Origin of the sequence: Segniliparus rugosus ATCC BAA-974, assembly GCF_000185725.2 — a bacterium.
In the GTDB taxonomy this organism is placed as follows: domain Bacteria; phylum Actinomycetota; class Actinomycetes; order Mycobacteriales; family Mycobacteriaceae; genus Segniliparus; species Segniliparus rugosus.
This window is the reverse complement of record NZ_KI391953.1, coordinates 1,025,265-1,136,222: the sequence shown is the minus strand read 5'-3', so window position 1 is coordinate 1,136,222 and position 110,958 is coordinate 1,025,265. Positions and strand designations below refer to the sequence as shown.

The 110,958-nt window shown below is 68.2% G+C and carries 108 protein-coding genes, 1 tRNA gene and 5 pseudogenes (1 of these 114 cut by a window edge); 57 read left to right on the top strand and 57 right to left on the bottom strand.

Going from position 1 to position 110,958, the window contains the following annotated elements; all coding sequences use genetic code 11:
• From HMPREF9336_RS05565 to HMPREF9336_RS05545, 5 genes are all read right to left on the bottom strand, one after another.
• Positions 1-232 carry the 5' portion of a globin domain-containing protein gene (locus HMPREF9336_RS05565; protein WP_007469830.1) on the bottom strand. 1,043 nt of this gene lie to the left of the window's left edge, so only the first 232 of its 1,275 coding nucleotides appear in the window; its start codon is at positions 230-232; its stop codon lies beyond the left edge, outside the window.
• Entirely contained in the window at positions 232-687 is a 456-nt protein-coding gene (locus tag HMPREF9336_RS05560; protein ID WP_021030164.1) for an RrF2 family transcriptional regulator, read from the bottom strand. Before HMPREF9336_RS05560 ends, HMPREF9336_RS05565 begins: the two co-directional genes overlap by 1 nt.
• Positions 688-919: 232 nt before the next feature.
• Positions 920-1,765: a transglutaminase family protein gene (locus HMPREF9336_RS05555; RefSeq protein WP_007469826.1), complete on the bottom strand. Its 846-nt coding sequence runs from the start codon at positions 1,763-1,765 to the stop codon at positions 920-922.
• A complete protein-coding gene (locus HMPREF9336_RS05550) occupies positions 1,762-2,751 on the bottom strand; it encodes an alpha-E domain-containing protein (RefSeq protein WP_007469824.1) in 990 nt (329 codons plus the stop codon). Before HMPREF9336_RS05550 ends, HMPREF9336_RS05555 begins: the two co-directional genes overlap by 4 nt.
• On the bottom strand, positions 2,751-4,163 hold the full coding sequence (locus HMPREF9336_RS05545) for a circularly permuted type 2 ATP-grasp protein (protein ID WP_425277260.1): 1,413 nt from the start codon (positions 4,161-4,163) through the stop codon (positions 2,751-2,753). The genes HMPREF9336_RS05550 and HMPREF9336_RS05545 overlap by 1 nt, the downstream gene beginning before the upstream one ends.
• Positions 4,164-4,631: 468 nt before the next feature.
• On the opposite strand from HMPREF9336_RS05545, the gene rpsT reads away from it, so the two are divergent.
• From rpsT to HMPREF9336_RS05530, 3 genes are all read left to right on the top strand, one after another.
• Positions 4,632-4,898, top strand: a complete 267-nt coding sequence (gene rpsT, locus HMPREF9336_RS05540) for a 30S ribosomal protein S20 (protein ID WP_007469820.1) — start codon at positions 4,632-4,634, stop codon at positions 4,896-4,898.
• Positions 4,899-5,001: 103 nt separating this feature from the next.
• Complete coding sequence (locus HMPREF9336_RS05535; RefSeq protein WP_007469818.1) at positions 5,002-6,141, top strand: zinc-binding dehydrogenase; 1,140 nt, start codon at positions 5,002-5,004, stop codon at positions 6,139-6,141.
• Positions 6,138-6,569, top strand: a complete 432-nt coding sequence (locus HMPREF9336_RS05530) for an acyl-CoA thioesterase (protein WP_007469816.1) — start codon at positions 6,138-6,140, stop codon at positions 6,567-6,569. The genes HMPREF9336_RS05535 and HMPREF9336_RS05530 overlap by 4 nt, the downstream gene beginning before the upstream one ends.
• Here the strand turns inward: HMPREF9336_RS05530 and HMPREF9336_RS05525 are convergent.
• From HMPREF9336_RS05525 to HMPREF9336_RS05505, 4 genes and pseudogenes are all read right to left on the bottom strand, one after another.
• On the bottom strand, positions 6,550-6,987 hold the full coding sequence (locus HMPREF9336_RS05525) for a hypothetical protein (protein WP_007469813.1): 438 nt from the start codon (positions 6,985-6,987) through the stop codon (positions 6,550-6,552). The genes HMPREF9336_RS05530 and HMPREF9336_RS05525 overlap by 20 nt on opposite strands.
• 36 nt (positions 6,988-7,023) lie before the next feature.
• Entirely contained in the window at positions 7,024-8,025 is a 1,002-nt protein-coding gene (gene holA / locus HMPREF9336_RS05520; protein WP_007469810.1) for a DNA polymerase III subunit delta, read from the bottom strand.
• A 467-nt stretch (positions 8,026-8,492) separates the two neighbouring features.
• A pseudogene (locus HMPREF9336_RS05510) lies at positions 8,493-10,142 on the bottom strand (AMP-binding protein); the annotation flags it as partial.
• 121 nt (positions 10,143-10,263) lie between these two features.
• Entirely contained in the window at positions 10,264-11,217 is a 954-nt protein-coding gene (locus tag HMPREF9336_RS05505; protein ID WP_007469807.1) for a heme o synthase, read from the bottom strand.
• A 308-nt stretch (positions 11,218-11,525) separates the two neighbouring features.
• Between HMPREF9336_RS05505 and tkt the strand changes: the two are divergent.
• From tkt to pgl, 5 genes and pseudogenes are all read left to right on the top strand, one after another.
• Positions 11,526-13,621: pseudogene (gene tkt / locus HMPREF9336_RS05500) on the top strand (transketolase).
• A gap of 34 nt (positions 13,622-13,655) precedes the next feature.
• Positions 13,656-14,774 carry a transaldolase gene (tal, locus tag HMPREF9336_RS05495; RefSeq protein WP_007469802.1) on the top strand — a complete coding sequence of 373 codons (1,119 nt, stop codon included), beginning with the start codon at positions 13,656-13,658 and terminating at the stop codon, positions 14,772-14,774.
• Positions 14,771-16,420: a glucose-6-phosphate dehydrogenase gene (gene zwf, locus HMPREF9336_RS05490; RefSeq protein WP_007469799.1), complete on the top strand. Its 1,650-nt coding sequence runs from the start codon at positions 14,771-14,773 to the stop codon at positions 16,418-16,420. Before tal ends, zwf begins: the two co-directional genes overlap by 4 nt.
• On the top strand, positions 16,420-17,340 hold the full coding sequence (locus HMPREF9336_RS05485) for a glucose-6-phosphate dehydrogenase assembly protein OpcA (protein ID WP_007469797.1): 921 nt from the start codon (positions 16,420-16,422) through the stop codon (positions 17,338-17,340). Before zwf ends, HMPREF9336_RS05485 begins: the two co-directional genes overlap by 1 nt.
• Complete coding sequence (gene pgl, locus HMPREF9336_RS05480) at positions 17,337-18,050, top strand: 6-phosphogluconolactonase (protein WP_007469795.1); 714 nt, start codon at positions 17,337-17,339, stop codon at positions 18,048-18,050. The genes HMPREF9336_RS05485 and pgl overlap by 4 nt, the downstream gene beginning before the upstream one ends.
• A gap of 19 nt (positions 18,051-18,069) precedes the next feature.
• On the opposite strand, the gene HMPREF9336_RS05475 is transcribed toward pgl, so the two are convergent.
• The 3 genes from HMPREF9336_RS05475 to HMPREF9336_RS05465 all read right to left on the bottom strand — a co-directional run bounded on the left by HMPREF9336_RS05475 (position 18,070) and on the right by HMPREF9336_RS05465 (position 20,409).
• The gene (locus tag HMPREF9336_RS05475; protein ID WP_007469792.1) at positions 18,070-19,017 is read right to left on the bottom strand and encodes a hypothetical protein; all 948 of its coding nucleotides are present in this window, start codon (positions 19,015-19,017) and stop codon (positions 18,070-18,072) included.
• Positions 19,014-19,778, bottom strand: a complete 765-nt coding sequence (locus HMPREF9336_RS05470) for a L,D-transpeptidase (RefSeq protein WP_007469790.1) — start codon at positions 19,776-19,778, stop codon at positions 19,014-19,016. The genes HMPREF9336_RS05475 and HMPREF9336_RS05470 overlap by 4 nt, the downstream gene beginning before the upstream one ends.
• A 151-nt stretch (positions 19,779-19,929) precedes the next feature.
• Positions 19,930-20,409 (bottom strand): peroxiredoxin, encoded by a 480-nt coding sequence (locus tag HMPREF9336_RS05465; protein WP_040585084.1) that lies wholly within the window; start codon positions 20,407-20,409, stop codon positions 19,930-19,932.
• A gap of 53 nt (positions 20,410-20,462) precedes the next feature.
• On the opposite strand from HMPREF9336_RS05465, the gene HMPREF9336_RS05460 reads away from it, so the two are divergent.
• From HMPREF9336_RS05460 to trpA, 5 genes are all read left to right on the top strand, one after another.
• Complete coding sequence (locus HMPREF9336_RS05460; protein ID WP_007469787.1) at positions 20,463-22,025, top strand: anthranilate synthase component I; 1,563 nt, start codon at positions 20,463-20,465, stop codon at positions 22,023-22,025.
• Between the two features lie 70 nt (positions 22,026-22,095).
• A complete protein-coding gene (locus tag HMPREF9336_RS05455) occupies positions 22,096-22,659 on the top strand; it encodes a Trp biosynthesis-associated membrane protein (protein WP_156920298.1) in 564 nt (187 codons plus the stop codon).
• Between the two features lie 96 nt (positions 22,660-22,755).
• Positions 22,756-23,571 (top strand): indole-3-glycerol phosphate synthase TrpC, encoded by an 816-nt coding sequence (gene trpC / locus HMPREF9336_RS05450; protein ID WP_007469784.1) that lies wholly within the window; start codon positions 22,756-22,758, stop codon positions 23,569-23,571.
• Positions 23,568-24,812 (top strand): tryptophan synthase subunit beta, encoded by a 1,245-nt coding sequence (gene trpB, locus HMPREF9336_RS05445; protein WP_007469781.1) that lies wholly within the window; start codon positions 23,568-23,570, stop codon positions 24,810-24,812. The genes trpC and trpB overlap by 4 nt, the downstream gene beginning before the upstream one ends.
• Positions 24,809-25,603, top strand: a complete 795-nt coding sequence (trpA, locus tag HMPREF9336_RS05440; protein ID WP_007469779.1) for a tryptophan synthase subunit alpha — start codon at positions 24,809-24,811, stop codon at positions 25,601-25,603. Before trpB ends, trpA begins: the two co-directional genes overlap by 4 nt.
• 162 nt (positions 25,604-25,765) lie before the next feature.
• On the opposite strand, the gene HMPREF9336_RS05435 is transcribed toward trpA, so the two are convergent.
• The 3 genes from HMPREF9336_RS05435 to HMPREF9336_RS05425 are packed head-to-tail and all read right to left on the bottom strand — an operon-like array spanning position 25,766 to position 27,570.
• A complete protein-coding gene (locus HMPREF9336_RS05435) occupies positions 25,766-26,539 on the bottom strand; it encodes a hypothetical protein (protein ID WP_007469778.1) in 774 nt (257 codons plus the stop codon).
• Positions 26,540-26,599: 60 nt separating this feature from the next.
• Positions 26,600-27,166 carry a hypothetical protein gene (locus HMPREF9336_RS05430; protein WP_007469777.1) on the bottom strand — a complete coding sequence of 189 codons (567 nt, stop codon included), beginning with the start codon at positions 27,164-27,166 and terminating at the stop codon, positions 26,600-26,602.
• A gap of 5 nt (positions 27,167-27,171) precedes the next feature.
• Positions 27,172-27,570: an HIT family protein gene (locus HMPREF9336_RS05425; RefSeq protein ID WP_007469776.1), complete on the bottom strand. Its 399-nt coding sequence runs from the start codon at positions 27,568-27,570 to the stop codon at positions 27,172-27,174.
• 80 nt (positions 27,571-27,650) lie between these two features.
• Between HMPREF9336_RS05425 and purD the strand changes: the two genes are divergently transcribed.
• Positions 27,651-28,904 (top strand): phosphoribosylamine--glycine ligase, encoded by a 1,254-nt coding sequence (purD, locus tag HMPREF9336_RS05420; RefSeq protein WP_007469775.1) that lies wholly within the window; start codon positions 27,651-27,653, stop codon positions 28,902-28,904.
• Between the two features lie 130 nt (positions 28,905-29,034).
• The gene (locus HMPREF9336_RS05415; protein ID WP_007469774.1) at positions 29,035-29,325 is read left to right on the top strand and encodes a hypothetical protein; all 291 of its coding nucleotides are present in this window, start codon (positions 29,035-29,037) and stop codon (positions 29,323-29,325) included.
• Between the two features lie 15 nt (positions 29,326-29,340).
• On the opposite strand, the pseudogene rlmB reads toward HMPREF9336_RS05415, so the two are convergent.
• The 5 genes and pseudogenes from rlmB to HMPREF9336_RS05395 form a co-directional block, all read right to left on the bottom strand.
• Positions 29,341-30,252: pseudogene (gene rlmB, locus HMPREF9336_RS05410) on the bottom strand (23S rRNA (guanosine(2251)-2'-O)-methyltransferase RlmB); the annotation flags it as partial.
• On the bottom strand, positions 30,234-31,667 hold the full coding sequence (gene cysS / locus HMPREF9336_RS05405; protein ID WP_007469772.1) for a cysteine--tRNA ligase: 1,434 nt from the start codon (positions 31,665-31,667) through the stop codon (positions 30,234-30,236). The gene cysS and the pseudogene rlmB, both read right to left, overlap by 19 nt.
• Complete coding sequence (gene ispF, locus HMPREF9336_RS18900) at positions 31,664-32,164, bottom strand: 2-C-methyl-D-erythritol 2,4-cyclodiphosphate synthase (RefSeq protein ID WP_244431638.1); 501 nt, start codon at positions 32,162-32,164, stop codon at positions 31,664-31,666. The genes cysS and ispF overlap by 4 nt, the downstream gene beginning before the upstream one ends.
• Before the next feature lie 33 nt (positions 32,165-32,197).
• Positions 32,198-32,869, bottom strand: a pseudogene (gene ispD / locus HMPREF9336_RS18895) (2-C-methyl-D-erythritol 4-phosphate cytidylyltransferase); the annotation flags it as partial.
• Positions 32,870-32,887: 18 nt separating this feature from the next.
• On the bottom strand, positions 32,888-33,376 hold the full coding sequence (locus HMPREF9336_RS05395; protein ID WP_007469770.1) for a CarD family transcriptional regulator: 489 nt from the start codon (positions 33,374-33,376) through the stop codon (positions 32,888-32,890).
• Positions 33,377-33,699: 323 nt separating this feature from the next.
• Between HMPREF9336_RS05395 and HMPREF9336_RS05390 the strand changes: the two genes are divergently transcribed.
• Positions 33,700-34,275: a hypothetical protein gene (locus HMPREF9336_RS05390; protein WP_007469769.1), complete on the top strand. Its 576-nt coding sequence runs from the start codon at positions 33,700-33,702 to the stop codon at positions 34,273-34,275.
• 213 nt (positions 34,276-34,488) lie between these two features.
• Positions 34,489-35,841, top strand: coding sequence for a DNA repair protein RadA (locus tag HMPREF9336_RS05385; RefSeq protein ID WP_040585082.1), 1,353 nt, complete (start codon positions 34,489-34,491; stop codon positions 35,839-35,841).
• A 23-nt stretch (positions 35,842-35,864) separates the two neighbouring features.
• On the opposite strand, the gene HMPREF9336_RS05380 is transcribed toward HMPREF9336_RS05385, so the two are convergent.
• A complete protein-coding gene (locus HMPREF9336_RS05380; RefSeq protein WP_021030159.1) occupies positions 35,865-36,524 on the bottom strand; it encodes a hypothetical protein in 660 nt (219 codons plus the stop codon).
• 82 nt (positions 36,525-36,606) lie between these two features.
• On the opposite strand from HMPREF9336_RS05380, the gene HMPREF9336_RS05375 reads away from it, so the two are divergent.
• Positions 36,607-37,464, top strand: a complete 858-nt coding sequence (locus HMPREF9336_RS05375; RefSeq protein ID WP_040585080.1) for an HhH-GPD family protein — start codon at positions 36,607-36,609, stop codon at positions 37,462-37,464.
• Positions 37,465-37,628: 164 nt separating this feature from the next.
• Here HMPREF9336_RS05375 and HMPREF9336_RS05370 read toward each other — a convergent pair whose 3' ends face one another.
• The gene (locus HMPREF9336_RS05370; protein ID WP_007469764.1) at positions 37,629-38,468 is read right to left on the bottom strand and encodes a HoxN/HupN/NixA family nickel/cobalt transporter; all 840 of its coding nucleotides are present in this window, start codon (positions 38,466-38,468) and stop codon (positions 37,629-37,631) included.
• Positions 38,469-38,534: 66 nt separating this feature from the next.
• Here HMPREF9336_RS05370 and HMPREF9336_RS05365 point away from each other — a divergent pair, with 66 nt between their 5' ends.
• A complete protein-coding gene (locus tag HMPREF9336_RS05365; RefSeq protein WP_007469763.1) occupies positions 38,535-39,431 on the top strand; it encodes an LLM class flavin-dependent oxidoreductase in 897 nt (298 codons plus the stop codon).
• 178 nt (positions 39,432-39,609) lie between these two features.
• Here the strand turns inward: HMPREF9336_RS05365 and HMPREF9336_RS05360 are convergent, their stop codons facing one another.
• The 15 genes from HMPREF9336_RS05360 to ftsH form a co-directional block, all read right to left on the bottom strand.
• The gene (locus tag HMPREF9336_RS05360; protein WP_007469762.1) at positions 39,610-40,341 is read right to left on the bottom strand and encodes an alpha/beta fold hydrolase; all 732 of its coding nucleotides are present in this window, start codon (positions 40,339-40,341) and stop codon (positions 39,610-39,612) included.
• 67 nt (positions 40,342-40,408) lie between these two features.
• Positions 40,409-42,937: an ATP-dependent Clp protease ATP-binding subunit gene (locus HMPREF9336_RS05355; RefSeq protein WP_007469761.1), complete on the bottom strand. Its 2,529-nt coding sequence runs from the start codon at positions 42,935-42,937 to the stop codon at positions 40,409-40,411.
• Between the two features lie 226 nt (positions 42,938-43,163).
• Positions 43,164-43,505, bottom strand: a complete 342-nt coding sequence (locus HMPREF9336_RS05350; RefSeq protein ID WP_007469759.1) for a histone-like nucleoid-structuring protein Lsr2 — start codon at positions 43,503-43,505, stop codon at positions 43,164-43,166.
• A gap of 230 nt (positions 43,506-43,735) precedes the next feature.
• The gene (gene lysS / locus HMPREF9336_RS05345) at positions 43,736-45,241 is read right to left on the bottom strand and encodes a lysine--tRNA ligase (RefSeq protein ID WP_007469757.1); all 1,506 of its coding nucleotides are present in this window, start codon (positions 45,239-45,241) and stop codon (positions 43,736-43,738) included.
• A 21-nt stretch (positions 45,242-45,262) separates the two neighbouring features.
• Positions 45,263-45,709 carry a rhodanese-like domain-containing protein gene (locus tag HMPREF9336_RS05340; RefSeq protein ID WP_007469755.1) on the bottom strand — a complete coding sequence of 149 codons (447 nt, stop codon included), beginning with the start codon at positions 45,707-45,709 and terminating at the stop codon, positions 45,263-45,265.
• 229 nt (positions 45,710-45,938) lie between these two features.
• The gene (locus HMPREF9336_RS05335; protein WP_021030157.1) at positions 45,939-46,727 is read right to left on the bottom strand and encodes a type III pantothenate kinase; all 789 of its coding nucleotides are present in this window, start codon (positions 46,725-46,727) and stop codon (positions 45,939-45,941) included.
• Positions 46,727-47,614, bottom strand: coding sequence for a pantoate--beta-alanine ligase (gene panC / locus HMPREF9336_RS05330; RefSeq protein WP_007469751.1), 888 nt, complete (start codon positions 47,612-47,614; stop codon positions 46,727-46,729). The genes HMPREF9336_RS05335 and panC overlap by 1 nt, the downstream gene beginning before the upstream one ends.
• Before the next feature lie 3 nt (positions 47,615-47,617).
• The gene (locus tag HMPREF9336_RS05325; protein ID WP_021030156.1) at positions 47,618-49,114 is read right to left on the bottom strand and encodes a DUF6779 domain-containing protein; all 1,497 of its coding nucleotides are present in this window, start codon (positions 49,112-49,114) and stop codon (positions 47,618-47,620) included.
• Positions 49,115-49,332: 218 nt separating this feature from the next.
• Entirely contained in the window at positions 49,333-50,013 is a 681-nt protein-coding gene (locus HMPREF9336_RS05320; RefSeq protein WP_244431594.1) for a hypothetical protein, read from the bottom strand.
• 83 nt (positions 50,014-50,096) lie between these two features.
• Complete coding sequence (locus HMPREF9336_RS05315; RefSeq protein WP_021030154.1) at positions 50,097-50,591, bottom strand: DUF3180 domain-containing protein; 495 nt, start codon at positions 50,589-50,591, stop codon at positions 50,097-50,099.
• A complete protein-coding gene (gene folK, locus HMPREF9336_RS05310; RefSeq protein WP_007469743.1) occupies positions 50,588-51,121 on the bottom strand; it encodes a 2-amino-4-hydroxy-6-hydroxymethyldihydropteridine diphosphokinase in 534 nt (177 codons plus the stop codon). Before folK ends, HMPREF9336_RS05315 begins: the two co-directional genes overlap by 4 nt.
• A 153-nt stretch (positions 51,122-51,274) precedes the next feature.
• Positions 51,275-51,658, bottom strand: a complete 384-nt coding sequence (folB, locus tag HMPREF9336_RS05305) for a dihydroneopterin aldolase (RefSeq protein WP_021030153.1) — start codon at positions 51,656-51,658, stop codon at positions 51,275-51,277.
• Between the two features lie 30 nt (positions 51,659-51,688).
• Positions 51,689-52,498 carry a dihydropteroate synthase gene (gene folP, locus HMPREF9336_RS05300; protein WP_021030152.1) on the bottom strand — a complete coding sequence of 270 codons (810 nt, stop codon included), beginning with the start codon at positions 52,496-52,498 and terminating at the stop codon, positions 51,689-51,691.
• The gene (folE, locus tag HMPREF9336_RS05295; RefSeq protein ID WP_007469737.1) at positions 52,495-53,067 is read right to left on the bottom strand and encodes a GTP cyclohydrolase I FolE; all 573 of its coding nucleotides are present in this window, start codon (positions 53,065-53,067) and stop codon (positions 52,495-52,497) included. Before folE ends, folP begins: the two co-directional genes overlap by 4 nt.
• 15 nt (positions 53,068-53,082) lie before the next feature.
• A complete protein-coding gene (ftsH, locus tag HMPREF9336_RS05290; protein WP_007469735.1) occupies positions 53,083-55,167 on the bottom strand; it encodes an ATP-dependent zinc metalloprotease FtsH in 2,085 nt (694 codons plus the stop codon).
• A gap of 252 nt (positions 55,168-55,419) precedes the next feature.
• On the opposite strand from ftsH, the gene HMPREF9336_RS05285 reads away from it, so the two are divergent.
• Entirely contained in the window at positions 55,420-56,055 is a 636-nt protein-coding gene (locus HMPREF9336_RS05285) for a hypothetical protein (RefSeq protein WP_007469734.1), read from the top strand.
• Between the two features lie 3 nt (positions 56,056-56,058).
• Here HMPREF9336_RS05285 and HMPREF9336_RS05280 read toward each other — a convergent pair whose 3' ends face one another.
• Positions 56,059-56,589, bottom strand: coding sequence for a GNAT family N-acetyltransferase (locus HMPREF9336_RS05280; protein ID WP_007469732.1), 531 nt, complete (start codon positions 56,587-56,589; stop codon positions 56,059-56,061).
• A gap of 43 nt (positions 56,590-56,632) precedes the next feature.
• Positions 56,633-56,800, bottom strand: coding sequence for a hypothetical protein (locus tag HMPREF9336_RS18665; RefSeq protein WP_007469730.1), 168 nt, complete (start codon positions 56,798-56,800; stop codon positions 56,633-56,635).
• Between the two features lie 112 nt (positions 56,801-56,912).
• On the opposite strand from HMPREF9336_RS18665, the gene typA reads away from it, so the two are divergent.
• The 6 genes from typA to HMPREF9336_RS05250 all read left to right on the top strand — a co-directional run bounded on the left by typA (position 56,913) and on the right by HMPREF9336_RS05250 (position 63,616).
• Positions 56,913-58,817: a translational GTPase TypA gene (gene typA / locus HMPREF9336_RS05275; protein ID WP_007469728.1), complete on the top strand. Its 1,905-nt coding sequence runs from the start codon at positions 56,913-56,915 to the stop codon at positions 58,815-58,817.
• Between the two features lie 33 nt (positions 58,818-58,850).
• On the top strand, positions 58,851-59,921 hold the full coding sequence (locus HMPREF9336_RS05270) for a nucleoside hydrolase (RefSeq protein ID WP_007469726.1): 1,071 nt from the start codon (positions 58,851-58,853) through the stop codon (positions 59,919-59,921).
• Between the two features lie 89 nt (positions 59,922-60,010).
• Complete coding sequence (locus HMPREF9336_RS05265; RefSeq protein ID WP_021030151.1) at positions 60,011-61,795, top strand: alpha/beta hydrolase; 1,785 nt, start codon at positions 60,011-60,013, stop codon at positions 61,793-61,795.
• 4 nt (positions 61,796-61,799) lie between these two features.
• Entirely contained in the window at positions 61,800-62,447 is a 648-nt protein-coding gene (locus HMPREF9336_RS05260) for an LppA family lipoprotein (RefSeq protein ID WP_007469721.1), read from the top strand.
• A 2-nt stretch (positions 62,448-62,449) separates the two neighbouring features.
• Positions 62,450-63,064, top strand: a complete 615-nt coding sequence (locus HMPREF9336_RS05255; RefSeq protein WP_007469719.1) for an LppA family lipoprotein — start codon at positions 62,450-62,452, stop codon at positions 63,062-63,064.
• 219 nt (positions 63,065-63,283) lie between these two features.
• A complete protein-coding gene (locus tag HMPREF9336_RS05250; RefSeq protein WP_021030150.1) occupies positions 63,284-63,616 on the top strand; it encodes a hypothetical protein in 333 nt (110 codons plus the stop codon).
• Here HMPREF9336_RS05250 and HMPREF9336_RS05245 read toward each other — a convergent pair.
• The 3 genes from HMPREF9336_RS05245 to HMPREF9336_RS05235 form a co-directional block, all read right to left on the bottom strand.
• The gene (locus HMPREF9336_RS05245; RefSeq protein WP_007469715.1) at positions 63,603-64,490 is read right to left on the bottom strand and encodes an alpha/beta fold hydrolase; all 888 of its coding nucleotides are present in this window, start codon (positions 64,488-64,490) and stop codon (positions 63,603-63,605) included. The genes HMPREF9336_RS05250 and HMPREF9336_RS05245 overlap by 14 nt on opposite strands.
• A 51-nt stretch (positions 64,491-64,541) precedes the next feature.
• Positions 64,542-65,096, bottom strand: coding sequence for a hypothetical protein (locus HMPREF9336_RS05240; protein WP_007469712.1), 555 nt, complete (start codon positions 65,094-65,096; stop codon positions 64,542-64,544).
• Between the two features lie 80 nt (positions 65,097-65,176).
• Positions 65,177-65,869 (bottom strand): TetR/AcrR family transcriptional regulator, encoded by a 693-nt coding sequence (locus HMPREF9336_RS05235; RefSeq protein WP_007469710.1) that lies wholly within the window; start codon positions 65,867-65,869, stop codon positions 65,177-65,179.
• 216 nt (positions 65,870-66,085) lie between these two features.
• Here HMPREF9336_RS05235 and HMPREF9336_RS05230 point away from each other — a divergent pair, with 216 nt between their 5' ends.
• The 6 genes from HMPREF9336_RS05230 to HMPREF9336_RS05205 all read left to right on the top strand — a co-directional run bounded on the left by HMPREF9336_RS05230 (position 66,086) and on the right by HMPREF9336_RS05205 (position 72,390).
• Positions 66,086-67,636 carry a flavin-containing monooxygenase gene (locus HMPREF9336_RS05230; RefSeq protein WP_007469708.1) on the top strand — a complete coding sequence of 517 codons (1,551 nt, stop codon included), beginning with the start codon at positions 66,086-66,088 and terminating at the stop codon, positions 67,634-67,636.
• A gap of 13 nt (positions 67,637-67,649) precedes the next feature.
• Positions 67,650-68,516, top strand: a complete 867-nt coding sequence (locus HMPREF9336_RS05225; protein ID WP_007469706.1) for an SDR family NAD(P)-dependent oxidoreductase — start codon at positions 67,650-67,652, stop codon at positions 68,514-68,516.
• A gap of 74 nt (positions 68,517-68,590) precedes the next feature.
• Positions 68,591-69,661: an AurF N-oxygenase family protein gene (locus HMPREF9336_RS05220; protein ID WP_007469704.1), complete on the top strand. Its 1,071-nt coding sequence runs from the start codon at positions 68,591-68,593 to the stop codon at positions 69,659-69,661.
• Positions 69,662-69,885: 224 nt separating this feature from the next.
• Positions 69,886-70,917, top strand: a complete 1,032-nt coding sequence (locus tag HMPREF9336_RS05215) for an AurF N-oxygenase family protein (RefSeq protein ID WP_051357269.1) — start codon at positions 69,886-69,888, stop codon at positions 70,915-70,917.
• A 4-nt stretch (positions 70,918-70,921) separates the two neighbouring features.
• Positions 70,922-71,989 (top strand): ferredoxin--NADP reductase, encoded by a 1,068-nt coding sequence (locus HMPREF9336_RS05210; protein ID WP_007469700.1) that lies wholly within the window; start codon positions 70,922-70,924, stop codon positions 71,987-71,989.
• Positions 71,990-72,021: 32 nt separating this feature from the next.
• Positions 72,022-72,390 (top strand): DUF4873 domain-containing protein, encoded by a 369-nt coding sequence (locus tag HMPREF9336_RS05205; RefSeq protein WP_007469697.1) that lies wholly within the window; start codon positions 72,022-72,024, stop codon positions 72,388-72,390.
• A 6-nt stretch (positions 72,391-72,396) separates the two neighbouring features.
• Here HMPREF9336_RS05205 and ppk2 read toward each other — a convergent pair whose 3' ends face one another.
• Complete coding sequence (ppk2, locus tag HMPREF9336_RS05200) at positions 72,397-73,302, bottom strand: polyphosphate kinase 2 (RefSeq protein WP_007469695.1); 906 nt, start codon at positions 73,300-73,302, stop codon at positions 72,397-72,399.
• A 95-nt stretch (positions 73,303-73,397) separates the two neighbouring features.
• Between ppk2 and HMPREF9336_RS05195 the strand changes: the two genes are divergently transcribed.
• From HMPREF9336_RS05195 to HMPREF9336_RS05180, 4 genes are read left to right on the top strand one after another with little or no spacing between them, the layout of a single operon-like run.
• Positions 73,398-74,030 carry a hypothetical protein gene (locus tag HMPREF9336_RS05195; RefSeq protein WP_156920297.1) on the top strand — a complete coding sequence of 211 codons (633 nt, stop codon included), beginning with the start codon at positions 73,398-73,400 and terminating at the stop codon, positions 74,028-74,030.
• Between the two features lie 11 nt (positions 74,031-74,041).
• Positions 74,042-74,458, top strand: a complete 417-nt coding sequence (locus tag HMPREF9336_RS05190; RefSeq protein WP_007469691.1) for a hypothetical protein — start codon at positions 74,042-74,044, stop codon at positions 74,456-74,458.
• A 46-nt stretch (positions 74,459-74,504) separates the two neighbouring features.
• Positions 74,505-75,305, top strand: coding sequence for an ABC transporter permease (locus HMPREF9336_RS05185; protein ID WP_021030146.1), 801 nt, complete (start codon positions 74,505-74,507; stop codon positions 75,303-75,305).
• 32 nt (positions 75,306-75,337) lie between these two features.
• Entirely contained in the window at positions 75,338-75,961 is a 624-nt protein-coding gene (locus HMPREF9336_RS05180; RefSeq protein ID WP_007469687.1) for a TetR/AcrR family transcriptional regulator, read from the top strand.
• Positions 75,962-76,157: 196 nt separating this feature from the next.
• On the opposite strand, the gene groL is transcribed toward HMPREF9336_RS05180, so the two are convergent.
• Positions 76,158-77,783, bottom strand: a complete 1,626-nt coding sequence (gene groL / locus HMPREF9336_RS05175) for a chaperonin GroEL (protein WP_007469684.1) — start codon at positions 77,781-77,783, stop codon at positions 76,158-76,160.
• 208 nt (positions 77,784-77,991) lie between these two features.
• On the opposite strand from groL, the gene HMPREF9336_RS05170 reads away from it, so the two are divergent.
• The 7 genes and pseudogenes from HMPREF9336_RS05170 (at position 77,992) to HMPREF9336_RS05140 (ending at position 82,696) form a co-directional block, all read left to right on the top strand.
• A complete protein-coding gene (locus HMPREF9336_RS05170; protein ID WP_007469682.1) occupies positions 77,992-78,543 on the top strand; it encodes a hypothetical protein in 552 nt (183 codons plus the stop codon).
• A 9-nt stretch (positions 78,544-78,552) separates the two neighbouring features.
• Positions 78,553-79,098 carry a hypothetical protein gene (locus tag HMPREF9336_RS05165; RefSeq protein ID WP_007469680.1) on the top strand — a complete coding sequence of 182 codons (546 nt, stop codon included), beginning with the start codon at positions 78,553-78,555 and terminating at the stop codon, positions 79,096-79,098.
• Between the two features lie 9 nt (positions 79,099-79,107).
• Positions 79,108-79,605, top strand: a complete 498-nt coding sequence (locus HMPREF9336_RS05160; protein WP_040584641.1) for a hypothetical protein — start codon at positions 79,108-79,110, stop codon at positions 79,603-79,605.
• Positions 79,598-80,293 (top strand): hypothetical protein, encoded by a 696-nt coding sequence (locus tag HMPREF9336_RS05155; RefSeq protein WP_007469675.1) that lies wholly within the window; start codon positions 79,598-79,600, stop codon positions 80,291-80,293. The genes HMPREF9336_RS05160 and HMPREF9336_RS05155 overlap by 8 nt, the downstream gene beginning before the upstream one ends.
• A 54-nt stretch (positions 80,294-80,347) precedes the next feature.
• On the top strand, positions 80,348-81,172 hold the full coding sequence (locus HMPREF9336_RS05150; RefSeq protein ID WP_244431593.1) for a L,D-transpeptidase family protein: 825 nt from the start codon (positions 80,348-80,350) through the stop codon (positions 81,170-81,172).
• A 71-nt stretch (positions 81,173-81,243) separates the two neighbouring features.
• Positions 81,244-81,908 (top strand): annotated as a pseudogene (locus tag HMPREF9336_RS05145) (L,D-transpeptidase family protein).
• Positions 81,909-81,955: 47 nt separating this feature from the next.
• Positions 81,956-82,696, top strand: coding sequence for a L,D-transpeptidase family protein (locus HMPREF9336_RS05140; protein ID WP_051357147.1), 741 nt, complete (start codon positions 81,956-81,958; stop codon positions 82,694-82,696).
• 94 nt (positions 82,697-82,790) lie between these two features.
• Here HMPREF9336_RS05140 and HMPREF9336_RS18660 read toward each other — a convergent pair whose 3' ends face one another.
• Positions 82,791-82,964 (bottom strand): hypothetical protein, encoded by a 174-nt coding sequence (locus HMPREF9336_RS18660; RefSeq protein WP_021030143.1) that lies wholly within the window; start codon positions 82,962-82,964, stop codon positions 82,791-82,793.
• A gap of 137 nt (positions 82,965-83,101) precedes the next feature.
• On the opposite strand from HMPREF9336_RS18660, the gene moeA reads away from it, so the two are divergent.
• From moeA to pssA, 3 genes are read left to right on the top strand one after another with little or no spacing between them, the layout of a single operon-like run.
• Positions 83,102-84,325: a molybdopterin molybdotransferase MoeA gene (gene moeA, locus HMPREF9336_RS05135; protein ID WP_007469667.1), complete on the top strand. Its 1,224-nt coding sequence runs from the start codon at positions 83,102-83,104 to the stop codon at positions 84,323-84,325.
• A gap of 28 nt (positions 84,326-84,353) precedes the next feature.
• Entirely contained in the window at positions 84,354-85,085 is a 732-nt protein-coding gene (locus HMPREF9336_RS05130) for a phosphatidylserine decarboxylase (protein WP_007469666.1), read from the top strand.
• Positions 85,082-85,972, top strand: a complete 891-nt coding sequence (gene pssA / locus HMPREF9336_RS05125) for a CDP-diacylglycerol--serine O-phosphatidyltransferase (RefSeq protein WP_021030142.1) — start codon at positions 85,082-85,084, stop codon at positions 85,970-85,972. Before HMPREF9336_RS05130 ends, pssA begins: the two co-directional genes overlap by 4 nt.
• An 85-nt stretch (positions 85,973-86,057) precedes the next feature.
• Here the strand turns inward: pssA and hpt are convergent, their stop codons facing one another.
• Genes hpt through dacB form a run of 3 tightly spaced genes read right to left on the bottom strand, consistent with a single transcriptional unit; the run spans position 86,058 to position 89,048 of the window.
• Positions 86,058-86,666, bottom strand: a complete 609-nt coding sequence (hpt, locus tag HMPREF9336_RS05120; protein WP_007472613.1) for a hypoxanthine phosphoribosyltransferase — start codon at positions 86,664-86,666, stop codon at positions 86,058-86,060.
• A 22-nt stretch (positions 86,667-86,688) separates the two neighbouring features.
• A complete protein-coding gene (gene tilS, locus HMPREF9336_RS05115) occupies positions 86,689-87,657 on the bottom strand; it encodes a tRNA lysidine(34) synthetase TilS (protein WP_021030141.1) in 969 nt (322 codons plus the stop codon).
• Complete coding sequence (gene dacB / locus HMPREF9336_RS05110; protein WP_021030140.1) at positions 87,642-89,048, bottom strand: D-alanyl-D-alanine carboxypeptidase/D-alanyl-D-alanine endopeptidase; 1,407 nt, start codon at positions 89,046-89,048, stop codon at positions 87,642-87,644. Before dacB ends, tilS begins: the two co-directional genes overlap by 16 nt.
• 108 nt (positions 89,049-89,156) lie before the next feature.
• Here dacB and HMPREF9336_RS05105 point away from each other — a divergent pair, with 108 nt between their 5' ends.
• Positions 89,157-89,651: an inorganic diphosphatase gene (locus HMPREF9336_RS05105; RefSeq protein WP_007469663.1), complete on the top strand. Its 495-nt coding sequence runs from the start codon at positions 89,157-89,159 to the stop codon at positions 89,649-89,651.
• 42 nt (positions 89,652-89,693) lie between these two features.
• On the opposite strand, the gene HMPREF9336_RS05100 is transcribed toward HMPREF9336_RS05105, so the two are convergent.
• The gene (locus HMPREF9336_RS05100) at positions 89,694-90,542 is read right to left on the bottom strand and encodes a hypothetical protein (RefSeq protein WP_244431592.1); all 849 of its coding nucleotides are present in this window, start codon (positions 90,540-90,542) and stop codon (positions 89,694-89,696) included.
• A 111-nt stretch (positions 90,543-90,653) separates the two neighbouring features.
• On the opposite strand from HMPREF9336_RS05100, the gene HMPREF9336_RS05095 reads away from it, so the two are divergent.
• Positions 90,654-91,169, top strand: coding sequence for a 2-oxo-4-hydroxy-4-carboxy-5-ureidoimidazoline decarboxylase (locus tag HMPREF9336_RS05095; RefSeq protein ID WP_007469661.1), 516 nt, complete (start codon positions 90,654-90,656; stop codon positions 91,167-91,169).
• Positions 91,170-91,297: 128 nt separating this feature from the next.
• On the opposite strand, the gene HMPREF9336_RS05090 is transcribed toward HMPREF9336_RS05095, so the two are convergent.
• The gene (locus tag HMPREF9336_RS05090) at positions 91,298-91,846 is read right to left on the bottom strand and encodes a hypothetical protein (protein WP_021030139.1); all 549 of its coding nucleotides are present in this window, start codon (positions 91,844-91,846) and stop codon (positions 91,298-91,300) included.
• Between the two features lie 255 nt (positions 91,847-92,101).
• On the opposite strand from HMPREF9336_RS05090, the gene HMPREF9336_RS05085 reads away from it, so the two are divergent.
• A complete protein-coding gene (locus tag HMPREF9336_RS05085) occupies positions 92,102-93,088 on the top strand; it encodes a hypothetical protein (RefSeq protein ID WP_007469659.1) in 987 nt (328 codons plus the stop codon).
• A 15-nt stretch (positions 93,089-93,103) separates the two neighbouring features.
• On the opposite strand, the gene HMPREF9336_RS05080 is transcribed toward HMPREF9336_RS05085, so the two are convergent.
• Positions 93,104-94,063, bottom strand: a complete 960-nt coding sequence (locus tag HMPREF9336_RS05080; RefSeq protein ID WP_425277259.1) for a pirin family protein — start codon at positions 94,061-94,063, stop codon at positions 93,104-93,106.
• A gap of 171 nt (positions 94,064-94,234) precedes the next feature.
• On the opposite strand from HMPREF9336_RS05080, the gene HMPREF9336_RS05075 reads away from it, so the two are divergent.
• Positions 94,235-94,319, top strand: a tRNA-Ser gene (locus HMPREF9336_RS05075).
• A gap of 71 nt (positions 94,320-94,390) precedes the next feature.
• On the opposite strand, the gene HMPREF9336_RS05070 is transcribed toward HMPREF9336_RS05075, so the two are convergent.
• Both HMPREF9336_RS05070 and HMPREF9336_RS05065 read right to left on the bottom strand, forming a co-directional pair.
• Positions 94,391-97,240 (bottom strand): MMPL/RND family transporter, encoded by a 2,850-nt coding sequence (locus HMPREF9336_RS05070; RefSeq protein WP_007469657.1) that lies wholly within the window; start codon positions 97,238-97,240, stop codon positions 94,391-94,393.
• Complete coding sequence (locus tag HMPREF9336_RS05065; protein ID WP_007469656.1) at positions 97,237-97,680, bottom strand: MmpS family transport accessory protein; 444 nt, start codon at positions 97,678-97,680, stop codon at positions 97,237-97,239. The genes HMPREF9336_RS05070 and HMPREF9336_RS05065 overlap by 4 nt, the downstream gene beginning before the upstream one ends.
• A gap of 334 nt (positions 97,681-98,014) precedes the next feature.
• Here HMPREF9336_RS05065 and HMPREF9336_RS05060 point away from each other — a divergent pair, with 334 nt between their 5' ends.
• From HMPREF9336_RS05060 to HMPREF9336_RS05030, 7 genes are all read left to right on the top strand, one after another.
• A complete protein-coding gene (locus HMPREF9336_RS05060; RefSeq protein WP_007469655.1) occupies positions 98,015-98,746 on the top strand; it encodes a TetR/AcrR family transcriptional regulator in 732 nt (243 codons plus the stop codon).
• A 4-nt stretch (positions 98,747-98,750) separates the two neighbouring features.
• Positions 98,751-99,731 (top strand): NAD(P)H-quinone oxidoreductase, encoded by a 981-nt coding sequence (locus HMPREF9336_RS05055; protein WP_007469654.1) that lies wholly within the window; start codon positions 98,751-98,753, stop codon positions 99,729-99,731.
• A gap of 12 nt (positions 99,732-99,743) precedes the next feature.
• Complete coding sequence (locus HMPREF9336_RS05050) at positions 99,744-100,211, top strand: bacterial proteasome activator family protein (RefSeq protein ID WP_007469652.1); 468 nt, start codon at positions 99,744-99,746, stop codon at positions 100,209-100,211.
• A gap of 28 nt (positions 100,212-100,239) precedes the next feature.
• Positions 100,240-100,692, top strand: a complete 453-nt coding sequence (locus HMPREF9336_RS05045; RefSeq protein WP_007469649.1) for a nitroreductase family deazaflavin-dependent oxidoreductase — start codon at positions 100,240-100,242, stop codon at positions 100,690-100,692.
• Positions 100,689-101,549, top strand: coding sequence for a galactan export ABC transporter permease subunit Wzm/RfbD (gene wzm, locus HMPREF9336_RS05040; protein ID WP_007469647.1), 861 nt, complete (start codon positions 100,689-100,691; stop codon positions 101,547-101,549). Before HMPREF9336_RS05045 ends, wzm begins: the two co-directional genes overlap by 4 nt.
• A gap of 20 nt (positions 101,550-101,569) precedes the next feature.
• Positions 101,570-102,358 carry a galactan export ABC transporter ATP-binding subunit Wzt/RfbE gene (wzt, locus tag HMPREF9336_RS05035; protein WP_007469645.1) on the top strand — a complete coding sequence of 263 codons (789 nt, stop codon included), beginning with the start codon at positions 101,570-101,572 and terminating at the stop codon, positions 102,356-102,358.
• 95 nt (positions 102,359-102,453) lie between these two features.
• Complete coding sequence (locus HMPREF9336_RS05030) at positions 102,454-103,707, top strand: HNH endonuclease signature motif containing protein (protein WP_007469643.1); 1,254 nt, start codon at positions 102,454-102,456, stop codon at positions 103,705-103,707.
• On the opposite strand, the gene HMPREF9336_RS18335 is transcribed toward HMPREF9336_RS05030, so the two are convergent.
• The 4 genes from HMPREF9336_RS18335 to HMPREF9336_RS05010 form a co-directional block, all read right to left on the bottom strand.
• The gene (locus HMPREF9336_RS18335; protein WP_156920296.1) at positions 103,704-104,297 is read right to left on the bottom strand and encodes a hypothetical protein; all 594 of its coding nucleotides are present in this window, start codon (positions 104,295-104,297) and stop codon (positions 103,704-103,706) included. The two genes, HMPREF9336_RS05030 and HMPREF9336_RS18335, sit on opposite strands and share 4 nt — an antisense overlap.
• Before the next feature lie 110 nt (positions 104,298-104,407).
• Entirely contained in the window at positions 104,408-105,856 is a 1,449-nt protein-coding gene (locus HMPREF9336_RS05020; RefSeq protein ID WP_007469639.1) for a glutamate synthase subunit beta, read from the bottom strand.
• The gene (gltB, locus tag HMPREF9336_RS05015; RefSeq protein WP_007469637.1) at positions 105,849-110,411 is read right to left on the bottom strand and encodes a glutamate synthase large subunit; all 4,563 of its coding nucleotides are present in this window, start codon (positions 110,409-110,411) and stop codon (positions 105,849-105,851) included. Before gltB ends, HMPREF9336_RS05020 begins: the two co-directional genes overlap by 8 nt.
• A gap of 31 nt (positions 110,412-110,442) precedes the next feature.
• A complete protein-coding gene (locus tag HMPREF9336_RS05010) occupies positions 110,443-110,958 on the bottom strand; it encodes a hypothetical protein (RefSeq protein WP_007469636.1) in 516 nt (171 codons plus the stop codon).

Here is a 110,958-nt window from a genome sequence, read left to right as displayed (position 1 = left end):
CCTGCGCCTGGTTGCCCCGGTTGAACAAGTCCCGCCCCAGCTCGGGATGGGCGGCGAACAGTTTGCGGTAGAACAACGGCGTGATCTCGTCGAGCGCGCCGCCCACCGCCGGGGCGGTCTGCCGGATCACGTCCAGCTCGGCTCCGGACAGGGCTTTCTCGGACAGGGTTTTCTCGGACAAGGTTTTCTCGGACAAGGTTTTCTCGGACAGGGCCGCCTCTGGCTGGGACATCAGTTTCCTTTCTCTCGTCCTGCGGAGAGCACAAGCTCCCGCAGGATCGGCTCCGTCGGGACGCGGACCATGTCCGCGACCGTCTGACGGTCCAAAACCTGGAAAAACGCCTCCTGCGCCTGACGCAACGCGCCGCGAAGGCGGCACGCCTGGCGCAGCGGGCACGGGTCGGCCCCCTCGCACTCCACGATCTCGCCGTCCCCCTCCAGCCGCCTGGCGATCCAGCCGACGGACCTGCCCGCGCCGGACTCGGCGAGCCGGATCCCGCCGGCCCTGCCCCGCGTGGACTCCACCACGCCGAGCCCGGTCAGGCGCGCGACGACCTTGGCCGCGTGCGCGTACGGCACGCGCATTTGCTCGGCCACCTGCGCGGTCGACAGCTGCCGGTCCGCCGGGGCGGCGGCGAGCAGCATCGTGATCCGAAGGCCGAGGTCGGTGAACCGGGTGAGCTGCATACCTCCAGCATTTCAAACTGGTATTTGAAATGCAAGATTTAAGACGGAGGTCACAGCCCGAACTGCCACGGAAATTCGCAGGACCCCGGATCGACGAGATGCGAGGCGCCGCGCGCTCGCCCTTGCGAAGCGGGCGAGTCTCAGACTGACGTGGCGCACGCACACAGCGGGGCACGAGCCTGGCGCGCGAGGAGCGGAGCAACGCCGCCGGTCGCGATCTGGACCTCGAACGTCAGGCCAGGCGGGTGATCTCGACGTGCACGTCGAGATCGGTGGCGACGCCGCCGGTGTAGATGCCCTTGATCGGAGGCACGTCGGCGTAGTCCCGCCCATGGCCGATGGCGACGTGGCGTTCGGTGATCGCGGCGCCCGACACCGGGTCGAACCCGCGCCACGCGCCGTACCAGGCCTCGAACCACGACCAGACGCGGCCCTCGACCGCCTCGCCGACTTTCGCCTTCTTGTCGGGATGCAAATACCCCGCCACGTACCTCGCGGGAATGCCGAGCTCGCGCAGGACCGCGAGCGACACGTGGGTGAGGTCTTGGACCGTCCCTTTGCCCGCGTTCACGGTGTCGACGGCGGTGATCTGGGCGTTCGTGGTCTCCGGAACGAATTCGAATTCGCCCTTGACCCATTCGGCGACGGCGCGCACGGTCTCGTGCGGCGACAGGTCCTGCTTGCGCAGCCGCCGCGCCACGCCAAGGAGCGGGCGGTAGTTGGGCACGAGGTCGGTGTAGCCGAGGTACTCGTAGTAGCGGTCGGTCACCCGTGGCGAGGCCAGCTCGTCCCAGCCGAGCGGCTTCTCCAGCTCGCCTTCGACGTCGGTCTCCACAACGGCGGTGCCGACGATCTCCAGCTCGGAGTGCGGGGCATGCAGGTCGAAGGCCGTCACGAACGTGCCCCAGTAGTCCGAGTACCGGTAGTACCGGGTGGCGGGGCTCGTGGTCACCCGGCTGACGACGGCGTTCTGCCTGGCGTCGTTGCGGGGGTTGATCCGCACTTCGTTGAACGAGGCGCGCACCGGGAAGTTGTAGGCGTAGCCGAGGGTGTGGACGACGCGCAATCTCCAGCTCATCGGGCGGCTCCCGTCTCAGGTTCCAGGTCCGCGCCCGGACGGCCGATCGCGCGGACGTCGCTCCACAGCATGTACGGCTCGACGGTGAAGTACCGCTCGGCGACGGCCTCGCCGGTCTCCAGGCAGGCCGCCTGCACACGGGAAAGCCTGGCGTAGAGGTCGTCGACCAAATCGGACGCGCGGGTGTACTCCAAATCGCTGCGCGCGCCGCCGATGATCCGACGCGCCTCGTTCTGCGAGCCGACCCTGGAGTACAGGTCGCCCCGGTCCAGCTCGGCGAGGCATTCTTCGGCGCGGTGCAGCGAGTAGAACACCGACCGGGGGAAGAGGCGGTCCAGAACCAGGAACTCCACGACCGAGGTGGAATTGAGCACGCCCCGGTAGGTCCGCAGATAGGTGTCATGGGCTCCCGCGGCGCGCAGCACCGAGACCCAGGACGCGTCCGAGCGGTCGCCGGAGCCGACCAGCAGCAGTCGGATGATCATGTCGATCCGCTCGATATGCTTGCCGAGGAGCAGGAACAAGTACCCGTCGTCGCGCGAGAGCGTGGAGTCCACCAGCCCGGAGAACAGGGCGGAGCGGTTCTCCACGTAGGAGAAGAACTCGTGCGGGCCGAGTTTGCGGGCCAGCTTCTCGCTGTCCGCGATGCCGTTGAACGTGGTGTTCAGACACTCCCACATCTCGGTGGAGGTGACCTCGCGCGCCCCTCGCGCGTTCTCCCGCGCCCGATAGAGCGCGTCCGCGATGGAGTCGCCGCTCTCCCGGTTGAACGCCACCAGCTCGGTCATCGACCAGACGTTGAGTTCCTCCCCGTCCGGCGGGGTGATGCCGAGGATCCGCAAGAGCCCCCGCGCCTGTTGGTCGGCGTCCACCGTCGCGTCCTCGAGGAGCTGGTGCACCCCGACGTCGAGGATGCGCGCCGTGTCGTCGGCGCGCTCCACGTAGCGGCCGATCCAGAACAACGACTCCGCGTTGCGCGCCAGCATCATGAGATGCCCTCCGTCTTCGCCTGGGAACGGCTGCCGAGCACCCAGGTGTCTTTGCTGCCGCCGCCCTGGCTGGAGTTCACCACCAGCGAGCCCTCCTTCAGGGCGACTCGGGTGAGGCCGCCCGGCAGGACCCACACGTTCTCGCCGTCGTTCACGGCGAACGGGCGCAGGTCCACGTGCCGGGGGGAGACCTTGTCGCCGACCTTCGTCGGCACGGTGGACAGCTGCATCACCGGCTGCGCGATCCAGTCGCGCGGGTTGGCCCGCACTTTGCGAGCGAGGGTCGCCAGCTCCTTCTCCGACGCGTCCGGCCCGAACACGATGCCGTAGCCGCCCGAGCCCTCCACCGGCTTGAGCACGAGCTCGTTGATCCGGTCGAGCGTCTCCTCCAGCTCCTCGGGGATCCAGCAGCGGAACGTGTCGACGTTCGCCAGAAGCGGCTTCTCGCCGAGGTAGTACTCGACCATCGTCGGCACGTAGGTGTACACCAGCTTGTCGTCCCCGACGCCGTTGCCGACCGCCGAGGAGATGACGACGTTCCCGGCCCGCGCCGCGTTCACGATGCCCGCCACCCCGAGGAGGGATTCCGGTTTGAACTGCAACGGGTCGAGGTACTCGTCGTCGATCCGCCGGTAGATGACGTCGACCTGGACCTCGCCCTCGGTCGTGCGCATGTAGACGACGTTGTCCCGGCAGAAGAGATCTCGGCCCTCGACCAGCTCGACGCCCATCTGCCTGGCCAAGAGGGAATGCTCGAAGTGCGCGGAGTTCGCCACGCCTGGCGTGAGCACCACGACGGTCGGGTCGTCCTCGTTGGTGGGGGCCGCTGCGCGCAGCGCCCGGAGCAGGTGGGCCGGGTAGTCGTCCACCGGGCGGACCCGGTGCGTCCCGAACAGGTCGGGGAACACCCTGGTCATAGTGCGCCGGTTCTCCATCACGTAGCTCACTCCGGACGGGTTGCGCAGATTGTCCTCCAACACCCGGAACGTCCCCTGCCCGTCCCGGATGATGTCGATGCCGGCGACGTGGATGCGCACGCCGTTGGGCGGGCGGATGCCGGCCGCCTGCCGGTGGAAGTGCTGGCAGGAGAAGATCAGCGCGCGCGGGATGACGCCGTCGCGCAGGATCTCCTGGTCGCCGTACACGTCGTCGAGGAACGCTTCGAGCGCCCGGACCCGCTGGGTGATCCCCCGCTCCAGCTTGGTCCACTCCGCCGCCGCGATGACGCGCGGGATGAGGTCGAGCGGGAAGGGCCGTTCCTGCCCGGAGAGGGAGAAGGTGATGCCCTGGTTGATGAAGGCCCGGCCCAGCGCGTCCGCGCGGGCGGTCAGATCGTCGGAGTCCAACGGTTCCAGCGCCTGGAACACGCCCCGGTAGGGGGCGCGGGAGGAGCCGTCCTGCTCGAACATCTCGTCAAAGTTCTTCTCGAACCCGGGGGATTCCGCGTAGCCGTCGAAAGCCCCGGTCAGCTCGACGGACGCGCTCTGCGACTGTGTCTGCTGCGACTGAGACTGAGACTGAGACTGAGACTGAGACTGCATGGCTCCGCCCTTGTTCTTGCCGGACTTCCCGTCGTCTTTTCTGGGGCGCGAATCCTGGCTTTGCGATTGGGATTGCGAAGAAGCCGACTTCGCCTGCAGTTTCGAGGAATTTGTGGTCGGAGTCATGCTGTTTTGATTATGGCACAGCAGCCTCACATTCGCCGGGCGAAGTTTGCGAGGCGCCGTTGAGCTGCACGATTAGCTCCGACCGGGGCGCGCATGGTACGCTATCTCGTCGCGAAAGCCAGGATTCCGCCGACGGCGGGTCGGGCGCTTCGCCAGAAGCTTCAGACGAGTATGGCCCAAAGCCGCCGAGAACTTAAGGACGACATCCACGTGGCGAACATCAAATCGCAGGTCAAGCGCATCAAGACCAATGAGGCCGCCCGCCAGCGCAACCAGGCTGTGCGCTCCGCCCTGCGCACCGCTATCCGCAAGGTCCGCACCAGCGCCGCCGCGGGCGAGCGGGAGAAGGCCGCCGAACTCCTCGTCGCCGCCAACCGCAGCCTCGACAAGGCCGTGAGCAAGGGCGTCATCCACAAGAACAACGCGGCGAACCGCAAGAGCGCGTTGGCGATCCTTGTCAACAAGATCGGGGCGTAACACCCCAGCAGCATTCTTCCTGTGAAGCCGGGCCCTCGGGCCCGGCTTCACACGTTTTCCCACCCCAAGACCACGCGAGCCGCCGCCCGGTTAGGCTCGACCCATGAAAACTCTCGCGGCAGTGCTGCGCCATGAGCGCGAGCCCCGTCCGTACACGACCTCGCTCCCCCTGCGGATCGAAGAACTCGACCTCGCAGGCCCAGGCCCGCACGAGCTCGTCGTCCGTATCGAGGCGGCGGGCGTCTGCCACTCCGACCTCTCCGTGATCAACGGGCACCGCCCGCGCCCGCTGCCCATGGCGCTTGGGCACGAGGCGGCCGGGGTCGTCGTCGCGACCGGCTCGGACGTGCGCGACGTGCGGGAGGGCGATCACGTGGTCCTCGTCTTCATGCCGAGCTGCGGCGCCTGCGCGGCCTGCGCCGCGAAACAGCCCACGCTCTGCGTGACCGCCGCCAAGGCCAACGGCGCGGGGGCTCTGCTCTCCGGGGCTCGCAGGCTCACCGACGCCGACGGCGAGTCGGTGCACCACCATCTGGGCGTGTCCGCGTTCGCCCAGCACGCCGTCGTGGACCGGTCCTCCGCCGTGGTGGTCGACCCCGACCTGCCGTTGGACGTCGCCGCGCTGTTCGGCTGCGCGATGCTCACAGGGTTCGGCGCGGTCCGCAACACCGCGGCGGTCAAGGCGGGCGAGAGCGTCGCCGTCATCGGCCTCGGCGGGGTCGGCCTCGCCGCAGTGCTCGGCGCGAAAGCCGCGCAGGCTGGCCCCATCGTCGCGATCGACCCGGTCCCGGCGAAGCGAGAGCTGGCGTTGGAGCTCGGCGCGAGCCATGCCGCCGCGCCCGAAGAGGCGGCGGCTGTGGTCGCGGAGGCCACCGGCGGGCTCGGGGTCCGCTGGGCGTTCGAGGCCGTCGGCCAGGCCGCCGCGATGCGCCAAGCCTTCGAGCTCGCCGGCCGGGGCGGAGCCGCCGTGTTCATCGGGCTCCCGCCGGCGACCTCGGAGCTGACGCTGCCCGCCGTCGCTTTCGTCGGCGAGTCGAAATCCGCGATCGGCTCCTACATGGGCTCGTCGAATCCGCAGGAGGACATCCCGTTCCTCATCGGCCTTTGGAAGCAGGGCGCGCTGCCGGCCGAAAAGCTCAAGAGCCACACCACTTCGCTCGACCGCCTCAACGAGGCGATGGACCTGCTCGCGGACGGGGTCGCGGTGCGGCAAGTGGTGCTCCCGCACGGGGGGCTCTCATGAGCGAGGCCCCGACGTTCGCGACACGCTGGCCGATGCCGACCCGCTGGGCGGACAACGACCACTACGGGCATGTGAACAACGTGACGTACTACTCGTATTTCGACACGGCGGTGAACGCCTGGCTGATGAGCGCGACCGGCATGGACACCAGGGATCTGCCCGCCATCGGGGTGGTCGCGGAGACTTCCTGCCGATTCCTTCGCCAGATCAGCTTCCCCGACCAGCTCGAAGTCGGCATCGCCTGCGAACGGCTCGGCAACCGCAGCGTCGTCTACCAGCTCGCCGTGTTCCGCCTCGGCGAGGCCGAGCCCGCCGCGCTCGGCCGCTTCGTGCACGTCTACGTCGACGAGCAGACCCGCCAGCCCGTCCCCGTCCCCGAGCCGATCCGGGCCGCGGTCGAAGGGCTGCTCAGTCCAGGGACGAGCTGACCGCCCGAACCGCAGGCACGACCTCGACTTCGGCGGTCAGGCTGATGCGCTCGAGCCCGAGGCCGTAAAGGTCCTCCGCCAGCTCCACCGACACCCGCGCCCGCTCGCCCTGCCGGCTGAGCACGCGCACCACGGCCCGGTCGTACGCGTAGTGCTCGAAGAAATACACCGAAGCCGACGGCTCGTCATCGTCGCCGACGAGCACCGCTTCCGCGCCTGCGAGGCCGTCGCCCGCCGGGAGCCCGAAGTCGACGCAGTCGACCTCGACGTTCAGCGGCGTCGAGCCGTACGGGCGCTCCACTGCGCGGCATTCGACTCGAAGCGACCACAGGCTTTCCCCCTCTTCGGTGAGCAGTTCCCTGATCCAGCCCCCGGTCGGCTGGATCTCGTCGGCGCGGAGCTGATCGTCCTCAGACATAAATTCATCGTAGCATCGAAAACTATGTGGGATATTTCATCTATCCCGAGCTAGACCGGTCAGCTCGCGCACGGCGGACTCCACCGCGAACTCGACGTCCGCCGCCGCGCCTTTGACGTCCGCGTTGAGCTCGGCCACAAGGCGCAGCGCGCGGTCCACCCGGCCAAGCGCCGACTGCTCGGCCTTGCCGCCCGCGCTCCAGACCCGCCATTGCGCCTGGGTCTTCTTCACCCGCCACGGCGGCATCCCCAGGCTCGACGCGAGCGCCTCGGGGCTCGCCCGCCCCGCCGCCCCGACCCTCGCGAGCGAGAGCGCGGACTCCGCCAGCGCGTCCGCGATGAGCACGGGGGCGACGCCGCTCGCGAGCGCCCACCTGGCAGCGGTCAACGCGCCCTCGGCCTCCCCGGAGAGCGCGAGGTCGGCGATGTCGAAACCAGTCACCTCGGCTTTCCCTTGGAAATACCGGCGCACCGCGTCGACGTTCACCACTCCCCCGGTGTCCGAGGCGAGTTGCGAGCACGCCCTTGCGAGTTCGCGCAGGTCGGAGCCGACAGATTCTAAGAGCGCTTGCGCCGCTGCGGGAGGGACGCGCACGTCGTGCGAGCGGAATTCCGCCCGAACGAAATCCAGCCGGTCCCCGGCCCTCGTCAACTTCGCGCAGTCGTGAACCTGCGCGCCGAGTTCGCGCAATGCGTTCACCAGCGGACGGTTCCTGGCGGCTCCGGAGTGGCAGACCACCAACGTGACCGATTCTTCCCGCTCCCGCGCCAAGTCGAGGATCCGAGCGCACGGCTCCGCGCCCGCCTGCTGCGCCTCGTCCAAGACGAGCACCCGGTGCTCGTCGAACAGCGAAGCGCTGGTCAGCTCCGCGAGCAGCGCAGCCGTCGCGTCGCCCGCCCGCAGCCTGGAGACCGCAGGCGCGGCGACCGCGTTGTCGGAGAACTCGTCTCGCGCATTGGCTCCTCGAAGGACTGCGCCCACCGCCCGTTCGACGAGCAAAGGCTCGTCGCCGAGCACCAGATGCAGCCCGCTGGTCACCCTTGCTGGGAGGAGGAAGAGGCGTGTTGGGTCGCCATAGCCCCGTCAGCGGCGACTTCTTGCTTCGCGGGGGGCTCTTCCTTGGCCGGGGGCTGCGCCTGCGGCGCTTCCGCCTCCGGCGCGGCGGCTTTCGGCTTCACGGCCGGCTCTTGCTTCGCGGCGGGAGCCTTCGCAGCCGAGGGCTTGGGGGCGGCAGGCTTCGGGGCGGGAGCCTTCGGCTTCGGAGCCTCCTTCGCGGCCGAGGCCTCCTTGACGGCAGGAGCAGCCGGGGCCTCCTTCGCAGCCGGGGCGGCGGGAGCCTCCTTGACGGCAGGAGCAGCCGGGGCCTCCTTCGCAGCCGGGGCGGCGGGAGCGGAGGGAGCGGCCGGAGCCTCCTTGGCGACGGGAGCAGCCGGGGCCTCCTTGACGGCAGGAGTTTCCTTCGCAACTGGAGCGGCCTTCGCCGAGGTGACCGCCGCTTTATGCTCCTCGAGGAGCACACGGCGCAAAACCTTGCCTGTTTCGTTCCGAGGCAGCTTGTCGACGAACATGACCTCTTTCGGCACCTTGTAGCGGGCGAGGTGCGCTTTGACGTACGACTGGACGTCATCCTGGCTGAGGTCGGAATCCGGAGACTTCGCCACATACGCTTTCAACCGCTTGCCGAACTCGTCGTCGTCCACGCCGATCACGCAGACTTCGAAAACATCAGGGTGCTCGGTCAAGAGGTGCTCGACCTCCTGGGGGAAGACGTTCTCGCCGCCGGAGACGATCATGTCGTCGTCGCGGCCGTCCACGTAGAGCAGGCCCAAATCGTCGAAGTGGCCCATATCGCCGCTGGACATGAGCCCGTCGATGATCTCCTTGTTGCGGCCGTCCGTGTAGCCGTTGAACGAGAGCATGCTGCGGACGAAGATCCGGCCCTCCTTGAAGGGCTCCGTGATGCGCTTGCCGTTCTCGTCCAAGAGCGCCAGCTTCACCCCGACCGGCGGGCGGCCCGCCGTGCCCGGCGCTGCGCGCATCTCCCACGGCTGGGCGACCGTCGCGACGGCGACCTCGGTCGAGCCGTAGAGGTTGTACAGCGTGTCGCCGAAGTGGTCCATGATCCGGGTGGAGAGGTCGGGGGAGAGCGCCGACCCTGCGGCGAAGATCACCTTGATGCTGCGCACGTCGTACTTGTCGAGCGTCTCTTTAGGCAGGTCGATGATGCGCTGGAGCATCGTCGGCACCACGACGAGCACCTGCGCCTTGTACTTCTCGATGAGCTGCAGGGTCTGCTCCGGCTGGAACTTGCGCTGCAAGATGACCGTGTGGCGCAGCACGAGCGCGAGGATGAACTGCGAGAGGCCGGTTCCGTGGAAGAGCGGAGCCGTCGCGAGGAAGCGCTGCCCGCCGCGCAGCGGCACCCGGTGCAGGAACTGCGCCGAGCCGATCGGATTGACCTTGCCTCGGGGCGCGCCCTTCGGCGTGCCGGTCGTGCCGCTGGTCAACAGCGTGAAGCCGCCCAGCTTGCCGGGGTTGGGCAGGTTCTCGCGGCTCTGGCCCGCGCTGACCTCCTCGATGGTGGGCAGCCCTTTGGTCGCGGCCGGGTCCTCCCCGCCCTCCCAGACCAGCGTGCGGAACACGTCCTCGGGCAGTTTCTCGATGATGCCAGCGAACTCGCTGTCGAACGCGATGGCTTTGCCGCCCTCGCGCTTCATGACGTCGACCAGCTGGGGCGCGGCGAAACCGGTGTTGAGCAGCAACACCTTCACGCCGATCTTCCCCGCTGCGACCATGGTGAGCACCAGGCCCCGATGGTTGCGCGAGAGCGAGCCGATGCTGTCGCCCGCCTTGAGGCCTTTCGCGGCCCAGCCGCGCGCCAACGCGTTGGCCTGGTCGTTCATCTCTTTGAAGGTGAGCGAGCCGTGCTCGTCGATGAAGCCGATCTTGTTCGGGGTGAACGCGGCGTTCGCCGCCACCGCAGCCGCGACGGGGCCGACGACGTCGATTCCGGCCAAGAGGCGCAACGAGTAATCCGGGCGGGGGAAGGGAGTCGTGGGGATGATCCCCGCGCGAAGTCCGACTCCGACGGCGACCGCCGCGTCTTTCGCCAAGCCCACCAGGGAGTTCACCTTGGACGTCGCGCTCACCTGCATCAATCCCTTCTATAGCTTGCTCGGGCCCGATCAGAACAACCGCTATAACGGTGTGCGGGCAACCACAGCTAACGGTACCACTTCGGGTTGACCACGACACAGGTCGCCGTCACTTCGAGAATCAGGACAGCAGAGAGGACACAGTCGGCCAGGCCAGGGCGGAGTCGACCGCGAGCCCGACGAACACGGCGGCGAGGTAGTTGTTCGACTGCAGGAACAGGCGGAACGGAGTCACCGGGCGGCCCGAGGCCAGGCCGGCGCTGAGCCGGTGTGCCTCGTAGAGGAACCACGCGCCCGCCAGCGTCGCCACCCCGGCGTACAGCGGGCCCGCGACCGGGATCAAGAGGAGCGTCGTCGCGACGGTGGCCCAGGTGTACCAGACCATGCGCCGGGCGACCAGGCGCTCGTCGGCCACCGTCGGCAGCATCGGCACCCCGGCGGCCGAGTAGTCCTCGCGGTATTTCATGGCGAGGGACCAGGTGTGCGGCGGGGTCCAGAAGAAAATGACCATGAACACGACCAGCGCGGGCCAGTCAAGCGATCCGGTGACCGCCGCCCAGCCGACCAGCGCGGGCATGCAGCCCGCCGCGCCGCCCCACACCACGTTCTGCGAGGTGCGGCGCTTGAGGTACATCGAGTAGACCAAGACGTAGAACGCGATCGTCGCGACCACGAGCGCGGCGGAGAGCAGGTTCGCCACGCGCCACAGCCACACGAAGGACGCGAGGCCGAGGCAGAGGCCGAACACCAGCGCCGCCCGGACGCTCATCGCCCCGCGCGCCAGCGGACGATTTTTCGTGCGATCCATCACTTTATCGATGTCCGCGTCCACCACGCAGTTGAGCGTGTTGGCGCTCGCCGCGCCCAGCCATCCGCCGAAGAGCGTGGCGAGGATCAGCTTCAGATCGACCGTGCCCCGGTGCGCCAGCAGCATCACCGGGATCGTCGCGACCAAGAGCAATTCGATGACCCTCGGCTTGGTAAGCGCCAGGTAATCCCGCACCAGCGACAGGGAACGGCCCGCCAACGAAGGGACGGGCGCACCCCGCTCGGCGGGTTCCACGCTGACCGGCACGATGCTCCTCAGAAAACGATTGGGCTGATCTACTACACACGATGGTAGACGAGCGAGGCCCGCACTCCCAATTCGCCCCGGACCCGACCCGCTCCGACCGGCTTCGCACAGCTCCTCCCGGCAGGCTTCGCAACGGCGCGCTAGGCTTGGACTTGGCGCTGCCGGGCGTTCGAGAACTCGTCCGGCGACGAGCCTTTCCCGCCATCGAAATCGGCCGCGAACGAAGATCGACCCGCGGACATGAAAGACCGAGGAAGAACGTGTCAGCTACCGACCAGGCCACTGCAAGCCCAGCGGATCCCGCCCTCATCGCCAAGCACACCCGCGCGGCCTACCCCGCTGATTGGAGCGACCTCGACACGCGCGGGGTCAACACGGTCCGGGTGCTCGCCGCCGACGCCGTCCAGAAGGTCGGCAACGGGCACCCCGGCACCGCGATGAGCCTCGCCCCTCTCGCCTACACGCTGTTCCAGCGGGTGCTGCGGCACGACCCGAACGACGTCGAGTGGGTCGGGCGCGACCGCTTCGTCCTCTCCTGCGGGCACGCCAGCCTCTTCCTCTACATCCAGCTCTACCTCGGCGGGTTCGGCCTCGAACTCGACGACATCAAGAATCTGCGCGTCTTCGGCTCGCTCACGCCCGGCCACCCCGAGTACCGGCACACCAAGGGCGTGGAGATCACCACCGGCCCGCTCGGCCAGGGCCTCGCCCACGCCGTCGGCATGGCCTACGCCGCCCGCCGCGAGCGCGGCCTCTTCGACCCGTCGGCCCCGGTCGGCCAAAGCCCCTTCGACCACCACATCTACGTTGTGGCCTCGGACGGCGACCTCGAGGAGGGCGTGACCAGCGAGGCTTCTTCGCTCGCGGGCACCCAGCAGCTCGGCAACCTGGTCGTGGTCTACGACCGCAACCACATCTCCATCGAGGACGACACCGAGATCGCCTTCACCGAGGACGTGGCCAAGCGGTACGAGGCGTACGGCTGGCAGGTGCTGCACGTGGACTCCGGCGAGGACGTCGCCGCCATCGAAGCCGCGCTGGAGGCCGCGAAAGCCGAGACGAGCAAGCCGTCGATCATCATCTTGCGCAGCATCATCGGCTACCCGGCCCCGAAGCTGCAGAACACCGGGGCCGCGCACGGAGCCGCGCTCGGCGCGGAGGAGGTCGCGGCGGTCAAGCGGGCGATCGGCTTCGACCCCGAGCAGACTTTCGAGGTGGCCCCCGAGGTCATCGCGCACACCCGAGGCCTGCAGGAGCGCGGGGCCAAGGCGCACGCCGCGTGGGACGAGGCCTTCGCGGAGTGGGCCGCCCGCGAGCCCGAGCGCAAAAAGCTCTTCGACCGGCTGGCGGCCCAGGAACTGCCCGAGGGCCTTGCCGAAGCGTTGCCGAAATGGGAGGTCGGCGGCAAGGGCGCGGCCACCCGCAAGGCTTCCGGCGAAACCTTGAACGCGCTCGGCGCGCTCCTCCCCGAGCTTTGGGGCGGCTCCGCCGACCTCGCGGGCAGCAACAACACAACGATCAAGGGCGCGGACTCGTTCGGGCCGGCCTCGATCTCGACCGGGACGTGGCAGGCGGAGCCGTACGGGCGCACGCTGCACTTCGGCATCCGCGAGCACGCGATGGCCGCCATACTCGGCGGCATCGTCCTGCACGGCCCGACCCGCCCGTACGGCGGGACGTTCTTGCAGTTCAGCGACTACATGCGGCCTGCGGTGCGGCTCGCGTCGCTCATGGAGATCGACCCGATCTACGTCTGGACCCACGACTCCATCGGCCTGGGCGAGGACGGCCCGACCCACCAGCCGATCGAGCACCTCGCCGCGTTGCGCGCCATCCCGCACCTGAACGTGGTCCGGCCCGGCGACCCCAACGAGACCGCGTACGCCTGGCTGGCCCTGCTCGACCGCAAGGAGCGGGCCGCGCTCGGCCTGCGCGGCCCGGTCGGCCTGATCCTCACCCGCCAGGACCTGCCGGTCCTCGAGGGCACGAGCGCCGAGGGCGTCGCCAAGGGCGCGTACGTCCTGGCCGAGGCCGAGGCGACCGCGCCGCAGGTGCTGCTCATCGCCACCGGCTCGGAGCTGCAGCTTGCCGTGGCGGCCCGCAAAGAGCTCGAAAGCCGGGGGTCGGGGCGCGGGTCGTCTCAGTCCCCAGCCTGGAGTGGTTCGAGGCGCAGGGCCCCGCGTACCGCGACCAGGTCCTGCCGCCCGAGGTGAAAGCCAGAGTCGCCGTGGAGGCCGGCGTCGCCCTGCCGTGGCACCGGTTCGTCGGGGACGCGGGCGAAATCGTCTCCATCGAGCACTACGGAGCCTCCGGGGACGCGAAGACGCTGTTCCGCGAATTCGGCTTCACCGCAGAAGCGGTGGTCGAAGCCGCCCTTCGTTCCCTGGACAAAGCACAGCGCTAACCCAAACACCGAACGATACGACATAAGGAGCACCATGAGCGAGCAGAACGCAAACTTGACGGCACTGAGCGAGGCGGGCGTCTCGGTCTGGCTCGACGACCTCTCCCGAGACAGGTTGCGCACCGGCAACCTCGCCGAGCTCATCGCCACCAGATCCGTGGTCGGCGTGACGACGAACCCGTCCATCTTCCAGGCCGCGCTCTCCAAGGGAGAGGCGTACGAAGCCCAGATCGCGGAACTCGTCGCGCGCGGCGCGGACACCGAAGCCGTGATCACCGCCCTCACGACGGACGACGTCCGCGCGGCCTGCGACCTCTTCGCCCCGGTCTACGAACGTTCGGGAGGCGTGGACGGCAGGGTGTCCATCGAGGTGGACCCCCGCCTCGCCCACGACACCGAGGGCACCGTCGCCCAGGCGTTGGAGCTGGCGAAGATCGTCGACCGCCCGAACGTGCTCATCAAGATCCCCGCGACGAAGGCGGGCCTGCCCGCGATCACCCGCGTGATCGGCGAGGGCGTGAGCGTGAACGTCACGCTCATCTTCTCGGTCGAGCGCCACGGCAAGGTCATCGACGCGTACATCGAGGGCCTGAAGGCCGCCGCGGCGGCGGGCCACGACCTCGCCAAGATCCATTCCGTCGCGTCCTTCTTCATCTCCCGCGTGGACACCGAAGTGGACGAGCGTTTGGCGAAGATCGGCTCCGAGGCCGCGACGGCGCTCGCGGGGAAGGCCGCGCTCGCCAACGGCGTGCTCGCCTACGAGCTGTACCAGCAGAAGTTCTCCTCCGACGAGTTCGCCGAGCTCAAGGCTGCGGGCGCGAACCCGCAACGGGCGCTGTGGGCCTCCACCGGGACGAAGAACCCGGCCTACCCGGACACCCTGTACGTCTCCGATCTGGTCGCCCCGAACACCGTGAACACCATGCCGGAGAAGACCCTCCAGGCCTTCGCGGACCACGGCGAGACGCATGTGCACTCCGTGGTCGGCAAGGTGCAGGACGCGCACGGCGTCTTCGCCAAGCTGGCCGAGGCCGGGATCGACTTGAACGATGTGTTCGAGGTGTTGGAGTCCCAGGGCGTGGAGAAGTTCATCGACTCCTGGCAGGAGCTCCTCGATGCCACTTCCGCGCATCTGGAAGGGCTCCGAGGATGACCCAGACCGAGGAGCCGGCGCTGCGGGCGGACGAGGCGCAAGACGAGGCCGACGTTCCTCTCGCGCGCTCGGCGGGCGAGGGGCGACGCAACGGGTCGCAGACCGGGGCGGCGCATCCCCCGCTCGGGTGGACGAACCCGCTGCGCGACGAGCGGGACAAGCGTCTGCCGCGCATCGCCGGGCCGTGCGGGCTTGTCGTCTTCGGGGTCACCGGCGACCTCTCCCGGCACAAGCTCATGCCCGCCGTGTACGACCTCGCCAACCGGGGGCTGCTCTCCCCCAGCTTCTCCCTCGTCGGCTTCGGCCGCCGGGATTGGGACGACGCCGCGTTCGCCGACTTCGTGCGCGAATGCGTGCAGGCCAAAGCCCGCACGCCGTTCCGCGAGGAGACTTTCGCCCGGCTGGCGAAGGGCATGCGGTTCGTGCGGGGCGCCTTCGACGAGGACGCCTCCTTCGAGCGGATCGCCGACACGCTGCGCAGCCTGGACGAGGAGCGCGGCACCGGCGGGAATTACGCCTTCTACCTCTCGGTGCCGCCGAAAGACTTCCCGCTCGTGTTCAAGCATCTCTCCGCCACCGGCCTCGCCCACCCGCCCGAGGGCAGCTGGCGGCGCGCGGTCGTGGAGAAGCCGTTCGGCCACGACCTGGAGAGCGCCATCGAGCTCAACGGAGTCATCAAAGAGGTCTTCGACGAGCGGTCGATCTTCCGCATCGATCACTACCTCGGCAAAGAGACCGTGCAGAACATCCTGGCGCTTCGGTTCGCCAACCAGCTCTTCGAGCCGATCTGGAACGCGCATTACGTCGACCACGTCCAGATCACCATGGCCGAGGACATCGGGCTCGGCGGCCGCGCGGGGTACTACGACGGCATCGGAGCCGCGCGCGACGTGATCCAAAACCACCTCCTGCAATTGCTCGCGCTCGTCGCGATGGAGGAGCCGGTCAGCTTCGCCGCGCACGAGGTCACCGCGGAGAAGACCAAAGTGCTCTCCGCCGCGAAGCTCGCGTACCCGCTGGACGAGACCACCGCGCGCGGCCAGTACGCGCGCGGCTGGCAGGGCGGGCAGGAGGTCTGCGGCCTCCTGGAGGAGGAAGGCTTCGCCTCGGACTCGACGACCGAGACGTTCGCCGCGATCACTGTGGACGTCGACTCGCGCCGCTGGGCCGGCGTGCCTTTCTACCTGCGCACCGGCAAACGGCTCGGACGACGCGTCACCGAGATCGCCCTCGTGTTCAAACGCGCCCCGCACCTGCCGTTCGACGAGGCGATGACCGAGGAGCTCGGGCAGAACGCGCTGGTCATCCGGATCCAGCCGGACGAGGGCGTCACCCTGCGGTTCGGCTCGAAGGTGCCGGGCTCTGCGATGCGGGTGCGCGATGTGAACATGGACTTCAACTACGGGCAGTCCTTCACCGAATCCTCCCCAGAGGCGTACGAGCGGCTCATCCTCGACGTCCTGCTCGGCGAGCCCTCGCTCTTCCCGGTCACCGACGAGGTGGAGCTGTCCTGGAAGATCCTCGACCCGGTGCTCGATCATTGGGCCGCGAACGGCGCGCCCGAGCAGTACCCGTCCGGAGGTTGGGGGCCCACGAGCGCGACTCGGATGCTCGCGCAGTCGGGGCGGCAATGGAGGAGGCCGTAATGAGCATTGTCGATTTGCCAGCGACCACGACGGAGAAAATCTCCAAGCGGCTCGTCGCGCTGCGCACCGCTGCGGGGAATTCCGCGGTGAGCCGGGTGCTCACCCTGGTGGTCTGCGTCGAGGACGGCGACGAGGTGGAACTCGCCGTGTCGGCAGCCGTGGCAGCGAGCCGCGAGCACCCTTGCCGGGTCATCATCGTGGCGAAGGGCCAGCGGTACGCCGCGACCCGGCTCGACGCGCAGATCCGGGTCGGCGGCGACGCGGGAGCCTCCGAAGTGGTGGTCCTGCGGCTGTACGGCCCGCTCGCCGACCACGGGGACAGCGTGGTGATCCCGTTCCTGCTCCCGGACACCCCCGTGGTGGCCTGGTGGCCGGGGCAAGCCCCGGCCGTGCCTTCGCAGGATCCGATCGGCGCGCAGGCTTCCCGCCGGATCACGAACTCGATCGCCGCCGTCGACGCCGCTGCCGCGCTGTCGACGCTCGCCAGCGGCTACGCGCCTGGCGACACCGACCTCGTGTGGGCCAAGGCCACGCCGATCCGCTCTATCCTCACCGCCTCGCTGGACGAGCCGAACTACGACCCGGTCACCGAGGCCGTGGTGCTCGGGCCGAAGCTCTCGATCACCCTCGACCTGGTCGCGGGCTGGCTCTCGGCGCGGCTCGGGGTGCCGGTGCGCCGGGGGCTCGGCGACTTCGAGATCTCCTTGCGCCGCGAGAGCGGAGCGCTGTCCTTGACCGCCGACGCCAAGGGCAACGGCCGCGTGGTGTCTCCGGGCCGCCCCGAGAGCGCCGTCTCGCTGTTCAACCAGGACGTGCCCGCGCTGCTCGCCCAAGAGCTGCGGTTCATGGACCCCGACGAGGTGTACGAGCAGGCGTTGCTCGGCTTCGCCACGGTGATCCAGCCGGAGGAAGCCGCATGAGCGGCGGGCAGGTCGAACTCGTCCGCGTCTCCGACCTGGAGAGCCTGGTCGCCGCCGCGCGGGAGCGGTTCGTCGCGCTCGTCGGCGCGGCGCTCGCCGATCGCGGCTCGGCTTCGGTGGTGCTCACCGGCGGCGGGGCGGGCATCGGCCTGCTCAAGGCGTTGCGCGGGGCCGACCTAGCCTGGGACAAGATCGACTTCTACTGGGGCGACGAGCGCTGGGTGCCGGCAGGGCATCCCGAGCGCAACGACGGCCAGGCCTTCGAGGCCCTGCTCGACCACGTGCCGGCCGACCCGGCCAGGGTGTTCCGGATGGGAGCCCCCGGCGGCGGCTGGGCCACCCCCGAAGCCGCGGCCGAAGCATACGCCGAGATCCTGCCCGAAGGCTTCGACCTGCATCTTTTGGGCATGGGCGAAGAAGGGCACATCAACTCGGTCTTCCCGGACACCCCTGCGGTGCGCGAGCAGGCCAAACCCGTCCTCGCCGTCCTGGACTCGCCGAAGCCGCCGCCCGAGCGGATCACCCTCACCCTGCCCGCGATCCATCGCGCCCGCGAGGTGTGGCTGCTCGTCTCCGGGGCGGGGAAAGCCGCCGCCGCGAAAGCCGCGCTCGGCGGGGCCGCGCCGGTCGACGTGCCGTCCTCGGGGGCGCAGGGCTCCGAGCGCACGGTGTGGTTCCTCGACGACGCGGCGGCCGGGGAACTGGGCTGACGCGCTCGCCGTTCCACGGCTACAAGTTCTGCAGCCGCCGAGCGGCTTCCTCGCTGTCCAGCTCGGCGCGCAAGACGGGGTCGCGCCAGATCGTTTCGACCTGTCGGACGAATCGCTCTGGGTCCGGCAGCTCGTCCAGCGGCAAATACGCCGCCGCCTCCCCGTCGGCCCCAATGATCGCGAGCACGTCGACCTCGCATTTCTCGGTCTCCCATTGCCAGGAGAGGAGCGCTCGCGATTCGTCCCAGTCTGGCCGTGCCCGGTATGAGAGCGCGAGCGATTGGCGCTGGAAAGCAGCGATGTCATCCCAGAACACCGGCTCATGTCGCAGCGCCGAAGGGAGCCAGATCCCGCTCGGTGCGGCAACAATGGCGAAACTGGACCGACCTGCTCCCCGGAACCAGGCGACGAGGACCACGAGCGCCCCGACCGCGCCAACGAGGATCGTCAAGCCGCCGTACCAGTGGACGAGACCGGCCCCAGCTCGGCGCGTCCACTCTCCTTCGGCTCCGAAAAACAGCAGCGCCCCCAGCGTGGCAAGCAGCGCCGCCGCCAAGAGCCTGCCCACGTTTTTCATTTGGATATCGGCGCTTCGGAGCGGATAGCGCACGCCCGCCGGTCCCGTGCGCGCGGAAGCATGGTGATCGCGCTGCGGCTCGCCGAGCGGGCGCAGCGGCGGCAACGTCCGCAGTCCGCGCGGGCGCTGCCGGAAACGGTTCACGAAGAACAGCACCGTGCAGAGGGACGGCACGGCGCTCAACGCCAAGAACCCCCACAACTGGCCTGCCTCGTTCTTCCTGCCCTCAGCGGAATACACGAAAACGAGGGCGCTGAGGGAGAACGGGACGAGGAAGAAAAGGAAGATGGAGCGCGAGAGCCCCACCCAGCCGACGTACTTGCGCCTGCCCTGCGCGGACCTCGGCAACAACAACCATTGCGGGGACCTCGGCTTCAGCGGCTCTGTCACGCGTTGATGATGACCGGATCCCCGATGCCGACGGTGTTGTAGTACCAGGCCGCGTTCTCGGAACTCAGGTTGATGCAGCCGTGGCTCACGTTCGCCTTGCCCTGCGAGGCCACCGACCACGGGGCCGCGTGCACGTACACGCCGCCCCAGGTGACGCGCACCGCGTTGTACACGGTGAGCTTGTAGCCCTCCGGGCTGTTGAGCGGGATGCCGATGGTCCGCGAGTCCATCACCACCGGGTTCTGCTTCTCCAGCGTGGTGAACGACCCGACCGGGGTGGGGTGCTTGGGCCTGCCCATCGAGGCGGGCATCGTCTTGACGACCTTGCCGTCGATCTTCACGGTGAAGGTGTGCTGGCTGATGCTCGCGATGCCGACCACCTCCGCGCCGGTGCGGAACTTGTGCGGGTAGCCCGCCGCGACCACGGTGACCGTCGAGTGCGAGGGCCAGTATCCGCTCGGGGTCCAGCGCATCGTGGCGTCGTCGGGCCAGCTGAAAGCCCCGTCCGGGACGTTCGAGGCGGAGAAGCCGACGGCCTGCTGCGCCGCCGCGCGATCCGCGACCGGGCCGGCGAAACGAATGGTCACCGGAGCCGCCACGCCGACGGTCTCGCCCTCGGCGGGGGACACGGACACCACGCCGTTCTGAGCGGAGACCGTGCCGTCCGCTGTGGCGGCGGCCAGAGGAGCCGTGAGCGGCGCTGTCGTCGCGGCGACGGCCGCACCGATGATCGTCAGCGCATGTCGTACAAATCTCCGCATGATCCCAAATCCTCCTGAGCGCCGACGGAACCTCGTGGTCTGCTCCAGATTAGCCGGTGACCACCGGATCCTATGCGGATTTTCGGCTCATCCGCGGGCAATTGACGCCCAATAGACGCCTGGCCCGCCGGTTTGCAGCGCCCCAGCTCCGTTACGGATTCCAGCTCCGCAGGAACTCCAGCGCCTCGTCGGCGTGCGCCTTGCCCCGGAACTCGTGGAAGATCGCCTTGAGCACCTTGCCGTCCTTGTCGAGCACGAAGGTCGACCGCTTGACCGGGCTCAGCCCGCCAAGGCCGCCCTTGACCCCGAACGCGGCCGCCGCTTTCCCCTCCTTGTCGGACAACAGCGGGTAGTCCAACGAGCGGCCCGAGACGAATCCGGCCTGGCCCGAGACGGAGTCCTTGCTGATCCCGACCCGCTGCACCGAGCCCCAGCCCTTTTCCCTCGCGAGCGCCTGGAACTGCGCGCCGAGGTCGCGGAACTGACAGGCCTGCACCGTGCACACCGGGCTGGAAGCCTTCGGGTAGAAGAACACGACCGTGGGGCCCTGCGCGAGGAACTCGCTGAGCTTGCGGGGCGCGCCCGTCTGGTCAGGCAGCTCGAAATCCGGCACGACATCGCCAACTTGCAGACTCATGCGCCCAGCCTACTCCTCGCGCCGGACGCGCTGAGATAATGACGGTTATGACTGTCAGCGCCCTCACCGGCAACGCCGCCTCCCACACGACCACGCGCGCAGAGTTCGAGGCGCTGGCGGGCGGGCGACGCGTGGTCCCGGTGACGCGCAGGCTCCTCGCCGACGCGGAGACGCCGGTCTCCGCGTTCCGCAAGCTCGCCGGGGACCGCGCGGGCACGTTCCTGCTCGAATCCGCCGAGCACGGCAAAACGTGGTCGCAGTGGTCCTTCATCGGGGTGCGCACCAGCGCCACGCTGACCTCGGTCGACGGCAAGGCCGTCTGGCGGGGAGCCCCGCCAGAGGGGATCCCGACCGAGGGCGAGCCGCTGCAGGTGCTCAACGAGGCCGTGCGGGCGCTGGCCACCGACCCCATTCCGGGCCTGCCGCCGTTGACCAGCGGGCTCGTCGGGTACCTCAGCTACGACGTGGTGCGCTGGCTGGAGAAACTGCCCGAGCGGACGCAAGACGATTTGCGCCTGCCCGCGATGACCATGCTCCTCGTCTCGGACCTGGCCGTGTTCGACCATCACGCGAACATCATCACCCTCATCGCCAACACCTTCCTCCCCGAAAGCACGGGGGCCGACCTCGACGCGCTCTACGCGCAGGCCCTCGCCCGGCTGGACACGATGACCTCGGACCTCGCCGCGCCCTCGCCGTCCACGGTGTCCGTCTTCGACTGGCCCTCGGCCGAATTCGACTCCCAGCTCACAGAGGAGGAGTACGGGCGCAACGTCCGGGCCGTAGTGGCCGAGATCGAGGCGGGCGAGGCGTTCCAGGTCGTGCCGTCGCAGCGCTACAGCATGCCGACGCAGGCGGATCCGCTCGACGTGTACCGGGTGTTGCGGGTGAACAATCCGAGTTCGCACATGTACCTCATCCGCGTCCCCGGCGAGGACGGCTCCACCGCCTTCCATATCGTCGGCTCCAGCCCTGAGGCGCTGGTCACCGTTCGCGGGCGCACGGTGACGACCCGGCCCATCGCGGGCACCCAGCCCCGAGGCGGGACGGGCGAGGACGACCTCCTCTTCGAGAAACGGCTCACCGACGACCCCAAGGAGAACGCGGAGCACCTCATGCTGGTCGACCTCGGGCGCAACGACCTCGGCAGGGTGTGCGTGCCCGGCAGCGTCCGCGTGGCCCGGTTCCGGGTCGTGGAGCGCTACAGCCACGTCATGCACCTCGTCTCCACGGTGAGCGGACAGCTGGCCTCGGACCAGACGGCGCTCGACGCGGTGCTCTCCTGCTTCCCCGCAGGCACCCTCTCCGGCGCGCCGAAAGTCCGGGCGATGGAGATCATCGAGGAGGTCGAGCTCACCCGGCGCGGCCTCTACGGCGGCGTGGTCGGGTACTTCGACTTCACCGGCCAGGCCGACACCGCCATCGCCATCCGCACCGCCGTCGTCAAAGACGACGTGGCGTACGTGCAGGCGGGCGGCGGCGTCGTCCTCGACTCCGACCCCTCCTCGGAGTACTGGGAGAGCCGGAACAAGGCGAACACCGTCCTGTCCGCCATCGCCGCAGCGCATACGATGCGCTCCCCGAACGAAAACAAGACGGAGCGCCCATGACGCAAACACCGCCATCGCCGCCACGACAGCGCCCATGGCGCTCCCCCGGCGAGCCAGGACGCGAGGCACGGTGAAGCGCCCCCTCGCGTTGGCTTCGCTCCTGCTCCTGCTCGGCGGGGCCGCCGCGTACGGGGCTTCGCGGAGCCTCTGGGCGCAGGCCGACGCGTACGACGGGCTCGGCGCGCCGCGCCACGTCCGACTGCTCGGCGCGGACTTCGCGCCGCTCACCGTCGCCCTCTCCCTCCTGCTGATCGCCGCCGTGCCCGCCGTCTTCGCGGTCAAGGGCTGGACGCTGCGGGGGATGGCGCTCGTCATCGCCCTCGCCGGGGCCGGGCTGCTCTGGTCGGGGGCGGACTGGCTCGCGAGCGACCCTGATCCGGCCCAGATGGCGCAATTGGCCGCCCTTCCCGAGCGCTACCAGGTCGACCACCTCGCGGCGAGCCGCGAGCCTGGCGCGCTCCCCGTCGCGGCGGGGCTGCTCGCCCTCGCCGCCGCCGCTTTCGTCCTGCGCGCCGCACGGGCCGCGCAGGGCCTCGGGAGCCGTTTCGACTCCCCCGGCGCGAAACAGGACCGGCCAGAGGAGGAACGCTCCGCCTGGGCGAGGCTCGACGCTGGCGAAGACCCCACGCTGTGAGCCTCGGGCGGCGTGATCTGAAAGCTCACAACCGCTCGGACGGCGCTGAGCGGAACCGCTGACGGACCTGACAGCGAAGCAGGTTATCCTTGGGGCATGTCGGAAACCGTTCTCGAGTCGATTGTCGCTGGAGTGCGGGAAGATGTGGCCGCACGCGAGGCTGCGCGGGACTTCGCGCAGATCAAATTGGACGCGGAAGCCGCGCCGGACCCGCTGGACGCCGCCGCCGCGTTGCGCGAGCCGGGCGTCGGCGTGATCGCCGAAATCAAGCGCGCGAGCCCGAGCAAAGGCGCCCTCGCCGAAATCGCCAGCCCCGCCGATTTGGCCCGGTTGTACCAGGAGGGCGGCGCGCGCGCGATCAGCGTGCTCACCGAGGAGCGCAAGTTCAAAGGGTCGCTCGCCGACCTCGACGCGGTCCGCGCCGCCGTCGACATCCCCGTGCTGCGCAAAGACTTCATCGTGACCACCTACCAGGTGCACGAGGCGCGGGCCCACGGCGCGGACATCGTGCTGCTCATCGTCGCGGCGCTGGACCAGTTCGCGCTCAGCTCGCTCTTGGACCGGGTCGAGAGCCTTGGCATGACCGCGCTGGTGGAAGTGCACAACGAGCAAGAGGCCGAGCGCGCGTTGGAGGCCGGGGCCACGGTCATCGGCGTCAACGCGCGGAACCTCAAAACGCTCGAAGTGGACCCCGAGACGTTCGCCCGCGTCGTTCCCGCGTTGCCCTCGAACGTCATGAAGATCGCCGAATCCGGCTGCAAAGGCCCTGCCGACCTGCTGAACTACGCAGCGGCCGGAGCCGACGCCGTGCTGGTCGGCGAGGGCATCGTCACCGCACCGGACCCGCTCGCCGCCCTTGTCGAGCTGGTCACGGCGGGGACGCACCCGTCTTGCCCCCGGCCCGTTCGATGAGCCCGGCGCAGCATATGCCCACCGCGAGCGAAGGCGTTCGCGTGCGGGCCGAGCAGGAGCCCGACGCGTCCGGCTATTTCGGCCGCTTCGGCGGGCGCCACGTCCCCGAGGCGCTCATGGCGGTCATCGACGAGGTCACCGACGCCTACGAGAAAGCGCGCTTGGACGAGGAATTCCTCAGCCAGCTCGACGCCTTGCAGCGCGACTACGTCGGCAGGCCCTCCCCGCTGTACGAGGCGAAGCGGCTCTCCGAGCACGCGGGCGGGGCGCGGATCCTGCTCAAGCGCGAGGATTTGAACCACACCGGCTCGCACAAGATCAACAACGTCCTCGGCCAGGGCCTTCTCGCGAGGAAAATGGGCAAGACCAGGGTGATCGCCGAGACCGGCGCGGGCCAGCACGGCGTCGCCACCGCGACCGCATGCGCCCTGCTCGGTTTGGAATGCGTCATCTACATGGGCGAGGTCGACACCGAGCGCCAAGCGCTCAACGTCGCGCGGATGCGCCTCTTGGGCGCCCACGTCTTCGCGGTGAAGACCGGCTCGCGGACGCTGAAGGACGCGATCAACGCGGCGCTGCGCGACTGGGTCACCAACGCCGCCACCACCTACTACTGCTTCGGCACTGCGGCCGGGCCGCACCCCTTCCCGATGATGGTCCGCGACCTGCAGCGCGTCGTCGGGCTCGAGGCGCGGACACAGGTGCGCGAGCAGATCGGCCGGCTCCCCGACGCGGTCGTGGCCTGCGTCGGCGGCGGCAGCAACGCCATCGGGATTTTCGACCCCTTCCTGCGCTACCACCAAGTGCAGCTCGTCGGGTGCGAGCCCGCGGGCGACGGGATGGACACCGATCGGCACGCCGCGACGCTCGTCGGCGGCTCCGAAGGCGTGTTCCAGGGCTCCTTCTCCTACCTGTTGCAGGACGAGGACGGCCAGACTTTGGAGTCGCACTCCATCTCCGCCGGGCTCGACTACCCCGGAGTCGGACCGCAGCACTCCCACCTGAAGGAGACCGGTCGCGCCCGGTACCTGCCGATCACCGACGCGCAGGCGATGGAGGCGTTCGACGTCCTCTGCCGCACCGAAGGGATCATTCCCGCCATCGAGTCGGCGCACGCCGTCGCGGGCGGCCTGCTGCTCGGCAGGGAGCTCGGCGAGGGCAGCGTGATCGTGGTGAACCTTTCCGGCAGGGGCGACAAGGACGTCGACACTGCCGCCAAGTGGTTTGGGCTGGACCTATGAGCATCCCCGAGTCCTCTGCCGACGTCATCGCCAAGTGCCAGACCGAGGGGCGCGCCGCGCTCATCGGGTACCTGCCCGCAGGCTACCCGGACCTGAAGACCTCGCTGCGCGCGTTCCAGATCCTCGCCGAGGAGGGTTGCGACCTCCTCGAAGTCGGCGTGCCGTATTCCGACCCGGTGATGGACGGCCCGGTGATCGAGTCCGCCGCGGTCGCCGCGCTGCAGACCGGCTTCCGGCTCAAGCATCTGTTCCCGCTCATCGAGGGTTTGCGCGAGAAGGACATCCCCGCGCTGGTCATGACCTACTGGAACCCTGTGTTCCGATACGGGGTGGACCGTTTCGCCACGGATCTGGAGAACGCTGGCGGTCTCGGCCTCATCACCCCGAACCTCATTCCGGAGGAGGCCGAGGCCTGGTTCCAGGCTTCGGACCGGTTGAACCTGGACCGGATCTTCCTCGTCGCCCCGTCTTCGACGCATGAGCGGTTGATCCTCACCACCAACTCGTGCCGAGGCTTCGTGTACGCCGCCTCGACCATGGGAGTGACCGGGGCCCGAACCGATATCTCGATGGACGCCGCCGAGCTGGTCGCCAGGGTGCGCAAAGCCAGCGGCATCGCGGTCGGCGTTGGCATCGGAGTTTCCAATGGCGAGGCGGCGCGCTATGTCGCGGGCTACGCGGACGCGGTGATCGTCGGCTCCGCGTTGGTCGCGGCGCTGAACAAGGGCGAGGACGCGTTGCGGAAGCTGGTGCGGGAACTGGCGGCCGGGGTGCGCGGCGAGTCCGTGTAGCCCGAAAACGCGCTTCTGGTCCTATCGGAGGCTTCTGGCCTCGGCGTTCGCGCAACGCCAGATCGTGGACTGGGGAAGGGGGATCTCCTCCCACTCCTGCGGGGCGGCTGCTGGGCTCCGGGGCGCCTCCCACGAGCCCTGCGCCATCCGGCTGGGCCGCGTCTAGCGCCTCGGGCGCGGAGTCCACAAGGCGTCGCAGCAGACCAGCATCTCTTCCCGCGACAGCTGCCCGAGCGCGAACTGCCCGACCAAACCCCTGATCTGGACGTGGCCGACCCGCGCGCTGTGCGCGTCCGGCCAGCCGCCCCGCGCGAAATGCTTGTAATCGCAATCGATCTCCGTGGTGACCACCATCGGACGCTCGTCCGGATGGTCCTCCTCCTGGCGGTCCCAGCCGGTCCACATCGTCTCGATCGTCCACCCGTACAGCCGCTCTCGCAGCGCGACGTCCGAGTACCAACTGCCCAGCGCGCGCAACGCGCGGAACTGCTCGTACGAGAGCAGCCGACCCTCGATGTCGTAATACCCGTCGATCTGCCGGGAATCCTCGTCCGAGGGCTCCTCGTCCTCGTCCCAATCCCCAGGGCCTTCTTCGGCCAGGCGCAGCGCGCGCAGAATCAGCGCCTCGACCGAAGCGTGGCCCTGGGCCGCGTCCGCGCGGCTCTCCCAATGCGCCGAGTGCTGGTTCTGCCCGCCCGGGTCGTGCACGTTCGTGCGGAAGATCCTCGGCAGCCCATCTTTCGGGAGATGCCACTCCTTGCCGGTCCACTCCGTGGTGATCAGCCAGCCGCGCACCACGCTGCGGCGGACGAGGGCGTACTGCGAGCCCATCGCTTGCAAAGTCGCCCACCAGCTCGCGTCGATCGGTTTGCCGTCGATGTCGAAGTGGTATTCGTTCGCCTTCGAGCGCGAAGGGTGCTCCGGTGTCGCGCTCACAGATGTCCTCTCGTCATCGAGGGCGAGGCCGGGTAGCCTCAAGCCTTATCAGCAGCGAGATCAGCTCGTGCACTCGCTGAGACCGATGATATTAATCGTATGCTCCTGCGGGGGTATCCCCGCCTTGGCGTCGTCCTCGATATTGATCCTGCTGCCGCGCCACGCGTCGATGGAGACGAGTTCGTTGTTGGACACCTGCACGCCGATCTTCGTGTGCACGTCTTCGAGCACTTTCTGCGTCTCGACGTAATGCCACCCCTGGTCGCGCAACTCCCGCAACCGCGCGGTGATCTCCTTGACCCGCTGCTCGGAGTACGGCACGTCGTACTCCTGCGACCAGGTCCACGGCGGCCCCTCGCCGACCGTGCCCGCCTTGCAGCCATGCTTCAAACCCCGGCTCGGGTAGTCCTGCGGCACCCCAGCCGCCCACGCCGTCAAGCGAATGACGTTCGCCTTGGCCTGCTCGAAATCGCGGTTGCTGGTCCGTTGCTGTTCCGCAGGGGCGAGGACGCGGAACCCGAGTATCCCCACCGCCGCGGCGAGCACGACGCAGCCGACGATGAGCGCCACGCGGAGCGCCTGCCCACGCCAGCGGGGACGGAACTCCTCCTCAGGAAAACGACTCATAGGATTCAGCTCGCGAGCGCGGACCTGATCCTCTCCGCTGCGGCCTCGAATTGGTCCGGCGTGACCGAACGGTCGGCGTTCTCGAAGCTGAAGTCGCCGAGTCCCCACGCGGGGAAGACGTGCACGTGCAGGTGCGGCACCTCGAAGCCCGCGATCAGCTGGCCCGCCCTCGGGGCGTCGAAGGCCCGCACCACGGCCTTGCCGATAGTCTGGGCGACCCTCATGACCTTGCCGAACAGTTCCGGATCGACGTTCTGCCAGTTGTCCACCTCCGCCCTCGGCACCACAAGGGTGTGCCCGGTGGAGATGGGCGCGTTGGAGAGGAAGGCAACGACGTCCTCGTCCTGCCACACGAAATAACCGGGGAGGTCCCCGGCGATCACAGCGCTGAAAACAGAAGCCACGCAGTAAGCGTACTCCTGCGGCCGAGCAGCGGCGCAATACACGTAGATCGCCGTTTGCTTGCCAGGTAGGCTTACTGCCCGTGAGAGTACTCGTCATTGGCTCCGGAGCGCGCGAGCACGCGTTCTGCCTCGCCCTCAAAGCCGACCCCTCCGTGACGGAAATCCACGTCGCCCCCGGCAACGCCGGCACCGCGCACGTGGCGAGGAACCACGCGGTGGACGTCGCAGACCCGGCTGGAGTCGCGGACCTCGCCGCCCAGCTCGCGGCGGATTTGGTGGTCGTCGGGCCGGAGGTGCCGCTGGTGCTCGGCGCTGCCGACGCGATCCGCGCCAAGGGGATCGCCTGCTTCGGCCCCTCCGCGCAGGCCGCGCAGATCGAGGGCTCGAAGAGTTTCGCGAAAGAAGTGATGGCCGAGGCGGGAGTCCGCACCGCGCGCAGCGAGGTTGTGGATTCGACCGCCCGGCTGGACGCGGCGCTCGACCGGTTCGGGCCGATCTGGGTGGTGAAAGACGACCGCCTCGCGGCGGGCAAGGGCGTGGTGGTCACCGAGGACCGCGCCGAGGCGCGCGAGCACGCGGTCGAACTCCTCGAACGCGGCCACCCTGTGTTGCTGGAGTCGTACCTGGACGGGCCCGAGGTGTCGCTCTTCTGCCTGGTCAACGGCGACCAAGTGGTGCCGCTCCTGCCCGCGCAGGACTTCAAACGGGCCTACGACGGGGACGCGGGGCCGAACACCGGCGGCATGGGGGCGTACACCCCCTTGCCCTGGCTGCCGCAGGCGCTTGTGGACCAGATCGTCGCCGAGGTCGTGCGCCCGGTGGCGGTGGAGCTGCAGCAGCGGGGCTGCCCCTATTCGGGCCTGCTCTACGCCGGGCTCGCCATCGGCCGCGAGGGCCCCGCTGTCGTGGAGTTCAACTGCCGGTTCGGCGACCCCGAGACCCAGCCCGTCCTCGCCCTCTTGCGCACCCCGCTCGGACAATTGCTGCGCTCGGTGGCGGACGGGACGCTCCTGGAGACGACCGAGCTGGAGTGGGAGCCCGGCTACGCCGTCGGCGTCGTGCTCGCGGCGGAGCATTACCCCGCGAAACCTCGCCTCGGCGACACGATCACCGGGGCCGTCGGGACTGGATTGGTCCTCGCCGGGGTCGACGAGAAAGACGGCGCGCTCGTCTCCGCCGGCGGACGCGTGCTCACCGCTGTCGGGATCGGCCCGGACATCGACGCGGCCCGCGCGCAGGCGTACGCGCGGATCGAGCAAGTGCATCTACCCGGCGGGCATTACCGGACCGACATCGCGCTGGCGGCGGCGCGCGGCGAGGTCGTCATCCCTTAACTACAGTGAGACCATGCGTCTTGTATTTTAGGCGGCGGGCGGAACCATAGCGCTGTGCGGCTGGACGGGCGGAGCGGCCGTCGCATGGGCCGACGACTCCTGCGGCCCCGCGCTCGCCGCACGGCACTGGGTGCTCGACTCCCCCCACCCCGCGTCGGGCTACGACCCGACCATCAACCGCGAGCGCGCGGAGTACGCGCGCTCGGTCGCGGCGAAGTTCCAGGAGGCCGCCGAGGAGGCCGAGGACGCGGCCATCCGCCAACGCCTCTCCGATGTCGCCAAAGCCGCGGGCTGGTTGGGCGACTACATCGATTCGCTCGGCCCCGACGGCAGGATTGACCCGCTGAACGCGGCGTACGGCCGGTTCGACAAAGCGGGGCTCGCGCTCAACGAGCTCTGCCCGCTGCGCTTGGACGACTGACCCGTCGCCGAGCCCTTAGCGGGCGCCGCGCCGCTGGCGCGCGATCTCCCCGAGCACGACCCCGGTGGCCACAGACACGTTCAGGCTCTCGACCTGGCCGGACATCGGGATCGACACCACGACGTCGCAGCTTTCGCGGACGAGCCGGGAGAGGCCCTTGCCCTCCGAGCCGACCACGAGCGCCAACGGCTCGGTGCCGACGAAGTCGTCAAGGCTGGTGTCGCCTTCCGCGTCGAGCCCGACCAGGAGCAGCCCCCGGTCCTGCCATTCCTTGAGCGTGCGGGTCAGGTTCGGGGCTTGCGCCACCGGCAGCCGGGCCGCCGCCCCGGCGGAGGTCCGCCAGGCGATGGCCGTGAGGCTGGCGGAGCGGCGGTTGGGGATGAGCACCCCGTGCCCGCCGAACGCGGCGGCGGACCTGATGACCGCGCCGAGGTTGCGCGGGTCGGAGATGTGGTCGAGCGCCACCATGAGCGCGGGCCGCCCGGAGTCCTCCGCCTCGACGAGCAGATCGGCAGGGTGGCGGTACTCGTACGGCTTGACCTTCAAGCCGATCCCCTGGTGCGGGGCTCCCGAGCTGCGCCGGTCCAGCTCGAACCGGGCGACCTCGGTGACCGGGACACCCGCGTTCCCGGCGAGCCGGACGCTTTCCGCGACCCGCTCGTCCGCGTCGATCCCGGACGCGACCAGAAGCTCGACGGCAGGCACTTTCGCGCGCAGGCACTCGAACACGGGATTGCGCCCGAGCACCCATTCCGGCGCGTCGGCGGCCTGCTTCACCGCGCGTGCGCGCGACTTCGCCGCAGCCTCCTGCGCCGCCGCCCGCCGCGCGGCGGGGTGGCCGGTCCTGGCTGTCGCGGGCGGGGTCGGGCCTTTGCCGCGCAGGCCTCGGCGTCTCGGTCCAAGAGCCATTAGGACTGGCCTCCGTTCGTCTCAGTGGATTCCGGTTTCTCCAGGGGCTCCGGAGCCTCCAAAGACCACTTCGGCCCGTCCGGCCCGTCCGTCACGTCGATCCCCGCTTTGCGCAACCGGTCTCGGACCTCGTCTGCCGTCGCCCAGTCTTTGTCCGCCCGCGCCGCCTCGCGGCGGGAGAGCTCCGCCTCCACCAACACGTCCAACGCGACGAGCGCGGCCTTCTCCTCCCGCCCCGAAGCCCAAATCGGGTCGAAGGGGTCGCAGCCGAGCACGGCGAGCATGGCGCGGACCGAAGCCGCTGTCGCCGCCGCCCCTGGCTTGCGCTCGGCCAGCTCGGTGTTGCCCTGCTTGGCGTGGCGCTGCAGCTCGGCGAGCGCCTTGGGCACCGCGAGGTCGTCGTCCAACGCCGACGCGAAATCGCCAGTCACCTCGCCGAGCGCGATCTCGCCGTACTCGTCCGCCGCCCGAAGGACGAAGGATTCGAGCCGCTTGTAGGCCACTGCGGCCTCGATGACCGCTTCGAAGGAGAACTCCTGGGTGGAGCGGTAGTGCGCGCAGCCGAGGTAGTAGCGCAGCTCCTGCGGGCGCACGGCGGTGAGCAGCTCTTCGAGGGAGAGCACATTCCCGAGGGATTTCGACATCTTCTCCCCGCCGAGGGAGAGCCAGCCGTTGTGCAGCCAGAACCTCGCGAACGAGTCCCCAGCCCCCCGCGCCTGCGCCAGCTCGTTCTCGTGATGGGGGAACACCAGGTCCATGCCGCCGCAATGGATGTCGAACTCCGACCCGAGGTACGTCGTCGCCATCGCCGTGCACTCCAGATGCCAGCCTGGCCGTCCAGGGCCCCATGGGGTCGGCCACCACGGCTCGCCGGGCTTCGCGCCTTTCCACAGGGTGAAATCGCGCGGGTCGCGTTTGCCCTCCGCCGCGCTCTCGCCCTGGTGCACGTCGTCGAGCTGATGCCCGGACAGCTTCCCGTACTCGGGCAGGGACCGGACGTCGAAGTACACGTCGCCCGCCCCGGTGTACGCGTGGCCCCGCTCGATCAGCCGCTCGATGCAGTCCACCATCTGCGTGATGTGCCCGGTCGCCCTCGGCTCGACCGACGGCGGGAGGACGCCGAGCCGGTCGTACGCGCTGGCGAACGCCCGCTCATGCGTGGCGGCCCACTCCCACCACGGGCGCCCCGCCTCGGCGGCTTTCACGAGGATCTTGTCGTCGATGTCGGTGACGTTGCGCGCGAAGAGCACGTCGAAGCCCTTGGCCTGCAGCCATCTGCGCAGCACGTCGAACACCACGGCGCTGCGCAGATGCCCGACGTGCGGCCTGCCCTGCACCGTCGCGCCGCAGAGATAGATCGAGACTTGGCCTTCTCTGAGCGGGTGGAACTCCCGGACCACACGGGTCCGGGTGTCGTAGAGGCGCAAGGTCACCCGGCGATCTTAGCGTTTCCGTGGCTGACAGGGTAAATCAGCGCGTTCGCCACTGCCGCGCGCCCCTCGCCCCGCCCGGTCAGCCCGAGGCCGTCCGTGGTGGTCGCCGCGACGCTCACCGGCGCGCCGAGCACCGCGCTGAGCCGCTCCTCGGCCTCCCTCCTGCGCGGCCCGAGCCTCGGCGTGTTCCCGACCACTTGCACGGCGGCGTTGCCGATGGCGAACCCCGCCGCTTCGACCAGCTTGCGCGCCTCAGCCAGCAGCAGCTCGCCGGACGCGCCCTTCATCTCGGGCCGGTCCGTGCCGAACACCGTCCCAAGGTCGCCAAGGCCCGCCGCCGAGAGCACCGCGTCCACCAGCGCGTGGGCGGCGACGTCGCCGTCGGAGTGCCCGGCGCAGCCGTCAGCCTCCGCGAAGAGGAGCCCCGCCACCCAGCACGGGCGGCCAGGCTCGATGGGATGGACGTCGATCCCGACCCCGGTCCTCGGCAGCGCCATCGAGGGGCCTCCTTCTGTCTTGCCGACCAATGCCTCCGCGAGCACGAGATCCTCGGGCGTGGTGACTTTGAACGCCATCGGGTCGCCTTCGACGGCCGTCACGCGCGCCCCGGCCAGCTCCGCCAGACCAGCGTCGTCCAGCTCCGAAGCCCCCTCGCGCGCGGCGACCCCTTCATGCGCACGACGGAGCAGCCCGGCCTGAAAGCCTTGCGGGGTCTGCACCCGGCGCAGGGCCGACCGGTCCAGCGTGCGGACCACCGCGCCCGTCTGCTCCACTTCTTTAACCGTGTCGACCACGCCGAGCGCGGGGATCACGGCCGCGTTGCCAGCGAGGACCGCTTCGGCGACCGACCGGAACAGCTCGGGCGGCGCGAGCGCCCGAGCGGCGTCGTGGACCAACACCACGTCCGCCCCGTCGATCTCGGCGAGACCCGCTCGAACCGACTCGGTCCGAGTCGCGCCACCGGGGACCAGCCGCGTCCTCGGGTCCAGCCATGCCCGCGCCTGGGCGAGGCGGTCGGCGGGGACCACGGCGACGACTTGGCCGAAAACCGCCGACTCCCATGCGGCGGACACCGATCTCGCGAGCATGCTCCGCCCGCCTATCTCGACGAACGCTTTCGGACACGGGGCACCTCCTCGGTCGACCGCGCCCAGCCTGACACCGGATCCCGCGGCCACGACAATCGCGGCCACCTTTGCCATAGGAACGGACCCGACTGGCTACGAGGCTTCGGCGAGCACCTCGTCGAGCAGGCACTCGGCCTTCTCGTCGTCCGAGCTCTCCGCCAACGCCAATTCTCCGACCAGCACCTGACGCGCCTTCGCGAGCAGGCGCTTCTCGCCCGCAGACAGGCCTCGGCCCTGCTCCCTGCGCCACAAGTCGCGCACGACCTCGGCGACTTTGTGCACATCCCCGGAGGCGAGTTTCTCGATGTTCGCCTTGTAACGGCGGGACCAGTTGGTCGGCTCCTCGGTGTGCACGTCGCGCAAGACGTTGAACACCTTGTCCAGGCCCTCGTCGCTCACCACGTCGCGGATGCCGATGTACTCGGCGTTCTCGGCGGGCACGCGAACCGTCAGATCCCCCTGGCCCACTTTGAGGACCAGGTACTCTTTCTCCACCCCTTTGATGGTCCTGACCTCGATAGCCTCAACGAGCGCGGCTCCGTGGTGCGGATATACGACGGTGTCCCCAATTTTGAAATTCATGCGCGGCGCTCACCTTTCACTCCACTTATCTTACCAGTGGCCCAGGCCCGCCTCCCCCCTGGCTCCGCAGCTCCTCGCGGAACCGCCCGGGCCGGCACCGGCGCGATCAGTGACTCATGTCATAGCCCCTCCAGCGTACCCGACCCGCTCCTCACACGCGTCGAGCGGGCTTGTGAGGATCGATCGGGGCTCCGGCGCGACCTCGTGGAACAAGGCGCGGACGCGAAGCCGGGCGACCTCATCGAACGCCCGGCGCGACCACCGGTTACAGTAGTCCGCGAAGTCGATCAGACACACACCCCGACCAAACCGGAGGATTGAGGATGGCAGTCACCACCAACCAACGACGTCGACTGGTGGCGCTCGTGGCAGGGCTGGCGGCCGTCGCTGCGCTCCCCTCCTGCAGCGCGGGGTGGAACAACCAGACCGGGTCGCAGCAGGCCGCCGTCGACGGCGTGCCCATCGACTCGAAGCTGCTCGCGGTGCGCAACGCGTACATCGCCCTCTCCGGCGAGGACGGCGCGCTGTCCTTCGTCGCCGTGAACCCCTCGATCCGCCCGGTCCGGCTGAGCTCGGTCACAGTCTTGTACCCCTCCGGAAAGCGGCAGGCGCTCGCGGGCCTTGCCAACAAGGAGGTTCCCGCCCAGGGCCGCCTGCAGGTCGGCCCCCTCCCCGCGCAGGCGACGGCGGCCTCCGTCGAAGCCCGCGCGGACTTCGCCGCGAGCCCCACGTTCGACCTGGGAAGCGAGAAGCTCACGGCGGGGCTTGCCGTGAAAGTCGAGTTCAAGGTCGTCGCGCCGCCGTCGCAGGATCCGAGCTTCCCGCACGAGGAGCGCAATAGCTTCCAGGCGGAGATCCCCATCGTCGGCAAGGGCGAAAGCGCCTCCAAGCGCGACTGAGCCGCGCCCCGGCCGGGTGCTGCGGCGCAAAGCGGCGCTGGCCTTTTAGATCTTTGCGAGCGCTTCCGCCATGTCGACCGCCATGGCGCTGCTCGCACAAGGTGCCTTCTCGTTGTGGTGGCTGTCGGCGGCCATCGTCGTCCTCTGCGCGTGGGCGCTCTGCGGAGGCAGAGGAGCCCTATTTTGTCGGACCCCTCTGCCACACTGTGGGGCATGACCAAGACTGATCGCCGCGAAGGCCGTCATCGCTGCGAGGAATGCGGCTCCGTCCAGGTGAAATGGTTCGGGCGCTGTCCTCGCTGCAGCGCGTGGGCGAGCCTGGTGCCGGTGGCCGAAGGCGGAGACGGACGCGGGGCGACGGTGGAGCCGATCACCCAGATCCGGGGAGCCGAGGCGTTGGCGCGGCCCACGGGCATCCGCGAGTTCGACCGGGTGCTCGGCAAGGGGTTGGTCGCCGGGTCCGTGGTGCTCCTCGCGGGCGAACCGGGGGTCGGCAAATCCACGTTGCTGCTGGAGACCGCGAAGCAGTGGGCGCTCGCGGGCCGACGCTGCCTGTATGTCTCCGGAGAGGAGTCCCCCTTACAGGCCAGAGCGAGGGCCGAGCGTATCGGCGCGGTGCACGAAGGGGTCTTGTTCACCGCCGAGACGAGGCTCGAAGCGATCCTCGCGAGCTGCGTCGAGCTCAAACCCGAGCTGGTGGTGGTCGACTCGGTGCAGATGCTCCGTTCGGCGGGCGAGGCTTCCGGGGCGATCAGCCAAATCCAGGAGGCCGTCCGCCGGTTCAGCGCGCTCGCCAAGTCCCTCGGCGTCTCGGTCGTGCTCATCGGCCACGTGACGAAAGAGGGCGAGATCGCGGGCCCCAGGTTCCTCGAGCACCTTGTCGACGTGGTGCTGACGTTCACGGGCGAGCAGCATTCCCGGCTGCGCCTTTTGCGCGGCGTGAAGAACCGGTTCGGGCCGAGCGACGAAGTGGGATGCTTCGAGCAGACCGAGCGCGGGATCGCGGCGGTCGCCGATCCGGGCTCGTTCCTGCTCGCGCGGCGCGGGCATCCGGTCGTCGGGTCGGTGGCCACCGTGGTGATGCACGGCCGCCGCCCGCTGCTCGGCGAGGTCCAGGCGCTGGTCGCGCCCACCTCGCGCGGGCCGAGGACCGTGGTCAGCGGCCTGCGGTCGGACCGGGTGGCGAAGATCATCGGAGTCCTCTGCGCGCGGTGCGGCCTGGACCTGAGGGACAAAGACGTCTACCTCTCGACCGTCGGCGGGATGTCGATGCACGAGCCGAGCGCCGACCTCGCGATAGCGCTCGCCATCGCGAGCGCGGCATCCGACAAGGCGCTGCCCTTGGGCGTCGTCGTCTTCGGCGAAGTCGCTCTCACCGGCGAGGTGGTCGGCGTCAGCGCGACGGAGCAGCGGTTGGCCGAGGCGGCGCGGCTCGGCAGGAAAAGCGCGGTCGTCCCGGCAGGCGAGATCTCCAAGCCGGGGGCCGACCTGGACGTCGTCCTGGTTTCGACCACCGGCTCCGCGATCGAGCAGCTGCGCAGCCCTCGGCTGTCTGCGGTGGTCTGAGCGGGAGCCTTCCTGAACAGGCCCTACGGGGCCACCACGTTGAAGGTCACCGGGGACGAGACCTTCTGCCCCAGCTGCGCCACCACCCGGTACGAGCCCGGCTCGATGTCGACCCGCTCGTCCTGGCAGCCGGGCGACGAGGTCTTGCCGGTCCAGGTGGCCTGGAACTGGACCTGCTGGCCGGGTTTGAGCATCTGGAGGCTCTGCCCGTTCGTCGGGGCGCAGTCCTGGCTCGCCCACACTCGGGTGGAGCCGTCGAGCGAGGAGACCACGAAGCCCTGCATTCCGTCCCCGACGTCGCGCTGGCAAGGAAGGGCCGAGCCATTCGTGATCACGCCGGTGAACTTCGGCTGATCGCCGACGTTGTACGTCGCTTTGTCCGCCGAGACGACCAGCGCCAGCCAGTTGTCCGAGCACGGCTGGCCGGCTTGGGCCAGCGTCGGCTCCGGCGGAGCCGGGGATTCCGAGGACGAAGGAGAGGAGCCCTGCGCTTTCGGCGGCGCAGCCGGAGCCGAGGCCGCCGTCGGCGTGCGCGCGGGCGGTTTCGAGTCCCCTTCGCGCAGCAGGAGGAACACGCCAGCGATAATGACAACCAGGATGAGCGCGCCGACCCCCAACGCAAGCGAACGCCGCCGCAAGTACACTTCCGGCGGCAGAGATTTGGATCCAGACGCTCCAGTCACGAGCGTGAGACTACTCGGCAACGACAAAATTTCGGGCGAGGCACACCCGGACGAGCACGAATTCTCCGAGTCTGGCCGCGCGCTGAACCGATGGTTCGACGAGCACGCCCGAGACCTGCCCTGGCGCGCGCCCGAGGTCACCCCGTGGGGCGTGCTCGTGAGCGAGGTCATGTTGCAGCAGACGCAGGTGGAGCGCGTGCGCCCGGTCTGGGAGGAATGGATCCACCGATGGCCCGACCCCTCGGCCCTCGCCGAGGAGCCGCTCGCCGAAGCGCTGCGCGCCTGGGGCCGGCTCGGCTATCCGAGGCGGGCGGCGCGGCTGCACGAGGCCGCGCGCGTGATCGTCCGGGAGCATGACGGACGCGTCCCCGACCGGCTCGACGCGCTGCTCGCCCTGCCAGGGGTCGGCGCGTACACCGCGCGCGCGGTGCTCGCGTTCGCGTTCGGGCAGCGCTCCCCCGTGGTGGACGTGAACGTGCGACGGGTGCTGCGCCGGGTCTGGCACGGCGAGGCGGACGGGCCCGCGCGAGCGGCGGACCTGCCCGACGCCCTCGCCCTGTTGCCCGAGGACCCCGACGAAGCAAGCAAGCTTTCCGCCGCGCTCATGGAACTGGGACAAGTCGTGTGCGCGCCGGAAAGCCCGAACTGCGACATCTGCCCGATCAACCCATGCCGATGGGCTCGGGCGGGCAAACCAGCCGCGCAGGCGCCCGCAGGGCGGCGGGCTCCTCGGTACGCGGGCAGCGACCGCCAAGCCAGAGGGGCCATTCTCGCCGCGCTGCGCGAGAGCGCCGACCCGCTGCGCAAAGCGGCGCTTGACCAGGCGTGGCTCATCAACCCGGCGCAGCGGGAACGGGCCATCGCCTCGCTGATCGACGACGGGCTCATCCATGTGGACGGCGAAGAGCGCGTCGCGCTCGGGCCAGCCGAACAGCGCTGAACCGCGATCGGACGCGCGGAGCCGCCTTGATCGCGGCCAGACAGGGCTCCGCCTCTGTTTGACCGGCAGTGTGACCGACCTCAATCGTCGCGCGGTGATCGCCGGGGCCGGAAACTCCTACTGACAAGCCACAGCCTGGAGCCAGCGCCACCCGGCGATCTCGCTCAGCTCCGCGCCGCCGCCCGGCTCCGGGCGGCGGACGCGAGCCGCGCGGCCCACAACGCCACGAACAGCGCCACCACCGCATAGCCGACCCGCTCGGAGTCCACCAGGTCTTCGCCCAGGATCAGGCCCGCAAGTTCCACCAGCCCGACGCCGAGCGCGACGACGACCGAGAGACCGGTGAACGCGAGGTTGTACCAGCGCTCGCGATCCTGCCCGACCAACGTGCTGCGATACACCAGGCCCATGAGCCAACCGTCGAGCGTGTCGAAGAAGCTCATGCCGACCGCGAAGCTCAGCGGCACGGCGAGCGCCAGCCACAGCGAGGCCCCGCTCGCTGCCGTGGTCGCGGCGAGCACCAAGAGCGCGATCTCGGTGGCCGTGTCGAAGCCGAGGCCGAACAGAAAACCGACGAAGAACATCTGCCACGGCCTGGTCACCAGCTCCGTCTTGCGCAGCAGCCAGCCCGGCGCAGTTTTCTGCGCTCCCCGGATGAGGCCGATCAGCATCTTGAGGTTCATCAGACCGACGATCAAGAGGAAGCCGATAGAGACGCAGGAGCCGAACAGGCCAAGCGCCTGACGGCCCGGCGAATCGTCGGCGAGCAGCGGCCTGGCGAACGCCGCCCCCGCGATGGTCAGCACCGACATCGCGAGGACCACGGTCGAATGGCCTGCGGCGAAGAAGAACCCCACCGCCCCGGCCGCGCGACCCCTGGTCCGCGTGCCGTCCCGGCCCATCAACTGGCGCGTGACGTTGTCGATCGCGGCGATGTGGTCGGCGTCGAAGGCGTGCCGCACGCCGAGGAGCAACGCGGTGAGCAGCACGCCGAATCCGAGCATTCAGCCAGACTAGCAGCGCGCCCGCGCGGCCACGTGGTTGTCGGGCCCCCTCGTTACTGTGGAGGCATGCGTCAGCGAAGCCTCGGCCTCATCGTCCCGCCGACCCTGCCGACCGAACTGCTGCCACGCGTCGCGCGGGCCGTGGAGGCTTCAGGGCTCGACGCGCTCTGGGTTTGCGAGGACTGCTACGCCACCTCCGCCGTCGCCTCGGCGGCCATCGCGCTCGCCGCCACCGAGCGGATCGCCGTGGGCACCGGCTTCTTATCCGTCCCGCTGCGCAACGTCGCCGCCGCGGCGATGGACTTCGGGATGCTCGCCCGCACTTACCCAGGCCGGATCCTCTCCGGGATCGGCCACGGCCACCAGCCGCATATGGCCCAGATCGGCGCGAAAGCCGCCTCCCCGCTCACTTTGCTCGAGGAGTACGCCGTCGCGCTGCGCGCCCTCCTCGCGGGCGAGACGGTCACCGCGAGCGGCCAGTACGTGCGGCTCGACGGCGTGCGGCTGCACTGGCCGCCGACCATCCCGCCGCCCATCCTGATCGGAGCGGAAAAGCCCAAAACGCTCCAGCTCGCGGGCCGGATCGGCGACGGGGCCGTGCTCACCCACATGGTCGCCGACGACGACCTCCCCCGCGTCGTCGGGCTCGTCAGCCCGGAGCCGGGCCAGCGGATCGTTCTCACCAGGGTGGTCGCGATCGGCGCTGGCGCGAAGGATCAGCTGGCCGCCGACCCCGGCCATTACCCTGGCGTCGTGCTCCCTGCTGGCTCCGTTCCCGGCCTCGCGGGCGGGGCCGACGAGGGACTGCGCAGACTGTTCGCCCTCGGCGTCACCGATGTCTCCGTCTCGCCGACCGCCAACGAGCCGGATCTCTTCGGCCTCATCGAAGCGCTCGGCTCCGAGGTCAGGCCCCGGCTCCACGAGCCCTCCATCGGGCCGAACGCCTCGGACAACGGCTCATAGAGCTCGCGCGGCGACCTCGCCAATTCCTTCTCGTCCTTCTCGTCCAGCCGTTCGGGGAGCAGACCGCGCAGCCGAGCGCTCATCGCCTTCGTCTCCCCGGCCCGGTCCTCTGAGGCGCTCATGAGGGCGCAAAGCCTGGCCGCGCTCTCGACCGTGGCTCCGGTGGCGGCCCGCGCGGTCAATAGTTCGAATCGAGCCCGCGCACGAACTCTGTCACCAACTGGCGGAACTGGTCGGGCTCGGTGTCATGGGCCAGGTGGCCCGTGTCGAGGACGACGTGCCGGGCGAGCGCGTTGCCCTTGGCTCTTTTCCGCTGGGCCATCTCGCGCATCTGCCCCTCCGGGGTGACGCCGTGCGCGGCCTCAACGAGCAGCGCGGGCGCCTGGACTGCCGCCCACTCGGACCAATAGTCCCGCTCGCCCCATTGCGCCGCGATGGCGCACCAGCGCTCGATGTGCCCGTGCAACCGGTAGCCGCCGCCGGGCAGCTCGTCGAACGCCTCCCGGAAGTACCGCCCGGCGACCGGCCCCACGAGCGCGTCCACTTCGTCAGCGCTTTCGAATTCGACGGGCCAGCTCTGCAGCCACGGCTCCCACGGGCCGAGGGTGCGGCCCCGGAAATCCGGGGCCATGTCCTCCACCACCACCGCGCGCACCAGATCCGGACGCGCCGCCGCCAGGCACCAGGCGTGCAGCCCGCCCATGGAGTGCCCGATCAGCACGGCGGGGCCGTCCGCGCGCGCTTCGAGCACGGCAGCGGCCTCTGCCACGAACCGTTCCGTCGCGACGCTCGCGTCGGCGGCTTCGAGGTCCGCGTCCCTGCCCCGGTGCCAGGAGGCGTCGTAGGCGACGACCCTGCCGAGCTCGCCCAGCCATGGCAGGTGGCGCAACCAGGTCCGGCCCCGGCCCATCAATCCGTGCAGGAGCAGGATCGTGGGTCCGGGGCCGGACTCTGTCGTCAGACCGTGGTCGGCGAGGTTACTCTCCAGCGGGCTCACCAGCGGCGGCGAGCACCGGCTCGGCGGCGGCAGCCGCGCTGAAGACGAACTTAGCGTTCTCTCCGGCGGACTCGCCGTCCCAGCCCTCGACGTCCACGAGCACTTTCTGCCCGGCTCCGAACTCGCCGAAGAGGATCTTCTCGGAGAGCTGGTCCTCGATCTCGCGCTGGATGGTCCGGCGCAGCGGACGGGCTCCGAGCACCGGGTCGAACCCGCGCTTGGCCAGAAGACCCTTCGCCTGCTCGGTGAGCTCGATCGACATGTCCTTCGCCTTCAGCGCGGTCGCGACGCGAGTGATCATGAGGTCGACCATCTGGACGATCTCCTCGGTCGTGAGCTGGTGGAAGACGACGATCTCGTCGATACGGTTGAGGAACTCGGGCCGGAAGTGCTTCTTGAGCTCGTCCTGGACCTTCTGCTTCATCCGCTCGTAGTTCGAGGTGTTGCCCTCGCCAGAGCTGAAGCCGAGGCCGACCGCCTTCGAGATGTCCGAGGTGCCGAGGTTCGAGGTGAAGATCAGCACCGTGTTCTTGAAGTCGACCGTGCGGCCCTGGCCGTCGGTGAGACGGCCGTCCTCGAGCACCTGCAACAGCGTGTTGTAGATCTCGTGGTGGGCCTTCTCGATCTCGTCGAACAGCACCACGGAGAACGGCTTGCGGCGCACCTTCTCGGTGAGCTGGCCGCCCTCCTCGTACCCGACGTAGCCCGGAGGGGCTCCGAACAGGCGCGAGGCGGTGAAGCGGTCGTGGAACTCGCCCATGTCGATCTGGATGAGCGCGTCGTCCTCGCCGAACAGGAAGTTCGCCAGCGCCTTGGAAAGCTCGGTCTTCCCGACGCCGGACGGGCCGGCGAAGATGAAGGAGCCGGACGGGCGCTTGGGGTCCTTCAAGCCCGCGCGGGTGCGCCGGATCGCCTTGGCGACCGCCGCGACCGCGTCGCGCTGGCCGATGATCCGCTTGTGCAGCTCGTCCTCCATGCGGAGCAGGCGCGCGGTCTCCTCCTCGGTGAGCTTGAAGACGGGGATGCCGGTCCAGTTGGCCAGCACCTCGGCGATCTGCTCCTCGTCCACCTCGGCGACGACGTCCATGTCGCCGGAGCGCCACTGCTTCTCGCGCTCGGCGCGCTGCGCGACCAGCTTCTTCTCCGAATCGCGCAGGCCAGCGGCCTTCTCGAAGTCCTGCTCGTCGATCGCGGACTCCTTCTGCCGACGGGTGTTCGCGATCTGCTCGTCGAACTCCCGAAGGTCCGGCGGCGCGGTCATCCGGCGGATGCGCATCCGCGCGCCCGCCTCGTCGATGAGGTCGATGGCCTTGTCCGGAAGGAACCGGTCGTTGATGTACCGGTCAGCGAGCGAGGCCGCCGCGGCCAGCGCCGAGTCGGTGATGGACACGCGGTGGTGCGCCTCGTAGCGGTCCCGCAGGCCCTTGAGGATCTCGATGGTGTGCTCCACCGAAGGCTCGCCGACCTGGACCGGCTGGAACCGGCGCTCCAAGGCGGCGTCCTTCTCGATGTACTTGCGGTACTCGTCCAGCGTCGTCGCGCCGATGGTCTGCAGCTCGCCCCTGGCCAGCTTGGGCTTGAGGATCGAGGCCGCGTCGATGGCCCCTTCCGCGGCGCCCGCGCCCACCAGGGTGTGCAGCTCGTCGATGAAAAGGATGATGTCGCCCCTGGAGTTGATCTCCTTGAGGACCTTCTTCAGCCGCTCCTCGAAATCGCCCCGGTAGCGGCTGCCCGCGACCAGCGATCCGAGGTCGAGCGTGTAGAGCTGCTTGTCCTTGAGCGTCTCGGGGACCTCGCCGTGCACGATGGCCTGCGCGAGGCCCTCCACGACGGCGGTCTTGCCGACGCCGGGCTCGCCGATGAGGACCGGGTTGTTCTTGGTCCGCCGCGAGAGCACCTGCATGACCCGCTCGATCTCTTTCTCGCGCCCGATGACCGGGTCGAGCTTGCCGTCGAGCGCGGCGCGGGTGAGGTTGCGGCCGAACTGGTCGAGCACGAGCGAGGTGGACGGGGTGCCCGCCTCGCCGCCCCTGCCGCCGGCCCCGGCGGCCTCGGGCTCCTTGCCGCCGCCGGAGTAGCCGGAGAGCAGCTGGATCACCTGCTGGCGCACTCGGGACAGATCAGCCCCGAGCTTGACCAGCACCTGCGCCGCGACGCCCTCGCCCTCTCGGATCAGGCCGAGCAGGATGTGCTCGGTCCCGATGTAGTTGTGGCCGAGCTGCAGCGCCTCCCGCAGGGAGAGCTCCAGAACCTTCTTCGCCCTTGGGGTGAAGGGGATGTGCACCGACGGCCCCTGCTGCCCCTGGCCGATGATCTCCTCGACCTGGCTGCGCACCGCCTCCAGCGAGATCCCGAGCGACTCCAGCGACTTCGCCGCGACGCCCTCGCCCTCGTGGATCAGGCCCAGCAGGATGTGCTCGGTGCCGATGTAATTGTGGTTGAGCATCCGGGCCTCTTCCTGGGCCAGGACCACAACCCGACGCGCGCGGTCGGTAAATCTCTCAAACATTCCGTGTCACCCTTCTCTGTGCACCGTCAGAAGCAGTCGCGACCCCGACGTTTCGCCGAGCTGTCTCCACTGTAGTTGGGAACGCCGCCGACTCGCAGCGGGTTCGGAAGGTCGCGTGATGAAAAGCCATACTTGACCATACCCGACTCAACGCGGCAAGCGCGCGGTTTACTCCGCTTCTGCGGTACGCCCGGAGCGAACACGCGACGGCGGGCGGGGCCTCCCGTCAGCGGCCCTTCGAGTTGTACGCGTCGATGATGTGCTGCGGCACACGCCCCCGGGGGGAAACTTCGTATCCGTTCGACCGCGCCCACTCCCGAATCGGGCCGAGTTGTTCTTTGTCGACCTTCGCGGCGACCTTCGAGGGCGCGCCCGCGGCCTTGCGGCGGCCGCTCACCTTCGTCGCGCTCAAAATCCACGGCTCGAGGACGTCCCGCAACTTCTTCGCGTTCTTCTCTGAGAGGTCGATCGTGTAGCTCGCGCCGTCGAGTCCAAATGCGACCGTTTCGGCTGCGACGCTCTCCCCGTCCACATCGTCGATAATGGTAACCGTGACTTTTTTCGCCATGCTCTTCCTCAGTCTCTTATGTTTTCACAAGCCGCTCACATGCGCTGTCCTTGTATAGTACGACATTATGAAGTCATGTTTCCCAATGACTCGCGCGGATCGCGCAATACATATTGCAATCGCGTCTCGGCAATTCTGATAAACATTTAGTTACCCTAGGGCTACCAGGCAGGATAACTTCGTCCCGGCTATTGCGAAGCAACGCATAAGCTCCGCGATGTGGCCTAGGTCTAAGCGTTCGGGCGAGTGACGGGGAAGAGCACGGTGTCGCGGATCCCAAGGCCGGTGAACGCGGTCAACAGCCGGTCCACGCCGAGCCCAATACCGCCGGCGGGGGGCATCCCGTGCTCCATCGCGGCGAGGAAGTCCTCGTCCAGCGGCATAGCCTCGCCGTCGCCCGCGCTGCGCAGGAGCGCCTGCGCCTGGAAACGCTCGCGCTGCACGACCGGGTCCACCAGTTCCGAATAGCCGGTCGCGAGCTCGAAACCGCGAACGTAAAGATCCCATTTCTCCGTGACGCCGGCGATACTGCGATGCTGCCGGGTCAAGGGGGAGGTCTCCGCCGGGAAGTGGCGCACGAAAGTCGGCTCGCGCAAATGGTCCCCGATCAAGTGCTCCCAAAGCTCTTCGACGATCTTGCCGGGACCGAAGGACTTGATTTTCTCCTCGGGAAGGCCCGCTTTGACCGCCAACTCGCGCAGCTCGCCGACTTCTGTTTCCGGAGTGACCGGGACCCCAACCGCGTCGGAAAGCGACGGGTACATTTCCAGAACAGCCCAATTCCCGCCCACGTCGTACGTCGATCCGTCGGCCAAAACAACCTCTGTGGAACCGAACGCGCCTCGCGCGACTTCTTGGACCACTTCCCTCGTCAGCACCGCCATGGTGTCGTATGTGCCGTACGCTTCGTACGCCTCCAGCATCGTGAACTCGGGAGAGTGCGTCGCGTCAATTCCTTCGTTCCGGAAATTTCGGTTGATCTCGAAAACGCGCTCCAAACCGCCGACCAGACAACGCTTTAAAAACAACTCCGGCGCAATTCTCAGATAGAAGTCGATGTCAAGCGCGTTGGAATGGGTGACGAACGGCCGCGCGCTCGCGCCGCCCTGGATTGTCTGCAGGATCGGCGTCTCGACTTCGAGGAAGCCGCGCCGGCCGAGGGCTTCGCGCAGCTCCCGGAGCACGGCCACGCGCGTGCGCGCCATAGCGCGGGCCTCTGGCCGCATGATGAGGTCGAGGTAGCGCTGGCGCACCCGCGTCTCTTCCGACAGCTCCTTGTGCGCGACCGGCAGCGGGCGCAGCGCCTTGGCCGCGAACTGCCAGCTCTGCGCCATCACCGAAAGCTCGCCGCGCTTCGAGCTGATCACTTCGCCCCGCACGAAGACGATGTCGCCGAGGTCCACGTCCGCCTTCCACCGGGCCAGCGCCTCCTCGCCGATCCCGTTCAAGCTGATCATGGCCTGCAACCGCGACCCGTCGCCCGCTTGCAGCGTCGCGAAGAGGAGCTTGCCCGCGTCGCGCTGGAAAATCACCCTCCCGGCCACGGCGACGACGACTCCCGTTGACGCGCCCGACTCCAGCTCGGCGAACTGCTCCCGAATCTGCGCCAGAGTGTGGGTGACCGCCAGCTCGACCGGGTACGGCTCGTCGCCCCTCGCCAGCACGCGGTCCCGTTTCTCCCGGCGGATCCGCAGTTGTTCTGGCAGATCGATCTCTTCGGGGTTCTCTTCAGTCACAGCGAAATAGCGTACCTGCTGTCACAAGTGCGCGGCGAAGGTCGCCGCCTCCCGGCACGCGTGGGCCGCCGAGGAGCCCGCGAGCGCCCGTCTGGCCGTTCGCAGCGCCGTGTAACCGCCCACCACGTCCGACACCCGTCCGAGCCCGGCCGCGCGCAGCCTGCGCGCGGCATGCGACGAGCTCAAGCCGTTCGCGCTGACCAGAATCCACCATACGTCCGTATCGGTGGCGCGGAGCAGGCTGTCCTCGCCTCCGGGCGCGCACCTGGCCTGCAGCACGAATTGGTCCACTGCCAGCGCGCCGGCCAAAACGCCTTGGCTGGACCGGGCGGCCTGCGAGCGGATGTCGACAAGGACCGCGCCCGCCGCGACGGCGAGCGCGACATCCTGCGGCAGGAGCCGCTCGGCCGGAGCGGAGACATCGGCTCCCGTCGTGGGGAAGGTGTCAGGAGAGGCTGGAAGCGCCACGTTGGGTTGTCTTTCTGCGTTGCGACAGTGAAAGCCGGGGAACTGGGACCGAGAAGTTCGATGACGAACGGGCTTCAACAACAGCAAAGACACGAAAAGTCCAGGGCGGGGCGAAGACGCGCCTTGGACTGCATGCTCTCAGTATGCGGGCCGGCGGCCCGAGGCGCAAGTGGAGGCGCCTCCCGGAGCCGCGCGACGGGCCCCGCGAGCCGAGCCCGCGCGGGAGAGATCACCTGTTGGGGCGGGCATGCCGCTCAAACACCATCCGCAGCCCGGTCAGCGTCAGCGCTGGCTCGTGCTCGTGCGGAGTGTCCAACTCGTCGACGAGCAGCGGGGCGAGCCCGCCGGTGAGCACCACGCGCGGCTGCTTCTCCCCCGACAGTTCCGCCATCATCCGCCGCACCAGGCCGTCCACCTGTCCCGCGAAGCCGAAAAGAACGCCGGACTGCAACGACTCCACCGTGTTCTTGCCGATCACCGACCTCGGACGGGTCAGCTCCACTTTGGGCAGCGTGGCCGCCCACTGCGAAAGCGCGTCCACCGATATCGCCATGCCAGGCGCGATGGCCCCGCCAAGGAACTCCCCTTTCGCGGAGACCGCGTCCACGACCGTGGTCGTGCCCACGTCCACCACCACGCATGCCGTCCGGCGGTGGTGGAACGCGGCGAGCGCGTTCACCACCCGGTCTGCGCCGACGCCTTTCGGGTTGTCCACCAGGAGCGGCACCCCGGTGCGCACCCCCGGTTCCACCACCAACGACCTGCGTCCGGCGAAATGCCGGGGGATCATCAGCCGCAGCTCGCGCAGCAACGCCGGAACCGTCGAGAGCGCGGCCACTCCCGCGATGCGGTCGACGCGGTCGCCGAGGAACCCTTCCGCCGCGAGGTAGATCTCGTCGCCGGTGAGGTTCGGGTCGGTGTGCACCCGCCACGAGTCCACAAGCCGCGCCGAGCCGCCCGAGCCCTCGAACAGGCCCAGCGACACGTTGCTATTGCCGATGTCGAAAACGAGCAGCACTACGGGCCCCCGTCCGCAGGGGCGGGATCGCCAAGGCGCACCGGCATGTTGTCGATCAGCCGGGTCTTGCCGCACCGGGCCGCGACGAGCAACCGCGCCTCGCCCGATTCTGGAGCCGGGCCGAGATCGGGGTCGCGCAGCTCCAAGTAGTCAACGACCAGGCCGGGGTACCCGTCCAGCGTCCGCCGCGCCTCGGCGAGCGCGGCGGCTCCGCCTTGCGGGCCAGCGCCAGCGCCCGCTCGCAACGCCGCCGAGAGCCCTAACGCCTGCGCTCGCTCCTGCGCGCTCAGGTAGACGTTGCGCGAGGAGAGGGCGAGCCCGTCCGGCTCGCGCACGGTCGGCACCCCGAGCGCGGTCACCGGGAGGTCGAGGTCGCGGATCATCTGCCGGATCAGCGTGAGCTGCTGATAGTCCTTCTCCCCGAACAGCGCCCATGTCGCGCCGGAGGCCGCCAGCAGTTTCAATACGACGGTCAGCACTCCGGTGAAATGCCCCGGCCGGTGCGCCCCTTCGAGCTGGTCGGCGAGCGGGCCGGGGATCACCTGCGTCCCGCCGCCGCCCGGGGGATACATCGAAACGGCGCTCGGGGTGTAAACGACCCGCACCTTCTTCTGCCGCAACGCTTCGAGGTCGGCGGTCAGCGGCCTCGGGTAGCGTTCGAAGTCTTCGCCCTGCCCGAATTGCAGCGGGTTGACGAAGATCGAAGCCACCACTGTCGCGTGCGGCAGCCGCTTCGCATGCTCGACCAACGTCAAATGCCCTTGGTGCAGCGCTCCCATCGTGGGGACCAGCGCCACGTGCCTGCCCACCGCGCGCAATCGGTCGGTGAGCTCTCGCAGCTGCGCCGGGCTGTGGCACAGGACCGGATCGCCATGGCCGAGGGACATGCCTTAAACCTCGTCGCCGGACGCGCCGCCAGGCGTCCTGGTGCGTCTGCGCCGCCCGTGATATCCGGCCGCTTCCTCCGGGTTGAGCCGGGAGAGCAGTTCTCCGACGGAATGGCCGGATGCGTGCGCGCCCGCCAAAGCGTCCGCCTCTGCCGAGGGAGCGCGCCCACCGACGTGCGCGGCTGTTTCCTCTTCTTCCGAAGGCTTGGCCCTACGGCCGCCCCGAGACTCGCTGTGCTTGACCCTGCCGCTGGCCTTGCCCGCGTGCTTCGGCTTATCGCCCTTGCCCGTCGAGGTCTCCCTTTCCGGCTCAGGTTCGGATTCCTGCGCGACAATCTCGGGCTCAGGCTCCACGACCGGGTCGGACTCGGCAACAGGCTCGGGCTCCGCAACAGGTTCCGGCTCGACCGACTCGGCAACAGGCTCGGGCTCAGGCTCAGGCTCAGGTTCGGATTCCTGCGCGACAATCTCGGGCTCAGGCTCCACGACCGGGTCGGACTCGGCAACAGGCTCGGGCTCGGGCTCGGGTTCCGCAACAGGTTCCGGCTCGGACTCCGCGTCCGGCTTGTTGTACCAGCTCGGATACATGTCCGACTGCTCTGCCTGCGCCGCAGCCACGTGTTCGTCCGCTGGTTGCGCATACCAACTCGGGTAGTCGAAGGCCGGACCGCTCGTCGAGGCTGGCTCCCCCCCGCCCGTTGGCGACATCCCCGGCTGCTGCCAGGATGCCTGCTGCTCGTGCTGCTCCCACGCCGGAGCCCCTTCCCACGAGCCCTCTTGAGGCTGCTGCGGCCGCCAAGCCGCAGGCTGCCATTGCTGGGCGACCGGCTCCGGAGCCGGTTCGGGCTGCGGCTCGTGCGCGGCCTGCTCCTGCTGCGCGGATTCCCCGCGTTGCGGCTGGTCCGGCTGCGACGGCAACCACAACCGAGGCGGAGCTGACTCTTCCCCCGCAACACCGGCGGCGCGTTTGCGGGGCTGCGCCTCGTGCGCGCCGAGGGACTGCCGCGCGACCAGAAGCTCGTCGAGCCGAGTCGCCCTCGCCTTCAACGCGGGCTGGTCGTATTCGAGGTCCTGGTCCAGCAGTTCTTGAAGCTGCCCTCGGAGCACGGCGACCTGCTGTTGCAGCTCCGCGAGGATGCTATGGGTGGTCGAGTCGTTCTCCGCCGTGAGCTGCCTGCGCAGCTCGTTCTCCAGCGAAAGCTCGTAATGGTGCCTGGCGGCGATCTCCCGCTCCAGCTGCAGATCGTAGATGAGCTTGTAATCCGAGGCCTTCGCCGAAACCAGCTCGGCCTTGCGCCGCGACTGATCGGCGATGAACGCCCATCCCAACGCGGCCCAAAGCGCAGCGACGAAGCCGAACCGCATCCACGTCTCATTGCCGGTGTAGATCACCGCGACGCTCGCCACAACGGCGGTGACAAAACAGCCCGCGTACACCAGGCCGAGCGCGGCGCCCTTGCCGGACACCTTCCGGCGCCGCTCTGCCGCAGGTTCGGTCATGCGACCGCCCCACGGCCGTCCTGCTTCCGGACGAAGAGGACAAAAATCGAACGCATGGTGAAGACCATACCGCGCAAACACCGTCGACACACGAACAACAGCGATGACATGCTCAGAAAAATTCTCCAGCTCAGTACTCGTCCAAGAACGATGAGAGGCCGAGCCATCCGGCTCGGCCTCTCATCGTTCTTGCTAAAAAGCGCTGTGCGAAAGCGACATCACTCGCAAGCGGTGCGCAAGCGCCCGACCGCGTCGTTGTACTCGGAGATCGCGCCCTGGATCATGTCGCCGTTCTGGTTGTCGATCAGGTAGATCCAGTCGTCGGCGGCGTGCGCGAGGTCGGTGAGCGCCGCGACGATGTCGCTCGGGAACCCGGAGGTCGGGACGGTGGAGCGGATCTTGTCGAGAGCGGTCTGGTAACCGGCGCGAGCGCCTTCGCCTGCAGCGGCAAGGTCGTCGTCCGCCCAGCTGGCGTTCTCGACGGCGGCAAGGTCGTTGAACTGCTTGGTGTCCTTCGCGACCTGCGCGGTGACCTCGCGGGAGAACGTGCACGCGGCGGCCTTGACCTGCGCGGGGTTGGTCGGCTTCGCGACGGTCGGAACCTCGGGGGCTCCGGCGCTGGACGAAGTCGGGGCGGCAGGAGAAGCGGAGTGAGCCGGAGCGTCCTCGTCTTCGTCGTTCGGCTCGGAGCCGTCCTCGTCCTCGGAAGCGGACGGCTTCGGCTTGGGAGCGGAAGAGCTGGCGTACGGGTTGTACGAGGGGGCCGCGCTGCCGCTCGTGGCAGGAGCGGAAGTCGTGGCCGAAGCCGTCGTGTCGTCATCAGGATCGGCCATCGCATGGCTCGGAAGCGTCAGGAACATCCCCGCGCCCGCGATGGACAAGAAACTAGCAGCGCTCACCCAAACTTTTCTCATAGGCACAGAGACTACACGGTGGATTCTGGGACGCGCCGCGCAATCCCCTGTGAATTTGCTGTGTCATCTCACGACGCTCGCCCGCCCGAACCGCCTTCCCCTGGGTCGCCCTCGCCCCCGCCTGGGGCCCGGCAGCACCGCCGCAGCCAGAACGCGCCGGCCACCAGCGCCGCGGCGCAAACAGCCCCGACGATATCGCCGGGGAAATTACGCTCGGCGGCGAAGAGCTGGCTCTTATGCAAGAACGCGTGGACCCCCAGCGCGCCCCAGAATCCGAGGCCGAACATTCCTGCGAGCGCCGAAGCCGAGGCGAGGGCTCCCGCGCGCGCCACGAAGACCGGCGGAACGAGGTTCGGGCCTAAGCCGATCCGGTTGTTCTGCACCCGCGTCTTGAGATAGCTGCCGAGCCCCGCCTCCATGAGGCCCGCCACCAACAACGGGGCCCCGGAGCCCAGCGGCGTCGGCATCGTCCGAAGGTGCGGCCAGCACATCGCGAAAAGCGCCCCGGCCAGAGCGCAGCCCGCGCACTCGACCAGACCGATCCGCAAGACGGATCTGGTCATAAGGCGTGCGAGACGGCGAAGGAGAGCGTCAGAGCGGTCCGCCGCACGACGATCCCCTCGCGCAGCACGAGCGAGTCCACGAGCTCTCGGACCGAGACGTCCCACCCGTCGACCGAAAGACGCGCCTCCGGCTGGACGTCGAGCCACGGGAACAGCACGAAAGCGCGCTCATGCGCTCTGGGGTGCGGCACCGTCAGCCGCTCGTCCGCGACGGACACCGACGTGCCGTCCTCCCGCGTGCAGGCGATGACGTCGACGTCGAGCGTCCTCGGGCCCCAGACTCGCTCCCTGGTCCGGGCGGCGAGCGCCTCTATCCGCATCGCCTCGCCCAACCAGCCCCGTTCATCCAGCTTCGGGTCGGAAGCCACGATCACCGCGTTCAGGAAATTCGGGCCGACCGTGCCCCACGGGTCGGTCTCGTACACCGCAGACACCGCCGCGACCCGTTTCTCGAGCGCTGCGACGGCGAGCTGCAAATACCCCAGCCGGTTGCCCAGATTGGACCCGATGGAAAGCACTGCCGTGGTCATACAGACATCGTAGGCCGGATATCTGGCAATGGCCGAGAAACCTCTTCGCCCCCGCCGCCCGCTGGGCAGGGACGAGCCGACAAGCTGCCCCTGTGTTCGCGCTGCGAGTTCCAGCCCGGCAGGCCAGCCCCCGCTTCGCGGAGCCCCACGCCCTCAGCTTGCGGTTCCCTTCACAACCTTTCGCGACCGGCGCGCGACAACGGCGACATCGGCGAACGGCACCGGGATCGGGGCCTTCGGCTTGTGGACGACTGCTTCGACGGCGAACACCCTCGGATCGCGCATCACGTCGTCGGCGATCTCGGCCGCGAGGCTTTCGATCAATTTGCGCGGCGGGCCGCTCACGATCTCCGTCGCCCGCGCAGCGAGCGCGCCGTAGTCCAGCGTGTCCGCGAGGTCGTCGGTGCTCGCGGCCTTCGACAGATCGCACCACAGGGTGATGTCGATGACGAACTCCTGCGGATTCACCTGCTCCTCGTCGTTGCAGCCGTGGCACGCCCAGACGGAGACGCCCCGCAATTCGATCCGATCAGCCATGCGCCCACGCTACCAATGCCGTCAGGCCGGTCAGCCCGCCCCGGCCAAGCCCGCCGCGGCGCTGGCCGCCGCCCGGTTCGGCAGGGGCGAGTGCACCCGGACGCCCCACGCCCCGAGGGTCGCCGCGAGCGCGGTGACCGCCGAAGTCCCCGCCTCCCGCCAGGCCAGCTCCGCCGCGTCGGACGCAGGCTTGCCCGCGCTCAGGAAACGCTTGCGGGACGCGCCGATCAGCACGGGGAAGCCGACCGAGCGCAGTTCGCCGATTCCTCGGAGCAACGCCCAGTTCTCTGCTGCGGTTTTGCCAAAACCGAGCCCGGGGTCGAGCACGATCCGCTCCTGGCGCACCCCCGCCGAGAGCGCCACCCGCGTCTGGTCGCGCAGCTCCTGCGCCACGTGCCGCACCGTGGTCCCGCCAGGACGATAGCCGTGATCCCGCGTCGGCGCGCCGGGCCAATGGCCGAGCACCAGCCACGCGTCGGCCTCTGCGGCCGCGACCAGCAGATCGGGGTCGCACAATCCGCCGGACACATCGTTGACCATGCGCGCGCCCGCTGCCAGCGAGGCCCGCGCGACTCTCGCGTCGCAGGTGTCCACGCTGACGAAAACCCCCGAGCCGGCCAACGCCGAAACAGCGGGAAGGATCCGGCCGAGCTGCTCCTCGAAGCCGACCGGCGCGGCTCCCGGCCGAGTCGACTCCCCGCCGACGTCCACGATGTCCGCGCCCTCGGCGACGAGGCGCAAACCCTCGCGCGCCGCCCCCTCGGCAGTCTCCGGACCAGCGCCGGAGAACGAGTCCGGCGTGCAGTTCAAGACGCCCATAATGGTGAACGAGCTGCTCATTGGCGGAGGATGAAACCTAAAGCCTCGGCGCGCGAGGAGGCGTTGGTCCGCAAGAGCCCTCGGACCGCCGACGTCGTCACTTTGGCGGATTGCTGACGGTCGGCGCGAACGCGCATGCACAGGTGCTCGGCCTCCACCACGACGATGACGCCGCGCGGGCGCAGATGCTCCATGAGCGCGTCCGCGACCTGCGAGGTCAGCCGCTCTTGGATCTGCGGGCGGCGCGAGTACAGGCCGACGAGCCGGGAAAGCGTGGAGAACCCCACCACCGAGCCGCCGACGCCGGGGATGTACCCGACGTGCGCCGCGCCGTGGAAGGACAACAGGTGGTGCTCGCACACCGATTGCACTGTGATGTCCTTGACCAGCACGAGCTCGTCGTGGTCCGCCGCGAAGCTCTCCCCGAGCACATCCTTCGGATCTTGCCCAAGACCGGAGAACAGTTCGCGGTACAGCTTCGCGACGCGCAGCGGCGTGCCTGCGAGCCCTGGGCGGTCCGGATCCTCGCCGACAGCGATGAGCAGTTCGCGGACCGCGGCTTGCGCCCGCTGCTCGTCAAAGCTCTGCACGGAAACTCCGGGCGCTCAGCCGGCTTGGTTGGGCTGGCTCGCAGGCAACGCGGCCGAAGCCGGCACCGGTTCGCGCGACTGGGCCGGCGCGGGGACGGGGGAGCCCTGGCTCTGGCCGGACGGGGGAACCGGAGCCTGCTGGTGGACCGGCGGCCACGGCTCGCCGCGCTCGATGGCGAGTTCCCTCGGCGTCTTCACCGGCGGACGGTCGGACGGAGTGCGCTCCCCGAACACGTCGAACGCGGTGATCCTCGGCCGTTTCTGCACCGTGGCGAGGATCCCTTCGAGGTCCTTGCGGTGCAGGGTCTCCTTCTCCAGCAGCTGGGCGGCCAGCGCGTCGAGCTCGTCGCGGTACTCCCCCAGCACCGCCCACGCCTCGGTGTGGGCGGCCTCGATGAGGTCGCGGACCTCCGCGTCGATCTCCTTGGCGACCTCGTGGGAGTAGTCGGAGCGCTGCCCCATCGCCCTGCCGAGGAAGGGGTCCTCCTGCTCCTCGCCGTAGCGCACCGCGCCGAGCTTCGAGCTCATGCCGTACTCCATGACCATGGTGCGGGCGACCTTCGTCGCGCGGTCGATATCCGAGGAGGCCCCGGTGGTCGGCTCGTGGAAGACCAGCTCCTCCGCTGCCCTGCCGCCGAGCATCATGACGAGGCGGGCGATCAGCTCGGAGCGGGTCGCGAGCCCCTTGTCGTCCTCGGGAACGGTCACCGCGTGCCCGCCGGTGCGCCCTCGGGCGAGGATCGTGACCTTGTAGACCGGCTCAAGGCCGGGCATCGCCCAGCCCGCGAGCGTGTGGCCCGCCTCGTGGTAGGCGACGATCTTGCGCTCCAGCTCGCTGATGATCCGGCCCTTGCGGCGCGGGCCGCCGATCACCCGGTCCACGGACTCTTCCAACGCAGAGGTCGTGATGAGCTGGCCGTTCTCGCGCGCGGTGAGCAGCGCCGCCTCGTTGAGCACGTTCGCGAGGTCCGCGCCGGACATGCCGACCGTCCGTTTGGCGAGCCCTTCGAGGTCCGCGTCCGGCGCGATGGGCTTGCCCTTCGCGTGCACGCCGAGGATGGCGCGACGGCCAGCGAGGTCCGGATTGCCGACAGGGATCTGGCGGTCGAACCGGCCGGGGCGCAAAAGCGCCGGGTCGAGGATGTCCGGGCGGTTGGTGGCGGCCATGACGATCACGCCCTGCCGCTCCGAGAAGCCGTCCATCTCCACGAGGAGCTGGTTGAGGGTCTGCTCGCGCTCGTCGTGGCCCCCGCCGAAGCCCGCGCCGCGCTGACGGCCGACCGCGTCGATCTCGTCCACGAAGATGATGCACGGGCTGGATTGTTTCGCCTGCTCGAAGAGGTCGCGGACCCGTGAGGCCCCGACGCCGACGAACATCTCCACGAAGTCGGAGCCAGAGATGGTGAAGAACGGGACGCCAGCCTCGCCCGCCACCGCGCGGGCGAGCAGGGTCTTGCCGGTGCCTGGCGGGCCGAACAGCAGCACGCCTCGGGGGATCTTCGCGCCGAGCGCCTGGTAGCGGGCGGGATTCTGCAGGAAGTCCTTGATCTCGTAAAGCTCCTCGACGGCCTCGTCGGCCCCCGCGACATCGGCGAAGGTGACCTTCGGAACGTCCTTGGAGAGCTGCTTGGCGCGCGACTTGCCGAACCCGAAGCCTCGAGGAGAATTCTGCATCCGGCTGATCGCGAAGTAGAACAAGACCCCGATGAGCAGAATCGGCCCGTACAGGATGAACGCCTGCGAGAGGAAGCTCGGGTCGTTGTTGACGACGTTGTACTTCGCCGTCGACCCGTTGGCCTTGCGCAGCTGCTCAAGCTTGTCGAACACCTTGTCCAAGGCTCCGCCGGGGATCGAGGCGTAGACCTTCTTCTTGCCCTCTGTGCCCTCGGCGGGATGCTTGAGCTCGAGGCGCAACCGCTGCTCGGCGTCTTCGAGCACAGCGGATTCGATGTTCGCCGGATCGTCGAGCTGCCGCATCGCCACAGATGTGTCCACCTGCTTGAAGTCTTTGGTGTCGTCGCCCCAATAGGAGAAGAGCTGCCATATCGCCAACGCTCCGACCACGATCACGACGACGCGGATCAGGGCTGATCGGTTCATGTTCTTGTCCGGCCCGTCCAGGACCTGTCCTCTCGTTCTCTGGTCGATCCGACGAGGCCGCCCTCAACGGCGGGGCCGTCTGAGGCGATGCCTCTTGTACATCGGAAATTCCAGTCTAGGCTACGCGAAAGCGCCGACAAGTTGTGCTCTCTGTTCACCAGCAGCTGAAAGACGGCCACCACGCGCAGTGATGCGACCCACAGCTACGGGGTACGATGAAGCCGCCGGAAGACGACGCGGAAGGAGACAGCGATGGGCCGATCGGGCGCTGCGATCTTGGGCGGGCTGTGCGCCGCCGCGCTGGCCGGACCGGCCCCGCTCGTCCACGCGGCACCCGCCTCGGCCTCGTGCGCCGCCGTCAACACCATGGACGACCTGCTCGGCGACATCCACTTCGACCTCGACAACCTGCGCGTGGTGCTGAACAACGTCTACGTGAGCCCGGACGTGAAGAAGCACGACGAAGAATTCCGGATCAAAACCCTCATCAACGCGGTCGGACGGTTGAAGAACGCGGCGGAGGAATCCGGCAGCGCCGAAGCCAGACAAGCCGCGGCCGATGTCGGGGCGGGCTTCGAGGATCTGAAGTCGGCCATCGGCGACCAGTTCGTCGTCGTGGAGGACGGGCATTACGACATCGGCAGTTCGATGCACTACAGCACTCCTCGGCTCACCGGGGGCACGCCAGCCTCCCCAGAGGCTTACGGCGCGGTCGACTCCATGGACGATCAACGCCAGGCGTTCGCGGATGTCGTTGACGGGCTGCGCGGCTCGGCGGGCTGCGCCGAGCGCGGGGACGACGAGGCCGCGCCGGACGAGCCCGAGCCGCAATGCCGGTTCCATCCCGGCTCCTTCCAGTGCGACGCCACCGGGAGCATCCTGCACTGACGCCTAAAGCGTCAAGGCCATCTCCAGCTCTTCATGGGTCGATCCGATGCATTCGGCGGGCCTGGACTTCCCGGTGAGGACGAACCCGAGCCGGGCGTAGATCCCCCGCGCGACCGCGTTGTGCTCCGCGACGTCGAGGAAAAGCTTCGCGAGCCCCTCCGCCCTCGCCTGCCCGATCACGGCCGAGGAGAGCTTCTCGCCCAAGCCTTGCCCGCGCGCGGACGCGGAGACGAACACGCTGATCAGCATCCCCGCTCCCGCCGGGAGGGCTTCCGCGAACGCGGCCCCTCGGTCGGCTCCCGACACGGCTTTGCCCGTGGGCGTGGCCAAACCCGCCAGCCCGACGACATCCCCGCCCAGCCGCGCGTAGAAGTAGCGGTTCCTCCCCATGACCTCGCGCCACCAGGCTTCCGGCTGGTCCACCATGTCCTCGTGCCGCGTCGAATACTTGTCGGGGGCGGTCCGAAGCGCCTCAAGCCGAATCGCTCGATGCAGCTCCCAGTCGTCCGGGCCGAGGCGGACGATCCCCGTCATCGTTCCGCCGATCCGCAGCCCGCCGCGCGAGCGGTGGGATACGTCACTTTTTGCGGGCCTGGACGATCAGCCATTTCGGAACTTTCTCCACCCTGTCCAGCTCCACCATTTTGTCCACCCGCATGAGCACCACCGGACACCGGAGGCATCGCGGCTGGCTCTTGCAGCATTTCTTCTTCGGCTGCAGCGCCGCGAATTTTTTCGCCTTCATAAAGATAAGCCTACCCTCATTCATACGGAATGGCGCAACCTTCCCCCGCTGCTCATAGCGCGACAGGGGAAGGATTCGCCAACTGCCGGAAATCCTGACACAATCTCCATCCGTGACCCACACGGACTTCCGCAACATCGCCATCGTCGCCCACGTCGACCACGGCAAGACCACGCTCGTCGACGCCATGCTCCGGCAGTCCGGCGCGCTCGCCGAACGCGGCGAGGCGACTGATCGCGTGATGGACTCCGGCGACCTCGAGCGCGAGAAGGGCATCACCATCCTCGCGAAGAACACCGCCGTGCACCGGCGCAACGCGGACGGCTCGGTCACGGTCATCAACGTGATCGACACCCCTGGCCACGCGGACTTCGGCGGCGAGGTGGAGCGCGGCCTTTCCATGGTGGACGCGGTGGTCCTCTTGGTGGACGCCAGCGAGGGCCCGCTGCCGCAGACCCGGTTCGTGCTGCGCAAGGCGCTGGAGTCCTCCCTTCCGGTGATCCTTGTGGTGAACAAGACCGACCGGCCGGACGCGCGGATCTCCGAGGTGGTCGAGCAGACCCACGACCTGATCCTCGACATCGCCTCGGAGCTTCCGGACGATGCCGCGAAGGCCGCCGAGCACGCGCTCGACCTGCCGATCCTGTTCGCCTCCGGACGCGCCGGAGTCGCCTCGAAGACGCAGCCCGCCGACGGCGAGGTCCCCGACGGCGAGAACCTCGACGTGCTCTTCGAAGAGCTGCTGGAAGTGGTCCCGCCGCCGTCGGGCGATCCGGATGCCCCGTTCCAGGCGCTGGTCACGAACCTCGACGCCTCCCCGTTCCTCGGCCGCCTCGCCCTCTTGCGCATCCACAACGGCAAGCTCAGGAAGGGCCAGACCGTCGCATGGATGCGCGAGGTGAACGGCGAGCCGCAGGTCTCGAACGTCCGGATCTCCGAGCTGCTCGTGACGACCGGCGTGGAGCGCAACCCGACCGACCTCGCCGTCGCGGGCGACATCGTCGCGGTCGCCGGGATCCCCGAGATCATGATCGGCGACACCCTCGCCGACCCAGAGAACCCGGTCGCCCTGCCCCGCATCGCCGTGGACGAGCCCGCGATCTCGGTGACCATCGGCACGAACAGCTCCCCGCTCGCGGGCCGGGTCTCCGGCCACAAGCTCACGGCCCGGATGGTGCGCGCGCGCCTGGACCAGGAGCTCATCGGCAACGTCTCGATCAAAGTCCTCGACATCGGCCGCCCCGACGCCTGGGAGGTCCAGGGCCGAGGCGAACTCGCGCTCGCGATCCTCGTCGAGCAGATGCGCCGGGAGGGCTTCGAGCTCACCGTCGGCAAGCCGCAGGTGGTCACCAAGATCATCGACGGGAAGAAGCACGAGCCGTACGAGAAGCTCACGGTCGACGCCCCGTCCGAGTTCATCGGCGCGATCACCCAGCTGCTCGCCGACCGCAAGGGCTCGCTGGACGACATGGCCAGCCACGGCACCGACTCCACGCGAATGACCTTCCGCGTGCCCTCGCGCGGGCTCATCGGCTTCCGCACCGAATTCCTCACCACCACCCGAGGCACCGGGATCGCGAACGCCGAGTTCGACGCCTACGGCCCGTGGGCCGGAGAGATCCGGGGCCGCCACACCGGCTCGCTCATCTCCGACCGGGCCGGGGCGGTGACCGCGTACGCGCTCATCAACCTCGCCGACCGGGGCACGTTCTTCGTCTCGCCGGGAGACCAGACGTACGAGGGCATGGTCGTCGGGCTCAACCCGCGCGCCGAGGACCTGGACGTGAACATCACCAGGGAGAAGAAGCTCACGAACATGCGCGCCTCCACATCGGACACGACCGAGACCCTAGTCAAGCCGATGGAGATCGACCTGGAGATCGCGATGGAACTCTGCGCGAACGACGAATGCGTCGAGGTCACGCCCGAGATCATCCGGATCCGCAAGGCCGAACTACTCGCCACGGACCGCGCCAAGACGCGCAGCAAGGCCAAGGCCGCCAGCCAGGGCAATTAAAGCGCAGAAACCGCTCACCGACCCGGGCTCGCCGTGACCATTCCTCTTTTCGCCGATGTCGACACCGGGATCGACGACGCGTGGGCGCTGCTGACGCTGCTGTCGAATCCGAGGGCCGACCTTGTCGGGGTGGCGTGCACGGCGGGGAACGTCTCGGTGGACCAGGTGTGCGCCAACACGCTCGCCGTCCTCGAACTCGCCGGACGGGCGGACATCCCCGTCTCCCAAGGCAGGGAAGCCCCGCTCCGCCTCGCTCCCGGCGAATGGTTCGAGGTCGCCGACGACACTCATGGCGGCTCCGGCCTCGGTTACGCGACGGTGGCGGAGGCCCAGGCATGGACCACGCATTACGACGCCGCCGAAGCCTGGGTCCAAGCCGCCCGCGCCCGGCCCGGCGAGCTGGTCGGCCTCGTCACCGGCCCGCTCACCAACCTCGCGCTCGCGCTGCGGGCGGAGCCCGAGCTGCCCCGCCTGCTCAAGCGGCTCGTGATCATGGGCGGGGCGTTCGACTATCCGGGCAACACCACGCCGGTCGCGGAGTGGAACGTCCACGTTGACCCCGAGGCCGCGAAAGAGGTTTTCGACGCGTGGTCCGAAGCCATCGAGCGCGGAGCCACCTCGGTCCTCGACGGCGCGCCCCTCGAACTGCCGCTGATCTGCGGGTTGAACCTCACCGAGCGGATCGTCCTGACCCCGGAGCGGCTGCGCACGCTCAGCGAGCTGGTCGAAGGCGCGGGGACTGCCGCGATGTCCGCCGAGGACCCGCGCGGAACACGCTCGACGGCGCGCAACCCGCTGCTGCGCTTGCTGGAAGACGCCACGCGCTTCTATTTCGAGTTCCACCACGACCAAGGCGAAGGCTATATCGCGCACATGCACGACCCGTTCGCGGCGGAGGCAGCCGTCGACCCCGAGATCGTGCTGACCGCGCCCGCCTCGGTGGACGTGGAGCTGCTCGGACTCATCACGCGCGGGATGACCGTGGCGGACTGGTCGGGGAAGTGGCGGCGAGAGCCGAACGCCGCCGTCGCGGTCACGACCGACCCCGGGGCGTTCTTCGATCGGGTACTGCCGCGCCTCGCCGCGTTCCTACGAGGCCTCTGACCTCCGACCGGAGGTCAGAGGCCGCTCCTCGTCGTGGGGTATATTCGTCTCCTCGTTTCGAAGTCACACGGCACTGGAGGGACACAGCGGTGAATCTGGCGGACGTTCGCGGCGTGGACACGGCAGGGTTGGGGGATTTGGCGACCAGCCTCTCCTCGCGCGCGTCCTCATTCGAAGAGGCGCGGGCACAGTTCGCGAAAATCACGCAGTTCCCAGGATGGTCCGGGTCGGCGAAAGACGCCGCGACGGGCAGTTTTCAGAATACGGACAAGAGCCTGCTGGACGATGTGGCCCGGGTGTCTGCGGTGCATCAAGCCGTGTTGGAGCTGGCGGCTGATTTCCAGCAATTACAGACTAGATTGCGCGAGTTGGAGCAGCAGGCGGCGGCGCTCGGCGGCAGGTTGGACGACGACGGAGGGGTCTCGTTCCCGGAGGGGGCGCATCCTGACGACGCGCAGCAGCAGCGGGCTCTGGTGATCAGCAGTGCGGCGTACGAGCTGTGGATGGACGCGAATCGGATCGACGAGAAGGCGGGCGAGGTTCTCAAGAAAGCCGAGGCGGGGGAGATCACTGCTGCGGGAGCGGGGAGCGAGACGGCGGCGGCGCTCGCGGGCTCGGCGCAAGGGACGTTGGGTATTCCCGAGCCTCCGAAGGGGGACAACGGCGGGCCGGTGTATCCGAGGTTCAACACGGCGTGGTGGAACGATCTCACCCCCCAACAGCGGGAGTGGGTGAAAAGCTCGCATCCGGAGTGGATGCAAAATCTGGACGGGGTGCCCGCGAAGGACCGCGACGAGGTGAACCGGAAGAGGCTGCCGGGGGAGATCGCACGGTTGCAGGCAGAGGTGGACCGATTGCAGAAAAAGTTGGACGACGAATTCGGGCAAGGGAAGTTCAGCAACACCGACTCCGATTTGTGGTACGCGCAGCGCCGACTGGAGGGCGCGAAAGCCGTCCAACAGTCGCTCGACAAATACGGGGATAACGCGAAACTGATGGTGCTCGACCCGGACTACGGGATGCGTGGGCGCGCGGCTATCGCTATGGGCGACCCGGACACCGCCGACCACATCTCGGTGACCACGCCGGGCGTGAACTCCTCACCGGGGCAGAGCATCGCGGGCATGACAGATGAGGCGGCGGCCCTCAAAGGAGAAACGGAAAGAGTCCTTGAGAGGAACGGTCGTGGGAACGAGACGGTCTCGACCATCGCGTGGATCGGCTACGAGCCGCCGCAGGCTTCGCTGGACGGGAACAACAGCGACCAAATCGGTCCGGGCGGTTGGAGGGACGAGCCGGGGGGCCTCGCGGACGTGAGCAGCGACGCGAAGGCGAAGATCGGGGCGGCGAGCCTCTCCTCGTTCTACGAGGGTCTGAGCGCGGCCTGGCATCCTGCGGACGGCGACTCGTCCACGAATCCGCACATCACCGCAGTCGGGCACTCCTACGGCTCGCTCACCACCAGCCTCGCGCTGCAACAGATGCAGACAGGGGTCGTGGACAACGCCGTGTTCTACGGCTCCCCCGGTTTGGAGCTGTCCTCCCCCGACCAGCTCCCCGTCCCGGCCGGTCACGCCTACGCGATGCAGGCTGACAACGACCATATCGCCATAGTGCCCGACTACACCAACCACTACGGCCCGAACCCCACAGACACCCCCGGCATCACACGCCTGTCCACCCACGCGGGGGACACCACGGGCGACGCGGCCCCCGGCGGGGCCGTGCACCACGACGGCGCCTCGGGACACTCGGAGTACGGCCGGACGGGGGGCAACGGGCAGTTGCGGATGCCGGGCTACAACATTGCCGTGGTCGTCGCGGGCATGACCGGTCAGGACGGACGTCCCGACCTCACCGTGAGGGGAGAATGAACCCATGGCCCACGTCGCGGAAGAGAAGAGTTGGATCGAGCGGCATGCGAAATGGCTGTGGACCGGCCTCGCGGTCGTGGTCGTCCTGCTCTTGGCCGTGTGCGGAATCGGGGCGTATCAGTTTCTGGAAGGGTTGAAGGACATGGACGACGCGCCGAAGCATATGACCAAAGACCAGATCGCGTCTTTCGAGGCCAGCTACCAGGGCAAAGGCACGACCGAGCAGGCCGCGAAAGACCTCGAAGCCACCATCGCCAAAACCGCCGACAAAATCACCGCCCTCGTCCCTGGTCTCACCTGGCAATGGCATAGAGATGGAGGTCCCGGCGGCTGTGAGAAAGATCCCGCTGGCGACACATGGGTCATGAGGATGTACACGCGACACGCTTTGTTCTCCGGCCCTATTCCAGAAGAGTTGTGGCCGAAGGCTGTGGCCATCGTGCGGGCTGAGGCGGAGTTCTGGGGCATGACCGCCCAGTTCAAATACCAAGACGTGGCCAAGCAGCACGACTTGGTGTTCTCCTCCGAGGACGGCGGGGAGATTAACATCGGCACGGCGGTCCAAGCCTCCATCACGGGCACGACTCCGTGCCGGTTGCGTGAGCACTGGTACACCGACCGCAATATCCCCGTCCCGCACGAGACCCGCTGAGCATGCGGCGCGCGGCATGGCTGTGGACCGGCCTCGCGGTCGTGGTCGTCCTGCTCTTGGCCCTGTGCGGGATCGGGGCGTACCAGTTTCTGGAAGGGTTGAAGGGCATGGACGACGCGCCGAAGCATATGGCCAAGAGCGAGGTGCCCGCGTTCGAGGAGCGCTACCGGGGCAAAGGCAGCGTCGAGCAGGCCGCGAAAGACCTCGAAGCCACCATCGCCAAAACCGCCGACAAAATCACCGCCCTCGCCCCTGGTCTCACCTGGAAATGGCATCGGGACGGAGGGAATGTCGGCTGCCCGCAAGACCAGGCCGCCGACACAAGAGTGACGCGGTTCGCGACGCGACACGCTTTGTTCTCCGGCCCTATTCCAGAAGAGTTGTGGCCGAAGGCGGTGGCCATTGTGCGGGCCGAGGCGGAGTTCTGGGGCATGACCGCCCAGTTCAAATACCAAGACGTGGCCAAGCAACATGACCTGGTGTTCTCCGCCGAGGACGGCGGCGAGATCCGTATCGGATCAGCGGTCGAAGCTTTTATCCGGGGCAAGACTCCGTGCCGGTTGATGGAGCACTGGTACACCGACCGCAATATCCCCGTCCCGCACGAGACCCGCTGAGGCCGAAGTGCGCGTTGTTCGACAGTTCCTGCAGATGCTTTGGGGATGGCAGTGCGGGTTCTGGCGTCTCGCGCCATCGGCGATAGCGGGATTCGTAACCGGGACCGTGAACGCCTTTTCGGCAAGATAGCGCCCATCTGTTCTTCTCACCCTCCGGAATTGTTTTGTTCTCCGGAGACATCGCGTCGGGACTCGGAGCGCCGGAGTAACATCCCGCAGATGCCAACGAACGAACAACCCGCAGGGGCGGGGCCGAAGGTGACCGTTTCTCTCGAAGAGTTGCGCGCCGGAGCGAGTCAGCTCCATAACCTCGCAGAGGAGACCACCGCCAAGCTCGCCTCAAGCGACCAGGCGCTCGCAGCCTCTGCTTCCGCGTGGCGCGGTCTAAGCGCCGCGTCTGCCTACTCGGCGTACGCCGAGTCCGAGATCGCGCGCGGCAAGGCCGCCACCGGAGCCCTCGCCAAAGCGAGGGAGAACGTGGGCCACGCTGTGGACCACTACGAGCACACCGAAAACACGAACGCGGATTCGCTCAGCTTCACGGCGCGGTAGCGGCCGCGTCCTTCGACCCCAGCTTCGCGGCCTCCTTCGCCTTCACCCACGGCACGACGAGTTCGATGAGCGCCTGCGGCCTGCCGATCCAACCGGCGTGCCCGAGCCGCTTCTTGATGTGCTGCTGCTCCGGCTCGGCTCCTTTGAACAGGCGTAGGAATTCCTGCATCACTTTGGGCGGGACGATGTAGTCCGCCTCGACGGTGACGCCGAGGACGGGGATCGTGATCTCGCCGAGCGCTTCCTCCGCGTCGTATTCGATGCGGGAGGGCTGGAACTTGCCGGTGAGGATGACCCGACCGGAGTCCCACAGCATGCCTCGGGGCTGGCGGCCGTAGCCGCCGTCGAACCGGGCGAAGACCCCTGGGTAGATCCGGAAGATCTGCGCGCCGACGTTCATCCAGAAAATCCCGAGGGAGACGATCTCCGCGTGGACTCGGTTGGCGTAGTTCCGGCGATGGGCGATTCCGGTGGTCAGCATGATGAGCCCCTCCACCTCGCCGGGGTGCTGCGAGACGTACAGGCTCGCCAAATGCGCGCCGAGGCTGTGCGCGAACAGGTAGACCGGCGCGCCGGGGAACAGCTCGTGGACTTCGGCCACGATTTGCGGGAAATCGTCCTGGATATGGCGCTTCCATCCCCAGTTGAGCAGCGGGTTCGGCCTCGGCCGGCTCGCCCCCTGCCCCCGCAGGTCGAAGGTGACCACCTGGATCCCCTGCTCGAGGACGCTGAACGCGAACTTGTCCAGCGCGGCGACCGGAGTGCCGTAGCCGGGGACCACGAGCAGGACCGGAGCGGTCGGGTTGTTCTCGGACCCGAAGATCCGCAGGTACGTGTATGCCTCATGGGTGAGGTCGATGCGACGAATCCGCATAGCGACGCCTCTCTCTTCTTTCGTTCCGTCAGACTTGTCCAGGGACCGTGTTCATTGTGTGAAGCGCCAGTGGCAGGTCACCTCGTTGCCGTACCCCGAGGCGGCCTTGTTGTCGAGGAGGTCGCCGTCCAAGCTCAGCGAGCAAGTCGGCCCGGCGAGGTTCCCGTTGCTCTTATGCGGGACCCGCACCGTCATGGTGATCTCCACCAACGACCCTTCCAGGTCGAGCACCGAGCCCTGCGCGGGCGGTTCCCACGGCAAGGAGACCGTTTGGCCGAACGTCGCCGACTGCGGCTGGGACTTGTTCGCGAGATGGTGGACCAGCGTGTATTTGACCTCGGCGGACTCGGCGTTGTTCGCGGAGCCCTGATCGGCGTAGGCGTGCGCCCGCAAATAGACCCGCTGGCCGATTTTGCCATTGGCTCGCAGGTCGTCCAGCGAGTCGCGGGCGAACCACACCAGCACGACAGTGCCCGCCGCCAGGCCGAGCGCGAAGACGAGGCCGACCGCCACCCAGGGCCAGATCTTGCGCTTGCCCGAGTTCTCCGCCCCTCGCACCGCTTCGAGATCCGCGTACGGCACAGTCCACGGGTCGTCCTGGCTCATCTGCTCCGTCCTCTATAGCTCCAGCGCCATCAGCTATAACACCGTCTAGCCACGACACAGGATACACACGGCCGCGAAGGTCACTCCGAGCCGTTCACGGCCAACGGCGCGATGAAGGCGTTCAGCGGCACGTCGAAGTCCAAAACGACCCCTTGCGCCTGGGCCGTCGCGGCGATCATGCCGGAGAGCACCACTTCGAGCTGCTCGACGAACTCCGCGACCGTCGTCTTCGGCTCCCCGTCTTTCAGCCACCAGTCCGCAGCGGCTCCGACCGCGCCGACGATGGCGGCTGCGGACAATTCGACGTTCGCGCTCGGCACGCCGATCTGTCCCCCGACCATGTCGAGCATCGACGCGATCTCAGAGGCGAGCAAACGTCCGTTGTCCAGCACCTTGTTCGCCCCGCCGCCGGTGCCGAGGATCATATCGTTCAAGAAAGCGCGGAACACGTTCGGATGCGCGGCGAGCAGGTCGGCGTAGCCGGTGAGCCCGAGCCGCATCAGCTCGCGCGCGGTGGGCGCGTTGCTCATCGGGAGGACGACGACGCGTTCGGTGAGGAGATCTTTCATGCGGTCCGCGACGGCGTCGAAGAGTTCGTCCCGGTCGGAGAAATACCGGTACAGCGTCGGCTTCGGCTTGCCCGCCTCTGCGGCGATCTCCTGCATGCTCACATTGGGGCCGAGCTGGTCGATGGCGCGGAACGCGGCCTCCACCAACTCCGTCCGCACTTGCGCACGATGGCTGTCCCATCGGGTTGCTCTGCGATCAGCCATAAAACATGTCTACCACGAGAGACATCCGGACACCGGACGCGCATGCCATGAGTTTGCTTAATTTCCCCCTCAAACGCATCAGTGTCGTAGATCACATTTTATATTCTTGTGAGGCAGAAGGCACCAAAAGAATCGCCGAAAACGGTTACGGGCTACTACTGGTTTCATATACCGTGTGATGCAAGGCACTTTGCAGCTCGACGAAAGGAAGAACGTATGGCCTCCACCACCCGAGGCGCGCGACAAAATCCGTCACAAGGCGGAGCGCAGGAGCCGATCCGAACCGGGACTGTGATCATCGGAGCGGGCTTCTCCGGCCTCGGCATGGCCATCGCGTTGCAGAACGAGGGCCGCCACGATTTCATCGTCCTGGAGAAGGGCGGCGGGGTCGGCGGCACATGGTGGCACAACACCTATCCAGGCTGCGCCTGCGACATCCCCTCGCACCTGTACTCCTTCTCCTTCGAGCAGAACTCGAATTGGAGCAAAATGTGGTCCGGCCAGCCCGAGATCCTCGAATACCTCCAAGGGGTGGCCGACCGGCACGGCGTGCTCCCGCATGTGCGGCTGAACACGACGGTCTCCGGCGCGCGCTGGAACGACGCCACCCATGAGTGGCACGTCACCACCGAGTCCGGCGACGAGTACATCGCCCGTTACTTGGTGAGCGGCATCGGCGCGCTGCACGTGCCTTCCATCCCCAAGCTGCAGGGGATCGAGAGCTTCGACGGCCCGTCGTTCCACTCCGCCGAGTGGGACCACGACGTCGACCTGACTGGCAAGCGCGTCGCGGTCATCGGCACCGGGGCGAGCGCCATCCAGTTCGTCCCCCAGATCGTCGACAAGGTCGCCGAGCTGCACGTCTACCAGCGCACGGCCCCGTGGGTCCTGCCGAGGACGAACATCCGCATCCCCGCCGTCGCGCGGTCGCTCTTCCAGCGCCTGCCGCTGGCCCGCAAGGCGCTGCGCGCGCAGATCTATTGGGGAGCCGAACTCGGCGCGTACGCGATGAACCGCCGCCCGGCCCTGCTCAAGGGCGTGGCGTTCATCGGCAAGCGCTACATCGCCTCGCAGATCAAGGATCCCGTGCTGCGCGAGAAAGTCACGCCGAACTACACGCCCGGCTGCAAACGCCTCCTCGGCTCGGACACGTACTACAAGGCGCTGACGAACCCGAAGACCCAAGTGATCACCGAGGGCATCGACCGCGTCGAGGGCAATACCCTGGTCTCGCGCGACGGGGCCCGTCGCGACGTCGACGTCATCATCTACGGGACCGGCTTCAGCGTCGACGGCTCCTACCGCGCGGTCAACCTCATCGGCCAGGGCGGCGAGGACTTGCACGAGCGCTGGAACGCCCAGGGGATCCAGGGCCACCTCGGCATCACCGTCGCCGACGTCCCGAACGCCTTCATCCTGCTCGGCCCCAACACCGGGCTCGGCCACAATTCGATCGTCTTCATGATCGAGTCCCAGATCCGCTACGCCGTCCAGGCGATGCGCTTGGCGGAGTCCCGAGGGGCGACGAGCATCGCGTCCAAGAGCGCGGTGCAGGCCCGCTTCAACGACGAGGTGCAGCGCAAGCTCTCCACCGCAGTGTGGGCGACCGGCGGCTGCAAGAGCTGGTACGTGGACGAGCACGGCAGGAACTGGACCTTGTGGCCCGGATTCACCTGGGAGTACTGGCTGCGCACCCGCAAAGTGAACGCCGAGGACTTCCAGTTCGCCACCGTCGCGACGCAAGCCGCCGAGCCGGTCAACGCCTGAGAGAGGAAACGACATGAAAGACTTCCGAGGCCGCGTCGCGGTCATCACCGGGGCGGGATCCGGCATCGGCAGGGCGCTCGGCGTCAACCTGGCCAAGCGCGGGGCGCAGCTCGCCCTTTCGGACATCAACCTTGAGAACGTCACGGAGACGGCCCTGCTCTGCGAGAAGGAGGGGGCCAAAGCGATCCCCTACCAGCTCGACGTCGCGGACCGGGACGCTTTCCACGCGCACGCCGACGAGGTGGTGGCCGAGTTCGGCAAGGCCAACTTCATCGCGAACAACGCGGGAGTCGCGCTGGGGGCCGACGTGATCGACACCTCCTGGGAGGACCACGACTGGCTCATGGGCATCAACCTCAACGGCGTCATCAACGGCACCAAAGCGTTCCTGCCCAAGCTGATCGAAGCGGGCGAGGGGCATATCGTCAATATCTCCAGCGTCTTCGGCCTGATGGGCATCCCGAGCCAGGCGGCGTACAACGCGGCGAAGTTCGGGGTGCGGGGCTACACGGAGGCGCTGCGCCAAGAGCTGCGCATCGCCCGGTCCCCGGTCAGCGCGACCTGCGTGCATCCCGGCGGCATCAAAACGAACATCGTGCGCAACGGGCGCGGCGTCGAGCGCCCGGGGATGACGATCGACGAAGCCGCCAAGGGCTTCGAGCTGATCGCCCTGACCACGCCCGAGCGGGCGGCCCAGGTCATCCTGCGCGGAGTCGAGCGCGACCGGGCTCGCGTGCTCATCGGGCCCGACGCCAGGATCTTCGACCTGATCCCCAGGGTGCTCGGGCCCCGGTACCAGGACATCGTCGGATTCTTCGGCCCGCTCGCCTACCAATTGGCGGAAAAGCCCTGGGCGGCCAAGCTCGTGAATCGGCTCTGAGCAGCGCGATACGCAACGGTTTTTAGTAGTAAAATCAAAGAAGAACACACATCAGTGGAACGGATGACACAGCAATGACCAGCACCCTTTCGCAACCGTCGGACATCGCGGAGTCCATGGGGGCCTCCTTCGCCGCAACCGGGGCATCGCAGACCCGGGGCAAACGGATCGGCGACCGCGAGAAGACCGCCGCCCGCCTGCTGCGCTCCTCGGTGGAACGCGTCTACGACGCCGAAGTGGACATCGACTGGGACGAGCCGTGGGCGGAGGGCAAAACCTTCGGCCCGACGCACCGGCTGTCGCTGTACGGCACCCGGATCTGGGACAAGCTCTCCCCGGAGCAGCGGGTCGAGCTGAGCCGTCACGAGTTGGCCAGCATCTTCAGCTTCGGCCTCTTCGCCGAGTGCATGCTCAGCTCGGGCCTGTTCCGCCAGATCCTCGCGCATGGGTACGCCACCGACACCACGCGCTACGCCCTCGCCGAGATCGGCGACGAGACCCGCCACTCCACCATGTTCTCCCGCGCCATCAACAAGCTGGGCGTGGCCCCCTACCAGCTCCCGTCCGCAATGACCCGCATCGCCGGGGTCGGCCTGTACCTCATCCCGTTGGGCCCCTCGATGCATGGCGGCACCTTGCTGATCGAGGAGATCCTCGACCGCCTGCAGCGCGAGGCGACCATCGACGAGAACGTGCAGCCGCACCTGCGCCAGCTCTTCAAGATCCACGTCCTCGAAGAGGCAAGGCACATCACCTTCGCCCGCGAGGAGCTCGTGCGCAGCTACCAGGCGTGCGGCCGCGCTGCGCGGGCGTTCCACCGCTTCATCCTCGCCACCATGGCCTGGGGCGTGTATCCCACGCTGGTGAACCCGCTCGTCTACCGCAATGTGCTGGGCATGTCCCCGCTCCGAGGCATGCTCGCCTCCCTGCTCAACCCCCGGTACGCGGAGAACGCGAAGTTCGCCGCGGAGCCGATGGTCCGATTCTTCCACGAGGTCGGCATGGTGGAAGGCCGGTTCACCACCCGCGTGTGGCGGGCCGCGCGCATGCTGCCCGACGACCTGCACGAGGAGATCTTCGGCGAGCCGCCGACGACCAAAACCTCCTGGTTCAAGCGCGTTCTGGGGAGGGCGGTCGGCGTCTAGGCTGCGAACAGCCGGGCCAAAGACAAGTGACAACGATCACATAATAGGGCGGAAAGAACGGCAAAACACTGTCGGAGCGCACGTTCCGGCCTTGCGTTCTAGGTCACACCGAACCTACAATCGCTCTACAATTACGTTGTTTTGTCTAGGCAAAGATGGAGACCGACATGACTACCTCGTTCGAGCCGCACGTCGAATCGTCCGCCCAGATCACCGCACACGCCATGGGAACCGCCTTCGTCGCCACGGGGGCCTCGCAGACCAGGGCGAAGCGGATCGGCGACCGAGAGAAAACCGCCGCGCGGCTGCTGCGCTCCGCTGTGGAGCGCAGCTACGACGCCGAGGTGGACATCGACTGGGACGAGCCGTGGGTCGGGGGCAAGCATTTCGCCCCCGAGCACAGGCTTTCTCTGTACGGCACCAGGATCTGGGACAAGCTCAGCCACGAACAGCGCATTGAGCTCAGCCGCCAAGAGATGGCCAGCATCTTCAGCTTCGGCATCTTCGCCGAAGCCTCGCTCAGCTCCATCTTATTCCGCTGCGTCGCGACCGGGGCGCTCACCGACGACGCCACTCGCTACATGCTCACCGAGATCGGCGACGAGACCCGGCACTCCACGATGTTCTCCCGCGCGATCAACAAGCTCGGCGTCAAGCCGCTCTTGCTGCCCCGGTGGGTGACGCAGCTGTTCATCGCCCTGGTCAACGTGGTCCCCACCGGTGCCGCCATCTACGGCTGGACGCTCCTGATCGAGGAGATCCTCGACCGCCTGCAACGCGAGGCGACCCTCAACGACAGCATGCAGCCCCATCTGCGCCAGCTCTTCAAGATCCACGTCCTCGAAGAGGCAAGGCACATCACCTTCGCCCGCGAGGAGCTGGTGCGCAGCTACCAGGCCTCGGGCCGCTCCATGCGGGCGCTGCACCGGATGCTGATCGCCCTGGTCGGCGTGATCGTCCTGCCGCTCCTGTTCCACCCGGTCGCTTACCGGCGCGCGTTGGGCATGTCGCCCCTCCGGGGCCTCCTGGTGGCGCAGCTCAACCCGAACTACCGCGCCAACGTCCAATTCGCCTGCGAGCCGATGATCCGGTACTTCCACGAGGCCGGGCTCATCACCGGCAAGCTCACGCTGCGCTTGTGGAAGCTCACCAGGGCGCTGCCGGACGACATCCACGCGGAAGCGTTCGGAGCCCCCCGCAAACAGCGGACCCCCTCCCTCGTGGGCCGGGGCTTCCGCAAACTCATAGGAGTCTGAATCCATGACCGTCGCCCCATCCGCTGACACGCCCCAGCTCGGCTCGCACGTCCGCCAGCTGGTGGTCTCCGAAGTCGTGCGGGAGACGAAAGACGCCGTCTCGCTCGTCTTCCCCGTGCCCGACGACTTGGTGGAGACGTTCAAGTACTGGCCCGGCCAGTACTTGACGTTGCGGATCCCGAGCGAGCGCACCGGCTCGGTGGCCCGGTGCTATTCGCTGTGCAGCTCGCCGCACCTGGACGACGCCGAACTCATGGTCACGGTGAAGCGGACCCCCGACGGGTACGCCTCGAACTGGATCTGCGACAACGCCGCTCCCGGCATGTCGATCCCCCTCCTGCCGCCGGCGGGCACCTTCTACCCGAAGTCCCTCGACTACGACCTGGTGTTCTTCGCGGCCGGCAGCGGGATCACGCCGGTCATCTCGATCATCAAATCCGCGCTCGCGGCCGGCAAGGGGCGCATCGCGCTGTTCTACGCCAACCGCGACCAGGAGTCGGTCATCTTCGCGGAGCAGCTCGCGGTGTACGCCGAGGAGTTCCCCGACCGGTTCGTCCTACAGCACTGGCTCGAATCGGAGCAGGGCGTGCCCAGCAAGGAGGCCATCGCCTCGTTCGTCAAAGACCGGCGCAATTGGCGGCTCTTCATGTGCGGCCCCGCGCCGTTCATGGACGCGGTTGGCGCAGCGGCGACCGGGGCCGGCGTTGACCCGGTGCTGCTGCACCGGGAGGTCTATTTCTCCCTCGACAGCGACCCGTTCGCCCCGATCGTGGTGCGGCCCGCCTCCGAGCTGCCCCCCGCGCGGGTGACCGTGCAGCTCGACGACGGCGAGCACGTCCTCGCCTGGGACCGGGAGACCCCGCTGCTCGACCATCTCCTCGACCGGGGGCTCGACGTCCCGTACTCCTGCCGCCAAGGCGAGTGCAGCTCCTGCGTCTGCACCGTCGTGGACGGCGAGGTGCGGATGCTGCGCAATGAGACCCTCGTGGACGAAGACCTCCGGCTCGGACTCACCCTCGCCTGCCAGGCGGTGCCCGAGACCGACGAAGTCATCATCGCCTTCGACCAGTAGACCGAGCCGCACAACCGAAGAGGACACGAACCATGGCCGATCAGCACGCCGAACACGACTACGAAGGGCCCGCCGAGGTGGAGATCGAGGGCACGACCCTCACGGCGGACGTCATCCTGCGCGGGCACGCGCAGCCCATTGACGGCCGCTACCGCTGGTACGGACGGGTGAAGGCGAACGACGAGCTCAAAGCGCTGATCGGCGAGCGGGCGCAGGGCACGCTCGCCACCAAAGACGGCAAGGGCAAAGCCGTCTTCGACGACCTCGACTTCTGGGACCGCTACCGCGTGGTGGGGCGCAGCCGCCCGCCGTTCCATCTGCCCGCCACCATCGAGGAGGCCGACGCCGAGGCAGCGGCCCACGAGGCGGAACTCCTCGCCGCGCAGCAGGCCGAGGGCTGACGCCGGCTACTCCCCGTTCAGCAGGTCCGAGGCCCTGCCGACGATGAGCGGGTCGGGGCTGCCGACGATCTCGTGGTCCTTGTTCTCGTACTCGAACTTGCTCAGGACATAGCGCATCGCGCCCAGCCGGGCCCGCTTCTTGTCGTTGCTCTTCACCACGATCCACGGGGCCCCGGCGAGGTCGGTGAACCGGAACACCTCCTCTTTCGCGGCGGTGTAGGCCTCCCACTTGTCGAGCGAGGCGAGGTCCATCGGCGAAAGCTTCCACTGCCGCACCGGGTCCACCTGGCGGATCGCGAACCGGGTGCGCTGCTCGAGCTGGGAGACCGAGAACCAGAACTTCACGAGGCTGATGCCGTCCTCGACCAGCATCTGCTCGAACAGGGGCGCCTGGCGCAGGAACTCGGCGTGCTGGCCCGGGGTGCAAAAGCCCATCACGCGCTCGACTCCGCCTCGGTTGTACCAAGAGCGGTCGAAGAACACCATCTCCCCTTCGGCGGGAAGATGCTGCACATAGCGCTGGAAGTACCACTGCGTCGACTCGCGCTCGCTCGGCTTCTCCAATGCGACGACCCGCGCCCCGCGCGGGTTCAAATGCTCCATGAAGCGTTTGATCGTGCCGCCCTTGCCCGCCGCGTCCCTGCCCTCGAAGAGGATGACGTGCCGCTGGCCGGTCTTCTTCGACCACTGCTGCAGCTTCAAAAGCTCGATCTGCAGCAGACGCTTCTCCTCCTCGTACTGGTGGCGGCCGAGGCGCTCGTCGTACGGGTACCCCTCGCGCCAGGTGTCCACCGCCCGCCCGTCCAGAGTGAGCAGCTGCGGGTCGTCGTCGTCCTCGTCCACCACGGTGAAGCCGCTGGTGTCGGCGAGATCGACATGGGTATGGGAATTCGCTGCGGGCGCTTCGGTCACACGGGGAATGTAGCCGCAAGCGGCGGCGGCGAGGTGAACGGACGGTGAATGCTCGGGTCGCGGTGCCGCCGAGGCGGCTGCGTTATGCTGAGCGGGTGAGGTTCGTGGGGATCGTTATGGCCGTCTTGCTGTGCGCGGGGTGCTTCGCGAGCCCGCCGAAAGACCTCTTGGCCTTACCGCCCGGCGTGCCCGACCCGGCCGACTACCCGGACGTGACCGAGCAATACCGCGTCGGGGACCTCAAGCACAAGATCTACGGATTCAAAACCGCCGAAGGCATCCGGTGCCTTGTGATCGTCAAGAACGACCCTCAGTCACACGATCCATTGCCTGGGGAATCCGGAGCGCAATGCATCGGCCACCTGCCCGGGAATGGACTCAGCAGGCTGTCGACATCCGGGCATCCAGACGGGTTCGATAGTGTTTCCTCTGCCACCTCGACCATCACACCGGGGTTGTTCGACGAAGAAGGCCATGAATTCGACGGACCAGCCTCCGGCTACACAACGCTGGAACCAGGGCATCGGGTGGCGCTCTGCGTGCTCACAAAAGCGGAAGAGCTCAGCTGCTCAAGCATCTTGATCGGCGTGCCCGATCATGCATTGGTCGTGGAGAGCGGTCAGACCATGACCCGCTACCAACAGGGCAAACCTGGCCCTTACCGCGAGGGCTTCGTCATCGGCCCCGATAGGAAAGTCCGGGTCTTCGACAACGGCAAAGAAACCTGAGGAGCGGCTCCGTGGACTCGTCGCCGAAGAAATCTCCCGTCGCGCTGTGGGTGTCGCTGTCGTTCCTCGCCTTGTGCGCGCTGCTCTGCGGGCCGTGGTCTGTGGTGACGTACTGGACTAACTTCCGAAGAGTCGATGTGGCCTACGAGGTGACCGACGGGCACGGGCCGGTGGCCGTGGACATCCTGTATCCCGACGCGTATCACGGAGTGGTCGCCACGCCGTTCCGCCTCGCGCTCTCCGGACCGGTGTCGGACAGCACCGTCCTCTACGGCATCACGGCGACAGCGCAGAACCCCGAGCCGAACGGCAGCGCTCCAGACATCGTCATCAAGGTCGTCGCCGATGGCCGCGAGGTCTGCTCCGCGAAGGGGAGGACCAAAGTCATGTGCCCCGCCGCCGGCGGCGCAGGCGGAGCCCGCGTCTGACACACCGAACCTTCCTCGGCCCCGACCTTCGGGCTACTGTCTGGATGTGACCTCGCCCTCGCTCGTGACCACCGGGCCGGAGATCGTCGTCGTCCTCGTGGTCCTCGCGGCGCTCGCCGTGCTCTTCAGCTCGCTCGGCGGGCTCGGCCACGGCGGGGAGATCCTCGTCGCGGCGGCGAGGGCCGCAGCCCAGCTCGGCGTGCTCGCCGCCGTGCTCGCGTGCCTGGCCGTGCGGCCGAAGCTGACCCCGCTCCTCCTGCTCGTCATGGCGGGCGCGGCAGCGTGGACCGCCGCGCGCCGAGTCGTGCCCAAAGCCGGGCCCCGCGTCGTGGCGCTCTGCGCGCTGCCGGTGGCCGCGCCGACGTTGCTGCTGGTCGGCGCGCTGGTGATAGCCGGGGTCGTGCCCGCCCGCCCGCTCGCCGTCGTGCCGGTCGTCGGGATCCTCCTCGGCAACGCGATGAGCGCGACCTCGCTCTCCGGCAGGCGCGCGCGGGACGAGCTGCGCACGCGGGCTGGCGAAGTGGAGGCCGCGCTCGCGCTCGGCTTCAGCCCCCGCGAGGCGAGGTTGGAGATCTGCCGTCCTGCCGTCGCCAGCACCCTGCTGCCGGGGATCGACTCGGCGAAAGCCACTGGCCTTGTGACCCTGCCCGGCGCGTTCGTGGGCACGCTCCTCGCGGGCGCGGGCGCCGTGCAGTCCGGGGTGGTGCAGCTCTTCGTCATCCTCGGGATCCTCGCGGTGCAGACCGCGGCCACCGCGATCCTGCTCCAGCTCGTCGCGGGCGAGAAGCTGCGGCTACGGCTGTCGGTCACTCACAGCCAATCGAGTGACCGCCGGTCAATGGAGTGACTTTCGGTCAATAGGATATAGTGCCATTTACCATGGCAGTGCAAACCCGTCGCGAGATGTACGCCGCGCAGACGCGCGCCGCGCTCGTCGAAGCGGCGCGGGAGCTGTTCATCTCGCCGGGGTTCGGGGCGACGAAAATCGAGGACATCACCACGAAAGCCCTGGTGAGCAAGGGAACCTTCTACCACCACTTCCCCGACAAGCGGGTGCTGTTCGCCGAGGTCTTCGCCGAGCACATGCGCACAATGGAGCAGGCGCTGGACGGCATGATCGGCCTGGTCGGGACGGATCCCGCGTTCGAAGGGAAAACTCTGCTCGTGGAGAGCGGCTCCGCGTTTTTCACGTTCATCAGCCACGACGACACGCACTCCGGCATCCTGCGCCAAGCCCCCGAGGCGCTCGGAGCCGAGCTGCTCCGGCAGACGCAGCGGGATCTCGCCCTGCCAGGGCTTGGCCGCCTGCTCCGGTTGATCGAGTCGCGCGGCGAGCTGCGCGAAGGGGTGTCGATCCCGACGACCGCCTCGCTCCTGCTGGCCTGCCTCTCCGAGTTGGCCATGATCATCCTGGAGGCGGAGGATAAGGAGGCCGCGACCAAAGAGGCGGTCTTCGCCCTTGAGCGCTTCTGGGAAGGCTTCCTCGTCCGCCGGCAGGACTGACCCCGGAAGGGCCGGACCTTCTCGGCGCTCTATGCCGCTGCGATCGCCCGCAGGGGCCGATAGCCGCTTTTGCCATGCGCGGGATGCGCGGCCCGGCCGAACGCCGGGACGCCAGGCGCGCCACCGCCCCGAACGAAGCCAAGAACGCAGAAACCCCCGGCCGGAGCCGGGGGTTTCTGCGTTCAGGCGGTTGGACTCAGAAGTCCATGCCGCCCATGCCGCCGGTCGGGTCGCCAGCGGGAGCGGCGGCCTTCTCCGGCTTGTCGGCGACGACAGCCTCGGTGGTGAGGAACAGGCCCGCGATCGACGCGGCGTTCTGCAGCGCGGAGCGGGTCACCTTCACCGGGTCGTTGATGCCAGCGGCGAGCAGGTCCTCGTACTGGCCGGAGGCGGCGTTGAGGCCGTGCCCGGCGGGGAGGTTGCGCACCTTGTCGACCACGACGCCCGGCTCCAGCCCGGCGTTGAAGGCGATCTGCTTGAGCGGAGCCTCGAGCGCGACGCGCACGATGTTCGCGCCGGTCGCCTCGTCGCCCGAGAGGCCGAGGCCCTCAAGCGCAGGAGAGGCCTGCAGCAGGGCGGAGCCGCCACCGGCGACGATGCCCTCCTCGACGGCAGCCTTCGCGTTGCGAACGGCATCCTCGATGCGGTGCTTGCGCTCCTTGAGCTCCACCTCGGTCGCGGCGCCAGCCTTGATGATGGCGACGCCGCCGGCGAGCTTGGCGAGGCGCTCCTGCAGCTTCTCGCGGTCGTAGTCGGAGTCGGTGTTCTCGATCTCCGACTTGATCTGCGCGACACGGCCCGCGATGGCGGAGGAGTCGCCCGCGCCCTCGACGATCGTGGTCTCGTCCTTGGTCACGATGACCTGGCGAGCGCGGCCGAGCAGGTCGAGGCCGGCGGTCTCCAGCGAGAGGCCGACTTCCTCGGAGATGACCTCGCCGCCGGTGAGGATGGCGATGTCGGCGAGCTGCGCCTTGCGACGGTCGCCGAAGCCCGGAGCCTTGATCGCGACAGACTTGAAGGTGCCGCGGATCTTGTTGACCACGAGGGTGGACAGGGCCTCGCCCTCGACGTCCTCAGCGATGATGACGAGCGGCTTGCCGGCCTGGATGACCTTCTCCAACAGCGGCAGCAGATCCTTGACGGTGGAGATCTTCGAGGAGACCAGCAGGATGTACGGGTCCTCGAGGATGGCCTCCTGCCGCTCCGGGTCGGTCACGAAGTAGCCGGAGATGTAGCCCTTGTCGAAGCGAAGGCCCTCGGTGAGCTCGAGCTGCAGGCCGAAGGTGTTGGACTCCTCGACGGTGATGACGCCGTTGTTGCCGACCTTGTCGTGCGCCTCGGCGATGAGCTCGCCGATCGCCGGGTCGCCCGCGGAGATGCCGGCGGTCGCGGCGATCTGCTCTTTGGTCTCGACCTTGACGGCGGTGGAGAGCAGCTGCGCGGTGACGGCCTCGACGGCCTTCTCGATGCCGCGCTTGAGGCCCAGCGGGTTCGCGCCGGCGGCCACGTTGCGCAGGCCTTCCTTCACGAGCGCCTGGGCGAGCACGGTGGCGGTGGTGGTGCCGTCGCCCGCGACGTCGTCAGTCTTCTTGGCGACTTCCTTGACCAGCTCGGCGCCGATCTTCTCGTACGGGTCCTCGAGCTCGATCTCCTTGGCGATGGAAACGCCGTCGTTGGTGATCGTGGGGGCGCCCCACTTCTTCTCGAGCACAACGTTGCGGCCCTTGGGGCCCAGGGTTACCTTGACAGCGTCGGCGAGGGCGTTCAAGCCCCGCTCGAGGCCGCGACGGGCCTCTTCGTCGAACGCAATGATCTTGGCCATAGCGTGGTGATCCTCCATAGTCGGGGGTGACACGTTCTTAGGCGGCCGGCGTAGCGCCCGCGACGGACGGCCAGCCGTGTCGTGTGCTGGCCTCGCCATCCCGGCCTAGCACTCGCAGTTCACGAGTGCCAACAGCCACGTTAGCACTCGGACAAGACGAGTGCAAGGACGAGTTGACGCCGGGGGACCGCTGGCCGATCCTTGGCCGGTGGGGTTTTCCGCGCGCCTGTTCGCGGCGCGAGCGCATCGGTCGGTCTTCCGGCACGCGTTCGCGCTGGACCTCGTCGGCTTGGCGTGGGCGCTGTTCGGCCGCGCGGCCTTCGGCGCGCCCATCGGCTCGGCGGCGTTCTTGATGGCGCTTCCCGCTTTGTTCGTCCCGCTCGCCCTGGCCGCGCCCACCCGGCTGGCCGCGCGCCCCTCCCCGCTCCCCCTGCCGTTCGCGCTCGCCATCGGCCAGATCGCCGCCCAACTCGCGCTGTGGGCCGCATTGCTTCTCTTCGGTTTCGCCGTCACCGACGGCGGTTCGCTCTTCTTCTCCGACGAGGGCCCCGCGATCGAGGAGAACTACGGAGCCTCCGCCTTCACCCGGCTGTCCGGCTGGACGCCCCAGCGGTTCGAGCTGAGCAACCAGCTGGCCGGCCAGAGCTTCGCGGCGGGGACGACCGCCTGGGCGACGCTCGTCCTCCTCGTCCTCGCAGGCGAGCTGATCGCCCGTGTCCGACGACGCGTCCGCCGCGACAGGAAGGCATCTACCGATTAGTATCGGATTATGGAACAGTTTCGATGGGCGGCCGGGCGGCTCACCCTCCCGCTCAACGCCTTCCTCGCACTGTGGACCGCCTCCGCAGGCTGGTCCGTTGGGTTCGCAGTCCTGTTCCTCGGCGGCTGGCTCCTGCCGTCCACCCTGCTCTGCCTCGTCCGCATCCGCAAAGCTGGCGAGCTGACCACCGCCATGGCCTTGGCGCAAACCGCGACCTGGGCCGGGTTTCTCCTTTTCGGGCTCACCGCCGTCGAAGGCGCGGGCGAGCCGTTCCCCGAGACCGGGGACCAGCCGCGCTCGCGATGGACCGACCTCGTCGGCTGGAGCGCGGGCGGAGCGGAGTCGAGCGAAACAGTCGCCCGCCTGGCCCTCGCCGCAGCCTTGACCGCCTGGCTCGCCCTCTTCGTGCTCTTAGTCCTCGACGCGCGCCGCAGACTCGTGTCCGAGCCGGTCGCCGACGATCGCCCAACGCCAACCGGCCCCGCCAGCCGCCGAGGCGATCTGCGCGAGCGCCAACGCCTCCGGACGCGCCGCGACGCCGTCGCCAAGCATTAGAATCTCGCTGTGGGATTCGTGGGACTCCCTTCGGGGGAGCAATTCGGGCGAGCGGCGTTCCTCGCGATGATTCCGCTCAATATCGCCGCCCTGTGCTGCGTCGCGAGCGCCAAAGGGATGTTCGCGGGACTCATGGTCTGCCCCGCCGGACTCGCCCTCGTCTTGACCACCGGGCTCGCGTTCGCCCAGCCGCGCAAGCCCTTTCAGCTCACCGCGCCCCAAGCCTCGGTGCAGCTCATCGCATGGTTCTCGATGGCGGCCTACGCCCTTGCCTCCCTCGATGATTACGATGCCTACGACAGCTGTGACAACAGCGCGTGCGTCGCCAGGATGCGGCTGGAGACGAGATCGAGTTCTCATCTCACCGATCTGATCGGATGGGGCCCAGGCAGGATGCAGCTCAGCCACATCCTGGAAAGCGTCTCCCTGTACGCCGCGGCCTTCGCCCTCGCCGCGCTGATGCTGCTCTTGCTGTTCGGACTGCGAAAAAAGGAGCGCCATGGCTGATCATATGCCGCTGGTCGTCGCCGGTTTCGTGATCCTCGTCGTGGTCGCGCTCGTCGTCATGTTCCTCCTCGACGGCAAGCAGCACGAGGAGAACCAGGCCTTCGCGCAGGAGCGTGGCTGGCGCTATCGCCACGACAACTCCGAATTGCAGGCATCGTGCCGCGACCTCCCGTTCGGACGCAAGGGCTCGCACCGCAGAACACAGCGCACGTTCACCGGCGAGGACCGGGGACTGCCCTTCGAGGCGTTCGAGTACCACTACGAGATCAGCGGCAGCGGCGACGAGAGCAGCTCCTACTACCACTACCAGGTCACGCGGATCACCCTGCCGCATCCGTGTCCGGTGTTCAGCCTGGAGCCGTCGGGCCTGGGGCACACGATCGCGAACGCGCTGGGGATGTCGGGCACGACGGTGGACGACCCCGAGTTCAACAAGGCCTTCAAGCTCAGCGCCACCGCCGCGTTCGCCGCCGGGGCCCTCGGCCCCGAAAACCGCAGGTGGATACTCGCGGACCCGAGGTTCCGCGCCCGATCGCTCCGCCTCGACGGAACGACGCTCACGACCTGGCACAAGGGGAAGCTCGACAAAACGGACCTGCGTCACGCGCTCGACTTCCTGCACGACGCCCGCCAGCTCCTCGCGCTCGAACCCCCGCCCGGACGTCCCGAACCGGTCACGCCTCAGTGACGAACCCGCCCCCGAGGCTTGACGCTCCCCCGCGTCGCCCCCAACTATAAAAATGTGACTGCCGAGATTCCTCAGGTGCGGGCCGCCTCGGCGGGTTCGCCGAGGACCCGCCGCCGAGGCTTCGCCCATGCCATTGTGGCGCTCGCCGCCGGATTGGCGGCCGCGCCCTTCGCCGCCTCAGCAGCCGCCGCCCCGACGCTCGCCGCAGGACCGCCGTGGTTCGCGAACGAGGTCGGGGCCGCCCAGCAGGTCGTCGCCGTCACCGGGCAGGCTTCCGGGCAGGCGGCGGTCGAAGTGTGGGGCAAATACAACCAGCTGTGGTGGAGCATGACCGGCCCCATCGCAGGCCACATCGGCTCTGCGGGCGTGGCGGACCAGGCCAGCGAGGACGTCCCTGCGACCCCGGCCGGCGTGTTCTCGCTGCCGTGGGCGTTCGGCACCGAAGCGCAGCCGCGCACCTCGCTGCCGTTCCACCGCACCGGGCCGAACGACTGGTGGGTGGCGGACGTGAGCAGCCCCCTCTACAACCAGTTCTACACCTGCGCCCCCGGCTCCTGCCCGTTCAACGAGCAGAAGAGCGAACGCCTCGACGTGGACGCGTACGCGCTGGCCGTGGTCATCGGCGTGAACCCGCAGCACGCCCCCGGCGCGGGCAGCGCGTACTTCTTGCACCTGGACGGGGACGGGCCGACCCAGGGCTGCGTCGCCATCGGCGAGCCCGATTTGCGCAGCCTCATCACCTGGCTCAAGCCCGGCGCGGTCATGGCCGTCCGGCGGGGCGTAGCCCCTGGCGCAGGTCGCGATCCGGTCTCGCTCCCATGTCGAACAGGCTGCGACCGCTTGACGCGCGGCGCGGCAAGCTTGACGATACCAGTGTGACTATTGGGAATTTTGAGGCTGAAGTGACTGGAGCGGCTGTTCGTTCGGCGCGGTCAGGACGTGTCGGGCGGCTGGCCCGCGCTGTCGCCTCGTCCCTCCTCGCCGCTGCGACGCTCCTCGCTCCCGCGCCGCTCGCCGCAGCGGCCCCTCCCTCGCGGCGGCTCCGCCGTGGTTCGTCGGCCAAGTCGGCAACGCTGGGCAGGTCGTCGCCGTGACCGGGGACCAGGCCGGCCGGGCCAATGTGGAGGTCTGGGGCAAATACAACCAGCAGTGGTGGAGCATGACCGGCCCCCTCGCTGGCCACGTCGGCTCCGCGGGCATCACCGACCAGGCCAGAGACGGCTACCCGGCGACCCCCGCCGGGGTCTTCGCCCTGCCGTGGGCGTTCGGCACCGACCCCGCGCCGCAGACCGGCATCCCGTTCCACCGCACCGGGCCGAACGACTGGTGGGTCGGCGACGTGAAGAGCCCCCTCTACAACAGCTTCTCCACCTGCGTCCCCGGCTCCTGCCCGTTCAACGAGAAGGAGAGCGAGCGCCTCGCGATCCCCCAATACGCGCTGGCCGTGGTGATGGGCGTGAACGCGGAGCGCAAACCGGGAGCGGGCGGCGCGTTCTTCCTGCATGTGCAGGACGGCGGCCCCACCGCCGGCTGCGTCTCGATCGACAAAATCGCGCTGCGCAACCTCATCACCTGGCTCAAACCCGGAGCCGTCATCGCTATCCGGCGGGCATGAGGGACGGAACAATCACGATGAGGAGCGACACGGCGCATAATAAGAGCATGATCGGAAAACGAATCCAGGGGCGAGGCCGTCGCGCGCTCGTCTGCGCAGCGGTTTTGGCGGCGACGTGCTTCGGCGCGAGCGCGCCAAACGCGCAAGCGGCCCCCGCAACGCCGACTTCGCTCCCGTGGTTCTCCGGCTGGGTCGGCGGCGCGACCCAGGTGGTCGCGGTGACCGGCGACGACGACGGGCAGGCCGTCGTCGGGGCTTGGGAGAAGACCGACGGCGTGTGGGCCTCGACCACCGGGGAGTTGCCCGGCTGGATCGGATCGGCAGGGGTCACCCAGAAAGTCCAGGACGACGTCCCCGCCACGCCGGTCGGCGTGTTCGCGCTGCCCGAGGCGTTCGGCACCGACCCCGCGCCGCCGACCGCCCTCCCCTACCGTCAGACCGGGCCGAACGACTGGTGGGTCGGCGACGTGAAGAGCCCCCTCTACAACACTTTCGCTACCTGCGCGCCGGGCTCATGCCCGTTCAACGAGAAACAGAGCGAGCAGCTCGACGACGACTCGTACTCCCTCGCCGTGGTCATGGGCGTGAACCCGAACCGGGTCCCCGGCGCGGGCAACGCGTACTTCCTGCACGTTGCCGCCGACGCCCCGACCGAGGGCTGCGTCTCGATGGAGAAGTCCGACTTGCGCGAGATCGTCTCATGGCTGCGCCCCGGAGCCGTGATCGCCGTGCGCCAGGGGACGGCGACCCTGCCCGAGCCGCCTTCCCCCGCCGAAATCGGGGCCTGAGCCGGCCGTCGAACAGATGAGCCAAACAACAGAAGAGCGGGGCCCCGACATCTTGCGATGTCGGGGCCCCGCTCTTCTGAGGCTCGAAGCTCGATCAGGAGGCGTGCGGAAGCTGCCGCTGATCGATCTCGGAGAGGATGTCGTCCGAGCTGCCCTGGTACTCGTCGCACAGACCGGTAGCAAGGAATTGCGTGAGTTCGAACTCCTCCAACTCCTCCGCGCTGCAATCGCTGAGGTCCAGATGCTGGATCTTCAGTTGACGATTCATCTTCCTTACTCCTTTCTGTCCGGTAGGCTCTTCTGTCCTTGACAAAAGCAACTGTACTGCCCCGGAGCCGGGAAAGAAGTGGCCTTTACCATACCCTCAGAAAGTCCTCACCAATTCTTGTGTGGAAGGCTCGGGGCATGCGATCTGTCGAAGAGCACCAGCGCCGCGTCGCCGAGCTGATCCGCCCCCCGCGCCCCGTCCCGTTCCAGCTCGCGCAGGTACTCGGTCGCGTCCTCGCCGAGGACGTGATCGCTCCGATACCCCTTCCGACCTTTGACAATTCCGCGATGGACGGGTACGCCGTCCGCGCGGAGGACTTCGCTCGGGCCAGCGCGGAGCGCCCCGTCGTCCTCCCCGTCGCCGCCGATATCCCGGCGGGCAGCCCCGCGAACGTCCCGCTCGCCCCTCAGAGCGTCCACAGAATTATGACGGGGGCGTGTGTGCCGCCAGGCGCGGACGCGATCCTCCCCTTCGAGTCCACCGACCGGGGGGCCGAGCACGTGCGCGCCCACGCGCCGACCTCCTTGGGCGCGCATATCCGCAGAGCCGGGGAAGACCTCGCGGCGGGCGGGCTCGCGCTGCGCGCGGGAGTCCGGCTGCGCGCTCCGCACATCGGGCTCTTCGCCGCGCTCGGGCTCGCCAGCGTCCCCGTCTTCGCGCCTGTCCGGGTGCTCATCCTCTCCACCGGCTCCGAACTCGTCGCGCCTGGCAGCCCGCTCGGGCCCGGACAGATCTACGAGTCCAACGCCCCGATGCTCGCCGCCGCCGTCGAGGAGGTCGGCGGCTTCGCCCATCAGCTGCGCTTCGTCTCGGACGATGTGGCGCAGCTGCGCGCCAGAATCGACCAGGCGCTCGCCGAGCTGTCGGACGTGGACCTCATCCTCACCTCGGGCGGCGTTTCCGCCGGGGAGTACGAGGTGGTCAAGCAGGCGTTCGAGGGCGGCGAGGCCGAGTTCGTCCACGTCGCCATGCAGCCGGGCAAACCGCAGGGCTGCGGCCGCTATCGCGCGGCAGACGGGACGACGGTCCCCCTGGTCGCCTTGCCGGGGAACCCGGTCTCCGCCCAGGTCTCCTTCGAAGTGTTCCTGCGCGATCCGCTGATCGCGGCCATGGACGGAGGCCGCCCGCCTCGGCCGAAACTGCGCGCTCCCCTTGCCGAACCGGTGCTGCGCTCCCCCTCCGGCAAGCGGCAGTTCCTGCGCGGCGTCTTGGCCGAAGACCGGGCGAGCGTGTCGCCGTTCGGGCCGCCGGGCTCGCACTTCCTGCGCTCGATGGCCCTATCCAACTGCCTCGTGGACATCCCCGCCGATGTCACCTCGCTGCCAGCGGGAGCCGAGGTCGCCGTGTGGGATTTGGCCTGAGAGCGCGCCGAGGGAGATACTGAACATCATGGCACTCCCCCCTCGTCGGGCTGACGCGTCCGGGCTTTCCGGCGAGTTCGGACCCTTTCTCGACCTGATCAAAACGACGCTGCCCGCCCCGCATCCGGCGGGGTATCCGTTCATCCTCGGCGGGCTCGGAGCCGCTGGGCTCGGCGCGATCCTGCCGGGCCGGATCGGTCGGACGCTGCGGAGCCTGGGCCTGACGGCGGCGGCCGCGTGCGCGGTGTTCTTCCGCAACCCGCCCCGCGTCGCCCCCGACGACCTTTCGCTCGTCATCGCCCCCGCCGACGGGCGGGTCAGCCTCGTGGACACCGCCCCGCCGCCCGCCGAGCTGGGTCTCGGCGATGCGCCGCTGCCAAGGGTCAGCATTTTCCTCTCGGTCTTCGACGTGCACGTGCAGCATGCGCCGGTGGCGGGGAAAGTGCTCGCCGCCGAGTACCGGTCCGGCTCGTTCACCTCAGCCGAACGGCCCGAAGCCTCGGAGAACAACGAGCGCCAAAGCATCGTGATCGAGGAATCGGCGACCGGGAAGTCCGTGGTCGTGGTGCAAATCGCGGGCCTGCTGGCTCGGCGCATCGTCTGCGAGGCAGCCCCAGGCTCCAGCCTGAGCCGGGGCGACGTCTACGGGCTGATCCGGTTCGGGTCGCGCGTGGACGTGTATCTGCCCGCCGGGACCAAGCCGCTCGTGAAGGTCGGACAGCGCGCGGTCGCAGGCGAAACCGCCCTGGCGGCGTTGTGAGCGCCGCGACCTCCCGCGCCTTACGCCCCGGCGTGCGCCTTTTGCCGAGCGTGATGACCGTCTCCGCGATCTGCCTCGGGCTCTCCGCCGCGAAGTTCGCGATGGACGGGCGCGTGGAGGTGGCCCTGCCGCTGATCGCCGCCGCGGCGGTGCTCGACGGGCTGGACGGCAGGGTCGCGCGGCTCCTCGACGCCACCAGCAAGATGGGCGCGGAGCTGGACTCGCTCGCCGACGCGCTGAACTTCGGGGTTTCCCCGGCGCTGGTCATCTATATCGCCCTGCTCAAAGACGCCAAGGCCCCGCACTGGAACTCCGCCGTCGGCTGGATCGCCGTGCTGCTGTTCGTCGTCTGCGCCGTGCTGCGCCTGGCCCGGTTCAACACCCTCACCGACGAGTCGGACGCGCCCGCCTACGCCAAGGAATACTTCGTCGGCGTCCCAACCCCGGCCGGGGCGCTCACCGCCTGCGCCCCCATCGCCGCGCTCCTGCAATGGCACGACGGCTGGTGGCTCAACCCCTACCTCGTGTCCGCCTGGGTCATGTTCGTCGGGCTCTTGATGATCAGCCGCGTTCCCACCCTCGCCCTGAAAACGGTCTCCGTGCCGCCGCGCCTCGCCGCTCTGCTCCTCGTCTCCAGCGCCGCCGCCGTCGCCGCGCTCATCGCCGCGCCGTACGTCTTCCTCATCGTGCTCATCCTCGTCTACATCGCGCACATCCCCTTCGCGTGGCGCAGCTGGCGCTGGGTCAGCTCTCGTCCGGACGCTTGGGAGCTGCGCGCCCCGCAACGCCGGGCCATGCGCCGCGCCGAGTCCCCCCGGCCCCGCGTCCGCGCCGTGCTCAGGCCGCGTTCGGCCCGACGGCTGGGGTTGCGCAGGCCGAAGAGCTAAGCCGCCGCGCGGCGCGAGGAAAAGCGGGAACGAGCCCCGTGCGCGAAGAGCCGCGGGCGGCGCGGGGCGCCATCGTGCCCCGGAGCTACGGGCGCTCGACTGCCGAAGGGTCCAAATCCCCCAAGAACGGCAGATCCCGGTATCGCTCGTCGAAGTCAAGGCCGTAGCCGACGACGAAGACGTTCGGGATGTCGAAGCCGATGTAGTCCAGCTTGACCTCGGCCTCCAGCGCCTCCGGTTTGCGCAGAAGGGCGCACACTTCGAGCGACTTGGGCTCGCGGGCGGCGAGGTGGCGCAGAAGCCAGGAAAGGGTGAGCCCGGAGTCCACGACGTCCTCCACGACGAGCACGTCCCTGCCCCGGATGTCGCGGTCGAGGTCTTTGACGATCCGCACCACGCCGGACGACTTTGTCGCCGCGCCGTACGAGCTGACCGCCATGAATTCGAGCTGCGAGGGGATCGGCAGGGCGCGCGCGAGGTCGGCGGTGAACATGACCGCGCCCTTGAGGACCGTGACGAGCAGCAGGTCTTCCGAGCGGGGCTGGCCGGGGCGGTACGGGTGGTTCGCGGCGATCTGCTGCGCCAGCTCCACAGTGCGGGTCGCGATCTGCTCCTCGGTCAGGACGACCGAAGGCACGTCTGTGTCGTACCAGTTCGCTTGCGCGGCGGTGACGGCGACAGCCGGCTCGTTCATGGTGTGCCCTCCTGCGGCTGTTCTATGCGACGACAAGTCTGAGCCTGCCATACGCCCGCCGCACCATCAACCGCCGCCCCTCTTTGAGCGCGCCCGGCACGGCCACCGGCCCTTGGCCCCGCCACGCGGACACGAGTTCGTCCACCGCCCGGATCTGCGTCTCGTTCAACGCTTGGGCCCCGTTGTCGAGGAGCCACAGCCGCAGCGTCCGCCGCCGGATCGGCTCCGGGAGGTCCGCAACGGCGGCGACCGCGAGCTCCTCGCCCGCGACGCGCGCGTAGCTGGCCGCCGCCTGATCGTCGAGGTAGCCGTTGTCCTCGCGCACCGCCGCCGCCGTGCGCGCCAGCGCCTCCGCGACGCCGCCCTGGAGCACGTCTTCGAGCAGAGGAAGGACTTCGGCGCGCAGCCGCGCCCTGGCGAATCTCGGATCGGTGTTCATCGGATCCTCGTGCGGCTCGATCCCAAGCTCCGCGCACACGGCCCTGGTGGTGGCGCGGCGGACGCCGAGCAGCGGCCTGCCCCACGGGTCGTCCCAGGCGCGCATGCCTTGGATCGACCGGGGCCCGGAGCCTCGTCCGAGGCCGAGCAGCACGGTTTCGGCTTGGTCGTCCATGGTGTGGGCGAGCAAGACCGGGGCTGCGCCGCTCGCCTGCCGCAACGCCGCGCGGCGGGCCGTCCGCGCGGCGGCCTCCAGCCCGCCGGGCCCGTCCACGACCACGGGCAGCACCTGCGCGCTCGCGCAGCCGAGGGCGAGCGCGAGCCGCGCCGCGCGCTCCGCTGTCCGCGCCGAGTCCGGCTGCAACCCGTGGTCGACGACGAGCGCGCCGACCGACCCGCGCTCGCGCGCGAGCGCGGCGGTGAGCGCCAGCGAGTCCGCGCCGCCGGAAAGCCCGACGAAGATGGCTTCCGGCTCCGGGGCGTGGGAGGCGAGCCAGTCCCTGACCGACTGCCGCACCTCCCAGAGCCTTGGGCCGCTCACTTGCAGCCGCATCCCCGCAGCGCCGAGGCCAGCGCGTCCAACGCGGCTCTGGTGTCCCAGGTGGCCCCGTCGTTGGACATGAACGCGAACACCAGCATCCTGCCGTCCTGGTCCGAGGTCGCGCCCGCGAGCGTCGCCACGTTGTCGAGCGAGCCTGTTTTCGCCCGCACCCAGCCCGCTCCCGCCGTCTCCTTGCCGCTGATCGGATCGCTGAAGCGTTCGTAGAGCGTGCCGGTCGCCCCCGCGACCGGCAGCAAGTCCAACAACGGACGCAACGCCTCGGCGCGTCCGGTCGCCAAACCGACCAATCGCGCGAGGACCGAGGCGGAGACGCGGTCGTCCAGCGAAAGCCCGTTGGAGTCGAGCCGCTGGGCGGAGGAGAGGTCCAATCCGGCCTTCCCCAGCACCTCCCGTTCGGCTTCGACGGCTCCGTCGAAAGAAGCGGGCTTGCCCGCCCCGCGCGCCACCTCCCTGCCGACCGCTTCGGCCAAAACGTTGTCGGAGGCGAGCATGAACTGCAAAATCCGCTCCCGAAGGGGCGCGGAGAGGACTTTCGCCAGCTCGGCGGCCCCCGGCGGGGCCGTCCCCGCCCGTGTCCGGTCCGGGTCCGCGCCGAGCCGCCTGGCGAGCTCTTTGCCCGCGTCCAGCGCGGGGGTCGGAGTCCTCGGCGACTCGTCGCGGCTGCGGTCGAGCCTGCCGCCGTCCAGCATCAACGGCTGCATCGGCGTGATGAACCCGCCCGCGATGTCCTCCGGCAGCCAGCCTTGGCCGAAGTCCGGGCCCTGATACGCCGATTCGTCCACGAGCACCTCGTCCACCGGCCCCGGATGGCGTTGGCGCACCTGGGCGACGAGGTCGTCCAGCCGGGGCGCGTCCGCGTAGAACGGCTTCTCCCCCTCGGACGCGGCGGAGAGCGTCGGATCGCCCGCGCCGACGATGACCACTTGTCCGGGGACGGAGCCCGCCACGACGCGGGTGGCGAGCCGCCCGTCCAACGGCAGGCTCGCGACGGCAGAGGCGGCGGTGACCAGCTTCATGGTCGAGGCCGGGGTCATCGCCGCGTCCGCGTCCCGCTGCCACAGCACCTGCCCGCTCGCCCCGTCGAGCACCACGCCGGAGAATCGGGCCAGCACGGGGTTCTCGCCGAGCGGGTCCAACGCCGCCGCGACCCCTGCGGCGGTCGGGCTGGGCGCGTCCGGCGAAACCGGCAGGATCTGCGGACGCGGCACGACCAGGGGCGGCGAATCGGCCTGGGCCGAGGCCTGCGCTTTGGCCGACTCGTAGGCGTGCAAGCCCCACGCCCCGCCCCCGCCGACCGTCAGCACCGCGACGGCCAGGGCCGCCCATACCCGCCGGGGGCGGTGTCTCGCGCGCGGGGTTCTGGAGGACTGTCGGCGGGCCATACCCACACAGTAACGCGCTATCGCGCTGGCGGCTCCGACCGCGCTCCGCGAAGCCGGTATTCTCGCTGCGCTAGGAAAACCTTCGAACGAACCAGGAGAGATCTCAGGATGAGCGCGGAATTCGACGTTGTCGTGGAAATCCCCAAGGGCAGCCGCAACAAGTACGAGGTCGACCACGAGACCGGCAGGGTGACCTTGGACCGGTACCTGTACACCTCGTTCGGCTACCCCGCCGACTACGGCTACATCGAGAACACCCTCGGCGAGGACGGCGACCCGCTCGACGCGCTCGTGCTCCTTCCGGAGTCGGTGTTCCCCGGCGTCGTCGTCCGCGCCCGCGCCGTGGCCCTGTTCAACATGACCGACGAGGCCGGCGGCGACGCGAAGGTGCTCGCGGTCCCCTCGGGCGACCCGCGCTGGGACTCGGTCCAAGATCTGGCCGACGTGTCCGCCTTCGAGCTGGACGCGATCAAACACTTCTTCTCGCACTACAAGGACCTCGAGCCGGGCAAGTCCGTGCAGGCCGCCGACTGGGCGGACCGCGCAGCGGCCGAGGCCGAGATCCAGCGCAGCGTCGAGCGCGCCAAGGCCGAAGGCCACTGAGCCGAACCCCCTAAGGCGCAGGCGGCTCGGGCCGCCTGCGCCTTAGGCGTTCATCCGCTTCGCGGTCTCTTGGAAGAGCTTCAGGACCAGCGCGGCGTCCGCTGCGGGGTCTTTGAACGAAAAACTGACCGCGACCACGCTCACCCCTTTGATCCGGGCCGCGTAGACGGTCTCGGCGAACCCAAGGTCCTGCCCGAGGCCGGACGAGGAGGACGAGCCGTACATTGTGCTGATCTTCGGGGCGAACGTGAAGGTCAGCCCGGCGGCTTCGCCGAAGCCGAGCTTGGGGTCGGCTTGTTTGATCGAGCCCTCCACCTGGAAATCCGAGTCGTAGCTGGAGTTCTTGGCGAACTGGAACGAGCCGCAGTGCTCGGGCAACCCGCGTATCGTCGCGATCAGCGAGTCTTTTTCCGGAATCGGACCGACTTCCACTGTGACGGCGTGTATGTCGGTGGCGAGCGTTTTCGAGACGATGTCGCTCCTGCCAGGGTCCGGGGCCTTCGTCCCGGTCACCGAAGGATGGTCCTTCACCTTGTACAGGCTTTCCGGCAGCGCGCAGCCTTGCGGGGGAGCGCCGAAGACGAGCTTGAGGTTCTCGACGGGCGAGGCCGACCCGGCTGGGCCGACTCTGAGCACCTCTTCCGCCGAGACGTCCCAGTCGCCGGGGAAATCCTCCGCTTTGGGCAAATACCCACGCCATCGCCCGCCCGCGCCGTCAGCTCCCGCAGAGCCGCCGTCGGCGCTGTCCGCGACATTCGCCGCCACGAACAAAGCCGGAACCGCGCAGCCGGTGAGCAGCGGAGCGCCGAACGCGAGCGCGGCGAGGAGTCCTCGCCGCGCCCAACGATGCGCCGATCCTCCGCCGGACAGACTGTTTCGCGAAAGCCTCATGCCCGACACGATACCTCCTGCCCCAGCTTCGATCCCGTGTTACGACCGCGAAAAATTTCCGCCAGGAATTGGACACGGCGCCGCCGAGGGTACGAACATAAGCATGTGTTCATGCATCAAGGCATTGGACTCAAGGGCCTCAACGCCCTTGAGCCGAAAAGCGCCATGAGCGCTTTCTTCGAATGTTGTCACTGCGTGGTGCTCGCGGACCGGCTGACCAAAGCCAGGCCCTACGCGAACCGGGCCGATCTGTTCAGCCTGATCGACCACGAGCTCTTCCGCCTGGACGAGGACACTGTGGACCGGATCGTCGCGGGGCACCCCGGAGTCGGGGCGAGGCCGAGGAGCAAGGCGAGCGAGGGCGAGCAATGCGCGATCTGGGATCCGGACCACGCGGCCATGTCCCGCCTGCACGCCGTCGTCGGCGAGTACGAGGCGCATTTCGGCCATCCGTTCCTCGTCTACGCGGGCGAGCTCACCGCGCTTGAGATCACCGATGTGGCGGCCCAGCGGCTGCACAACCACCCAGAGACCGAGCGCAAGGTGCTGCGCAACGAACTCGCCAAGGTGCACCGCCACCGGCTTGAGCGGATGCTCGGCCCCGAGGGCGGCTATCCCCTCTGGTAGGGGCGGAGCCCGACGCTCGGCAATCCTCTGTCCGCTCTGCCAGGCGCGGCGTTTTCCTCAGAAAGCCCAAGCGGACGGGGCCGCTTGGGCTCCCGTCCGCTTGGACTGCTCGCAACGAGCGCGCGAGGCTACTGGCCGACGCAGGTGCGCAGCGACTCGTCCAGCGCTTTGTCGAACGCGCCGAGCGCGCCGGCGGTGTCCCCGCCGTCGCCGTTCTGGTCGATAGTCGCGATCAAGTCCTTGCCCGCGGCGATGGCATCGCGCACCGCGTCGGCGGTGTCGCCGCCGCCAGCGCTCAAGCCCTGCTGGAGGTTGGCCAGAAGCGTGGGCAGCTGGCCGTCGATGCGGCTGCGGGCCTCGCGCACGTCGCCGTCGCTCCAGTCCCAGCCCTCGGCCTTCGTGGCGACCTTGAGCGGCCAGGTCGTGTCGTCGATCTGGGTCTTGTTGCCCCGGACGACGGTGCAGAGCGAGCCGCCGGTCGAGCTGGCCGGGACCGGCGTCGCGGGAGTCGTGGAAATCGGGGTCTCAGTGGTCGGAGCAGGAGTCTCCGAAGGCGGGGTCGGGACAGCCGGGGTGGGCTCCGGGTCTGCCATCGCCAGGGACGGGCCGAACGCGCTGAACACCAGCGCAGCAGCCACCACTAGCCCGCGCCGGGCAGCAACGTTAGTTCCATGCATAGCGAACTCCATCTCTATCGTCTGAGCCTTGCGCTCAGGTGTCCAGAACGGCCAGGGCCGCCCTTCACGGTCAAGACGACCGTACCTTCCCTTTCTGGAGGAATCCTGTGAGCATAGCCGAACCGCCCTTGCCCGGCGAACTCGCTCGCGCTCTTTCTCATCCCAAAGCTCGCAGCAATCCGGCGAAGAACTAGTCTATGCGCAATCGGCAATCTAGGTTTTCCAGCTCGGCAAGCACCTGAGGACAGCGCATCGATGAGTAGCCCCTACCGCCCCGGCAACCCCGACGACCCAGGGCAGCGCTACCCGCCCCCGGCTCCGCCGTCCCCGTACGCCCAGTACCCGCCGCCGTCCCCGTACGCGCAGCACTATCCAGGACCGCACGAGTTCCGCCAACCGTCCGCCGCGAAACCGAAGAAGAACAAAGCTCTGCTCTTCTCCATCCTTGGGGTCGCGCTCGTCGTCGCGCTCGCCGCAGTGGCAGGCGTGCTGCTCTCCAACAGAGCGGACAGCAGATCCGCCGGCCCCCAGCTCCTCCCGACCAAGCCGACCGGGCCCGGAGCGCCGGCTTCGAGCAGCGCGGGCCAGTCCGCCCAGGGCTCCAGCCTCCTCGGCATGAGCGGCGAGGACTTGTTGCCGCTCATGCCGACGGCGGCCGACTTCCCGCAGGGCACCAAGGTCCAAGCGTTCATCGACACCCTTGGCGAAGCCAACGCCGACGACCGCGTCAAGCCGCTCCCTCCCGAAGCGACCAATCCGCCCAGCTGCTGGACCCACTTGGAAATCCGGAAGAACCGCGACGACCTTCCGGACATCACCAGGATCGTCACCACGCTGGACAAGAACGACAAAGGCCAAACCCTCGCCGCCGCGCAGATCGCGAAAGAGAACAACAACGCCGACGCCATCGAGCAGGCGAAGGCGTGGCTCGCCCGATGCCAGGAGTTCGACTACGTCTACCAGCTCAAGGACGGCCAGCCCCCCGTCCATTTCAAACTCGCCCCGCTGTCTGGGCCGCCCGCGTTCTCCGACCCGTTCTTCGGGGTGAAGCTCACCGAGTTCGGCCCGCAAGGTCCGCTCGGGTACCGGTACTTCTTCGCAGCCCGCGTCCGAGGCCTCCTGGTCCTGTCCGAAGGCGTGTGCGACCTCTCCACCTGCGACGAGACCCAGGACGCGCGGCTCGCGCAGCAAATCCCGATCATGTTCTCGAAAATCGTGCAGGGCTTGCGCAATCTGCAGTGAGGCGCGCGGCGGATCTCAGCGCCGCCTGGAGATCAGCCGAGTCGTCGGCAGCGCCGGGGCCGGCAGCCAATCCACCCCGCCGCTCCTCGGCGTGTAGCCGTCGACACTGCCGAACCGCGCGTCGTGGCCCTGCCACTGCTCGCGGAACGCCGCGATCTCCTCGTGGCTTTCGCCGATGAAATTCCACCACATGACGATCTCCTCGCCGAACGGCACGCCGCCGAGCAACATGAGCCTGGCCGTCCGATCCGTTGGGTTCGCGATGGCCAAGGACTCCGCGCCAGGGCCGAGATAGACAAGTTCGCTCCAGCCCAAGTCCGCGCCCTGCACCACTGCGGCCTCGGTGTCGAGCAGCACCCCGTGCTCGAACGCCGGGTCCACGGCGATCCGAGCCGAGGCCCCCGCGTCGAGCAGCAGCTCGGCTCCCAGCAGCGGCGTATGCGTCGGCACGGGGGAGGCCGAGCCGAGCAGCGAGCCCAAGAACACTCGGGCCTGCCCGCCCTCGAACTCGACCAAGGGCGGCGCATAGTGGTCGAAGCCCGGCGGGATGCCACGGGCCCCGCGCGGGAGCGCGATCCACAGCTGGAGACCGTGCAGGACGACGGTGTCGTCAGTGGAGACCTCCGTGTGGCTGACGCCGCGCCCAGCGGTCATCAAGTTCAGCTCGCCCGGACGGACGATGGCGTGCACGCCCGTGGAGTCCCGGTGCTCGATCAGCCCGGTGAACAGCCAGCTGACTGTCTGCAGCCCGGTGTGCGGATGAGGCGGCACGTCCATGCCGCCGGTCGTCCGCACGTCGTCGGGGCCGTAGTGGTCCGAGAAGCACCACGCTCCGATCAAGCTGCGGTCGCGGGACGGCAGCGTGCGGCGCACGGTCATCGCGCGCGGCCCGCCCAACGGCACTTCGCGGGGCTCGAAGACCAATGCCTGGCCCGGCCTCGCCGGCCCAGGAGGACGTGCGCCGGACGGCTGCAGCTCGTCCACGTTGCTCACGCGACCATCCTAGTCGCGGTCGAGCGCCCACGGACCACGCCGCCGACGCGGCGTACGACCGCGCGATCCGCCGATCCGCCCGGACAAGCACAGCAATACGGCGCGCGGCCGCCAGTTACACTAGGACGGCTCCGGCGCGCCGGAGCCGTCCTAGGAAGTGTGGCAGAGCGGCCGAATGCGCCCGCCTTGAAAGCGGGTGAGGGTAAAACCTCCGGGGGTTCAAATCCCTCCACTTCCGCTCCTCGGCCCCGCCGTTCCGCGCCTCCGCTTCTGTTCTTCCCATCAGCGGACCGCCCCCGGACAGGCCGCTCAGCTTCTGCCGAGCAGCCTGTCCGCGCGGGTCGGAGCCGCCGGGCGCTGCCGCACGACCCTCGGCCACCAGAACACCGGGCCGAGCAGCCGCACGATGCACGGCACGACGAGCGCGCGCACCACCAAGGTGTCCAGCAGAAGGCCCAGCGCGACCGTGGAGCCCATTTGGCCGATCGACTTCAGATCGCTCGACAGCATGGCCGCCATCGTCGCGGCGAACACAAGGCCGGCGGTGGTCACCACCTTGCCCGAGCTCGCGACCGCCCGGATCAGGCCGGTGTTCAGCCCGGCGTGGTTCTCCTCCATACATCGGGAGATGAGCAAGAGGTTGTAGTCCGACCCGACCGCCACCAGGACGATGAAGGTGATCGGCAGGACGAGCCAGCTCAGCGGCAGGTGGACGAAATGCTGCCAGACGAGCACAGACAGGCCGAACGCTCCGGAGAAGGAGAACGCGACGGTGCCGACGATGACGAACGCGGCGACCACGCTTCGAGTGATGAGCAGCATGATCAAGAAGATCAGCGCGAACGCGGCGGTGGCCGCGATCAGCAAGTCGTATTTCAGGCCTTCGCTGATATCCCAGTACGTCGCCGCCGACCCGCCGAGGTAGATCTTCGCGCCCGCAAGGGTCGTCCCCTTGATGGATTCCCTCGCGGCGGCCATCAGCGCCTTGTCATGCTCGATGCCTTCCGGGGTCAGCGCCTCGCCGTCGTGGAAGATGATGACGCGAGCCGCCTTGCCGTCGGGCGACACGAGGTAATACAGGCCGACTTGGAAATCCGGGCTGTCGAACGATTCGGGCGGCATATAGAAGAACTCGTCGTTCTGCGACTCGTCGAACGCGCGCCCGAGGTCCTGCATCTGCTTGCCGAGCGCCTTCATCTGCGTCAGCGACGGCCACATCGTGCTCTGCTCGGTGAGCAGGACTTTGTTCATCTGGTCGAGCTGCTGCATCATCCGCCCGGCGACGTCGACAAGCTCGGGGGTGACGGTGTCGTTGATCGTCGCGGCCTTGACCGTGTCCGGCATCAGGTCGGCCATTTTGTCGATCTGGTCCATCATGTCGAACAAGGACCGGCCCATCCAACACCATGGGAGCTCGTAGCAGTAGGTCTCCCAATAGAAGAAGTTGCGGAACGGGCGCATGTAGTCGTCGACATAGCCCATATCGTCACGCATCGTGTTCGTGATCTCCTGCATCTCCTTGGAGACTTTGGCAGTGATATGCGCGGAGTCCGCTTGTTGCTGGGTGAGTTTGCGCTGCAGCCCCGTCAACTCGACCATCCGTTTGGTGATCTCCGACATCTCGGTGAAGCGTCCGGTGAGGTCGTCGAAGAACGGGATCATCTCATTGATCTTGGTGCCCATCGAGCCCATGGTGTAGGTGAACGAGGAATGCTCCATCGGGCGCCCAAGCGGCCTGGTGATCGATTGGACCATGCCGATTCCGGGGGTGTGGAAGATCGCCTTTGCGATCCGGTCCAATGCGATCAAGTCGGTCGAGTTGCGCATGTCATGGTCCGATTCGACCATGAACATGTCCGAGTTCAGCTTGCTGACCGGGTAGTGGCGGTCGGCGGCGTCGAGCGCTTGGCGCGCGGGCGTCCCTTCGGGAACGGTGTACCGGTCGTCGTAGAGCGGGCGGTACGTCGGCAGGGTGAGCGAGCCGATCAGCACCACCGCGATTCCGGCGACCAGGATGCGGCCCGGCCAGCGCACGACGCTGACCCCCACTTTGCGCCAGACCCCCTGGCTGTGCTTGGTCTTGGGGTCGAAGAGCCCGATGTGGCTGCCCAAAGAGAGCAGGGCCGGGCCGAGCGTGAGCGCCGCCGTCACAGCCGTCAGCATCGCCACCGCGCAGGGGATGCCCATGGTGCTGAAGTAGTTCAGCCGGGTGAAGTGGAGGCAGAACGTCGCGCCCGCGACCGCGCAGCCGGAGCCGAGGATGACGTGGGTGACGCCGTCGACCGCCGAATAGTACGCGGTTTCCCTGTCCTCGCCCATGTGCCGCGCTTCGTGGTAGCGGCCGACGAGGAAGATCGCGTAGTCCGTGCCCGCGCCGAGGATGAGGGAGACGAGGATGTTCGACGCGAAGGTCGAGATCCCCACATAGTGGTAGAAGGCGAGGGAGGACACGATCCCGCGACCGGCGACCAGCTCGATGATGACCGTGGCGAGCACGAGCAGGAGCGTGGCGATCGAACGGTAGACGATCAGCAGCATCACCGTGATGATGATGATCGTCGTGAACATCATCTTGTTCATGCTCTCGTCGCCGACTTTGAGCATGTCGGAGGAGAGCGGGGCCGCGCCGCCGACATAGACATGCGTGCCAGGCGGCGGCTTCATCCTCTCCACCGTCTCGCGGATCGCGACCGAGGACTCGTCGGAAAGGGTGGAGCCCATATCGCCCGCCGCCCGCACCAACGTGAAGGACGCCTTGCCGTCGGAGCTTTGCACCCCAGGCGCGGTGAACCCCCGGTTCCACATGTCCATGATGTACTGGACGTGCTTCTTGTCTTTCTTCAGCTCCGCGACCAACCGGCTGTAGAACTCGTGGTCTTGTTGGTTGAGCTTGTGGTCGCCCTCGATGACGATCATCGCCAAGGTGTTGGAGTCGGATTCCTTGAACACCTTGCCGATATGCACGAGCGCCTTGGTGGACGGAGCGTCCAGCGGCACCAACGGCCCTTGATTGTCATGGGTGACCGGCTCGATCTGCGGCGCGATGACGTTCACCACGACCGCGAACGCGATCCAGGCGAGGACGACGAGGACTGAGCCCTTGCGCACCACTTTGGCGAGCAAAGAACGTTTCTGCTGCGTGCTGTTGTTGTCGCTCATGCCGACAGCACCTGACACCAGACGCCCGCGTGCTCCCCTGTCGCGGTGTGCTCGACGCGAAGTTCGCCGTTGACCAAGATCCGGCAGCCGATATAACTGCCGTCGGTCTGCGCGGTGACATCGCCCGTGCCCACCGGCATGATGGTCGTCTCGGTGTGCGTCCACGGGAGGGCGGTCATCAACATGTCCACTGGCTTGGTGTCCTTATCCCAGTAGTCGATCCGACCCCATTGGCGAAAGTCGCCGAATATCTCGTAGGTGATCCGTTTCGGGTTGAACTCCACAATGGCGAATTTCTTGTCCAAAGTCCCCGTCTCGTCCTTCGATCCGAAAACCCCATGGGCTTTGTCCATGATGAGGGCGGCTACCGCGACCACCACGAGGCAGATAGCGGGCAACCAGACCCAGCTGAGGATACGACGACTCCGAGAAACGCTCATGACATACCTCTGAGGGCGATGACCGCCTCGGTCTCTCACTGACCGGACGATCGGACGAGAAGGGTTCAAAGCCCGCTTCGGAGCACGGGTGAGGACCCGCGCTCGGCGACGCCCTCGTATGCTCTGCGGATCATCCTATGATCGCTTGGTGAAATTCCACGCCTCGTTTCGCCGTGGTATTTCTCACTACTCTCTCAGGGAATACTCAGCCTCGCCGTGTCGTTGTTGGTATGTTTCGCACGCGGCTCGCGCCCCGTCAAATCCTTCCCACGGCTCTGTTCCACTGCTCAATGCCTTACTGCGAAATCGCTGCGAAGGTGCTAGCGTACGAACGATGAGCCCGATTGCTGACCCGTCTTCAACTCCCAGCGGTTCCGCTTCATCACGAGCCGGGAGCGCCGCTGCGCGCGCGAAGACTCCCCGTAAGGCCACTGCGAAAAAGAACCCGGCGAGCCGGATTCCGATCCCGAAGCGGCAGCGCCGCCCAACACGCGCCGAAGTCCGCAAACGTCTGCTCGACGCCGCGCTGATCGTGTTCGGCGAGCTGGGCTACACGGCGGCTTCGCTCGATATCGTCGCGGCCGCCGCCGGCCTCACCAAAGGCGCCGTGTACAGCAACTTCTCCAGCAAGGACGAGCTGTATTTCGCCATGATCGAGGACCAGCTGGAGCGTCGCGTCGTGGAGACCAACTTCGCCGCGAGCGGCTCCGCCGACCTCGACGAGATCAGCCGGTTCTTCACCGCGAACGTTTTCAAGGAACGCCACTGGGAGCTGGTCTGGCTCGAGTACTGGGCTCGCGTCGTCCGCGAGGAGGACATCCGCCAGCCCTATCTCGACGCGCGCAAGCAGTTCGCCGAGCGGATCAAGGAGGCGTTCGCCCCGGTCCGGGAGAGTCTCGCCAAGCAAGCCAAGGACGATGAGAAAGCCTCTGTCGAGTTCACCGAAGAGGAGCTCGCGACCGTGCTGCTCGCGGTCAACAGCGGGTTGACCGTCCAGGCGCTGCCGAGCCCCGACACGTACCCGAAAGAACTTCTGGGCAAAGTCCTCCACAAACTCCTTTCGTAAGTACATGCGCGCTATCACGCTTCCTGCATTCGGCGATGCGGATGCGATGGTGCTCGCCGAGGCGGCACGGCCCGAGCCCGGTCCGCAGGACGTGCTCATCGAGGTCGTCGCCTCGGGCGTGAACCGGGCGGACGTGGCGCAGCGGCAAGGCTTCTACCCTCCCCCGCCCGGCGCGAGCGATCTGCTCGGGCTCGAAGTCTCGGGGCGGGTGGTCGAAGTCGGCGACCGAACCGAGGGATGGACGGTCGGCGACGAGGTGTGCGCGCTCCTGCCGGGAGGCGGCTACGCCCAATACGCCGTCGCGCACCAATCCTGCGTCCTGCCGGTCCCGCCCGGCGTGACGTTGGCCGAGGCCGCCGCTCTGCCCGAAGCGGCGGCGACGGTATGGCTCAACCTCGGCATGATCGGCGGGTTGCGAGCGGGCGACCGCGTGCTCGTCCACGGCGGCGGCAGCGGCATCGGCACCCACGCGATCCAAGTCGCCGCCGCGTTCGGGGCCGAGGTCGCAGTGACCGCGAGCCAAGGGAAAGCCGAACGATGCGAGGAACTCGGCGCGCGGATCGTCGTCGACTACAAAGCGGACGACTTCGCCGAGGCGCTACGCGAGCGCTGGCCCGAGGGCGCGAACTTCGTCCTCGACCACATCGGCGGCCCCTACCTGGCCCGGAACCTGCAAGTGCTCGCGCTCGACGGGAAGATCGTCGTCATCGCGACCATGGGCGGCGCGAAAACCGAACTCAACCTCCTCGCGCTGCACGCCAAGCGAGCGAGCTTGATCGGCTCCACCCTGCGCAACCGGGCGATCGACGGGCCGCTTGGCAAAGCCGAGGTCATCCGGCAGGTGCGCGAGCATGTGTGGCCGCTCATCGCCGCAGGCCGAGTCCGGCCGGTCCTCGGCAGAACCTTCCCGCTCGCCGAAGCAGCGGCGGCGCACCGGGCGCTGGAGGCCGGTGAGATCTTCGGCAAAGCCGTCCTGCTCCCGTGAGAGAATAGAGACATGACCGAGGACAACCACCCCCAACGCATTGTCGTCCTGACCCAGCCGCAGTCCGGGGACGACTCGGACGACTTGGTCGAGCAGCCCGCGAAGGTGATGCGGATCGGCTCCATGGTCAAACAGCTCCTCGAAGAGGTGAAATCCGCCCCGCTCGACGAGGCTGCGCGCAACCGGCTCCGCGAGATCCACACCCGCTCCATCAAGGAACTGCAGGACGGGCTCGCGCCCGCGATGCGCGAAGAGCTCGCGCGCCTCACCCTTCCGTTCTCCGAAGGCGAAGCGCCCTCGGAGGACGAGCTGCGGATCGCGCAGGCTCAGCTCGTCGGCTGGCTCGAAGGCCTGTTCCACGGCATCCAGACCACGCTTATCGCGCAGCAGCTCGCCGCCCGAGCACAGGTCGAACAATCCCGGCATGAGGCATTGCCGCCAGGGCATAGCAATGTTCCGGGCTCTGGGCAGTATCTTTGACGCTTGGCGCGATGAGGAGAGCGAGACCATGCCGAAATTCAAGTTCTGGAAGATCCCCGCGAAGTACTGGCCTTACATCACGAAAGGCCATGTCGCGGTGTACGAGCTCTCCCGAGGGCTCGTGGGGCATTGGATGCCGGGGATGGCTCCCGCGCTGATCCTGCACCACACCGGCGCGAAAAGCGGCAAGCAGTACAAGATCCCGCTCAACTACTTCGTCTCCAACGATGACTTCGTCGTGGTCGCCTCCAACGGCGGGCATCCGAAAAACCCGAATTGGTTCTGGAACTTGAAAGCCAACCCCGACACGCGGATCCGCGTGGGGCTCCGAGAGCTCCGGGTGACTGCGAGGGAAGCCACGGCCGAGGAGCGCGCCGACTGGTGGCCGAAAATAGCGACCACCGGGGCCTACGCCATCTACCAGCGACGGACCAAGCGCACTATCCCGCTCGTCGTGCTCTCCCCCGCGCATCAGCAGTGAGCCAGGCGACCACCGTCCAGGGCCGGGTCTCCGCAAGGGCCTCCTCTCGATCGCTCGCGCGCGCCTGGGGCGATTTGCGGCGCGGCTTCTTCGACTACGAGCTGTGGCTACAGCTCGGCTGGCAGGACATCAAGCAGCGCTACCGGCGCTCGGTCCTCGGGCCGTTCTGGATCACCATCTCCACCGGCACCATCGCCATCTGTCTGGCCCTGCTGTACTCCCTGCTGCTCGGTGTGGAGCTGCGCAGTCTCCTGCCGCACGTCACCGTCGGCCTCATCATCTGGAACCTCATCCAGAACTCGCTCGAGGAGGGCTCCGAGGTCTTCATCGCCAACGAAGGCATCATCAAGCAGCTCCCCGCGCCCATCAGCGTGCACGTCTACCGGCTCATCTGGCGGCAGGCCCTGCTCATGGCGCACAACCTCGTCATCTACGTCATCCTGATGATCGTCTTCCCGCCGAAGCAGTGGTCCTGGTCGATGCTCCTCGCCGTCCCCGCCCTCGCGCTGCTGCTCGTCAACGCGGTCTGGGTGGCGATGGTCGCGGGCATCATCGCCACCAGGTTCCGCGACGTGGTGCCGATGGTCGCCAACGTCACCCAACTGCTCTTCTACCTCACCCCGATCGTCTGGACCACCGACGGCCTGGTGAAGCAGGGCGGCTCGGTGGCAAAGCGGGCGCGTCTGGTGGAGATCAATCCGCTATACCACTACGTGGACATCTTGCGCGCGCCGATGCTCGGCACCCCGCAACAGGCGTACCACTGGTGGATCGTGCTCGCGCTGACCGCCTTCGGCATCGGGCTCATGCTCCTGGTCATGCGGCAATACCGCTCCCGCGTCGCCTACTGGGTGTGACGGAAGAAAGTGAGTCATCCATGACTGTCAGCGTTGACCTCGCCCAAGCCTGGGTCGAGATACCCATCTTCGACGCCAAGACCCGATCCCTCAAGAAGGCCATGCTCAGCAAGGCAGGCGGATCTATCGGCGGTTCCGGCAAGTTCCCCATCGTCGAAGCGCTGCGCGACATCACGCTCTCGCTCAAGGAGGGCGACCGCATCGGCCTGGTCGGACACAACGGAGCCGGGAAGTCCACCCTGCTGCGGCTGCTCGCCGGTATCTACGAGCCGACCCAGGGGACAGCCGTGGTCCGGGGCCGGGTCGCGCCCGTCTTCGACCTCGGAGTCGGCATGGACCCGGAGACTTCCGGCTACGAGAACATCATCATCCGGGGGCTGTTCCTCGGCCAGTCCCGCAAGTCGATGCTGCGCAAGATGGACGAGATCGCCGAGTTCTCCGAGCTTGGCGACTACCTCAACATGCCGCTGCGGACCTACTCGACCGGTATGCGGATCCGTCTCGCCCTTGGCGTGGTGACCAGCATCGACCCGGAGATCCTGCTGTTGGACGAGGGCATCGGCGCGGTGGACGCGGACTTCATGAAGAAGGCCCGCGAGCGCTTGCAGGCGCTGGTCCGCCGCTCCGGCATCCTGGTCTTCGCCAGCCACTCGAACGAGTTCCTCGCCCAGTTCTGCGAACGCGCGCTGTGGGTGGACCACGGCAATATCCGCATGTCGGGCGGCATCCAGGAGGTCGTCACCGCGTACGAGGGGCCCGAGGCGGGGGCGAGCGTGGCAAAAGTGCTGGCGAACCCCGGCTGGAACTAGACTTTCATCATATCGCTTTCCTGTTCGATTCTTATGCTAAATATGCATTGATATTTCTATTGCAGGATTCCAGTATTGCTCTTACAATAGAACGCATGACCAGCACGACGGGGATCGTGTCGGAGGACATGTTCAAGAGCCTCCGAGCAGAGTCGTGTTCTGACGAGAGGGAAGCGCTCGCTGCGTTGAGGGAGTGCGAGCGAGCGGAGGCTGTGCTGCTGGCTCGTAAGGCGGGGTTGGTGGCTGCTCTCGCCGAGAAAGTCGCGGCGCGGAAGGCCGCGGAGGAGAAGGTCTTGGGGAAGGGGATCTTCACCTTTTCGGCTCGTGAGGCGGCGATCCTCGAACTCGCCCCAGCGCTCGGGGTCTCTTCTCGCGAAGCGAAGGGCATGTTGTCGTTCGCGGAGAACATGACCGAGCATTACCCGGAGTTGGGCGCGAGGCTCGCCGCCGGGGAGGTCACCGCGAAGGTCGCCCGTTTCGTGGGTAAGTCGTTGGAGTCCGCTCCCGCAGGGTGGCGGGAGAAGCTCGACGCGTGGTTGGCGGAGCGGGCTCCGCGCTGGCGGTTGCACTCCCAATCGAAGATCCAAGGGTTGATCGAAGCCCAATACATCCGCTGGGACTCCGAATGGACGAAACAACGCCGCGAGAAGGCCCACGCGGAACGAGGATTGTTCTTCCAGCCGGTCGGGGACGGGATGGCGAAAATCTGGGGCGCCATGCCCCTCATGGAAGCCGCGATGGTGAAGGACCGGCTCGACGCCGCCGCCAGGACCGTCTGCCCCGGAGACCCCAGAGCCATGTGGACCCGCCGGGCCGACGCGTTATCCGCCCTCGCCGGGAACAGGGAAGGCAAGCTCCACTGCGAATGCGGCAAAGAAACGTGCCAGGCCGCCCAACGCCCCGCGCCCCAGGCCAAACCCGTCGAACTCGTCGTGGACCTCGCCGTCCTCGCCAACCTCTCCGATTTGCCCGCTTGGCTGAACGGATCACCCATCGACCCCGAACTCGCCCAGAAGCTCGCGAAAACGTCGAAAACCATCCGCTTCACCACCACCCCCGAGCAATACCACCCCACCCCAGCGGTCCAAACCCACGTCAACGCCAGAGACCAGCACTGCCGATTCCCAGGGTGCCACCGCCGAGCGAGAACAGAACTCGACCACACGAACCCGTTCAACCACCAGAACCCAGCATCAGGCGGACAAACCGTCCCCCAAAACATAAAACGACTCTGCCGACACCACCACCGAGCAAAAACCCACGGCAAATGGCGAGACAAACAGAGTCCAGACGGAACAATCCTATGGACATCACCCACCGGCCAGCACTACACCACCGAACCCGGCTAGAACACCCAGCTACCGTGCGGCGACAGCACGAAGCCATACGCGGCGTCTTTCTGCACAGTGCGACATGCGATCACTCCAGGTTCTGGCACGCCACACACCATCGGAAACGGCAATCGCTTGCTGCTGTCAACAGGCTTGCCGCGCTCAAAGAAATCCCAATCAAAAACGATCTTGTGTCCGACCGGCAGTTCGTGGGAACGGGAGAGCAAAACGCTTGATTCCGAATCGGGACCGGGCGGCGTGTAGAAATGGCCCGGCCACGGACCCCTCGCGTAGCCGACAGCAACCGACTCTTCACCGCGCGGAGCGGCGCCCGATTCGTCCCAACATTCGAGGTAAGCGTAGTTTTTCCAGTTACGGTTCTGGCAGAGGGCATCGCCGACCCGGAACTCGTGCGGCCAGCAGTGCGGCCCGGCGTTTTGCGGCATCGGGCCTCCCCGGCAATCTTGAAACTCCGGATTGGCATAGTCGTCCAAATTGACCGCTGGCAGCGAGTCGATGTCAGGAAACTCCGGCTCAGCGGACGCGGACGGCGCGAACAAACCCCAGACAACTACCGCCGCAGATACGGCACCCCGAAACCTTCCCACTGAGGAAGACTATCACTTGCCGTAGTGATACCGGCACGCAACGATGATCGCAGTGTCGATGCGGCGCGACCTCATTCACATCTTCCTGCACATCGAGGTGCGCTCCGCAATCAGCCGATGGGCTGGGCGTGCGGCGGGATGGGGCGAGGCAACGCGGTCTCGCCTTCCAACCACTCGTCCACTGCGGCGGCGGCGGCCCTTCCTTCGGCGATGGCCCAGACGATCAACGACTGGCCTCGGCCGCCGTCGCCGGCGACGAAGACGCCTTCCACGCTGGTGTGGTAGTTCTCGTCCCGCTTGACGTCGCCGCGCTCGGTGAGTTCGACGCCGATCTTGTCCAGCAGATCGACGCGCTGCGGGCCGGTGAAGCCAAGGGCGAGGAGCACCAGCTCGGCCTCCTGGGTGAACTCGGAGCCGACGGACACGATGGCCCGGCCTTCGCGGATGACGTCCTCATGAGCTTTGAGGCCGACGAGCTTGCCGTCCTCGCCGAGGAATTCGATCGTGTTGGCGGCGAACACGCGCTCGCCGCCCTCTTGGTGCGCGGCGGAGGAGCGGAAGACCCTCGGGTACGTGGGCCACGGCATGGTCTCGTCCCGCGACTTCGGCGGCTCGGGGTTGATGTCGAACTGGTGGACGCTCGCCGCGCCCTGGCGCAGCGCGGTGCCGAGGCAGTCCGCGCCGGTGTCGCCGCCGCCGATGATGACGACGCGCTTGCCTTTCGCGTCGATGCTCGGGGCCCGGCCCTCGTATAGGGCCCGATTGGCCTCGGGCAGGTAGTCCATCGCCTGGACGACGCCGTCGAGTTCGCGGCCCGCCACGTCCAAATCCCTCGGCTCCAGCGCGCCGACCGCCAGCACCACCGCGTTGTAGCTCTTGCGCAGCTTCTCGACGCTGATGTCGACGCCAACGTTCACGCCGGTGCGGAAGATCGTGCCCTCTGCCTCCATCTGGACGAGCCGACGGTCGATATGCCGCTTCTCCATCTTGAAGTCGGGGATACCGTATCGCAGGAGGCCGCCGATCCGCTCGTCCCGCTCGAAGACGGTGACCATGTGGCCCGCGCGGGTGAGCTGCTGCGCGGCGGCGAGCCCTGCGGGGCCCGAGCCGACCACGGCGACTCGCTTGCCGGTGAGCTGGTGCGGGTGCACCGGGGAGACCCAGCCCTCTTCGAAGGCGTGGTCGATGATCTCGACCTCGATCTGCTTGATCGTCACCGGATCCTGGTTGATGCCGAGCACGCACGCGGACTCGCACGGCGCGGGGCACAGCCGACCGGTGAACTCGGGGAAGTTGTTCGTCGCGTGCAGCCGCTCGATGGCCTCGCGCCACTGGCCGAGCCGGGTGAGGTCGTTCCAGTCCGGGATGAGGTTGCCCAGCGGGCAGCCCTGGTGGCAGAACGGGATGCCGCAGTCCATGCACCGGGAAGCCTGCACGCGCAGGGTCGACTCGTCGAAATCTTGGTAGACCTCGTTCCAGTCCCGCAACCGCAGCGGCACCGGCCGCCTCGGCGGCAGTTTCGCCATGCTGTGCTTCAAGAAACCGCTTGGATCAGCCATTGACGCTCTCCATGATCGCTTTGTCGGGGTCGCGGCCCTCGGCCAGCGCCCGCTCGATGGTGATGAGCACTCGCTTGTAGTCGCGCGGCATGACCTTCACGAAGTTCCGCCGCTCGTTGTCCCAAGCGTCCAGCGCCCGACGCGCCACGGCGGAACCAGTCTCCTCGACGTGCCGGAGCAGCAGCTCCTGCAGCCAAGTCTGGTCCTTCGCGTCCACGTCCTCAAGGTCCACGAACTCCCGGTTCACCTTGCGCTCGAAGGTCTCGTCCGGGTTGTAGACGTAGGCGATGCCGCCGGACATGCCCGCCGCGAAGTTCCGGCCCACCGGGCCGAGGATCACGACGCGTCCGCCGGTCATGTACTCGCAGCCGTGGTCGCCGATGCCTTCGACCACAGCGATGGCCCCGGAGTTGCGCACCGCGAAACGCTCGCCCGCGATGCCGCGCAGGAAGGCGTGCCCGCTGGTGGCCCCGAACAGCACCACGTTGCCCGCGATGATGTTCGTCTCGGCGACAAGCCGGTCCGAGGACTCCTCGGGCGGGCGGATCGTCACGTTGCCGCCGGAGAGGCCCTTGCCGACGTAGTCGTTGGCCTCTCCGTGCAGGCGCAGCGTGACGCCCTTGGGCACGAAAGCGGCGAAGCTGTTGCCCGCCGTGCCGGTGAAGTTCACCGTGATGGAGTTCTCCGGCAGCCCCGCCGCGCCGCGCGCCTTGGTGACCTCGTACCCGAGCATGGTGCCCGCCGAGCGGTTCAAGTTGCCGATCTTCGAGTCGATGACCACCGGGACGCCCTGGTCGATGGCCTCGCGGGCCTGCGCGATCAGCACTTGGTCCAGCGCCTTCTCCAGCCCGTGCTCCTGTTTGCTCGTGCAGTACGGTGCCTGGTTCATGAACGGCGAGTCCGGCTGGTGCAGGATCGGCGAAAGGTCGAGCTTGCCCGCCTTCTCCCCCGACCAGTGCGCCAAAGCGCGCGAGGTGTTCAGGTGCTGGGACTGGCCGATGGCCTCCTGGATCGTGCGGAAGCCGAGGCTCGCCAAGAGCTCGCGCACCTCCTCGGCGATGAACTCGAAGAAGTTCACGACGAACTCAGGCTTCGCGTCGAACCGGGCGCGCAGCACCGGGTTCTGCGTCGCGACGCCGACCGGGCAGGTGTCAAGGTGGCACACGCGCATCATGACGCAGCCCTCGACCACCAGCGGCGCGGTCGCGAAGCCGTACTCCTCGGCCCCAAGCAGCGCGGCGACGACCACGTCTCGGCCGGTCTTCATCTGACCGTCCACCTGGACCACGATGCGGTCCCGCAGGCCGTTGAGCAGGAGGGTCTGCTGGGTCTCGGCCAGGCCGATCTCCCACGGGGCCCCCGCGTGCTTGAGCGAGTTCAGCGGGCTCGCGCCGGTGCCGCCGTCGTGGCCCGAGATGAGCACGACATCGGCGTGGCACTTCGAGACGCCCGCGGCGACTGTGCCGACCCCGATCTCGGACACCAGTTTCACGTGGATCCGAGCCTGCGGATTCGCGTTCTTCAGGTCGTAGATGAGCTGCGCGAGGTCTTCGATCGAATAGATGTCGTGGTGCGGGGGCGGGGAGATCAGCCCGACTCCCGGCGTGGAGTGGCGGGTCTTCGCGATCCACGGGTACATCTTGTGCCCTGGCAGCTGGCCGCCCTCGCCGGGCTTCGCGCCCTGCGCCATCTTGATCTGGATGTCGGTGCAGTTGACGAGGTAGTGCGAGGTGACGCCGAACCGGCCGGACGCGACCTGCTTGATCGCGCTGCGCCGCCAGTCGCCGTTCTCGTCCGGGGTGAACCGGTCCTCGTCCTCGCCGCCCTCGCCTGAGTTCGAGCGCCCGCCGAGGCGGTTCATCGCGATGGCGAGGGTCTCGTGCGCCTCCGCGGAGATCGAGCCGTAGCTCATCGCGCCGGTGGAGAACCGCTTGACGATCTCGCTGACCGGCTCCACCTCCTCGATCGGGATAGGCGAGCGGCCCCGCGCGTCGAACTCGAAGAGCCCGCGCAGAGTGCCCAGCGTCGTGGAGCGCTCGTCGACGGCCTTCGTGTACTCCTTGAAGATGTCGTAGCGGCCCGTGCGGGTGGAGTGCTGCAGCTTGAACACCGTCTCCGGGTTGAAGAGGTGGTACTCCCCCTCCCGGCGCCACTGGTATTCGCCGCCGACCTCCAGCTCGCGGTGCGCCCGCTCCTCCGGGCGCTCGATGAACGCCCGGTGGTGGCGGACGCCGACGTCCGCGGCCAGCTCGTCGAGGCCGACGCCGCCGAGCTGGCTGCGCAGGCCCGTGAAGTACTCGTCCACCAGGCCCTGGTCCAGGCCGATGACCTGGAAGAGCTGCGCCCCGGTGTAGGAGGCGAGGGTCGAGATGCCCATCTTGGACATGATCTTCAGGACGCCCTTGCTGGCCGCCTTCAGGTAGTTCGCCTCCGCCTTGGCGTAGGTCAGGCCCGGCAGGACCTTGCGCTCGACCAGATCGTGCAGCGTCTCCAGCGCGAGGTACGGGTTCACCGCAGCAGCGCCGCAGCCCAAGAGCGTCGCGAGGTGGTGGATCTCGCGGGCGTCGCCCGACTCCACGATCAGGCCGATCTTCGTGCGGGTCTTCTCACGGATCAGATGGTGGTGCACCGCCGCGACCAGGAGGAGCGACGGGATCGGGGCCAGGGACTCGTTCGAGTTGCGGTCCGAGAGGACGATCAGCCGCGCCCCGCCCGCGATGGCGTCGGAGGCCTGCGAGCGGATCACGTCGAGCGCGGCGGCGATGCCCTCGCCGCCCTTCGCCACCGGGTACAGGCCGGGGATCACCGTCGAGCGCAGCCACGGGTAGTTCCCGTCGTCGTTGGCCGCGACGAGCTTGGCGAGGTCGTCGTTCGAGAGGATCGGCTGGTCCAGCTGCACCTGGCGGCAGGAGAGCGGCTCCGGGTTGAGCACGTCGCGCTCGGGGCCGAGCGAACCGTACAGGCTCGTCACGATCTCTTCTCGGATCGCGTCCAGCGGCGGGTTCGTGACCTGCGCGAAAAGCTGCTGGAAGTAGTCGAACAGCAGCCTCGGGCGCTCGGAGAGGGCCGCGATGGGCGTGTCCGTGCCCATCGAGCCGATGCCCTCCTGCCCGGTCTGCGCCATCGGCTTGAGCAGGATGTTCAAGTCCTCGTTGGTGTACCCGAACACTTGCTGGCGGTTGAGCACCCGCTCGTGGTTCATCCGCACGGTCTCGCGCTTTGGCAAATCGTCCAGCGTGATCTGCGCCTTGAGCCACTCCCCGTACGGGTGGGCGGCGGACAGCTCGTCTTTGACCTCTTGGTCGCTGATGATCCGGCCCTCGGCGGTGTCCACAAGGAGCATCCGGCCCGGCTGCAGGCGGGTCTTGGCGATGATCTTCTCTTGCGCGACCGGGAACGCCCCCGCCTCGGAGGCCACCATCACCTCGTCGTCGGTGATCCACACCCGGCCGGGGCGCAGGCCGTTGCGGTCCAGAAGCGCCCCGACCAGCGTGCCGTCGGTGAAGCACATCGCGGCGGGGCCGTCCCAGGGCTCCATGAGGGAGGCGTGGTAGCGGTAGAAGTCCCGGTGCGCCTTCGGCATGTCCGGGTTGTTCTCCCACGCCTCGGGGACCATCATGAGCATCGCCTGCGGCAGCGACCGACCCGCGAGGGTCAGCAGCTCCACGACCTCGTCGAACCGGGCGGTGTCCGAAGCCCCCGGCGTGACGACCGGGAAGATCTTCTCCAACGCCTCCGGGCCGCCGAACACGCCGCCTTTGATCAGCGACTCGCGGGCCCGCATCCAGTTCGAGTTGCCCGCGACCGTGTTGATCTCGCCGTTGTGGGCGATGAACCGGTACGGGTGCGCGAGCGGCCACGAGGGGAAAGTGTTCGTGGAGAACCGGGCGTGCACGATGCCGACGGCGGACTCCACTCGCTCGTCCTGCAGGTCGGGGTAGAACTCCCGCAGCTGCAGCGTGGTGAGCATGCCCTTGTACACCAGAGTGCGCGAGGAAAGGCTCGGGAAGTACACCCGCTCGTCGCCGACGCGCAGCTCGTGCTCCACCCGCTTGCGCACGATGTACAGCCGCCGCTCGAAGTCAAGGCCCCGCAGCTCGCGCGCGGGGTCGGCGATGAAAATCTGGCGGAACGTCGGCATCGCGTCCCTTGCCAACGCGCCAAGGGACGAATCGTCGACCGGCACCTCGCGCCAGCCCACCGTCTCAAGCCCTTCGGACGCGACGATCTTCTCCACGGCCCTCGCGGCCTCCTCGGCGTCCGCGCCGCCCTGGGGCAGGAAGGCGATGCCGGTGGCGTACAGCCCAGGGAGTTCGAACGGGACAACCGCCCGCAGGAACCGGTCGGGAACCTGGATCAGCGCCCCGGCCCCGTCGCCGGTGTTGGGCTCCGCCCCGGCTGCGCCTCGGTGGTCGAGGTTGACCAGCGCCGCGATGGCTTTCGTCACGAGCGAGTGGCTGCGACGGCCGTGGATGTCCACGATCATCGCAACGCCGCAGGCGTCGTGCTCTTCGGAAGGATGGTAAAGACCCTGAGGGCCGGGGCTACAGTTCATCTGGTGGTTGCTCAAAAAGTGTGGGGAGTCGTCAGGAGGATGGAGGTGTGGCGCAAACCGACTTCAACGTCGCCCGGTAGGCGTCGGCGGCGAGGTTGACTCGCTGAGCGGCGGCGTGCAGCCACGACGCGGACTTCGGGTCCGGATCTTCGTCCAGACCGTCGTCGATGCGTCCTTGCAGAGCTTCGGAGAAGCTGTTGAGCGAGTCAGCCCAGTTGTTGAGCACGCCCGAGACCTGTGGGTTCTCCACAGTGTCGGCAGTGCCGCGCAGCTGGTCGGCCGCAGCGTCCTGGATGCCAATGGTCTGGCTGAGCTGATCTTCTCGAGAGGCGATCTTCGCCTCGGGGTCTTCGGTGTTCTCGCGGACGTCGCGCTCGCGAGAGCTGATCGCGTTGATGCTGGACACCTGCGCTTCGAGCTTCGGCTGCAAGTCCGTGAGCGTTTTGCAGGCGGCCGGATCGGGCTCGGCGGAGGCCGGGGCCACGCCGAATGCGGCAGAGCCGAGCAGGGCTAAGCTGGCAGAAAATACGAGGTATCGCTTACCCAT

Coding starts and splice junctions, on each gene's coding strand:
- HMPREF9336_RS05560 (WP_021030164.1), bottom strand. CDS start 687: ATGCAGCTCACCCGGTTCACCGACCTCGGCCTTCGGATCACGATGCTG.
- HMPREF9336_RS05555 (WP_007469826.1), bottom strand. CDS start 1,765: ATGAGCTGGAGATTGCGCGTCGTCCACACCCTCGGCTACGCCTACAAC.
- HMPREF9336_RS05550 (WP_007469824.1), bottom strand. CDS start 2,751: ATGCTGGCGCGCAACGCGGAGTCGTTGTTCTGGATCGGCCGCTACGTG.
- HMPREF9336_RS05545 (WP_425277260.1), bottom strand. CDS start 4,163: ATGTTCGAGCAGGACGGCTCCTCCCGCGCCCCCTACCGGGGCGTGTTC.
- HMPREF9336_RS05535 (WP_007469818.1), top strand. CDS start 5,002: ATGAAAACTCTCGCGGCAGTGCTGCGCCATGAGCGCGAGCCCCGTCCG.
- HMPREF9336_RS05530 (WP_007469816.1), top strand. CDS start 6,138: ATGAGCGAGGCCCCGACGTTCGCGACACGCTGGCCGATGCCGACCCGC.
- HMPREF9336_RS05525 (WP_007469813.1), bottom strand. CDS start 6,987: ATGTCTGAGGACGATCAGCTCCGCGCCGACGAGATCCAGCCGACCGGG.
- tal (WP_007469802.1), top strand. CDS start 13,656: ATGAGCGAGCAGAACGCAAACTTGACGGCACTGAGCGAGGCGGGCGTC.
- zwf (WP_007469799.1), top strand. CDS start 14,771: ATGACCCAGACCGAGGAGCCGGCGCTGCGGGCGGACGAGGCGCAAGAC.
- HMPREF9336_RS05485 (WP_007469797.1), top strand. CDS start 16,420: ATGAGCATTGTCGATTTGCCAGCGACCACGACGGAGAAAATCTCCAAG.
- pgl (WP_007469795.1), top strand. CDS start 17,337: ATGAGCGGCGGGCAGGTCGAACTCGTCCGCGTCTCCGACCTGGAGAGC.
- HMPREF9336_RS05470 (WP_007469790.1), bottom strand. CDS start 19,778: ATGCGGAGATTTGTACGACATGCGCTGACGATCATCGGTGCGGCCGTC.
- HMPREF9336_RS05460 (WP_007469787.1), top strand. CDS start 20,463: ATGACTGTCAGCGCCCTCACCGGCAACGCCGCCTCCCACACGACCACG.
- trpC (WP_007469784.1), top strand. CDS start 22,756: ATGTCGGAAACCGTTCTCGAGTCGATTGTCGCTGGAGTGCGGGAAGAT.
- trpB (WP_007469781.1), top strand. CDS start 23,568: ATGAGCCCGGCGCAGCATATGCCCACCGCGAGCGAAGGCGTTCGCGTG.
- trpA (WP_007469779.1), top strand. CDS start 24,809: ATGAGCATCCCCGAGTCCTCTGCCGACGTCATCGCCAAGTGCCAGACC.
- HMPREF9336_RS05430 (WP_007469777.1), bottom strand. CDS start 27,166: ATGAGTCGTTTTCCTGAGGAGGAGTTCCGTCCCCGCTGGCGTGGGCAG.
- ispF (WP_244431638.1), bottom strand. CDS start 32,164: ATGGCGCTGCCGAGGACCGGGGTCGGGATCGACGTCCATCCCATCGAG.
- HMPREF9336_RS05395 (WP_007469770.1), bottom strand. CDS start 33,376: ATGAATTTCAAAATTGGGGACACCGTCGTATATCCGCACCACGGAGCC.
- HMPREF9336_RS05390 (WP_007469769.1), top strand. CDS start 33,700: ATGGCAGTCACCACCAACCAACGACGTCGACTGGTGGCGCTCGTGGCA.
- HMPREF9336_RS05385 (WP_040585082.1), top strand. CDS start 34,489: ATGACCAAGACTGATCGCCGCGAAGGCCGTCATCGCTGCGAGGAATGC.
- HMPREF9336_RS05370 (WP_007469764.1), bottom strand. CDS start 38,468: ATGCTCGGATTCGGCGTGCTGCTCACCGCGTTGCTCCTCGGCGTGCGG.
- HMPREF9336_RS05365 (WP_007469763.1), top strand. CDS start 38,535: ATGCGTCAGCGAAGCCTCGGCCTCATCGTCCCGCCGACCCTGCCGACC.
- HMPREF9336_RS05360 (WP_007469762.1), bottom strand. CDS start 40,341: ATGGGCCGGGGCCGGACCTGGTTGCGCCACCTGCCATGGCTGGGCGAG.
- HMPREF9336_RS05355 (WP_007469761.1), bottom strand. CDS start 42,937: ATGTTTGAGAGATTTACCGACCGCGCGCGTCGGGTTGTGGTCCTGGCC.
- HMPREF9336_RS05350 (WP_007469759.1), bottom strand. CDS start 43,505: ATGGCGAAAAAAGTCACGGTTACCATTATCGACGATGTGGACGGGGAG.
- panC (WP_007469751.1), bottom strand. CDS start 47,614: ATGTCCCTCGGCCATGGCGATCCGGTCCTGTGCCACAGCCCGGCGCAG.
- HMPREF9336_RS05325 (WP_021030156.1), bottom strand. CDS start 49,114: ATGACCGAACCTGCGGCAGAGCGGCGCCGGAAGGTGTCCGGCAAGGGC.
- HMPREF9336_RS05315 (WP_021030154.1), bottom strand. CDS start 50,591: ATGACCAGATCCGTCTTGCGGATCGGTCTGGTCGAGTGCGCGGGCTGC.
- folK (WP_007469743.1), bottom strand. CDS start 51,121: ATGACCACGGCAGTGCTTTCCATCGGGTCCAATCTGGGCAACCGGCTG.
- folB (WP_021030153.1), bottom strand. CDS start 51,658: ATGGCTGATCGGATCGAATTGCGGGGCGTCTCCGTCTGGGCGTGCCAC.
- folP (WP_021030152.1), bottom strand. CDS start 52,498: ATGAGCAGCTCGTTCACCATTATGGGCGTCTTGAACTGCACGCCGGAC.
- ftsH (WP_007469735.1), bottom strand. CDS start 55,167: ATGAACCGATCAGCCCTGATCCGCGTCGTCGTGATCGTGGTCGGAGCG.
- HMPREF9336_RS05285 (WP_007469734.1), top strand. CDS start 55,420: ATGGGCCGATCGGGCGCTGCGATCTTGGGCGGGCTGTGCGCCGCCGCG.
- HMPREF9336_RS05280 (WP_007469732.1), bottom strand. CDS start 56,589: ATGACGGGGATCGTCCGCCTCGGCCCGGACGACTGGGAGCTGCATCGA.
- HMPREF9336_RS18665 (WP_007469730.1), bottom strand. CDS start 56,800: ATGAAGGCGAAAAAATTCGCGGCGCTGCAGCCGAAGAAGAAATGCTGC.
- HMPREF9336_RS05260 (WP_007469721.1), top strand. CDS start 61,800: ATGGCCCACGTCGCGGAAGAGAAGAGTTGGATCGAGCGGCATGCGAAA.
- HMPREF9336_RS05255 (WP_007469719.1), top strand. CDS start 62,450: ATGCGGCGCGCGGCATGGCTGTGGACCGGCCTCGCGGTCGTGGTCGTC.
- HMPREF9336_RS05250 (WP_021030150.1), top strand. CDS start 63,284: ATGCCAACGAACGAACAACCCGCAGGGGCGGGGCCGAAGGTGACCGTT.
- HMPREF9336_RS05245 (WP_007469715.1), bottom strand. CDS start 64,490: ATGCGGATTCGTCGCATCGACCTCACCCATGAGGCATACACGTACCTG.
- HMPREF9336_RS05240 (WP_007469712.1), bottom strand. CDS start 65,096: ATGAGCCAGGACGACCCGTGGACTGTGCCGTACGCGGATCTCGAAGCG.
- HMPREF9336_RS05235 (WP_007469710.1), bottom strand. CDS start 65,869: ATGGCTGATCGCAGAGCAACCCGATGGGACAGCCATCGTGCGCAAGTG.
- HMPREF9336_RS05230 (WP_007469708.1), top strand. CDS start 66,086: ATGGCCTCCACCACCCGAGGCGCGCGACAAAATCCGTCACAAGGCGGA.
- HMPREF9336_RS05225 (WP_007469706.1), top strand. CDS start 67,650: ATGAAAGACTTCCGAGGCCGCGTCGCGGTCATCACCGGGGCGGGATCC.
- HMPREF9336_RS05220 (WP_007469704.1), top strand. CDS start 68,591: ATGACCAGCACCCTTTCGCAACCGTCGGACATCGCGGAGTCCATGGGG.
- HMPREF9336_RS05215 (WP_051357269.1), top strand. CDS start 69,886: ATGGGAACCGCCTTCGTCGCCACGGGGGCCTCGCAGACCAGGGCGAAG.
- HMPREF9336_RS05210 (WP_007469700.1), top strand. CDS start 70,922: ATGACCGTCGCCCCATCCGCTGACACGCCCCAGCTCGGCTCGCACGTC.
- HMPREF9336_RS05205 (WP_007469697.1), top strand. CDS start 72,022: ATGGCCGATCAGCACGCCGAACACGACTACGAAGGGCCCGCCGAGGTG.
- HMPREF9336_RS05180 (WP_007469687.1), top strand. CDS start 75,338: ATGGCAGTGCAAACCCGTCGCGAGATGTACGCCGCGCAGACGCGCGCC.
- groL (WP_007469684.1), bottom strand. CDS start 77,783: ATGGCCAAGATCATTGCGTTCGACGAAGAGGCCCGTCGCGGCCTCGAG.
- HMPREF9336_RS05165 (WP_007469680.1), top strand. CDS start 78,553: ATGGAACAGTTTCGATGGGCGGCCGGGCGGCTCACCCTCCCGCTCAAC.
- HMPREF9336_RS05155 (WP_007469675.1), top strand. CDS start 79,598: ATGGCTGATCATATGCCGCTGGTCGTCGCCGGTTTCGTGATCCTCGTC.
- HMPREF9336_RS05140 (WP_051357147.1), top strand. CDS start 81,956: ATGATCGGAAAACGAATCCAGGGGCGAGGCCGTCGCGCGCTCGTCTGC.
- HMPREF9336_RS18660 (WP_021030143.1), bottom strand. CDS start 82,964: ATGAATCGTCAACTGAAGATCCAGCATCTGGACCTCAGCGATTGCAGC.
- moeA (WP_007469667.1), top strand. CDS start 83,102: ATGCGATCTGTCGAAGAGCACCAGCGCCGCGTCGCCGAGCTGATCCGC.
- HMPREF9336_RS05130 (WP_007469666.1), top strand. CDS start 84,354: ATGGCACTCCCCCCTCGTCGGGCTGACGCGTCCGGGCTTTCCGGCGAG.
- hpt (WP_007472613.1), bottom strand. CDS start 86,666: ATGAACGAGCCGGCTGTCGCCGTCACCGCCGCGCAAGCGAACTGGTAC.
- tilS (WP_021030141.1), bottom strand. CDS start 87,657: ATGCGGCTGCAAGTGAGCGGCCCAAGGCTCTGGGAGGTGCGGCAGTCG.
- dacB (WP_021030140.1), bottom strand. CDS start 89,048: ATGGCCCGCCGACAGTCCTCCAGAACCCCGCGCGCGAGACACCGCCCC.
- HMPREF9336_RS05105 (WP_007469663.1), top strand. CDS start 89,157: ATGAGCGCGGAATTCGACGTTGTCGTGGAAATCCCCAAGGGCAGCCGC.
- HMPREF9336_RS05100 (WP_244431592.1), bottom strand. CDS start 90,542: ATGAGGCTTTCGCGAAACAGTCTGTCCGGCGGAGGATCGGCGCATCGT.
- HMPREF9336_RS05095 (WP_007469661.1), top strand. CDS start 90,654: ATGCATCAAGGCATTGGACTCAAGGGCCTCAACGCCCTTGAGCCGAAA.
- HMPREF9336_RS05090 (WP_021030139.1), bottom strand. CDS start 91,846: ATGCATGGAACTAACGTTGCTGCCCGGCGCGGGCTAGTGGTGGCTGCT.
- HMPREF9336_RS05085 (WP_007469659.1), top strand. CDS start 92,102: ATGAGTAGCCCCTACCGCCCCGGCAACCCCGACGACCCAGGGCAGCGC.
- HMPREF9336_RS05070 (WP_007469657.1), bottom strand. CDS start 97,240: ATGAGCGACAACAACAGCACGCAGCAGAAACGTTCTTTGCTCGCCAAA.
- HMPREF9336_RS05065 (WP_007469656.1), bottom strand. CDS start 97,680: ATGAGCGTTTCTCGGAGTCGTCGTATCCTCAGCTGGGTCTGGTTGCCC.
- HMPREF9336_RS05060 (WP_007469655.1), top strand. CDS start 98,015: ATGAGCCCGATTGCTGACCCGTCTTCAACTCCCAGCGGTTCCGCTTCA.
- HMPREF9336_RS05055 (WP_007469654.1), top strand. CDS start 98,751: ATGCGCGCTATCACGCTTCCTGCATTCGGCGATGCGGATGCGATGGTG.
- HMPREF9336_RS05050 (WP_007469652.1), top strand. CDS start 99,744: ATGACCGAGGACAACCACCCCCAACGCATTGTCGTCCTGACCCAGCCG.
- HMPREF9336_RS05045 (WP_007469649.1), top strand. CDS start 100,240: ATGCCGAAATTCAAGTTCTGGAAGATCCCCGCGAAGTACTGGCCTTAC.
- wzt (WP_007469645.1), top strand. CDS start 101,570: ATGACTGTCAGCGTTGACCTCGCCCAAGCCTGGGTCGAGATACCCATC.
- HMPREF9336_RS05030 (WP_007469643.1), top strand. CDS start 102,454: ATGACCAGCACGACGGGGATCGTGTCGGAGGACATGTTCAAGAGCCTC.
- HMPREF9336_RS05020 (WP_007469639.1), bottom strand. CDS start 105,856: ATGGCTGATCCAAGCGGTTTCTTGAAGCACAGCATGGCGAAACTGCCG.
- gltB (WP_007469637.1), bottom strand. CDS start 110,411: ATGAACTGTAGCCCCGGCCCTCAGGGTCTTTACCATCCTTCCGAAGAG.
- HMPREF9336_RS05010 (WP_007469636.1), bottom strand. CDS start 110,958: ATGGGTAAGCGATACCTCGTATTTTCTGCCAGCTTAGCCCTGCTCGGC.